Genomic DNA, 115,343 nt, shown 5'->3' with positions numbered 1-115,343 from the left:
CGCCCCGCTGGAGGCCGTGATCACGGTCAGCAGCAACGTGGATGAGGCGAAGCGCCCGTACGGGGAGGAGACGCAGCGGATCGACGACGTCAACCGCAACCCGGGCGGAGCCCTGGGCTGCTCGCGGGACGCGGACGACAAGGCCGGCAAGGTCGGTCCGTACCTCGACGGTCACAACAAGAGCATCAGCGCGTTCACGGACCCCACCGAGTTCGTGCTGTTCAACGACACCTACAAGGTGCCGACGCCCAAGCGGGACGTCAACAAGCACATCGCGGCCGACGACCAGCCCGGCTACGAGGTCCGCCTGGACGCCGCCGGCAAGATCATCGAGGGGTCGGCGGAGCGCGGCGGCAGGACCGTCAACCGGGGTGAGTACATCCTCCAGGCGATCGGCGACCACCAGGCCGACTGGCTGGCCCAGCAGCACAAGGCCGGCGCCACGCTGACGGTCACCCAGAAGGTCCTCGACCACAGCTTCGACGAGAAGGGGGTCACGCGCGAGATCCCCCTCGACGAGTCGGTGGACATCCTCTCCGGCGGCGCCCGGCTCGTGGAGGGCGGCGAGAACATCTACGCGGCCAAAAAGGGCACGGTGGAGTACGCGTGGGGCTCCTGCGCGCGCCTGTACGACGTGAACGGCAAGGACAAGGAGGTGGCCACCTTCGCGGAGCGCGCCGCCACCGACTTCTGCCGGGACTCCCGTACCGTCCTCGGCGTCGACGACCAGGGACGCACGCTCATCGCCACGCTCACCGGGCCGCGCGGCGCCTACGCGCCCGACGGCGGCTTCCTCCCGGAGATCGCGGTGCCGCTGAAGTCCCTCGGTGTCATGGACGCCGTCAACCTCGACGGCGGCGGCTCGACGACCCTGCTGACGGACAGCGACAGGACCCGCGAGGGCGCGCCCGCCGACTGGACCCGCCAGAACGGGCTCACCGACGGACCCGCACCCGGCACCGAACGCGACGTCAACGACGCGCTCTACATCGGCGACGGCGGCTACCCCCAGTGACGCACCCCGCGGGCGACCGGCCGCGACCGTAAGCGGAACCACTGCGGCACCGCCCGCACCGAGGGCCCCGGGAGTCTCTCCCGGGGCCCTCGGCGCTTGCTGTTCGCACAACAGGCGCAGAGGAACTCGCCGCTGTTCACCGGGGATTGACCGAAAGGGTGTTCGCCTGCGGCCTCCGGTCGGCTCATGATGAAACGACTCGTATGTCCAGGGAGGCGCAGTGATCGAACCTGGCAAGAGCACATCCGGAACCTCGGGGACCGACCCGCGGCACACCGGGACCGGCCCCCTCACGCTCGGCGTGGAAGAGGAGTTCCTGCTCGTCGACGCCCACACCTGGCGGCTGGTGCCGGTCGCACCCGAGGTCCTCTCCTCCGTCGGCGGGATCCGGCCGGAGCTGCACGCGGAGGGCACCCGCTACCAGGTGGAGATAGCCACCCCCGTCGTCGGCACCGCCGAGCAGCTGCGCGGCGAACTGGCCGGTCTGCGGCGGATCCTCACCAAGGCCGCCCGGGAACACGGCTGCCGGCTGCTGGCCAGCCCCTCGCCCGTACTGGCCCGGCAGCTGCCGCTGGCCCTCAACCACGACGAACCCCGCCAGCGGGAGCAGTTCCGGCGGTTCGGCGCGCTCACCGACAACCTGATCGGGTGCGGCCGGCACATCCACGTCGGCACCCTCGACACGGACACCGCCGTGGCCGTCGCCAACCGGGTGCGGCCCTGGCTGCCCACGCTGATCGCGCTGGGCGCCAACTCGCCGTTCTGGGACGGCCGGGACACCGGGCACGCCAGCTGGCGGGCGCTGGCCTGGGGTTCCTGGCCGTCCGCCGGGCTCCCGCCGCACTTCACGTCGACCGCGCACTACCGGCACTCGGTGGAGATGCTGCTCAGCTCCGGGGCCGCGCTCGACACCAAGATGGTCTACTGGGACCTCCGGCCCTCGGGGACCTGGCCCACGCTGGAGATCCGGGCCCCCGACATGTCGCCCGACCTGGACGCGGCCGTGCTGCAGGCCACGCTCGGCCGGGCCCTGGTCGCGACCTCGCTGCGCGAAATCGCCACGGACACGCCCGCGCCCGCCGTCCACGACGACATCCTGCGCCTGGCCCGCTGGCGGGCGGCCCACGACGGGCTGGAGGGCTGCGGCCTCGACCCGTACACCGGCGCGGAGGTACCGGCCGCGGACCTCGCGCACGCCCTCCTCGACCGGCTGGCCCCGGCCCTGGCCGCGTCCGGCGACCTCGACCACACCGCGGACGCCCTGTCGGCGCTGCTCCACGAGGGCTCGGGCGCGCAGCGGCAGCGGGTCGTCTACGCCCGCCGCGGCAGGCTCTCGGACGTCCTGCACCACCTGGCGGACGCCACGGAAGCCGTCTAGTACCGCCGGCGCCCGGTTCCCTGTGGCGGTCACCCGCCCGCCCCACCCGGGCGGGTGGCCGGCTGCCGGGGCACCCGCCCGGGAGCGGCCGACCGGCCCGGCACCGACGGCAGCGCCCCGGAAAACGCCAAAGCCGCAAGTGCGATCGTTTCTGCACCTGCGGCTTGCGGTGGGGCGGGTGGGACTCGAACCCACGGCCGACGGATTATGAGTCCGCTGCTCTAACCGGCTGAGCTACCGCCCCTCAACGGCGTGGCGCGTACATGTGTGCGCGCCGTCTGCCGCAGCATAGCCGCTCATACGATCTCCTGCTTCGGATGCCCCGCATGATCGGCTTCGCTTGCCTGGTGAGACCGTTCCGCGTGCTGCCCGGTTCCCGGGAGCGGGCCGGAAAACACGAAAGAGGACCCACCAGGGGCCCTCTTTCGTTCCGCTCCCCCGGCTGGACTCGAACCAGCAACCCTCCGGTTAACAGCCGAATGCTCTGCCAATTGAGCTACAGGGGATCGCGCTCCCCCGACTGGACTCGAACCAGTAACCTGCCGGTTAACAGCCGGCTGCTCTGCCAATTGAGCTACAGGGGATTGCTGCGTTGCACCGAACAGCCCTACCTCCGGCTTGCCGGGGGGCGGGTGCCCGTTGCGAGACATAGATTAGCGCAAGCAGGGGGGTGCTCCGCCAATCGGTATCGACAGACGTTCCGCAGGGCGGCCGGACACCGGCACAACGAAGGGTGGCAGGGCATGCGGTACAGGCTCACGTTCGTCGTCGGACTGGCCCTCGGATACGTGATCGGGACGCGTGCGGGGCGGGAGCGCTACGAACAGATGAAAAAGTCCGCACGACAGATCGCGCAGAACCCGGCCGTGCGGAACGCCGCCGAGACGGCGGGCCAGACCGGCCGGCAGTACGCGGGCAAGGCCTTCGCGGTGGTGAGCGACAAGGTCGGGGACGCGATCCCCGACTCCGTCACCGGCCGGGTGCGCTCCCTGCGGGACCGGGGCAGCGGCGCCGACGACGACTGGGGCACGAGCAACACCTGACCGGGCCGGGCACCGGGCGGCCGCCCTGCGGGCCGGAGCGGTCGCCCGACAGCCGGAGCGGTCACCCGAAGGCCGGTGCCGGCGTCCGACAGCCGGGGCGGTCGTCCGAGGGCCGGGGCGGCGCCGGGCGGCCGCGGCCGTGCGGCACAATCTCCGGCATGGGGATAGTCGCCGGGCTGGACAGCTCTTCCACCTTCACTCGCATCGTCGTCTGCGACACGGACACGGGCGCCGTACTGAGGCAGGGCTATGCGCCCCATCCCCAGCCCGAGGGTGAACCGACCGCGCACGAGACCGACCCGCAGTCCTGGCTGCTCTCGCTGGGCGAAGCGGCCGGCGGCGGCCTGCTGGAGGGCGTACAGGCCATCGGCGTGTCCGCCCAGCAGCACGGCCTGCTGCCGCTGGACGCCAACGGCGGGCTGGTACGGCCGGCCCTCGTCGGCAACGACAAGCGCCCCCAGGTCGCGGCCCTCGACCTGATCGACGCGCTCGGCGGCCGGCAGGCCTGGGCCGAGGCCGTCGGCTGCGTCCCGCAGTCCGCGCAGCCGGTGGCGAAGCTCGCCTGGATGGCCCGCAACGAGCCGGAGGCGGCCCGCCGCACCGCCCTGCTGATGCAGCCCCACGACTGGCTGGTGTGGCAGCTGCTCGGCCGGCCCGCCCGCCGCACCACCGACCGCGGCGCCGCCTCCGGCACCGGCTACTGGTCGCCGGCCACCGGCGCGTACCGGCCCGACCTGGTGGAGCTGGCGCTCGGGCACCGGGCGATGCTGCCGGAGGTGCTCGCCCCGGCGGACGCGGCCGGCACCACCCCCGAGGGCCTGCTGATATCCGCCGGCACCGGCGAGACCATGGCCGCCGCCCTGGGCCTGGGCCTGGGGCACGGCGACGCGGTCGTCTCGCTCGGTGCCTCCGGCTCGGTCATGGCCGTCCACCACGAGGCGGTGACCGAGCCCGGCGGGATGGTCACCTCTCTCGCCGACGCGGCCGGCATGCACCTGCCCGTCGTCTACACCTCCAACGCGGTACGGACCCTGCGCGGCACCGCCGAGCTGCTCGGCACCGACCTGGAGGGGTTGTCGGAGCTCGCCCTCCAGTCCACCCCGGGCGCCCACGGCCTGGTGCTGCTCCCCTACCTGGAGGGCGAGCGGACGCCCGAGCTGCCGCACACCGCCGGCACCCTGAGCGGGCTGCGCCGCGACTCGATGAAGCCGGAGCACCTGGCCCGGGCCGCGTTCGAGGGCATGCTCTGCGGGCTGGTGGACGCCCTCGACGTGCTGCGCACCCGCGGCGTCGAGATCCGCCGGGTGTTCCTGCTGGGCGCGGCGGCCGAGCTGCCCGCCGTGCAGGCGGCCGCCCCCGGCCTGTTCGGCACGCAGATCGTGGTCCCGCAGCCGGCGGACTACGCGGCGCTCGGCGCGGCGCGCCAGGCCGCCTGGGCGCTGGGTGTCCGGCAGGGCACGCTGGCCCCCCACACCCCGCCGGCCTGGCACGGGGCCGCTGTGCAGGTGTTCGAGGCGGGCGAGGAGCTCGCGGCCTGGCAGGCGGTGCGCCAGCAGTACGTGGCCACCCGGGAGCAGCTCCACCCCGGCGCGTTCTGAGCGACCCGGCCCGCGGCGGCCGGCGGGCTCCGGCCGGCGTACTCCGACCCGGGCCGGCCCGGCCCGCCCGGCACGTCAGCGGTGCGTCAACCGGGCTCCGCCGATGGCGGAACACGGTCAGCCTTTGGACCGGCTTTGCGAAAAAGAGTGCGGATCGGCGACCGCGTTGGTTGAAGATGGGGGGAACCCCCTGATCTTGCGACCGGAGCCTACGCGTGCTCATCAGACTTCTGCGGACCCATCTGGGCCCGTACCGGAAACCCATCAGCCTGCTGGTCCTGCTCCAGCTCCTGCAGACCAGCGCGACCCTCTACCTGCCGACCCTGAACGCCGACATCATCGACAACGGTGTCGTCAAGGGCGACACCGGCTACATCCTGGGCCTGGGCGCCGTGATGCTCGGTGTCAGCGTGGTCCAGCTGGTGTGCAACATCGGCGCCGTCTACTTCGGCGCGCGCACGGCCGCGGCGCTCGGCCGCGACGTGCGGGCCGCCGTGTTCGACCGGGTGCAGAGCTTCTCGGCGCGCGAGCTGGGCCAGTTCGGGGCGCCGTCGCTGATCACCCGTACCACCAACGACGTCCAGCAGATCCAGATGCTGGTGCTGATGGCGTTCACCCTGATGGTCTCGGCGCCGATCATGTGCATCGGCGGCATCGCGATGGCGCTGTCGCTCGATGTGAAGCTGTCGGGCGTGCTGCTCGCGGTGGTGCCGGTGCTCGGCATCGCCGTCGGCAGCATCGTGATCCGCACCCGCCCGCTGTTCCGGCTGATGCAGACGCGGCTGGACACCGTGAACCGGGTGCTGCGCGAGCAGATCACCGGCAACCGGGTGATCCGCGCGTTCGTCCGCGACGAGTACGAGAAGGACCGCTTCCGGGACGCGAACACCGAGCTGACGGCCGTCTCGCTGTCCGCCGGGCGGCTGATGGCCCTGATGTTCCCGACGGTCATCGTCGTGGTGAACATGTCCAGCGTGGCCGTGGTCTGGTTCGGCGCGATGCGCATCGACAGCGGCGACATGGAGATCGGCGCGCTGACCGCCTTCCTCGCCTACCTCATGCAGATCGTCATGTCCGTGATGATGGCCACGTTCATGTTCATGATGGTGCCGCGTGCCGAGGTGTGTGCCGAGCGGATCCAGGAGGTCCTGGACACCCACTCCAGCGTGGTCCCGCCCACCGACCCGGTACGGGAGCTGGGCGAGCGCGGGGCGCTGGAGCTGCGGGGCGCGGACTTCCGCTACCCGGGCGCGGAGGCGCCGGTGCTGAAGGGCATCGACCTGGTGGCCCGCCCGGGCGAGACCACCGCGGTGATCGGCTCCACGGGCAGCGGCAAGTCCACGCTGCTGGGGCTGGTGCCGCGGCTGTTCGACGCGACGGGCGGCGCGGTGCTGGTCGACGGCGAGGACGTGCGGCGGATCGAGCCCGGGCTGCTGGCCCGGACGGTCGGCATGGTCCCGCAGAAGCCGTACCTGTTCTCCGGGACGGTCGCGACGAACCTGCGGTACGGGCGGCCCGACGCGACCGACGAGGAGCTGTGGCGGGCCCTGGAGGTGGCCCAGGCCAAGGAGTTCGTGTCGGCGCTCGAAGGCGGTCTGGACGCGCCCGTCACCCAGGGCGGCACGAACGTCTCGGGCGGGCAGCGCCAGCGTCTGGCGATCGCGCGGACGCTGGTGCAGCGTCCGGAGATCTACCTGTTCGACGACTCGTTCTCGGCCCTCGACTACGCGACGGACGCGGCCCTGCGGGCGGCGCTCGCCCGCGAGACGCAGGACGCGACGGTCGTCATCGTGGCGCAGCGCGTGTCGACGATCCGCGACGCCGACCGGATCGTGGTCCTCGACGAGGGCCAGGTGGTGGGCGTCGGCCGGCATCACGAGCTGATGGCGGGCAATGAGACCTACCGGGAGATCGTGCTCTCCCAGCTGACGGAGGCGGAGGCCGCATGAGCGGGCCCGGTGGACGGATGATGATGGGGCCGGCCCAGAAGTCGATGGACTTCAAGGGGTCGGGCAAGCGGCTGCTGAAACAGCTGGCGCAGGACAAGGCGAAGTTGTGGGGCATGGTCGCGGCCGTGGTCGGCAGCGTCGCCATGTCGGTGTCCGGCCCGAAGATCCTCGGCGAGGCAACCGACCTGGTGTTCGCGGGGATCGTGGGCCGTCAGATGGAGCCGGGGCTCACCAAGGAGCAGGCCCTGGACGGGCTGCGCGCCAAGGGCGAGGGCGGCATGGCGGACATGCTGTCGGGGACCGACTTCACGCCGGGCGAGGGCATCGATTTCCATGCGGTCGGCGTGGTGGCGCTGTGGGCGCTGCTGGTGTTCACGCTGGCGGGCCTGCTGATGCTGGTGGCGACGCGGCTGTCGAACCACGTGATGAACGGCATGGTCTACCGGATGCGCGAGGAGCTGCAGGCGAAGCTGTCGCGGCTGCCGCTGTCGTACTTCGACCAGCAGAAGCGCGGCGAGGTGCTGAGCCGGGCGACCAACGACATCGACAACATCGGGCAGACCCTCCAGCAGACGCTGGGGCAGCTGATGAACTCGCTGCTGACCATCGTCGGCGTGCTGGCGATGATGTTCTGGATCTCGCCGCTGCTGGCGCTGGTCGCGCTGGTGACGGTGCCGGTGTCGGTGTTCATCGCGGCGCGGATCGGCAAGAAGTCGCAGCCGCAGTTCGTGGCGCAGTGGAAGACCACCGGTGTGCTGAACGCACACATCGAGGAGATGTACTCGGGCCACACGCTGGTGAAGGTGTTCGGCCGGCAGCAGGAGTCCGCGGACGCGTTCGCCGAGTCGAACGAGGCGCTGTACCGGGCTTCGTTCCGGGCGCAGTTCGTCAGCGGTCTGATGCAGCCGGTGATGTTCCTCGTGTCGAACATCAACTACGTGCTGGTGGCGGTCGTCGGCGGCCTGCGGGTGGCCTCGGGCACCCTGTCGATCGGTGACGTGCAGGCGTTCATCCAGTACTCGCGCCAGTTCTCGATGCCGTTGACGCAGGTCGCGTCGATGGCGAACCTGGTGCAGTCCGGGGTGGCCTCCGCCGAGCGGATCTACGAGCTGCTGGACGCACCCGAGCAGGAGCCGGACACCGAGCTGCCGGAGCGGCCGGCGGAGCTCAAGGGGCAGGTGACCCTGGACCGGGTGGCGTTCCGCTACGAGCCGGACAAGCCGCTGATCGAGGACCTGTCGCTGTCGGTGGAGCCCGGCCAGACGGTCGCGATCGTCGGCCCGACGGGCGCGGGCAAGACCACGCTGGTGAACCTGCTGATGCGGTTCTACGAGGTGACGGGCGGGCGGATCTGCCTGGACGGGGTGGACGTCGCGCGCATGACCCGCGAGGAGCTGCGGTCGGGCGTCGGGATGGTCCTCCAGGACACCTGGCTGTTCGGCGGGACCATCGCGGAGAACATCGCGTACGGGGCGGCGCGGGAGGTCACCCGGGGCGAGATCGAGGAGGCGGCGCGCGCGGCGCACGCCGACCGGTTCATCCGGACCCTGCCGGAGGGCTACGACACGGTCCTGGACGACGAGGGTGCGGGCGTCAGCGCGGGCGAGAAGCAGCTGATCACGATCGCGCGGGCGTTCCTGTCGGATCCGGTGATCCTGGTCCTCGACGAGGCGACGAGCTCGGTCGACACCCGTACCGAGGTGCTGATCCAGAAGGCGATGGCGCGCCTCGCGCACGGGCGGACCTCGTTCGTGATCGCGCACCGGCTGTCCACGATCCGCGACGCGGACGTGATCCTGGTGATGGAGAACGGCTCGATCGTCGAGCAGGGCACGCACGGCGAGCTGCTGGCGGCGCAGGGCGCGTACGCGCGGCTGTACGCGGCGCAGTTCGCGCAGGCGGTCGCCGAGGTGGACTGAGCTCGGCCGGCGCGGGCCGGGGGTCGCAGGACGGGAGGGGACGGGGGCTTCGCGGCCGCCGTCCCCTCCCGTCGTGCGTGCCGGGTCAGTCGAGGTAGCCGCGGAGCTGGTCGGCGAAGGCGTGGTCGCGGAGCTTGTTGAGGGTCTTGGACTCGATCTGGCGGATCCGTTCGCGGGTCACGCCGAAGATCCGGCCGATCTCCTCCAGGGTGCGGGGCCGCCCGTCGGCGAGTCCGTAGCGCAGCTGGACGACCTTGCGTTCGCGCTCGCCGAGGGTGGAGAGCACGGCCTCCAGGTGTTCGCGGAGCAGGAAGAACGCGGCGGACTCGGCCGGGGAGGCGGCGTCGCCGTCCTCGATGAGGTCGCCGAGCGCGACGTCGTCCTCCTCGCCGACGGGGGCGTGCAGGGAGACCGGCTCCTGGGCGAGCCGGAGCACCTCCAGGACCCGTTCGGGCGTCAGTTCCAGGTGTCCGGCGACTTCTTCGGCGGTGGGCTCGTAGCCGCGTTCCTGGAGCATCCGGCGCTGGACCCGCACGACCCGGTTGATCAGCTCGACGACGTGCACGGGGACCCGGATGGTGCGGGCCTGGTCGGCGAGGGCCCGGGACATGGCCTGGCGGATCCACCAGGTCGCGTAGGTGGAGAACTTGTAGCCGCGCGCGTAGTCGAACTTCTCGACGGCGCGTATGAGGCCGAGGTTGCCCTCCTGGACCAGGTCGAGCATGGTCAGGCCGCGGCCCACGTACCGTTTGGCGACGGAGACGACCAGGCGCAGGTTGGCCTCGATGAGGCGGCGCTTGGCCATCCGGCCCATCACCACGAGCCGGTCGAGGTCGACGGCGAGCTGGGAGTCCAGGTCGGCCGCGTTGCCCAGCTTCTCCTCGGCGAAGAGTCCGGCCTCGACCCGCCGGGCGAGTTCCACTTCCTCCGCGGCGGTGAGCAGGGGTATCCGCCCGATCTCCCGCAGGTACTGCCGGAACAGGTCGGAGGTGGGTCCGGCGCTCTCGGTCCGCTTCCGGGCCGCGGGCGCCTCCTCGTCGAGTGCAGCCTCGCCCGCCTCCACGGGCTCCGGCTCTTCGGCCTCGGACACGTCCGCCTCGGGCGCGTCGGCCTCGGGGTGTTCGGCCCGGCTCGACGGGGTCACGGCTTCGGTCAGGGTCTGGGTCTGCACGGGGGCGACCTCCAGGGCTCCGAGGACTCAGGCACCGCAACTCAGTGTGGGGTACGACACATCACCGCCACGAGGGGCGTGCGGGGACTTTCTGAGTCCGGTGCGTGACCGGATGGTTACCCGCCGGCAGAGCTCCGATGCGGGTTCGCACGTACGTCCGGGGCGGCTCGGAGGTGTGCGGGACACCCGGGAGGCGCCGGGGGCGGGTGGGGTGCGGGAGGCGTACGGGGGGCCGCGCGGGCGCGGGACTACAGGGCGGCGGCGCCCTTGTTGCGGAGGGACTGGCCGTACTGCTGGAGGACCCAGAGTTCGTTCTGGACGGCGGCCAGCTGGTCGGCGGGGGCGTTCGAGCCCATCCGGGCCATGGCGCCCTGGATGTCGTGGACGCGGCGGTCGACGGCGCGCAGCCGGACCTGGACCAGCTGGACGCCCGCGTAGGCCTCGTCCACGTTCTTGGCGTGGATGGCCTCCACGGCCAGCTCGGTGACCAGGGCGCGGACGGTGTCGTCGGGGGCGGCCGCGCGGACCCGGGCGAGGTAGTCGTCGCCGCCCTGGGCGGCGCCGCCCGCGTCCTGGACGGCCTGGCGGACCGTCGCGTACGGGGGCGCGGTGAACTCGTCCACGCCGTACGCGTCGAAGGCGGGCGAGACCAGTTCGGGGCGCTGCAGGGCGAGTTTGAGCAGCTCGCGCTCGGTGCGGTGGGCGGGGCTGCGCAGGTTGAGGGCGGGCCCGGACGCCGGCGTGCGGGCCGGTGCCGGCGCGGCCTTCTCGTACGCGGAGCCTCCGCGGGCGGGCTGCTGCGGGCCCCGGCCGCCGCGATCGCGGGCCCAGCGGGCGAGCTGGGCGACCCGCTTGACGACGAACTGCTCGTCGCGGACGCCGAGCATGCCCGCGAGCTGGACGGCGGATTCGTGCTGGATGGCGATGTTCTTGATGTGGGCGACGACCGGCGCGGCCTCGTCGAGGGCGGCGGCCCGGCCCGCCGGGTTCTCCAGGTTGTGCCGGGCCACGATGTGGCGCAGGGCGAACTCGAAGAGCGGGGTGCGGGATTCCACCAGGGAGGCGACCGCCGCGTCGCCCTCGGCGAGGCGCAGCTCGCAGGGGTCCATGCCGCCCGGGGTGATCGCGATGGAGGTCTCGGCGGCGAACTTCTGGTCGTCCTCGAAGGCCCGCAGGGCGGCCTTCTGGCCGGCCGCGTCGCCGTCGAAGGTGAAGATCACCTCGGCGGTGGCGTTGTCCATGAGGAGCCGCCGCAGGATCTTGATGTGGTCGCCGCCGAAGGAGGTGCCGCAGGTGGCGATGGCGGTGGTGACGCCGGCCAGGTGGCAGGCCATGACGTCGGTGTAGCCCTCGACGACGACCGCCCGGCTGGTGCGGGCGATCTCCTTCTTCGCGAGGTCGATGCCGTAGAGGACCTGCGACTTCTTGTAGATCGCGGTCTCGGGGGTGTTGAGGTACTTGGGGCCGTTGTCGTCGTCGCGGAGCTTGCGCGCGCCGAAGCCGACGACCTCGCCGGTGATGTCGCGGATCGGCCACATGAGGCGGCCGCGGAACCGGTCGATCGGCTTGCCGCTGCGGCTGTCCTGGGCGAGACCGGAGGTGATCAGTTCCTTGTCGCTGAATCCCTTGCCGCGCAGGTAGCGGGTGAGGTGGTCCCAGCCGGCCGGGCTGTAGCCCACGCCGAAGTGCGCGGCCGCGGCCTGGTCGAAGCCGCGGCCGGCGAGGAACTTGCGGCCGATCTCCGCCTCGGGGCTCTCCAGCTGGTCGATGTAGAACTGCGCGGCGGCCTTGTGCGCCTCGACCAGGCGGATGCGTTCGCCGCGGCCGCTGGTGCCGGCGGTGTAGCCGCCCTCCTCGTAGCGCAGGGTGATGCCGGCCGTGCCGGCCAGCCGCTCGACCGCCTCCGAGAAGGAGAGGTGGTCGATCTTCATGATGAAGTCGAGGGTGTCCCCGCCCGCCTGGCAGCCGAAGCAGTGGTAGAGCCCCTTGCTGGGGCTGACCTGGAAGGACGGGGACTTCTCGTCGTGGAAGGGGCAGAGGCCCTTGAGGTTGCCGCCGCCGGCGTTGCGGAGCTGGAGGTACTCCGAGACCACGGCGTCGATCGGGACCGCGTCCCGTACCGCCTTCACGTCGTCGTCGTTGATCCTGCCTGCCACGCGTGAAGTCTACGGCCGCGCCGGGGCAAACCCCTCAGCGGTCGGCGGCCGGGGCGGCCAGGGTCTCCAACGGCACCGTCGCGTCGGTGAGCGCGTCGGGGTCCGGGCGGCTTCCGGACCTGATCAGGGCCTGGATGTGCTCGGTGACGTCCCACACGTTCACGTTCATGCCGGCGAGCACCCGGCCCTCGGACAGCCAGAACGCGATGAACTCGCGCTTGGCCGCGTCGCCGCGGATGAGCACCTGGTCGTAGCTGCCGGGCGGGGCGTAGCCGGAGTACTCCAGGCCCACGTCGTACTGGTCGGAGAAGAAGTAGGGGACGCGGTCGTAGGAGACGTCGTGGCCGAGCATGGCGCGGGCGGCGGCCGGGCCGCCGTTGAGGGCGTTGGCCCAGTGCTCGACGCGCAGCCGGGTGCCGAGCAGCGGGTGGTGGGCGGCGGCCACGTCGCCGGCGGCGAAGACGTCGGGGTCGGAGGTGCGCAGCGAGGCGTCCACGGCGATGCCGCCGCCGTGCGCCCGGTCGACGAGGGCCAGCCCGGCGGTCTCGGCGAGCGCGGTGCGCGGGGCGGCGCCGATCGCGGCGAGCACGGCGTGCGCGGGGTGCTCCTCGCCGTCGTCGCTGCGGGCGGCGAGGACCATGCCGTCCTGGCCGGTGATCTCGGTGAGCCTGGCGCCGAAGTGGAAGCGGACGCCGTGCTCGGCGTGCAGGTCGGCGAAGATGCGGCCGAGTTCGGGGCCGAGCACGGAGTGCAGCGGGGTGGGCTCGGGTTCGACGACGGTGACCTCGGCGCCGTAGCCGCGGGCGGCCGCGGCCACCTCCAGGCCGATCCAGCCGGCCCCGGCGATCACCAGGTGGCCGTTGTCGCGGCCGAGGGCGGCGAGCACCCGGCGCAGCCGCTCGGCGTGGGCGAGGCGACGCAGGTGGTGCACGCCGGCCAGGTCGGTGCCGGGGATGTCCAGGCGGCGCGGTTCGGCGCCGGTGGCCAGGAGCAGCCGGTCGTAGTGGACGAGGGTGCCGTCGCCGAGCCGGACCGTCTTGGCCTCGCGGTCGAGGTGGACGGCGGGCTGGCCGAGGTGCAGCTCGACGTCGGCGCGCGCGTACCAGGCGGGTTCGTGCACGAAGACGGAGTCGCGCTCCTCCTTGCCGGTGAGGAACCCCTTGGACAGCGGGGGCCGTTCGTAGGGATGGTCGCGCTCGTCGCAGATCATGATCACGCGGCCGGTGAACCCCTCCGACCTGAGGGTTTCGGCTGCCTTGGCCCCGGCCAGCCCTCCGCCGACGATGACGAACGTCCGGTGTGCGTCGACCACGTGATGCCTCCTCATAACCTCTTCGCCACATGCGGCCACATGCGAGCGTCCCGCACAGAGCCTGCCCCGTGAAGAGGGCGGTGGCCCGATCGGCTCACCCTCGGCGCGTCGTGAGGCGGGCGTGCAGGGTGCGGGCGGAGGCGTCGGTGAGGGAGGCCAGCTGGTCGATGACCGCGCGTTTGCGGGCCTTGTCGTCGGGTGCCGCGTCGAAGAGGGCGCGGAACTGGGGGTCGAGCCCCTCGGGGGCGCGGGCGTGGAGGGCCTCGGCGAGTTCGGCCAGGACGATGCGCTGGTCGGCGCGGAGCCGACCCTGTTCCTCGCGCTGCATGACGTACAGGTCGGCGACGGCCTTGAGGACGGCGCACTCGTTGCGCGCGGCGCGCGGGACGACGAGCTCGGCGTCGTAGCGGGTGAGGCGGCCGGCGCCGAAGGCCTCGCGGGTGGCGCCCTCGGCGGCCAGGCAGAACCGGCCGATGAGCTGGCTGGTGGCGTCCTTGAGGCGGGCCTGCGCGACGGCCGAGCCGTCGTATCCGTGCGGCCACCACTCCTCGCCCATCAGCCGGTCGAGGGCCTCGCGCAGCTCTTCCGGGTCGGTGTCGGCCGGTACGTAGCGCCCGATGGCGACGCGCCAGATGTCGGTGCGCTCGGGCTCGGCGAACAGCATGTTGGGGTCGAGGTGCCCGGCGTGCAGGCCGTCCTCGAAGTCGTGCACGGAGTACGCGACGTCGTCGGCCCAGTCCATGACCTGCGCCTCGAAGCACTTGCGGTCGGCGGGCGCGCCGCGGCGCAGCCACTCGAAGACTGGCAGGTCGTCTTCGTACGCGCCGAACTTCACGGAGTCCGGGTCGGTGGGGTGGTCGCCGCGCGCCCAGGGGTACTTGGTGGCCGCGTCGAGGCAGGCGCGGGTGAGGTTGAGGCCGACGCTGGTCAGGGCGCCGGTGTCCGGGTCGGTGACGAACCGCTTGGGTTCGAGGCGGGTGAGCAGGCGCAGCGACTGGGCGTTGCCCTCGAAGCCGCCGCAGTCCTTGGCGAACTCGTTGAGCACCTCCTCGCCGTTGTGTCCGAAGGGCGGGTGGCCCATGTCGTGGGAGAGGCAGGCGGCTTCGACGAGGTCGGGGTCGCAGCCGAGGGCCGCGCCGAGTTCGCGGCCGACCTGGGCGCATTCGAGCGAGTGGGTCAGCCGGGTGCGGGGGCTGGCGTCCCAGTCGTAGGAGCGCGTGCCGGGGGTGACGACCTGGGTCTTTCCGGCGAGGCGGCGCAGCGCGGCGGAGTGCAGTACGCGGGCGCGGTCGCGCTGGAAGGCGGTGCGGCCTGGTCGTTTGTCGGGCTCGGCGGCCCATCGTTCGGTGGCGGAGGGGTCGTAGGGCGCTTCGGGTGCGGTGCTGCCTTCCATGCACTGACGTTAACCGGACGGGCCGACAATCCGGGTGCGGACGGTGCGGACCGGGCGGGCCGGGCGGGTGGTCGGGCGGGCGGGCGGTCGGCTTGGCGGGCGGGCCCGGTGGGCGGCTGGTCAGGTCGCCAGGTGGGCGGCGTCAGGCGGGGACCGGCTCGCGGCGGGCGGAGGCGTACGGGCGGGCCAGCGCCTCGTCGTAGCGGTGGAGCAAGAGCCGGGCGAGGGCCGGGTGGTCGCCCAGGGGCGCGGCGGCGGGGCCGGGTGCGGCGGCGGCGCACTGGGCGGCGAACCGGCCGGGCGCGGTGAAGTACGAGGCGACGGCGATCCGGTGGCGGCCGCGGGCGGCGAGGGCGCGGACGGCCTCGGGGACGGTGGGCGCGGCGGCGGAGGCGTAGCCGGGCAGGACGGGGATGCCGCCGAGCCGCTCGGAGAGCATGCGGGCGGTGCTGCGGGCGTCGGCGGCGGAGTGCGGGTCGCGGGAGCCGGCGGCCGCGAGCACCACCGCGGCGCCGTCGCCGGGGGCCCAGCCGGTTTCGAGGAGGCGGTCGCAGAGGGCCTCGACGAGGAGGGGGTGCGGGCCGAGCGGGGCGGCGACCGCGGCGCGCAGGCCGGTGGTCGCGGCGGCGTCGGCGGCGGCGCGGGGCAGGTCGTGGGCGACGTGGTGGCCGCGGCCGAGCAGGACCGGCACGAGCACGGCGTCCGGGGCGGTGGCGGCTGCGGCGGCGGGCGGGGTCAGGGTTGCCGGGGCCGTCGGCGTTCGCGGCGCGTCCGGGGCACCGCGTACGCCGAGGGTGGCGAGGGTGTCGTCGAGGAGCGGCTCGTTCAGCTCGATGTGGCCGAGCCTGACGGTCAGCGCGGGGCGCAGTTCCCGGATCCGTTCGAGCAGGGCGGTCACGGTCTGGAGGGCGCGGGGGTCCCGGCTGCCGTGGGCGACGGCGACGAGGGTGGGCATGCGGGGGCTCCGTTCCGCCGGGGCCTGGGCGGGCGCAGGCCGCTGAGCTGGGTCCCCAGCTGGAGGGTGATGCGGCCGAGCAACTCGGCCGCACTGCCGAAGGGGAGGGACAGGGACTCGGAAGGGCGCGCCGGCTCCGTCATGAGCCGATCCTGACGGGCCGAGGTTGCCGTCCCGTTGCGTGGGGGTGACAGGTGTTTACCGTCCGCTCACGGTGGCTGCGGCGGGGGTGTCAGCGGCGGAGGCGGGCGGGGGGGTGGGCGTGGGGGACGGCGGGGGCGGCGCGTGTCCGGCGGAGGCGGAGGCGCGCGTCCGGCGGAGGCGGAGGCGCGTGTCCGGCGGAGGCGGAGGCGCGCGTCCGGCGGAGGCGGAGGCGCGCGTCCGGCGGAGGCGGAGGCGGAGGCCGGCGCTGGTGGGGAACGTCACGTGGGGAAACCGGTCCCGCCGCTGCCGCGTCCCTGACAGGGAGATCGTTTGACGGAGGGGGAACCGCCATGCCCGCACCCGAGCAGCCCGGGACCGAGCAACAGCCCGCACCCGAGCGGCACGGGCCGGAGCAGCACGGGCCGGAGCAGCACGCGGCTGCGACCGTGGGTCGCCGGTTCCGTCGCCGGCGCCGGCTGGTCCAGGCCGTGATGGCCGTGTGCGTCCTCGCGCTGCTGCCCTCGGCCTGGACGCACGCCGTCGCCGGGGACCGGCTGCGGACCACGGCCGACGCGCCGGTCTCCGACGTGGCGGTGGTGTTCGGCGCGGGGCTGTGGCGCGGGCGCCCGACCCCGTACCTCGCGCACCGGCTGGACGCGGCGGCCGAGCTGTACCGGGCCGGGCGGGTGAAGGTGGTGCTGGTGACCGGCGACAACAGCCGTACCGAGTACGACGAGCCGGACGCGATGCGTACGTACCTCACCGCGCACGGGGTCCCGGCCGACCGGGTCGTCAGCGACCACGCGGGCTTCGACAGCTGGGACTCGTGCGTCCGGGCCAAGAAGATCTTCGGCGTGGACCGGGCGGTGCTGATCAGCCAGGGCTTCCACATCCGGCGGGCGGTGGCGCTGTGCCAGGCCGCGGGGGTCGAGTCGTACGGCGTCGGGGTGTCGGAGCCGCTCGACGCGACCTGGTACTACGGCGGCGCGCGCGAGGTGTTCGCCGCGGGCAAGGCGGCGCTGGACGCGGTCGTGAAGCCGGATCCGCACTTCCTCGGACCGCGGGAGGAAGGCGTCGCCCGCGCGCTGGACCGGGCGGCCGGCCCGCGGCCGTGACGGGGCCCGAACCGGCCGACGCGTAGCGCCCGCGGCGCAACCCCCGGCCCCACCGACGCGCTCGCGTGCGACCTCGAGCCCCACCGACGCGCTGCGTGCGGCAATTCCAGCCTCGCCGACGCTCTGCGTGCGGCAATTCCAGCCTCGCCGGCGTTTGAGGCGCGGGGTTTGGGGCGGAGCTCCAAGACTGCAACCCGGCTCCGCCGGGTACCGGGCTCCGCCCGGACCCGCTCCTCAAGCGCCGGAGGGGCTGAGGGTGCGCGGGGTTAGCCGGGCTCCGCCCGGACCTGCTCCTCAAGCGCCGGAGGGGCTGAAGGTGCGCGGGTTGCCGGGCTGCGCCCGGACCCGCTCCTCAAGCGCCGGAGGGGCTGAAGGTGCGCGGGTTGCCGGGCTCCGCCCGGACCCGCTCCTCAAGCGCCGGAGGGGCTGAGGGTGCGCGGGGTTGCCGGGCTCCGCCCGGACCCGCGCCTCAAACGCCGGCGAGGCTGGAGGTTGCCTCACGAGCGTCGGCGCAGACGGGGATTGCGCCCAGGGCAGCCGGCGAGGCCGGGTGGTGGCCGCAGGGCGTCCGCGAAGCTGAGGGTGCGCCGCGGTCGGCCGGCGAGGCCGGGAGTTGCCGCCGCGGCAGGGGGGTGGCACCTCGGGCACCGACGAGGCTGAGGGGGGTGCCGCGGTCGGCTGGGGGGCTCACCGGTGTGGGGGTGGGGGGCTGAGGTGGGTGTACCGGGGGTGTAACCGAAACGGGGCGGTCCACGTAACACCGGCGACGCACGCTGGCCGCATGGCCACCCCGCACACCCCCACCGCCCCGGCACAGGGTCCCGCGTCCGACACCGCGACCCACTGCCCGTACTGCGCACTCCAGTGCGCGATGTCCCTGCGCCCGGCACCCGGCGGCGCCGTCACGGTGGTGGAGCGACCCGACTTCCCCGTCAACCGGGGCGCACTGTGCGGCAAGGGCCGCACCGCGCCGGCCCTGCTCTCCTCCCGGGTGCGCCTGACCGAGCCCCTGATCCGCTCCCACGCCACGGGCGCGCTCGAACCGGCCACTTGGGAGGAGGCCCTCGACGCCGTCGCCGACGGCCTCGCCCGCACGGGCCGCGCGTACGGCCCGGACGCGGTCGGCGTCTTCGGCGGCGGCGGTCTGACCAACGAGAAGGCCTACGCCCTCGGGAAGTTCGCGCGGGTAGCGCTCGGCACCTCGCAGATCGACTACAACGGCCGGTTCTGCATGTCCTCGGCGGCCGCCGGCCACCAGCGCGCGTTCGGGCTCGACCGCGGCCTGCCCTTCCCGCTGGAGGACATCCCCCGCACCGGCTGCGTGATCCTGGTCGGCTCCAACCTCGCCGAGACCATGCCGCCCGCGCTGCGCTACCTCACCGAGCTGAAGGAGAACGGCGGCACCCTGATCGTCGTCGACCCGCGCCGCACCCGCACGGCCGAACAGGCCGACCTGCACCTCGCCCCGCGCCCCGGCACCGACCTCGCGCTGGCGCTCGGCCTGCTGCACCTGGTGGTGGCCGAGGGCCGCACCGACGAGGAGTTCATCGCCGGCCGCACCACCGGCTGGGACGAGGCCCGGGCCGCCGCGATGGCCCACTGGCCGGAGCTGGTCGAGCGGCTCACGGGCGTGCCGGTGCCGAAGCTGCGCGAGGCCGTACGGATGTTCTGCGCGCCCGAGTCCGCAATGGTGCTCACCGCCCGCGGGCCCGAGCAGCAGTCCAAGGGCACCGACACCGTGAGCGCCTGGATCAACCTGTGCCTGGCCACCGGCCGGGCCGGCCGCCCGCTGTCCGGGTACGGCTGCCTCACCGGGCAGGGCAACGGGCAGGGCGGCCGCGAACACGGCCAGAAGGCCGACCAACTGCCCGGCTACCGCAAGCTCACCGACCCGGCGGCGCGGGCCCACGTGGCCGCCGTGTGGGGGGTGGACCCCGATTCCCTCCCGGGCCCCGGCCGCAGCGCGTACGAGCTGCTGGACGCGCTGGGCGGGGACGTACGGGCGCTCCTGCTGATGGGCTCCAACCCGGTGGTGTCGGCCCCGCGGGCCTCGCACATCGAGGAGCGGCTGCGGTCGCTGGACTTCCTCGCGGTGGCGGACGTCGTCCTGTCGGAGACGGCGGCGCTGGCGGACGTGGTGCTGCCGGTCACCCAGTGGGCGGAGGAGACCGGGACGACGACCAACCTGGAGGGGCGGGTGCTGCTGCGCCGGCGGGCGCTGACCGCGCCGCCCGGGGTGCGCAGCGACCTGGAGGTGCTGCACGGGCTGGCGGCCCGGCTCGGCCACGGCAAGGGCTTCCCCACCGACCCCGAAGAGGTCTTCGAGGAGCTGCGCAGGGCGTCCCGGGGCGGCCCGGCGGACTACTCCGGGATCGACTACGCGCGGATCGCCGCGGAGGACGGGGTGTTCTGGCCGTGCCCGGAGGGGGCGGCGGGCACGCCCCGGCTGTTCCTGGACCGGTTCGCCACCGAGGACGGGCGGGCCCGCTTCGTGGCGGTGGCGCACCGGGACGCGGCGGAGGTGCCGGACGCGGAGTACCCGCTGCTGCTGACCACCGGCCGGGTGGTGGCCCAGTACCAGTCCGGGGCGCAGACCCGCCGGGTCGACGAGCTGAACGCGGCGGCGCCCGGCCCGTACGTGGAGCTGCACCCGCGGCTCGCGGAACGGGTCGGCGCGGTGGAGGGCGAGCCGCTGGTGGTGGTGTCGCGGCGGGGGCGGGCCGTGGCGCCGGCCCGGATCACCGATGCGATTCGGGCAGACACGGTGTTCATGCCGTTTCACTGGCCGGGTGAGGGGCGGGCCAACTCCCTCACGAATCCGGCCCTCGACCCCGTGTCACGCATGCCGGAATTCAAAGTCTGCGCCGTCCGGATCCACCCGGCCTGACCCCCACCCTGCGACCGGCCCTCGGGGCCACCCCCAGCCTTGCCGGTGCCCTGGGGCGCAACCCCCAGCCTCGCGCCGGTGCCCTGACGGGCAATTCCCAGCCTCCCCGGTGCCCTACGGCGCAACCCCCAGCCTCGCCGGTGCCCTACGGCGCAACCCCCAGCCTCCCCGGTGCCCTGACGGGCAATTCCCAGCCTCGCCGGCGTTTGAGGCGCGGGGTTTGGGGCGGAGCCCCAAGCAACCCGGCCGGCGCCGGGCACCGGGCTCCGCCCGGACCCGCGCCTCAAACGCCGGCGAGGCTGGATGGTGCCGCCGAGGCAGGGGGCTGCCCCTCGGGCGCCGGGGAGGCTGGGGGTTGTCGCCCGGGCGTGGCCGCGGACGCGGGGGTCAAGGGCGGGGGTGGAGCCAGTTGCCGGTGGGGATGGGGGTGGCGGTGGTGGTGAGGCGGCGGGCCAGCGACGGGGCGGCCAGATACACCCACGCCTCGACCGCGCCGCCGTCCGCGAGAAGGACCCGCCGCACGACCCGCTCGTAGAGGTTCCGCACCAGCCCCGGCCCGTAGTACTCCTCCAGCCGGTCCAGCTCGGCGAGCAGCTCCGGATGCCGCCCGGGGGCCGGCGTGACCAGCTCCCCGACGACCTCTCCCCCGGCCCGCTGCACCGCGTACGGGTAGCCGGGCCCGTCGTACAGCACCGCGTCCGGCAGCCGGGCCGGGACCTCGGCGGCGGTGCGCCCGCGCAGGAACAGGTCGTGGTTGACCTCGCCCGGGCGCAGCGTCCCGTAGACGAAGAACGGCAGCTCGGGCCCGGCGCTCGGGGTGGACGGCCGGTCGACCGGTGTCACGGGGTGCCTCCCTCGGATGGCGGACAGGGAGGAGGACCCGGCCGCGGCCGCACGCCCTCGCTCCCACGTGTGCCGCCGCATCGTATGCGCCGCGGCCCGGCCGCCTCCCGGCGGCCGTGGTCACCCGGACGGGGGGCTCGCCCCCGGATGCCGCGGGATTCCCCGACCCCGCCCCTGACCTGCCCGGACGCCCGCCTTCCGGCCCGGGCGGGGCCGTACACGGCCGGATCTGAGGCAGGGTCAGAAGGCGCGGCGGCGGCGCGGGGTCTTATCTCGGAGACACGGACCCGGCCGGGCCCGGGCGGACCGCCGTGGTCCGCCCCTCCCGGACCCGGGCGGACCGCCGTGGTCCGCCTCACCCGGGCCCGGCCCTGCCCGCGCGATCCACCCGAACCCCTGCCACCCGATCCCCGTGCAAGCCCAGCCCGGTGCAAGCCCAGCCCGGTGCAAGCCGGCCCCGAACCCCCTGCCGTCCGAACCCGAACCCGCGCCGTCCGGAGGAGCGATCATGCGCCGCCGCACCACATCCCTGCTGACCGGCACCCTGCTGAGCGCGGCCGTGCTCGGTCCGGCGGCCGCCTTCGCGGCGGCGGGGGACTTCGCGCCGCTGGAGGTGTACCCGCGGTCGGTCGCGCCCGGCGCCACGGTCACCGTGAACACCACGGCCTGCGGCCCGCACGGCACGGCCGACGGGGACGCGAGCACGGTGGGCGGCGGGCGGTTCCGGCTCTCGCCGGGGACGCACAAGGAGGTGGTGGTCGGGCAGTTCCGGGTCGGCCACGACACCGACCCGGGCACGTACGGCATCGGAGTCACCTGCGCCAACGGCAAGTTCGCCACCGGCGACCTGATCGTCACCGAACGCGGCCCGCACGGGCTCGTACAGACCGGCGTGGGCGGCGGAACGAAGGACTCCGCCGACCCCGTCACGATCGCGGCGGGAGTGGCCGTCCTGGCCGCGGCCGCCGTCGGCGGTACCTGGATCCTGCGGCGCCGGGCGAGCGGCGCACAGGCCTGACGGACTCCCCCGGTCCGCAGGTACCGTCCCCCGTCGCCCGCCCCGCGAGGTCCCCCCGCTCGCGGGCGCGGGCGACGCCCCCCACTTCCCGCCCCTCCCGCCTCACACGTCCGCACCCCGCACCCCGCACCCCGCACCGCAAGGGGGCCGTCCCATGACCGGCGAGAACCGCACCGCCCGCCACTGCGGGCTCGTCGCGCTCGCCGCCTGCACCGGCGTCTGGCTGATCGGCTACGGGCTCGGGAGCGGCCGCGAGGAGCCCCCGCAGCCCCCTGCCGCGCAGTCCTTCGCCGCCGCCCCCGAACCCGGGCCCGGATCGGCCCGGCCGGGGACCGGCGGCCGCGACCCCGCACCGCTGCCCGACTCACCGCCGACCCGGATCCGGATCCCGGCCATCCGGGTGGACGCCCCGCTCACGGGCCTGGGACTGCGGCCCGACGGGCGGCTGGAGGTGCCGCCGCCGGAGCGGCGGGAGCTCGCCGGCTGGTACCGCGGCGGCACCGCCCCGGGCGCCACCGGCACCGCGGTCGTGGCCGGGCACGTGGACCACGCCGGCGGCCGGGCGGTCTTCTACGAGCTGGGCGCGCTGCGCCGGGGCGCGGCGATCGAGGTGACGCGCGGGGACGGCCGTACCGCCGTGTTCACCGTGGACGCGGTCGAGGTGTACGGCGCGAAGGGCTTCCCGGACCGCAAGGTGTACGGTCCGGCGGCGCGCGCCGAGCTACGGGTGATCACCTGTGGCGGCGGCTTCTCGCCGCGAACCGGCTACCGCGGGAACGTCGTGGTCTTCGCCCACCTGACCGGCACCTACTGAGCGCGCCCCCGCCGAGAGCCAGAGCGCTGCCCGGCGGCCCGAACCCGCCGGGCGAAGCCTGCCCCGCCCCCGCCCGCCCGCCGGACACGGCCGAATCCCCATCGGACGCGGCCGAACCCCCGCCGGACACGGCCGCCATCCCCGCCGGACGCGGCCCCGCCCGCCCCTACGCCGCCGCCCACTGCTCCAGCCCCAGCTTGACCACGAGCGCGCAGACCACGGAGAGCAGCACCCAGCGGACGAAGCCGCTGCCCTTCTTCAGGGCGGTGCGGGCCCCGGCCATCGCGCCGGCCAGGTTGAACAGCGCCATCAGCGCGGCGAGCTGCCACAGCACGTATCCCTGGTACGCGAACATCGCGAGCGCGCCGACGTTGGTGCAGACGTTGACGATCTTGGCGGTGCCGGAGGCGGTCACCAGGTCGAGGTGGAGCACGGCGGTCAGGGTGAGCACCAGGAAGGTGCCGGTGCCGGGCCCGATCATGCCGTCGTAGAAGCCGATGCCGACCCCGGCGAGCAGGACCGCGGCGAGGATCCGGCGGGGCCCGGCGGGACCGGCCGCGGGAGCGGTCCCGAAGGCCGGTTTGAAGATCACGAACCCGGCGACGAGCAGCAGCACGCACATGATCAGCGGGCGCAGGGCGTCCTTGGAGAGCAGCCCGGCACAGGTCGCGCCGGCCACCGAGCCGGCGAGTGCGGCCAGCCCGATGCGGACCGCGTTCTTCACGTCGACGGGCGCCTTGCGGGCGTAGGTGACGGCCGCGCCCGTGGTGCCGACCACCGCCACGGCCTTGTTGGTGCCGAGCGCGTACAGCGGGCCGGTGCCGGACGGCAGTCCGAGCAGCAGCGCGGGCAGCAGGATCAGCCCGCCGCCCCCGACCACCGCGTCCACCCAGCCCGCGGCCGCGGCGGCGAGGCACAGGACGATCAGCACGGTCAGCGATATCTCAGGCACCCGGCGACCCTACGAAGCGGTTAGGTGCAGAGTCCATCGATCCCGGAAAACTTGCGCCGGGCTTGAGGTTCCGGGGCGGTGACGCACCACGGCGTCCGGTGGCACCCGGTGCCGGCAGCCGCCCGTGCCGCCGGCCCGGGCGCCGCTCACAGCCGCCGGCCCGCCGGGTGAGGGCAGCGTTCCGTACGGGAAACAGAAGGGGTGCCCGCGGGAAACAGCCGCGCCGCACGCTCACCGGTATGACCTCGCAACAGCGTGTGGTGGTGATCGGCGGCGGACTGGCCGGGCTCCGGCTCGCCCAGCGCCTCGGCCCCGCCGCCTCCGTGACCGTGCTCGGCGAGGAGCCGCACGCCCCGTACAACCGGGTGCTGCTCGCCGAGGTCCTCGCGGGCCGCTACGGCCCCGAGGTCGCGGCCCTCCCGGACCCCGGCGCAGTGCTGCGCCGCGGGGTCCGGGCGGTGCGCGTCGACCGGGCCGAGCGCACCGTGCAGTGCGACGACGGCACCGCGGAGCCCTACGACACGCTGGTGCTCGCGACCGGCTCCAACCCGGTGCTGCCGCCGCTGCGCGGCCTGTTCGAACCGGGGGGCCGCGACCTGCCCGACGGGGTGCACCCCTTCCGCACCATGGCCGACTGCCTCGCCCTGTCCGCCGCGCTCCGGCCGGGCCTGCGCGCCGTGGTCATCGGCGGCGGCCTGCTCGGGGTCTCCGCGGCCCGCGCCCTCGCCGAGCGCACCGGCCGGGACGGCGGCGGGGTGGTCCTCGCCCAGCAGGGCGACCGGCTGATGGAGCGCCAGCTCGACGAGGACGCGTCCGCGCTGCTCATGGACCACGTGGCCGCGCTCGGCGTGGAGGTGCACACCGAGTGCCGGGTCCGCGGGCTGCTGACCACGCCCGGCCCGGACCGCAGGGTCACCGGCGTGGAGCTCTCCAACGGCCTGCGCCTCGACGCCGAACTGGTCGTCCTGGCCTGCGGGGTCCGCCCGCGCACCGGCCTGGCGCAGGCCGCCGGGCTCACCGTCCGCAAGGGCGTGGTCGTCGACGACGAGCTGCGCACCAGCGACCCGCGCATCCACGCCATCGGCGACTGCGCCGAACACGACGGCCGGGTGTACGGGCTGGCCGGTCCGGCCCTCGAACAGGCCGACGCACTGGCCGCCGTACTCACGGCACCCGGTGCCGGATCCGGAACGGGCGCGGGCACGGGCAGTGGCACGACCGACGGGACCGGCGCCGGCGCGCACACCGCCACCGCCACCGCCACCGCCACCCCCCGCCGCTACACCGGCACCCGCGCCCTCACCCGCCTCACCCTCGTCGCCGGCGACCGCCCGCTGGACCTGGCCGCCTTCGGCGAGACCACCCCGCTCCCCGGCGACGACGTGCTCCGCCTCGCCGACGCCACCCGCAGCACCTACCGCAAGGTCGTCGTCCGCGGCGACCGCCTGGTCGGCGGCGTGCTGCTGGGCGAACTCTCCGCCGTGGGCGCCCTCGCCCGCGCCTGGGAGGGCGACGAACCGCTTCCGGATTCCCCCCGGAGTCCGCTGCTCCACCTGCTCACCGACGACGGAGGCTCCTGACATGACCAACCCCGAAACGATCGTGCTCATCGGGCACGGCATGGTCGGTCAGCGCTACCTGGAAGCGCTCACCGAACGCGGCGTGACCGGCCGGACCCACCGGATCGTCGTGCTGTGCGAGGAGCCCCGCCCGGCCTACGACCGCGTGCACCTCACCTCGTACTTCGGCGGCAGCAGCGCCGAGGACCTCTCCCTCACGCCCGCCGGCTTCATGGCCGAGCACGGCATCGAGCTGCACCTCGGCGACCCCGCCGAGGCGATCGACCGGGCGGCCCGTACCGTCACCGCCCGCTCCGGGCTGGTCGTCCGCTACGACACGCTGGTGCTGGCCACCGGCTCGTACCCGTTCGTACCGCCGGTCCCCGGCAAGGACGCCCCCGGCTGCTTCGTCTACCGCACCATCGAGGACCTGCTCGCCATCGAGGCGTACGCGCAGGGCCGTACGCAGGGCGCGGTGGTCGGCGGCGGACTGCTCGGCCTCGAGGCCGCCGGCGCCCTCCAGGGCCTGGGCCTGGGCACCCGCATCGTCGAGTTCGCGCCCCGCCTGATGCCCGTGCAGGTCGACGAGGGCGGCGGCGCGGCGCTGCTGCGGACCATCGAGTCCATGGGCCTGACCGTGCACACCGGGGTCGGCACCCAGGAGGTCGTCACCGGCCCCGACGGCTCGGTCAGCGGCATGAAGCTGTCCGACGGCAGCACCGTCGACACCGAGCTGGTCGTCTTCTCCGCCGGCGTCCGTCCCCGCGACGGCCTCGCCCGCGACGCCGGGCTCGCGGTCGGCGAGCGCGGCGGCATCGTCGTCGACGAGCGCTGCCGCACCTCCGACCCGCGCGTGTACGCCATCGGCGAGTGCGCGCTCGCCGCCGACGGCCGGGTGTACGGGCTGGTCGCACCCGGCTACGAGATGGCCCAGACCGCGGCCGACGACCTGGCCGGCGGCCGCGAGGAGCGCACCTTCAACGGCGCCGACCTGTCGACCAAGCTCAAGCTGCTCGGCGTGGACGTGGCCTCCTTCGGCGACGCGCACGGCGTCGCCGAGGGCTGCCTCGACGTCGTGTACTCCGACTCCCGCTCCGGGGTCTACAAGAAGCTCGTCATCGGCGCGGACGGCACCCTGCTCGGCGGGGTCCTGGTCGGCGACGCCGACGCGTACGGACTGCTGCGCCCGCTCACCGGCTCGGTGCCGCCCGCCGCCCCCGAGCAGCTGGTGCTGCCCGCCGGGATCGGCGGCCCCGCGGCCCTCGGCCCGGCCTCGCTGCCCGACGACGCGGTCATCTGCTCCTGCCACAACGTCACCAAGAAGGCCATCACCGACTGCGCCACCCTTCCCGAGGTCAAGAAGTGCACCAAGGCGGGCACCGGCTGCGGCTCCTGCGTGAAGGTGATCGGCCAGCTGCTGCCGCCCGCCGGCGACCGGGGGCTGTGCGGCTGCTTCCCGCACTCCCGCGCCGAGCTGTACGAGATCGTGCGCACGCTGCGCCAGACCTCCTTCGCCGCGCTGCTGGACAGCCACGGCCGCCCGGAGGCGCGCGGCGGCGACGGCTGCGAGGTCTGCAAGCCGGCAGTGGGCTCGATCATCGCCTCCCTCGCGCCGACCATCGGTGCGGCGGGCTACGTCCTGGCCGGCGAGCAGGCCGCCCTCCAGGACACCAACGACCACTTCCTCGCCAACATGCAGCGCAACGGCTCGTACTCGGTGGTGCCGCGGATCCCCGGCGGCGAGATCACCCCCGAGAAACTGATCGTGATCGGCGAGGTGGCCCGCGACTTCGGCCTCTACACGAAGATCACCGGCGGCCAGCGGATCGACCTCTTCGGCGCCCGGGTGGACCAGCTCCCCCGGATCTGGGCCCGGCTGGTCGACGCCGGCTTCGAGTCGGGGCACGCGTACGGCAAGGCGCTGCGGACGGTGAAGTCGTGCGTGGGGCAGACCTGGTGCCGGTACGGGGTCCAGGACAGCGTGCGGATGGCGATCGACCTGGAGCTGCGCTACCGCGGTCTGCGCGCCCCGCACAAGCTCAAGTCCGCGGTGTCCGGCTGCGCCCGCGAGTGCGCGGAGGCACAGAGCAAGGACTTCGGGGTGATCGCCACGGCGAATGGCTGGAATCTGTACGTCGGAGGCAACGGCGGGGCCACCCCGCGCCATGCCGACCTGCTCGCGCAGGACCTGTCCGACACGGAACTCGTCCGTCTCATCGACCGATTCCTGATGTTCTACATACGAAACGCGGACCGCCTGGAGCGCACCTCCACATGGCTGGAACGCCTCGAAGGCGGACTCGGTCATCTGCGGGACGTGATCGTGCACGATTCGCTCGGACTGTGCGACGAATTGGAGTCGATGATGTCCGATCACGTCGCGCATTACCGCGACGAATGGGCCGAGACTCTGGACGATCCGGACCGGCTGCGCAGATTCGTCTCTTTCGTCAACGCGCCCGGTGCCCCCGACCCGTCGGTGAAGTTCGTGCCCGAGCGCGACCAGGTCAAGCCCGACCTCGCCCTGCTGGACATCCGCCCGGCGGCGGCCCGCCCCCTGGAAGGAAGCTCCGTCCGATGACGATCGAACTCTGCCTGGACGACATGTGGCTGACGGTCTGCGAGCTGGCGGCGGTGACCCCCGGCCGGGGCGTGGCGGCGCTGCTGCCCGACGGCAGCCAGGCCGCGGTCTTCGTGGACCGCGGCGGCCGCCCGTACGCCATCGGCAACCAGGACCCCTTCACCGGCGCCCAGGTGCTCTCCCGCGGGCTGCTCGGCTCCGCCGCGGGCCGGCCGTTCGTGGCCTCCCCGCTGCTCAAGCAGCGCTTCGACCTGGAGTCGGGGCGCTGCCTGGACGACGACGGGGTGGCGGTCCGCACCTACCGGGTGCGGACCGCGCCGACCTCCGCCGTCTGAGCGGCCGTACGGCCCCGCGTACGGCCCCGCGACCCGCGGGGCCGGCGGGGATCAGCCCTCGACGTGGGCCGGGTCCATCCAGAAGACCTCCCAGTTGTGGCCGTCGAGGTCCTCGAAGGAGCGGGCGTACATGAAGCCGTAGTCGTCGGCGGGGCGGGCCTCGGTGGCGCCGGCCGCCAGCGCGGCACCGGCCAGCTCGTCCGCCTTCTCCCGGCTGTCGGCGGACAGCGCGATGATCGCCGCGGACGTGCGGGTGGTGTCCGCGATCTCCTTCTTGTTGAACTCGTTGAACTTGGCCTCGGTCAGCAGCATGGCGTAGATCGTGTCGCTGATGACCAGGCAGGCCGCGGTGTCGTCGCTGAACTGCGGGTTGAAGGAGTAGCCGACCTTCTCCCAGAAGGCCCGGCTGGCCGCCAGGTCCTTGACCGGCAGGTTCACGAAGATCATGGTGGCGGACATCGCGCTCTCGTCTCTCTCGGCGGCTCCGTGGTGCGGGGAGCCTGGTGCGTGGTGCGTGGTGCTCATGGTGCTTACGAAGGGGTAGACCGGCGGCTCGCTCCGGACTCATCGGCCGTTCGGCGTTTTTTTCGAACGCTGCGGAAAAGCGTCCCGGACGGCCGCCGGTTCCCGACCGGTCACGCACCGTTGCCTCGGCGGTCATGCCGCGCCCCTAGGTTCCTCGGCGCGCCACCCCCGCGGCCGGCCTGCCCGTGGGGGCCTCACTTCCCCCTGGAGTGACCGTGGAACGTCGGACCTTCCTGCGCGGTGCCGTCATCGGCACCTCGGCCGCAGCCTTCGGCGGCACCCTGATGCACGGAGCGGCCTACGCCGCTCCCGCCCAGCCCGGACCGGGCCCCTACGGGGCGCTCGGCGCGGCGGACGCGAACGGGATCATGCTGCCCGGCGGCTTCAGCAGCCGGGTCATCGCCCGGTCCGGGCAGACCGTCTCCGGCACCTCGTACACCTGGCACAACGCGCCCGACGGCGGCGCCTGTTTCGCCGACGGCACGGGCTGGATCTACGTCTCCAACTCGGAGATCAACCCCTCCGGCGGCGCGAGCGCGGTGAAGTTCAACTCGGCGGGCACGGTCACCGGCGCCTACCGGATCCTGTCCAACACCCGGCAGAACTGCGCCGGCGGCAAGACCCCGTGGAACACCTGGCTGTCCTGCGAGGAGGTCAGCCTCGGCTTCGTCTACGAGACCGACCCGTACGGGGTCAACGCGGCCGTGCAGCGCCCCGCGATGGGCAAGTTCAAGCACGAGGCCGCGGCCGCCGACCCGGTCCGCCGGGCGATCTACCTGACCGAGGACGAGACCAACGGCTGCTTCTACCGCTTCCTCCCCACCACCTGGGGCAACCTCTCCTCCGGCACCCTCCAGGTGATGGTCGCGGGCACCGCCACCTCCGGCTCCTTCACCTGGCAGAACGTGCCGGACCCGGACGGATCGCCGACCGCGACCCGCAGCCAGGTCTCCGCCTCCAAGAAGTTCAACGGCGGCGAGGGTTGCCACTACGCGAACGACACCGTCTGGTTCACCACCAAGGGCGACAACCGGGTCTGGCAGCTCAACCTGGCGAACAGCACGTACGAACTGGCCTACGACGACTCCCTGGTGGTCGGCGGCGGCGCCCCGCTGACCGGCGTGGACAACGTCACCGGCTCCACCTTCGGCGACCTGTACGTGGCCGAGGACGGCGGCAACCTGGAGATCTGCGTGATCACCCCGGACGACGTGGTCGCGCCGTTCCTGCGGGTCACCGGCCAGTCCTCCTCCGAGATCACCGGCCCGGCCTTCTCCCCCGCGGGCAACCGGCTGTACTTCTCCAGCCAGCGCGGCACCAGCGGCAGCTCCTCGGGCGGCATCACCTACGAGGTGACGGGCCCGTTCCGCACCTGAGCGACCCGGGGTTCAGGAGCCCGAGCAACTGAGCAACCGCGAAGGCCCCCCGCCGGGACGTTCCCGGCGGGGGGCCTTCCGCGCTGTCGTGCGCCCCGCTCCGGGGCGCCGGGTCCCGCCCGTGTCGCGTTACGAGGCGACCGCCCCACCGCGCAGCAGGGCCGCGCCCAGCGGGGTGACCGTGTGCAGGACGGCGTTGCCGTGCCGCAGCGTGGTCACCAGGCCCGCCTCGCGCATCACGCAGGCGTGCTGGCTGGCCGAGGCCAGGGACACCCCGGCCCGGCGGGCCAGCTCGCTGGTGGTGGCCCCGTCCCCGATGGCCCGCAGGACCACCGAGCGCGTGTGCCCGACCAGCTTCCCGAGGGTCCGCTGGCGGTAGTCCTCCGGGCGCGCCTGATCCGTGCCCGTACGCGTCGAGGCGAGCTGGGCCGCCGCCGGATAGACGAGCACCGGCGGCAGGTCCGGGTCCTGGAGGGTGACCGCGGTGCGCCGGCAGAAGAACGAGGGCTGCAACAGCAGTCCCCGCCCGCGCAGCCGCACGTCCCGGTCGACCGGGTAGTCGCACTCCAGCACCGGTGCCCGCCAGCGCATCATCGAGGGCAGCGAGGCCAGCAGCTCGTCCGCGCCGCCGTCGAGCAGGGCGCGGCCGCGTGCGGCCCGCTCCGCCTCGATCTGGGCCTGGATGTGCGTCCAGTACGGCTCCACGGCCGCCCGGTGGTACCGGCGCAGCTCCGAGACGAGACGCGGCAGCTGCCCCTCCCCGCCTTCGGCGAACTCCCGCACCCGGCCGGGCAGCGGCTGCCCGGCCGCGGCCAGCAGCCCGGTCTCCCGGCGGATCCGGTGGGCGCGCGTCCCCGAGAGCGCGTCCAGCCCGAGATCGATGCCGTACTGCCCCTCGCCGGGGGTCAGGAAGTCCGGGAAATACCCGCGGGCAGGTATCAACGCGCCAAGGAGGCGTGTTTCACCATTCAACCGGGTACGTGTTTCCGTACGCCATTCACCAAACAGTCGGACATCCCGCCGGTCTCTTAATCGATGGAAACTCAGAATCGTTTCCCACAACGCATCGGGTCTTCCTGCCATCCGCACCCGTGCCAGGTCCACTCCAGTGAAATGGATACGCAGCACCGAACCCCCACCTGTGCAACCGCAATCCCCCCGCCCCACGAGTATGCACACCGTCACGGGACGTCACCACGCCCTTTCGGCCACAGTTGAAACCCCTTTCGGCAGGGGCGTGACAAGCGAAATGCTGTACTCCGCCGGGCACACTCCGGGGCGACCGGAAACGCTCCGCGAAGGCCGTGGGGGGCTTTGCGGAGCCTGGCGGTCGGTCGCACTGGGATGCGCCGACGTGTCCGGCAGATTGACAGGAGGCGGCGGACGGGTGGGGATCCGTCCGCCGCCTGCTGGTGTTTCAATTCCCGTTTCCCATTGATCAGCCGGAGCCGGTCGTACCGGCCCCGGACGCACCGGAACCGCCGCAGCCTCGGTGAGGGAGCCTGCGGCGGTTCCGGATTGGGTGCGCCCCGCCCCGAGGTGTCAGGGATCCCCGGGGAGGGCGCGGTCGGGGGGTGGCGGGCCGGCCGTGATCGGCCGGCCCCGGCGGGGTCAGCGGCTGTCGCTGCCCTTGGCCTCGGCGGCGGCACGGCCGGCCTCCAGGCGCGCCACCGGGATCCGGAAGGGCGAGCAGGAGACGTAGTCGAGGCCGACCTCGTGGAAGAAGTGCACCGACTCCGGGTCGCCGCCGTGCTCGCCGCAGACGCCGAGCTTGAGGTCGGGGCGGGTGGCGCGGCCGGACTGGACGGCGCTGCGGACCAGCGAGCCCACGCCGTCCTTGTCGATGGTCTCGAACGGGGAGACCCCGAAGATGCCCTTCTCCAGGTACGCGGTGAAGAAGCTGGCCTCGACGTCGTCGCGGGAGAAGCCCCACACGGTCTGGGTCAGGTCGTTCGTACCGAAGGAGAAGAACTGCGCGGCCTCGGCGATCTGGCCGGCGGTCAGCGCGGCGCGCGGCAGCTCGATCATGGTGCCGATGGTCAGCTTGAGGCTGGTGCCGGTCGCGGCCTCCACCTCGGCGATGATCCGGTCGGCCTCCTCGCGGACGATCTCCAGCTCCTGGACGGTGCCGACGAGCGGGACCATGATCTCGGCGCGCGGGTCGCCCTTGGCGTTCTTGCGCTCGGCCGCGGCCTCGGCGATCGCCCGGACCTGCATGGCGAACAGGCCGGGGATGACCAGGCCCAGACGGACACCGCGCAGACCCAGCATCGGGTTCTGCTCGTGCAGCTTGTGCACGGCCTGGAGCAGGCGCAGGTCGTTCTCGTTGTGGTCCTTGCGGGCCTCGGCGAGGGCGACGCGCACCGACAGCTCGGTGATGTCGGGCAGGAACTCGTGCAGCGGCGGGTCGAGCAGGCGGACGGTGACGGGCAGCCCGTCCATCGCCTCGAACAGCTCGATGAAGTCCTTCTTCTGCAGCGGCAGCAGGGCGGCCAGCGCGCCCTCGCGCTCCTCGTCGGTGTCCGCGAGGATCAGGCGCTCGACCATCTCGCGGCGCTCGCCGAGGAACATGTGCTCGGTGCGGCACAGGCCGATGCCCTGGGCGCCGAAGCGGCGGGCGCGCAGCGCGTCCTCGGCGTTGTCGGCGTTGGCGCGGACCCGCAGGCGGCGGACGCGGTCGGCGTAGGCCATGATCCGGTGCACGGCGGCGACCAGCTCGTCGGCGTCGTCGGCGCCGGCGTGCATGCGGCCCTCGAAGTACTCGACGACCGGGGACGGTACGACGGGTACCTCACCGAGGTACACCTTGCCGGTGGAGCCGTCGATGGAGACGACGTCGCCCTCTTCGATGACCGTCTCGCCGACCGTCATGCGGCGGCGCTTGGTGTCGACGTCGAGCTCCTCGGCGCCGCAGACGCAGGTCTTGCCCATGCCGCGGGCGACGACGGCGGCGTGCGAGGTCTTGCCGCCGCGCGAGGTCAGGATGCCCTCGGAGGCGATCATGCCGTCCAGGTCGTCCGGGTTGGTCTCGCGGCGGATCAGGATGACCTTCTCGCCGGAGCGGGACCACTTGACGGCCGTGTACGAGTCGAAGACGGCCTTGCCGACCGCCGCGCCCGGGGAGGCGGCGATGCCGCGGCCCAGCAGGGTGGTCGTCGCGCCGTCGTCGAAGCGCGGGAACATCAGCTGCGCCAGCTGGTGGCCGGTGACGCGCTGGAGCGCCTCGGCCTCGTCGATCAGGCCCTGGTCGACGAGCTGGGTGGCGATGCGGAAGGCGGCGCCGGCGGTGCGCTTGCCGACGCGGGTCTGCAGCATCCACAGCTGGCCGCGCTCGATCGTGAACTCGATGTCGCAGAGATCCTTGTAGTGGGTCTCCAGCGTGGTCATGATCTCGATGAGCTGGTCGTACGAGGCCTTGTCGATGGCCTCCAGGTCCGCGAGCGGCACGGTGTTGCGGATGCCCGCCACCACGTCCTCGCCCTGGGCGTTCTGGAGGTAGTCGCCGTAGACGCCCGCGTGGCCGCTGGCGGGGTCGCGGGTGAAGGCGACGCCGGTGCCGGAGTCGGGGCCCAGGTTGCCGAAGACCATGGAGCAGATGTTGACGGCGGTGCCCAGGTCGCTCGGGATGCGCTCCTGGCGGCGGTAGAGCTTGGCGCGGTCGGTGTTCCACGAGTTGAAGACGGCCTCGACGGCGAGGTCGAGCTGCTCGCGGGCGTCCTGCGGGAACTCGCGGCCGGCTTCCTTCGCCACGATCTTCTTGAAGTGCTTGACCAGCTTCTTCAGGTCGGCGGCGTCGAGGTCGGTGTCGACGGTGACCTTCTTGGCGGCCTTGGCCTCGTCGAGGGCGTCCTCGAAGAGCTCGCCCTCGATGCCGAGGACGGTCTTGCCGAACATCTGGACCAGGCGGCGGTACGAGTCCCAGGCGAAGCGCTCGTCGCCGGCCTGCGCGGCCAGGCCCTGGACCGACTCGTCGGACAGGCCGATGTTGAGGACCGTGTCCATCATGCCGGGCATCGAGAACTTCGCGCCGGAGCGGACGGAGACCAGCAGCGGGTCGTCGGACTGGCCCAGCTTCTTGCCCATCTTGGCTTCGAGGGCGTCCAGGTGGGCGCTGACCTCGTCGCGCAGCGCGACCGGGGCCTCGCCGCTCTCCAGGTAGACCTTGCAGGCCTCGGTGGTGATGGTGAAGCCGGGGGGGACGGGGAGACCCAGGTTGGTCATCTCGGCGAGGTTGGCCCCCTTGCCGCCGAGAAGGTCCTTGAGGTCCCGGTTGCCCTCGGTGAAGTCGTAGACGAACTTCTGATCTTTGTTTTCCGACACGGGTCTCGACTCCTCGAGGACTCGGGTGGCTGCCCTGACGGCGAGGAACATACCCAGATCGAAGGCGTCTCGGTACGTCCACTCGGTCGTCATGAGGCTTCATCCACCCGTCCGCCAGCAGATCGAAAGTGACTGAAGAGTAGTGAGAGAGGCGTTCCAGCGTTCACATCCCGAATGGAGAGGTGCCCGCTGAGGCTTGTTTACGCTCACTTGAGCGATCATCGATACATTTGCGTTCAACCCTTGAACGAACAAAGGGTGGCACCCAGTGCCACCCTTTGAGAAGTAGATCCGCGATTTGTGTGCTCATCTGAGCGCAACCCCTCGCATGCGTGGCGCATATCACGCCCGCCGTTCAGCCTCCGGACGTGTCCAGTTCGGCTTCTTCACCCACCCAGGCACAGTCGTACGGATCCTTCAGCCAGCCATCCGGGAGGACAACTCGGTTGTTTCCGGACGTCCGGCCGCGCGGGCCGTCCGCACCCTCGGGCCACGGCTGATCCAGATCGAGCTCGCTCAGATGAGCATCGAGCTCGGCCAGGGAGGAGGTCACCGCCAGCTTCTTGCGCATCTCCGAACCGACCGAGAAGCCCTTGAGGTACCAGGCCACGTGCTTACGGAAGTCGATCACGCCGCGGGCCTCGTCGCCGATCCACTCCCCCAGCAGCGTGGCGTGCCGCAGCATGACCGCGGCGACCTCCCGGAGCCCCGGCGCGTAGTAGTCCTGCGGCCGGCCCTCGAAGGCCGCCACCAGGTCGTTGAAGAGCCACGGGCGGCCCAGGCAGCCGCGGCCCACGACCACGCCGTCGCAGCCCGTCTCGCGGACCATGCGCAGGGCGTCCTCGGCGCACCAGATGTCCCCGTTGCCGAGCACCGGGATCTCGGGCACGTGCTCCTTGAGCCGGGCGATGGCCTCCCAGTCGGCGGTGCCGCCGTAGTGCTGGGCGGTGGTGCGTCCGTGCAGGGCGATGGCGGTGACGCCCTCCTCCACGGCGATCCGGCCGGCGTCCAGGTAGGTCAGGTGGTCGTCGTCGATGCCCTTGCGCATCTTCATCGTCACCGGCAGGTCGCCGGCGCCGGCGACGGCCTCGCTCAGGATGGCGCGCAGCAGGTTCCGCTTGTAGGGCAGGGCGGAGCCGCCGCCCTTGCGGGTCACCTTGGGGACCGGGCAGCCGAAGTTCAGGTCGATGTGGTCGGCCCGGTCCTCTTCGACGATCATCCGCACGGCCTTGCCGACGGTGACCGGGTCCACCCCGTACAGCTGGATCGAGCGCGGGGTCTCGGCCGCGTCGAAGTGGATCAGCTGCATGGTCTTGTCGTTGCGCTCGACCAGCGCCCGTGTGGTGATCATTTCACTCACGAACAGCCCCTTGCCGCCGCTGAACTCGCGGCAGAGGGTGCGGAAGGGAGCGTTGGTGATACCGGCCATGGGCGCGAGCACCACCGGCGGCTGCACGGTGTGCGGGCCGATCTTCAGGGCGGCGGGGAGCGTGGTCATCCCCCCATTGTCGCCCATCCACCGACCGGTTCGTTAGTTAGGCGTACTATCAACGCATGCCCGAGCTGAGCGCCCGGCGGCGCCTCCTGGTCCTGGCGATCTGCTGCATGAGCCTGCTGATCGTGAGCCTGGACACGACGATCTTGAACGTGGCCCTGCCCGCGATGCGCAGCGACCTGCACGCCTCCGTCGCGGGCATGCAGTGGACCATCGACGCGTACACGCTGGTGCTGGCCTCGCTGCTGATGCTGGCGGGCTCCACCGCCGACCGGATCGGGCGCCGCAAGGTGTTCACGGTGGGCCTGGTCCTCTTCACGGCCGGCTCGGTGCTGTGCTCGCTCGCCCCGAGCCTCGGCTGGCTGATCGCCTTCCGGATGGTGCAGGCGGTGGGCGGCTCGATGCTCAACCCGGTCGCCATGTCGATCATCACCAACACCTTCACCGACCCGCGCGAGCGGGCCCGGGCCATCGGGGTCTGGGGCGGTGTGGTGGGCATATCGATGGCCGCCGGCCCGGTGATCGGCGGCCTGCTCGTGGACTCGGTCGGCTGGCGCTCCATTTTCTGGGTGAACCTGCCGGTGGGGCTGGTGGCCCTGGCGCTGACCCTGCGGTACGTGCCCGAGTCCCGGGCCGCCCGGCCGCGCCGCGCCGACCCCGTCGGCCAGCTGCTCGTCGTGGCCCTGCTGGGTTCGGTGACGTACGGGATCATCGAGGCGCCCGTCGCGGGCTGGGGTTCGCCGCTCATCCTCGGCTGCGCGGCCGTCGCGGTGGCCGCCCTCGTGGCGCTGCTGCGGTACGAGCCGAGGCGCCCGGAACCGCTGATCGACCCGCGGTTCTTCCGCAGCGCCCCCTTCAGCGGCGCGACCGTGATCGCGGTGAGCGCCTTCGCCGCGCTGGCCGGCTTCCTGTTCCTGAACACGCTCTACCTCCAGGAGGTCCGCGGCCTGGACGCCCTGCACGCCGGGCTCTTCATGCTGCCGATGGCCGCGCCGACCTTCCTGGTCGCCCCGCTGTCGGGCCGGCTGGTGGGCAGCCGGGGCCCCCGGCTGCCGCTGTTGATCGCCGGGGTGACGATGGCGGCGAGCGGGGTGCTCTTCGCCGCGTTCGACGCCGAGACGTCGACGCCGCTGCTGTTCACGGGCTACGTCCTGTTCGGCCTGGGCTTCGGCATGGTCAACGCGCCCATCACCAACACCGCGGTGTCCGGGATGCCGCGCGCCCAGGCCGGCGTGGCGGCCGCCGTGGCCTCCACCAGCCGCCAGACCGGGAGCACGCTCGGCGTGGCGGTCATCGGCGCGGTGCTGGCGGCGGGGCTCGCCGAGGGCCCGTTCGCCGAGGCGGCCCGGCCGGCCTGGTGGATCATCACGGGCTGCGGGCTCGCGGTCCTCGCCGTCGGCGCCGCGACCAGCGGCCCCTGGGCCCGCGCCACCGCGGAGCGCACCGCCCGCGCCTTCGCGGCCGCCGAACCGGCCGCCAAGGCCCGGGCCTCCCACGGCTGACCCCGCCACACCCTCCCCCTCGCGCGTCGGGCGGCCGTCGAGCACCCGACGGGCGTCGCCGAAACACGTCACGAAACACATGACGACTGACAGATATTGAAATCTGTCAGTCGTCATGCCATCCTCGTTGCATGACCACGCACTCCACTCGCCCCGCGCACCCCTCCCGCACCCTGGGCACCACCGGCCCCGCCGTCTTCCCCCTGGGCCTCGGCTGCATGGGCATGTCCGCCCTCTACGGGGAAGCCGACCGCACCGAGTCGATCGCGACCATCCACGCCGCCCTCGACGCAGGGATCACGCTCCTCGACACCGGCGACTTCTACGGCATGGGGCACAACGAGCTCCTGATCAACGAGGCCCTGCGCACCGCCCCCGCCGCCGCCCGCGACAAGGCGCTCACCAGCGTGAAGTTCGGCGCGCTGCGCACCGTCGAAGGCGGCTTCACGGGCTACGACGGCCGCCCCGAGGCCGTGCGGAACTTCCTCGCCTACTCGCTCCAGCGGCTCGGCCGGGACCACATCGACATCTACCGGATCGCCCGCGTCGACCCCGAGGTCCCCATCGAGGAGACCGTCGGCGCGATCGCCGACGCCGTCCGGGCCGGGCACGTGCGGCACATCGGACTCTCCGAGGTCGGCGCCGACAGCATGCGCCGGGCCGCGGCCGTCGCCCCCATCGCGGACCTGCAGATCGAGTACTCGCTGATCTCCCGCGGCATCGAGGCGGAGATCCTGCCCACCGCCCGCGAACTCGGCATCGGCGTGACGGCGTACGGCGTGCTCTCCCGCGGCCTGATCAGCGGCCACTTCACCCGCGACCGGCTGCTGGCCCCCGGGGACTTCCGCGGCATGAGCCCGCGCTTCCAGGGCGACAACCTGCACCGCAACCTCGACCTGGTCGACGCCCTGCGCAAGGTCGCCGACGGCAAGGGGGTCTCGGTCGCGCAGACCGCCATCGCCTGGGTGCTCGCCCGCGGCGAGGACATCGTGCCGCTCGTCGGCGCCCGCCGCCGGGACCGGCTGTCCGAGGCACTCGGTGCCATGGACGTGGTCCTCGACGCGTCCGACCTCGCCGCCATCGAGGCGGCGGTCCCGGCCGGGTCCGCCGCCGGCGACCGCTACCCCGCGGCGCAGATGGCCCACCTCGACAGCGAGCACTGAGCGGCGGGTACGGTCGTTCCATGCCAGCCGCCGAAGCCCTGACCCCCGAGCGCATCCTCGAAGCGACCGAGGAGGTGCTGCGCCGCTACGGCCCCACCAAGGCCACCGTGGTGGACGTGGCGCGCGCCCTGGGGGTCAGCCACGGCAGCGTCTACCGGCACTTCCCCTCCAAGGCGGCCCTGCGCGAAGCGGTCACCGACCGCTGGCTCGGCCGGACGGTCGGCGTCCTGGAGGCGATCACCGCCGCGCCCGGCGGGACGGCCGCGGCCAAGCTGGCGGCCTGGCTGACCGCGCTCTTCGACGCCAAGCGCCACAAGGCGGGCGACGACCCCGAGCTGTTCGCCACGTACACCGTGCTGCTCGCCGAGAACAGCGGGGTCGTCGACGCCCACCTCACCGAGCTGATCGCGCAGCTGGCCCGGATCATCGCCGAGGGCGTGGCCGCCGGGGAGTTCGCGGCCCCGGACGTCCCGGCGGCGGCCCGCGCGGTCTTCGACGCGACCGGCCGCTTCCACGACCCGCAGTACGCGCCCGAGTGGCTGCGCCCCGAGATCGCCGCGGAGTTCGCGGCGGTGTCGGACCTGGTCGTCCGGGGACTGCGGGCCTGAACCCCGCACGATCCGGCCGGAGTTCCCCACTCCGGTCGGCTTGGCGATCATTTGGGACCGGCGCCCCTTGTCCCCCGCGTCCCGCGGTCCCTACGTTCCCCCTACCGCGCTTTCCGCACCTCAGGGGGAAACATGCCCGCCCAGGACACCCGTCCTGCTCCACCCGCCCGCTCCGGCGCCGCCGCCGCGCTCGGGTGGATCCTGACGATCGGGCTCAACGTCGTCGCGCCGATCATCACGTACAACCAGCTGACCGACCACGGCTGGAGCGAGTTCTCGGCCCTGCTGCTCAGCAGCGCCTGGCCGGTGCTCGACAGCGCCGTCCACCTGGCCTGGCGCCGCAAGCTCGACGAGTTCGCCGTCGTCACCCTGGCCTTCATCGTGATCACCGCGGTGGTCTCGCTGACCGGCGCGCACTCGGCCCGCGCCCTGCTGGTCAAGGACTCCGCGATCACCGGGCTGTTCGGCCTGCTGTGCCTGGGCACCCTGCTCGCGCCGCGGCCGCTGATGTTCTACTTCGGCCGCAAGTTCGCCACCGACGGCACCCCCGAGAGCACCGCCTGGTGGAACGGCCTGTGGCAGTTCGAGGGCTTCCGCCACACCATGCGCCGGATGACCACCGTGTGGGGCGTGGCGTACGTGGTCGAGGCGGCCGTGCGCGTGGTCCTCGCGTACACCCTGGACACCAAGACGATGGTGACCCTGAGCCCGGTCATGATCTACGGGGTGCTCGGCGCCCTCGCCGTGTGGACCACGCTGTACGGCAAGCGCTCCAAGGCCGAGGGCGAAGCCCGCGCCGCCGCGGCCGCCGCTGCCGCCTGACCCGCGGCGGGCGGCACCCGCGGCCTCCGGGGCACCCGGGGCACCCGCGGCCCCCGCGGCACCCGGCGGCACGACGGCCGCCTCCGGCCCGTACGGACGGGCCCGTGAAAGACCGGTGGCCCGGCGCGCGCACTGCGCACCGGGCCACCGGCTCGTCCGCCCGAGGGGCACCGCGGCTGCTAGCAGCCGATCAGGCGCGCACCGAGGTAGGCCTGGATCTGGTCCAGGGAGACGCGCTCCTGCTTCATCGTGTCGCGCTCGCGCACGGTCACCGCGTTGTCGTCCAGGGTGTCGAAGTCGACGGTGACGCAGAACGGCGTGCCGATCTCGTCCTGGCGGCGGTAGCGGCGGCCGATCGCGCCCGCGTCGTCGAACTCGATGTTCCAGTTGCGGCGCAGGTCGTCGGCGAGACCCTTGGCCTTCGGGGACAGCTTCTCGTTGCGGGACAGCGGCAGCACCGCGACCTTGACCGGCGCCAGGCGCGGGTCGAGGCGCATCACGACGCGCTTCTCCATGACGCCCTTGGCGTTGGGGGCCTCGTCCTCGATGTACGCGTCGAGCATGAAGGCGAGCATGGCGCGGTTCACGCCGGCCGCCGGCTCGATGACGTACGGAGTCCAGCGCTCGCCGGCCTCCTGGTCGAAGTAGGTCAGGTCCTGGCCGGAGGCCGCGGAGTGCGCCTTGAGGTCGAAGTCGGTGCGGTTGGCCACGCCCTCGAGCTCGGAGAACTCACTGCCGCCGAAGTTGAAGCGGTACTCGATGTCGGCGGTGCGCTTCGAGTAGTGGGACAGCTTCTCCTTCGGGTGCTCGTACCAGCGGATGTTCTCCTCGCGGATGCCCAGGCCCCGGTACCAGTCCCAGCGCTGCTGCATCCAGTACTCCTGCCACTGCTCGTCCTCGCCCGGCTTGACGAAGAACTCCATCTCCATCTGCTCGAACTCGCGGGTGCGGAAGATGAAGTTGCCGGGCGTGATCTCGTTGCGGAAGGACTTGCCCATCTGCGCGATGCCGAACGGCGGCTTCTTGCGGGAAGTCTGCTGCACCTGGGCGAAGTTGGTGAAGATGCCCTGGGCGGTCTCGGGGCGCAGGTACGCCTTGGAGCCGGTGTCCTGGGTCGGGCCGAGGTGGGTCTCCAGCATGCCGGAGAACTGCTTCGGCTCGGTGAACTGGCCCTTGTTGCCGCAGTTGGGGCAGTTGACGTCGGCCAGGCCGTTCTCGGGGAGGCGGCCGTGCTTGGCCTCGTACGCCTCTTCCAGGTGGTCGGCGCGGTGACGCTTGTGACAGGCGGTGCACTCGGTCAGCGGGTCCGAGAAGGTCGCGACGTGACCGGAGGCGACCCAGACCTCGGGGGCCAGGATCACGGAGGAGTCGATGCCGACGACGTCCTCACGCCCGGTCACCATCGCCTTCCACCACTGGCGCTTGATGTTCTCCTTGAGCTCGACACCCAGCGGTCCGTAGTCCCAGGCGGCCTTGGAGCCGCCGTAGATCTCACTGCACGGGTAGACGAAGCCACGGCGCTTGCTGAGGCTGACGATGGTGTCGATCTTGTCGGCGGCCACGGTGCTCTCTTCATTACGAGGACGAAAATCGGACAGGCTCGGCGCGCAGCGCCTCGATGGGGGTGGAGGTCGGGCGACGGGCGGGCGAATGCTCAGGTTACCGGCGCCCGCACCCTCACTTTCAAATCGGTTCCCCCTTGGACCCCGCGCGCGCGAGAGGAGGCCCCCCGCCAGGGCTTTTGACAATCGTTTCCATCTTTGATGAAAATGAGTGTCATGAACGTACGACGCCTCATACCCGCAGCCGCCCTCGCCGGAGCCGTGGCCCTCGGCGCCTCGGCCCTCACCGCCTGCTCCGGCGCCAGCGCCGCGGGCAACACCGACGGCAAGCTGGACGTCGTGGCGTCGTTCTACCCCCTCCAGTTCCTCGCCGAGCAGATAGGCAAGGAGCACGCGGTGGTCTCCTCCCTCACCAAGCCGGGAGTCGAGCCCCACGACCTGGAGATCACCCCGCGCCAGACCGCCGCGCTCGACGAGGCGGACGTGGCCCTCTACCTCAAGTCCCTCCAGCCGGCCGTGGACAAGGCCGTCGACCAGTCGCAGGTCAAGACCAAGATCGACGCGGCGGGCCTGACCACCATGGAGGCCCACGGCGCGGGCGACGGCCACGACCACGGCGCCGAGGACGCGGAGCACGGCCACGACGACGGCCACGGCCACGGGGAGGCCGGCGAGGACCCGCACGTCTGGCTCGACCCGGTGAAGTACGCCGAGATCGCCCGGGGCGTCGGCAAGGCCTTCGAGAAGGCGGACCCGGAGCACGCCGCCGACTACCGCAAGAACACCGAAGCGCTGACCGCCGAACTCGCCGCCCTGGACACCGAGTTCAAGAACCGCCTCAAGACCTCCGCGGGCAAGACCTTCATCACCACCCACGCCGCCTTCGGCTACCTCGCCGAGCGCTACGGGCTGGACCAGGAGGGCATCACCGGCGTCGACCCCGAGTCCGAGCCGAGCCCCGCCCGCATCAAGGAGCTCCAGGCGCTCGCGAAGAAGGAGCAGGTCTCCACCGTATTCTTCGAGACGCTGGCCAGCCCGAAGACTGCCGACACCCTCGCGAACGACCTCGGCCTCGAGACCGACGTGCTGGACCCCCTGGAGGGGATCACCGACACGTCCCAGGGCAAGGACTACTTCGAGGTCATGCGGGCGAACCTGAAGAACCTCGAAAAGGCGCTCGGCGCCAAGTGACCACCCGAGCAGTGACGGAGGCGCAAGCCATGGAGTCGACGGCGTCCCCGGCGGCCGCGGAAGCGGACCGGCCGGTCATATCCCTGCGCGGGGCCACGGCCTCCCTCGGCTCGCGCACCGTCCTGCGCGGCGTCGACCTCACCGTGCACCGCGGCGAGGTCGTCGCGCTGCTCGGGGCGAACGGCTCCGGCAAGTCCACGGCCGTACGCTCCGTCGTCGGCCAGGTCCCGCTCAGCGGCGGCGAACTCGCGTTGTTCGGCACTCCGTTCAAAAAGTTCCGCGCCTGGTCCCGGATCGGCTACGTGCCGCAGCGCACCACCGCCGCCAGCGGCGTGCCCGCCACCGTCCGCGAGGTGGTCTCCGCCGGCCGGCTGGCCCGTACCCGCTTCGGCCTGCTGCGCAAGGCGGACCGGGCCGCGGTCGACCGGGCGCTGGACCTCGTCGACATGCTGCCGTACGCCGAGGCCTCGGTGAACGCACTCTCCGGCGGCCAGCACCAGCGGGTGCTGATCGCCCGGGCGCTCGCCGTCGAACCCGAACTGCTGATCATGGACGAGCCGATGGCCGGCGTGGACCTCGCCAACCAGGAGGTGCTGGCGAACGCCCTGCGCAACCGGGTCGACGCCGGCGCCACCGTGCTGCTGGTCCTGCACGAGCTGGGCCCGCTGGAGCCCCTGATCGACCGCGCGGTCGTGCTGCGCGACGGCTGCGTCGTGCACGACGGGCCGCCCCCCGAGGCCGTGGGACAGCACGCGCTGCCCGGCCACGACCACGTACACCCCCACGCGGCCCACGACGCCGAGCCGCTCCGGACGGGACTGCTGAGCTGATGGAATTCCTCGAACCCGCCTTCATGCAGCGGGCGCTGATAGCCGCCACCCTGGTCGGCATCACCGCGCCCGCCATCGGCACGTACCTCGTCCAGCGCCGGCAGGCCGTCATGGGCGACGGCATCGGGCACGTCGCGATGACCGGTGTCGCCCTCGGCTTCTTCCTCCAGACCAGCCCGGTGTGGATGGCCACCCTGGTCGCGATCGTCGGCGCGGTCGGCATGGAGCTGATCCGCTCCCGCGGCAAGACCAGCGGCGACATCGCCCTGGCCGTCCTCTTCTACGGGGGCATGGCCGGCGGCGTCATGATCATCAACCTGGCGCCCGGCGGCTCCACCGCCAACCTGATCAGCTACATGTTCGGCTCGATCACGACGGTCGCCGCCGAGGACGTCACCGCCATCGCGGTCCTCGCCGTCTTCGTCATCGCGATCACCCTGGGGCTGCGCCGCCAGCTCTTCGCGGTCTGCCAGGACGAGGAATTCGCCAAGGTCACCGGCCTGCCCGTGCGCGCCCTGAATCTGCTGATCGCGGTCACCGCCGCGGTGACGGTCACCGTCGCCATGCGGATCGTGGGCCTGCTGCTGGTCAGCGCCATGATGGTGATCCCCGTCGCGGCGGCCCAGCGGCTCACCCGCGGGTTCACCGCCACCCTGGCCCTGGCCATCGCCATCAGCGTGACGGTGTCGCTGACCGGAACGGTCAGCACGTACTACGTGAACGCGCCCTCCGGCGCCGCCATCGTGCTGCTCGCGATCGCCGTCTTCCTGGTCCTGTCGCTGCTGGCCGCGCCTTTGGCCAGAAGGCGTGCGAAAGCCTCCCGGGCGGCCGGGGAGCTCTGCACGCGAGACGATGTGAAGGTCTGAAACCGCGGGCGCGCGGAGCGCCCGGGGGCGGGCGGCCTGGCACAATGGCCCTTCGGCCGATGTGAGGAGGAACCGGTGGGGACTGCCCCTGGCGAGACGAGTACCGCGCCAGTACGAGGCCGATCGACCCGGCAGCGCGCCGCCGTCGCCGCAGCGCTGGACGAGGTGGACGAGTTCCGCAGCGCCCAGGAACTGCACGACATGCTCAAGCACCGCGGCGACTCCGTGGGCCTGACCACCGTCTACCGCACCCTCCAGTCGCTCGCCGACGCGGGCGAGGTGGACGTGCTGCGCACCAGCGACGGCGAGTCCGTCTACCGCCGCTGCTCCACGGGCGAGCACCACCACCACCTGGTATGCCGGATGTGCGGAAAGGCCGTCGAGGTCGAGGGTCCCGCCGTGGAGAAGTGGGCGGACGCCATCGCGGCCGAGCACGGCTTCGTGAACGTGGCCCACACGGTGGAGATCTTCGGCACCTGCGCGGAGTGCGCGGCCCGCTGACCCGGATACGACAGAGCCCGCGGACGTCCGACGTCCGCGGGCTCTGTCGTATCCGGGGGGCTCCGGCGCATCCGGGGGGCTCCGGCGCATCCGGGGGGCTCCGGCGCATCCGGGGACTCGGGCCCGTCCGGGGGACTCGGGTCAGGAGGGCTGGCCCTGGCCCGGGATGTCGTTCGGGAGGGCGCCGCCGAAGCGGCGGTCGCGCTGGGCGTACTCGAGGCAGGCGCGCCACAGGTCGCGGCGGTCGAAGTCCGGCCACAGCACGTCCTGGAAGACCATCTCGGCGTAGCTGCTCTGCCAGGGCAGGTAGTTCGAGGTGCGCATCTCGCCGCTGGGGCGCAGGAACAGGTCGACGTCCGGCATGTCCGGGTAGTACAGGTACTTCGCGAAGGTCTTCTCGTTGACCTTCGACGGGTCGAGCCGGCCGGCCGCGACCTCGCGGGCGATCGCCTGCGCGGCGTCCGCGATCTCGGCGCGGCCGCCGTAGTTCACGCAGAAGTACAGGGTCATCGCGTCGTTGCCGACGGTCTGCTCCTGGGCGATCTGGAGCTCCTGGACGACCGACTTCCACATCTTGGGCATGCGGCCGACCCAGCGGATCCGGATGCCCAGCTCGTTCATCTCGTCGCGGCGGCGCCGGATGACATCGCGGTTGAAGTTCATCAGGAAGCGGACCTCGTCGGGCGAGCGCTTCCAGTTCTCGGTGGAGAAGGCGTAGAGGGAGAGGTTCTTGACGCCCATCTCCAGGCAGCCCTTGAGCACGTCGAGGACGACGCCCTCGCCGACCTTGTGGCCCTCGGTCCGCGGCAGGCCCCGGTCCTTGGCCCAGCGGCCGTTGCCGTCCATGACGATCGCGACGTGGTTCGGGACCAGCTCGCCGGGGATCTTCGGCGGCCGGGCACCGGAGGGGTGCGGTTCCGGAGTGAGGTACTCGCGGCGGGTGCGTCCCAGGATCCCGCGTCGTGCCATGTCGCTTCGCTCCTTATTTCTCTACGTAACGCAAGGAGCGTAGCCCTCGCTCCAGGTGCCAGTGCAGGTAGGCGGAGACCAGTCCGCTGCCTTCCCTGACGTACCGCGGCTCGCAGGCGTCCGCGGTGGGCCAGTCGCCCGTCAGCAGCGCGCTGAGCAGTCCGATGGCCTCCGCTGAGGGTACGACGCTTCCGGCCACCCGGCAGTCGCCGCATATGACCCCGCCCGCGGACACGGAGAAGTGCCGGTTGGGTCCGTGGATGCCGCACTTCGCGCAGTCGTCGAAGGAGGGGGCGTAGCCGTTGACGGCGAGGGAGCGCAGCAGGAAGGCGTCGAGGATGAGGTTCGGCTCGTGCTCGCCGCGGGCCAGGGTGCGCAGCGCGCCGACGAGCAGCAGGTACTGCTGGACCGCCGGCTCGCCCTCCTGGTCGGTGAACCGCTCGGCGGTCTCCAGCATCGCGGTGCCGGCCGTGTAGCGGGCGTAGTCGGTGACGATGCCGCCGCCGTACGGGGCGATGATCTCGGTCTGGGTGCAGAGCGGCAGGCTGCGGCCCACGAGGTCGCTGCCGCGGGCGAAGAACTGCACGTCGACATGGGAGAAAGGTTCCAGCCGGGCACCGAACTTGGACTTGGTGCGCCGCACCCCCCGGGCCACGGCCCGCACCCGTCCGTGCCCCCGGGTGAGGATCGTGATGATGCGATCCGCCTCACCCAGCTTCTGGGTGCGCAGCACAACGCCGTCATCGCGGAACAGACTCATGCCCCCCATTGTCCCGTACCACCACCGACCACCGGCCGACCCGGAACACGAGGGCCGTTCCGGCCCCGCCGGGGGGGACAATCCACCTCGCCGGCGTTCGAGGCCCGGCGCCACCGGCGGGACTCCAGTCCCGCCGCTCACGTTCCGGCCCCGCCCGGGGGAAAATCCAGCCTCGCCGGCGTTCGAGGCGCAGCGCCACCGGCGGGACTCCAGTCCCGCCGGTCACATTCCGGCCCCGCCCGGGGGAAAATCCAGCCTCGCCGGCGTTTGAGGCGCGGGGTCTGGGGCGGAGCCCCAGGACCACCGGCGGCCGGCCGAGGACGGACCGCAGGGACCCCGGCCCGGCGGAGAGCGCCTGGCCGGGGCCCCCGGGAGGGGTCAGGCGGTCCCGCCCGAGCCACTACCCCCCTCAGCCGCAACCGCCGCCTGCGCCGGGACGACCGCCACGGCCGCTCCGGGGGCGGCGGACCCCTCCGCCACGGACCCGTCCGCCACGGACCCGTCCGCCACGGGGACGACCTCGGCCGCGTCCGCCACCCCGGGCGCGTCCGCCACCACCGGCGCCTCCGCCCCCGCAGCGGCCCCCGCCTCACCCAGCCCGTTGAAGATCAGGTTCAGCACGATGGCGGCCGTCGCACCCAGCGTGACCCCGCTGTTGAGGAGCGAGGACAGGTCCGCGTCCATGTGGTCCTTGAAGAGGACCGGCACGGTGGCCGGAAGCAGCGCGAAGGCCAGCGAGACGCCCACGACCAGCGCGTTCTTCTCCTCCTTCAGGTCGACCTTGGCCAGGGTCTGGATGCCGGCCAGGGCCACCATGCCGAACATCACGGTCGCGGCGCCGCCGAGCACTCCGTGCGGGACCGAGGCCACGATCGCGGCAGCCTTCGGCAGCAGGCCGAGGATGATCATGAACACGCCCGCGGCGACCACGACGAACCGGCTCTTGACCTTGGTCATCCGCACCAGGCCGACGTTCTCGGCGAAGGCCACGTACGGGAAGGAGTTGAGGACGCCGCCGAGCGCGGTGGCGGCGCCGTCGGCGCGCAGGGCGCGGGCCACGGTCTCGCTGTCCACGTCCTTGCCGACGATGTCGCCGACGGCGTACGTGTCGCCGGTCGTCTCGACCATCGTGATCAGCATGACGATGAGCATCAGCAGGATCGGGAACCACTCGAACTTCGGGGTGCCGAAGTGGAAGGGGGTGGTGATGCCGACCCAGTCCGCGTTGCCGACGTCTCCGAACTTCGCGTCGCCGAGCAGGAAGGCGACGACCGTGCCGCCGACCAGGCCGAGCAGGATGGCGATGCTGGAGAGGAACGGCCTGCCGAGCTTCATCAGGACGAGGATGAAGAGCATCGTGCCGCCGGCGTAGGCGAAGTTCTTCGGGTCGCCGAAGTCCGGGCTGCCCACGCCGCCCGCGGCGTCGTTGAGCCCGACCGGGATGAGCACGATGCCGAGCACCGTGATCACCGTGCCGGTGACGACCGGCGGGAAGACCCGCATGACGGCCTTGAACGCCTTGGCGGGCAGCCAGGCGAACGCGAACGTGGCCAGGCCGGCCGTGATGACGGCGCCGTAGATCGCGAGCAGGGCGGCCGTGCCGCCTCCCGCACCGAGTCCGATGGCGATCATCGGCGAGACGGCGGTGAAGGTGACGCCCTGGATCAGGGGCAGCCTGGCGCCGATCCGGCCGATGCCGAAGGCCTGGATGATCGAGGCGATACCGCAGGTGAAGAGGTCCGCGTTGATCAGGTAGACCAGCTGCTCGGTGGTGAGTCCGAGCGCGCCGCCGACGATGATCGGGACGATCACCGCGCCGGCGTAGAAGGCGAGTACGTGCTGGAAGCCGTACAGCGCGAGCTTGGGGAGGGGGAGCACCTCGTCGACCGGGTGCGTGCTCTGCTCTCCGTCGTCGGAAAGCCGGGCGGCGACACGTGCCATCTCTGCCTTGCCCTTCAAAGGTAGGTAAGTGAGAAGTGATCTGGTTATCCCTGCTCCGCGCGGACGGTTCGCGTGGGGACGCCAGGGTTGTCAGTTGCAGTCACGTGAATCGAAGCCCCGCTGTGTTACCAGCAGCGTCTCGCCGTGTGACCGGAATCAAACGCCCGTGACCGGCCTCACGGACATCGTCGACTTCTACAAACTGTTGATGCGGAAGGGCTCTCGCTTTGTGGGATCGGCCGATGGCGGGGACGGCGTCGGCACGCTATGGCGGCGCGGCCGCCGCGGTTCGCGTTCACGCTGCGCGGGAGCGAACGGTTTCGGCCAACTGGGGGTGCTGGCCAGCCTGTACGCGGGTTCCGCCCAGCGAAGCGGAACGGTCCGTGAACACCGCGTGAATCGACCGCTCCCGGCGGCCGGCGCAGCCACTGGAACCACCGACTCCGCCCCCCGCGACCCCCCACGAGGCGAAATCGTTACCACCCCACGGCCCGCCCGGGCCCCCCACCCCACACCCCGGTCAGCAGCTACTTACCCGTACGCCCTGACCACGCCCCCGCCCGGCGGATCCCAGCCTCGCCGGCGTTTGAGGCGCGGGGTTTGGGGCGGAGCCCCAAGACTGCAACCCGGCTCCGCCGGGCACCGGGCTCCGCCCGGACCCGATCCTCAAACGCCGGAGGGGCTGGAGGTTGCCCGCTCAGGCGAGCCTGGGGAATGCCGCCAAGGCAGGGGGTGCGCCACACCCGGCGAGCGGGGCCGAAGGCGCCACGGTCAGCTCGCCGCGCAAGCGCAGCGGAAAGGCGTGCCACACGCATCGAGCGGGGGCACGGGTCACCCCGAGGCGCGTACTCCGGCCAGGAGGCGGGCCACGTCGTCGGCGGTGAGCCGCAGCGCCGTGCCCACGGTCGCCAGGACCTCCCGCTCGGCGGGGCTGTACGGCCCGTCCGAGAGCGCGATCCGCGCCCCCGTCAACAGCACCGTCTCCCGCCCACCCGGCGCCAGATGCGCCGACAACGGCTCCAGCGCCTCGTGCAGCTCGATGGACAGGGCCGCGCCGAACATCTCCGCGGACAGCCGCCCGGAGTCCACCGACAGCGCGTCGACCACGGCCGCCAGTTCCTCCTCCGTGCAGTCCTCGAAGCCCGCCGCGCGCACGGCGGCCACCGCGGCCTCCAGCGTGGTGCGGGAGCCCGTGCCGCCCGCGGCGAGGACCGCGAGCGCGACCGTGTGGACCGCGTCGCGCAGCATCGCGGAGAACCGCGTACACGTGGGGTGGTCCAGGACGTCCGTGCCGAAGCGCTCGCGGCAGGTGCCGCACTCGACGACCGGGCCCGCCTGCCCGCGCGGCAGCAGCGGGACGCCCAGCAGGGTGAAGCGGCGGCGGCCGGTGCGCCGCCGGTAGTTGCGGTCCCCGCCACAGCCCGGGCAGAAGAACTCGCCGTCACCGACGGTGCTCCAGGTGGTGCGGATGCCGTACACCGTCCATTTCCGGCCGGTCTCACCCCGAGCAGGCAGCACGTCCCACCTCCGTAACCTTTCGGCAACATCGCCGCGTTGGCGTGATGTTAGCCACACCGGTGTGGCGACGGCAGCCCTGTGACAAGACAACTCCCTCACCCCGTGGGGAGTTGGCCGAAGTGCGCCCCTGCGCGCCCCGGTACGCGCCCCCACTCCCCCTACGGTGTGGGCCGTGAACGAGAAGTCCTGTCTGGTGACCGGGGCCGCGAGCGGGATCGGCCGGGCGACGGCCCTGCTGCTGGCCCGCGAGGGCGCCGGGGTCACCGCCTCCGATGTGAACGAAGCGGGCCTGGCGGCGCTGCGAGCCGAGCTGGGCCACGAGGACATCCCGATCGAGACCGTGACGGGCGACGTCTCGGATCCGGCCGACAACCACCGCATGGTCGCGGCCGCCGTACGGGCCTTCGGCCGGATCGACGTGGCGGTCGCGAACGCGGGCATCCTCCCGCTGTCGAACCTGCGGGAGACCACCCCGGAGGACTGGGACCGGGTCATGGCCGTGGACGGCCGCGGCATGTTCCTGACCTGCAAGTACGCCATCGAGGCCATGCTCGGTCAGGAGCATCCGGGCGGCGCCGTGGTGTGCGTGTCCTCGATCTCCGGGGTGGCCGGCCAGGCCCGGCAGGCGGCGTACGGCCCGGCGAAGTTCGTGGCGTCCGGGCTCACCGCGCACCTGGCCGTGGAGTGGGCCGCGCACGGCATCCGTGTCAACGCGGTGGCCCCGGGCACCATCCGTACGGAGCGGGTGCTGGCGCTGCAGGACGAGCCCGGCGGCCCGGAGTACCTGGACACGGTCTCCCGGGCCCACCCGATGGGCCGGCTGGGCGAGCCGCTCGAAGTGGCCCGGGCCATCGCCTTCCTGGCCTCGGACGCCGCCTCGTTCATCACCGGCGTGGTGCTGCCCGTGGACGGCGGCTACCTCGCCCGCTGACGGCCGGGCGGCAGCGGACCGGGGCGGCCGGAAGCGGAAGCCACAGCGGGAGAAAGGCCGGACCCCGCCCCTCCCGGAGGGAGGAACGGGGTCCGGCCGTACGGCGGGGTGATCAGCGGCCCGCGCGGTTGACCGCCGAGATGACGGCCTTCAGCGAGGCGCGCGTGGTGTTGGCGTCGATGCCGATGCCCCACAGGACGCGGCCGTCGATCGCGCACTCGATGTACGAGGCGGCCTGCGCGGAGGCGCCCTCGCTCATCGTGTGCTCGGTGTAGTCCAACAGACGGGCGTCGATGCCGATGACGGCCAGCGCGTTGAAGAAGGCCGAGATCGGGCCGTTGCCGGCGCCGGTCAGCACCGTCTCGACGCCGTCCACGACCGCCTCGACGGTCAGCGTGTCCGTGCCGTCCTTGTCGGTCGTCGTCTGGCCCGAGCGCAGCTGGACCCGGCCCCACGGGTTCTCGGGGTTGGGCAGGTACTCGTCCTGGAAGACGGACCAGATCGCCTTCGGCGTGACCTCGCCGCCCTCGGCGTCGGTCTTGGCCTGGATGAGGCGCGAGAACTCGATCTGCATGCGGCGCGGCAGGTCCAGCTTGTGGTCGTTCTTCAGGACGTACGCGATGCCGCCCTTGCCGGACTGCGAGTTGACGCGGATGACGGCCTCGTACGAGCGGCCGACGTCCTTCGGGTCGATCGGCAGGTACGGGACCGCCCACTCGATGTCGTCGACGGTCTTGCCCTGGGCGGCCGCGTCGGCCTCCATGGCGTCGAAGCCCTTCTTGATGGCGTCCTGGTGGGAGCCGGAGAAGGCGGTGTAGACCAGGTCGCCCGCGTACGGGTGGCGCGGGTGGACCGGCATCTGGTTGCAGTACTCGGAGGTGCGGCGCACCTCGTCGATCTGCGAGAAGTCGATCTGCGGGTCCACGCCCTGCGAGAACAGGTTCATGCCCAGCGTGATCAGGTCGACGTTGCCGGTGCGCTCGCCCTGGCCGAACAGGCAGCCCTCGATGCGGTCGGCGCCGGCCATCAGGGCCAGTTCGGCGGCGGCCACGGCCGTGCCGCGGTCGTTGTGCGGGTGGACCGAGATGCAGATGTGCTCGCGGCGGGTCAGGTTGCGGGCCATCCACTCGAAGCGGTCCGCGTGCGTGGACGGCGTCGAACGCTCCACGGTGGCGGGCAGGTTCAGGATGATCTCGCGGCCCTCTTCCGGCTGCCAGACGTCGCAGACGGCCTCACAGACCTCCAGTGCGAAGTCCAGCTCGGTGTCGGTGAAGATCTCCGGGCTGTACTGGTAGCCGAAGATCGTCTCGTCGCCCAGGATCTTCTCGGCGTACTCCATGACCAGGCGGGTGCCGTCGACGGCGATCTGCTTGATCTGCTCCTTGGAGCCGCGGAAGACGACCCGGCGGAAGGTCGGGGCGGTCGCGTTGTACAGGTGCACGGTGGCGCGCTTGGCGCCGCGCAGCGACTCCACGGTCCGCTCGATCAGGTCCTCGCGGGCCTGGGTCAGTACGGAGATGGTGACGTCGTCCGGGATCGCGCCCTCTTCGATGATGGAGCGCACGAAGTTGAAGTCGGTCTCGCCGGAGGACGGGAAGCCGACCTCGATCTCCTTGTAGCCCATGCGCACCAGCAGGTCGAACATCTCGCGCTTGCGGGCGGGGCTCATGGGGTCGATCAGGGCCTGGTTGCCGTCGCGCAGGTCGGTGGAGAGCCAGCGGGGCGCCTTGGTGATCCGCTTCTCGGGCCAGGTGCGGTCGGGCAGGTCCACCTGCTCGTAGACGCCGTACTTGTGGATCGGCATCCCGGACGGCTTCTGCATCTGGGTGGCGTTGGTGATCGGCGTGGGGCGACCGATGGGCTGGTTCGACGACATTGCGTTGGGCTCCTCGCGTGTCCGCGTGTTTTTCGCTGGAACGGCCGACAGGTCGTAAATCCGCAACACCAGACTCCGCGGGGAGGGGGTCGGCCTACGACTACAGGCCCTCGCCGCGGCAGCTAAGGAGAAGCAGCCCGAAACGCATGATGGACGGAACCCTAGCCGAGCCGCACCGGGAGCGCGTGGCTGTTCCAGTATGCGGGACCGCAATTCCGTCATGTCCGGAATGTGACGTATGCCGCTAGGGGTCCCTTCAAGATCCGGTCGATCCGTCAATCGCCCGCGCCGCATTTCAGACGGCCGAATGAATCATGGTCGCAGCTAGTGACACCGGCGTCACGCGGTGCCACATTGCTGTCGCATGGATGCCATGGACGCTGCCCTCCGGCCCGCCTTCCACCCCGTCTTCTGCACGATCGTGCCGCCGCACCTGCTGGACCGGCTGGCCCGGTCCGAGAACCACCTCGTCGCCGAACCGGCCCGGCGGACCCTCATCGCCGACGCCTCCCTGCGCACCACCCGACGGCTGAACACCGTCATCGGGGTGCCCGGGGCCGGCCTGTCCGCGCCCGCCGAGCACCCGGACCGGACCATCCACGACGCCCGTCACGGACTGGACCTGCCCGGCGAGATCGTCCGCCGCGAGGGGTCCGAGGCCGGCCAGGACGCCACGGTCAACCGCGCCTACGCCGGCCTCGGAGCCACCTTCGACCTGTTCCTGAAGGCCTTCGGGCGCAATTCGATCGACGGCGAGGGCCTGCCGCTGATCGCGACCGTGCACTACGACGAGAACTACGGCAACGCCTTCTGGAACGGCGAGCAGATGGTGTTCGGCGACGGGGACGGGGAGATCTTCCTCGACTTCACGCTGCCCGTGGACGTCATCGGCCACGAACTCGCCCACGGCGTCACCCAGTACACGGCGAACCTCACCTACTTCGGTCAGCCCGGCGCGCTCAACGAGTCCATGTCGGACGTGTTCGGCTCCCTGATCAAGCAGTACACCCTCGGGCAGACGGCCGCCGAGGCGGACTGGCTGATCGGCGCCGGCCTGTTCGCCCCCTCGGTCGAGGGCACCGCGCTGCGCTCGATGAAGGCCCCGGGCACCGCGTACGACGACGACGTGCTCGGCAAGGACCCTCAGCCCTCGACGATGGACGACTACGTGAGCACCGGCCGGGACAACGGCGGCGTGCACATCAACTCGGGCATCCCCAACCACGCCTTCTACCTGGTTGCCACCGCGCTCGGCGGCAACGCCTGGGAGCGGGCCGGGCAGATCTGGTACGACACCCTGACCGGCGGCGAGCTCGGCACCAAGGCGACCTTCGCCGACTTCGCCCGGCTGTCGGTGGCGGCGGCCGTGGCCCGGCACGGCGAGGGCGAGGAGCAGCAGGCCCTGCTGAAGGCCTGGTCCCAGGTGGGTGTGCCCACCTCCTGACCGCGGTAGTACTCCCCCATGCGGATCGAAGTGCACCGGACGGGCGGTTTCGCCGGCATCGAGCGCCGGGCCGAGGTGGACGTCTCGTCCCGGGAGGACGCGCAGGAGTGGCGGGCGCTGGCGGAGCGGGCCCTGCGGCCCGGTCCGCCGCGCCCGCCCGGCGCGGGCTCGGGCATCCGGGACGGCTTCTCGTACCGGATCACGGTCGACGGGAGGACGGTGCACTGCGCCGACCCGGACCTCACCGAGGCGCAGCGGCAGCTGATCACCCGGGTCCTCAAGGAAGGTGCCTAAAAGAAAATGCCCGAGCCGGGCATCTTTGCTTGGATGCGCCGGTGACCTCTCGTGAAGACGTACTCCCCGCCCTTGAGCAGTACTACGACACCGCCCCGCGCGCGGGCGGTGCCCGGGCGGAGGACTTCGGTCCGCTGACCCTCTTCGTCCAGGAGGGCGACGGCTGGCCGTACTACGCCCGCCCCACCCTGGGCTCGCAGGCCCCGGTGACGGCGGACGACGTGCTGCGGGTGCTGGAGCGGCAGCGGGAGCTGGGGGTTCCGCAGGCGTTCGAGTGGGTCGCCGAGACCACCCCGGGTCTGCGGGCCGCCGTGGAGGCCGCCGGGCTGCCCGTGCACGTCCACCCGCTGATGGTGCTGGACCCGGCGGTCGAGCCGGAGGTACCCGCGGTGGACGCCGAGGTGCGGCTGCTGGGCGCCGACGACCCGCTGGTGCACGCGGCGGTGACCGTGCCGATGCTCGCCTTCGCGGCGCCCGGTACGGCGAGCGGACCGGCCGGTCCGGCGGAGCTGGTCGCGAAGATGGCCGAGGACCCGGACAACGCGCGGTGCGCGCACGTCCTGCCGAAGCTCGCCGACGGGCGGACGGCGCTGGCCGCCGCGTTCGAGGACGGCGTGGCGCTCTGCTCGGGCCAGTACGTCCCGGTGGGGCCGGTCGCCGAGGTGGTGGCCGTGGGCACGCTGCCGGCGGCCCGGCGGCGCGGGCTGGGGCTGGCCGTGACCGCGGCGCTGGTCGCGGACGCCCGGGCCAAGGGCGCCGCCGTGGTGTTCCTGTCGGCGGGCGACGAGGACGTGGCCCGGATCTACGGCCGAGCCGGTTTCCGCCGGGTCGGCACCGCCCTGATCGCCGAACCGGCCGACGCGTAGCGCCTGCGGCGCAATACCCGGGCTGGTCGGCGCTGCGTGCGGCAACTTCCAGCCCCGCCGGCGCGCTCGGATGCGGCTTCCAGCCCCGCCGACGCCTGGGGCGCAATCCCCAGCCTCGCCGGCGTTTGAGGCGCGGGGTTTGGGGCGGAGCCCCAAGGACAACCCGGCTGACGCCGGCACCGGGCTCCGCCCGGACCCGCTCCTCAAACGCCGGAGGGGCTGAAAGGTGCGCAGGGTCGCCGGGCCCTGCCCGGACCCGCCCCTCAAACGCCGGAGGGGCTGAAGGGTGCAAGCGCCGGAGGGGCTGGAGCGTGCGCGGGGTTGCCCCTCAGGGCGTCGGCGGGGCCGAAATGGCCGGTCAGAAGCCGAGCTTGCGCAGCTGCTTCGGGTCGCGCTGCCAGTCCTTGGCGACCTTCACGTGCAGGTCGAGAAAGACCGGCGTGCCGAGCAGCGCCTCGATGTGCTTGCGCGACTTCATGCCGACCTCCTTCAGCCGGGACCCCTTCGGGCCGATGATGATGCCCTTCTGACTGGGGCGCTCGATGTAGACGTTCGCGTGGATGTCGAGCAGCGGGCGGTCGGCCGGGCGGTTCTCCCGGGGGATCATCTCCTCGACGACCACCGCGATCGAGTGCGGCAGCTCGTCCCGTACGCCTTCGAGCGCGGCCTCGCGGATCAGCTCCGCGACCATGACCATCTCGGGCTCGTCGGTGAGGTCGCCCTCCGGGTACAGCGGCGGGCTCTCCGGCAGCAGCGGGGCGATCAGGTCGGCCAGCAGCTGGACCTGGCTGTCGCCGACGGCCGAGACCGGGACGATCTCGGCCCACTCGAAGCCGAGCTCCTCGGAGAGCTGCGAGATGGCGATCAGCTGCTCGGCGAGCGTCTTGGAGTCGACCAGGTCGGTCTTGGTCACGATGGCGATCTTCGGGGTCTTCTTGATCCCCGCGAGTTCCTTCGCGATGAACTTGTCGCCCGGGCCGAGCTTCTGGTCGGCGGGCAGGCAGAAGCCGATGACGTCGACCTCGGCCCAGGTGGTGCGGACGACGTCGTTCAGCCGCTCGCCCAGCAGGGTGCGCGGCTTGTGGAGGCCGGGCGTGTCCACGAGGACCAGCTGCGCGTCCGGGCGGTGCACGATGCCGCGCACGGTGTGCCGGGTGGTCTGCGGCCGGTTCGAGGTGATCGCGACCTTCGTGCCCACGAGTGCGTTGGTCAGGGTCGACTTGCCCGCGTTGGGCCGGCCCACGAAGCAGGCGAAGCCCGCGCGGTGCGCGGTGGGGGACGAGGGGGAACGATCGCTCATGCGGGCCATTCTCCCCGATGCGGCCGCGCGTGCCGACCAGTACCGCCGCACGGACCCCGCGAGGGCCGCCGCGAAGAGCACCGCGGCGGCGGCGCCGACGGCTCCCCAAGGGCCGGTGGCCAGCGTCGCAGCCGCCCGGTCGCTGCTTTCGGGGACGCTCGCCGTGATGCTGACTTCGGTCCGGTCGAAGGCCGGCAGGCCGCTCCAGCGCTCGGTGAGCCGGACCCGCTGGCCGGGGAGCAGGTCGGCGGGGAGGCGGGTGAGCGGGCGGTCGAGGAGTTCCCGGCCGAAGAGTCCCTCGGCCCGCAGGGTGGCCTTGGGGTGCAGGGTGACGTTGCCGAGGTTGAGCAGGGTGTACGCGACGACGGCGGTGTCGGGGTCGGATCCGGCCACCGTGAGCCGCTCCACGGCCAGCATCGGGGCGGTGGGCCCGGCGACCCGCAGGTGCAGGCGGGCGGCGACGGCGCGCTGCACGCCGATCCCCGGGGCCCCTCCCGTACCCGCACCGGCGGCGGCCCGGTCCTCCAGGGCGACGACCGCACCGGCGTGGTCGCCGGGCTCGGCCCGGTCGGGGACGGCCAGGGTGAAGGGGACGGTGACCGCGGAGCGCGGCGGCACGGTGATCCGGTCCCGGGCGAGTCTGGTCCAGGCGCCGACGCCGCGGCGGGGCTCGTCGGGCCCGCGGACGGCGAAGCCGCCGTCGCGGGCGGTGTTGTAGGCGTCGGCGGCGTAGAGCCGGAAGGACAGCGGCCGGGTGGTCCGGTTGGTGACGGTGACCCGGTCGGCGGCGCTCCCGCCGGCGTCGGCGGCCAGGTAGAAGTAGGGGCGCTGGGCGATCCGGGTGGCGGCGGGCTGCACGGCCCACTGCCCGTTGTCGGCGGCCCGCGCGGGCGCCGCGCCCTCCGGCAGGGCGACCGGACCGACCGCGACCGCGACGGCCGCGAGCAGCACCCCCGCCGCGGAACGGGCCCCCGACCGGAGCGGGCGGGCGGGGGCTCGCGGTGCGGGTACGGGGGCGTCTGCGGCCGGGGCCGGGGCTGCGGTCACGACAGGGTCAGGGTCAGGACCGCGGTGTACGCGCCGGGGGCGGTGTACGGCGGCACGTGCAGGGACACCTCGGCGTCCACCGTGAACTCGCCGCCCACCAGTGCCGCGTCCGGAGTGCTCGCCAGGGTCGCGCCGTCCTCGCCGAGCGGGCCGGCGGTGCCGGGGGCGCAGGTGCTGGGGCTGCCCTCCCGGGTGACGCAGACCGGTGTCCACGTCAGCGCGGCGCCGTCCATGCGCGCCCCGCCCGGGCCGGTGAAGTCGGTCAGCCGGCCGGTCAGCGACCAGCCCGCGGGCCCGCCCCGCAGGTCCTTGACGGTGACGGTGCGGATCCGGCCGACGGCCGCGCCGCCTTCGCCGTACGGGACCGGGGAGAGGGCGATCTCCTCGCCCGCCTGCAGCATGGACAGCGCGCCCGGGACCACGTCCACGCCGACCTTCTGCGTGCCGGGCGGCAGCGGGGTCGCGTCGATGACGGTGTACGTGGCCGGGCCCGCGCCCTGCTCGGCCGTCCAGCCGGGTCCTTCGTACGCGACGACGGCGGTGGTCGTGCGGTCCGTGACGGGCAGCTCGGCCAGCAGCGTGCCGAGCTCGTCCGCGGTGGCGGTGGTCCGGTCGGCGGTCTCGGCGGCCCCGGCCCGGCCTGCCACGGTCACGGCCGCACCGGGGGCGAACCCGGCGCCGGTCACCCGTACCGTCGCGCCGGGCTTCCCGGCGGCGGAGCCGAGGGCGATGGACCGCAGGTTGGCGTCGGGCACGGCGGTGGCCGTGATCCGCGCGGCCGGCGGGGGCGGGGCGGCCGTGTCGGTCGTGCAGGGCGTGTCGAGTTCCGCGAGGTGGCTGGTGTGCAGGGTGTAGTCGCCGGGCGCGAGGGTGATCTCGCCGGGGTCGGTGACGGTGAAGGTGCCGGTCATGGTGAAGGCGGGGAAGGCCGCCCGGCCGGGGACGGGGTCGTTGCGCTTGGGGCCGGCCACGGTGACCTCGCCGCTCTGGGCGCCGCCCAGCCGGACCTTCCCGGTGGGGGTGAGCACGTCGGCGGGCAGTTCCGCGTCGAGCGGGTTCCCGGCGGCGGTCTTCGTGACCCGGTAGGTGACGGTGACGGTGTCGCCGACCCGGGGCGCCGGGTTGTCCACGCTGACGGTCGCGGTCGTGGCGCCGTCGGCCGGGGGCAGGCCGGCGTCCTGCGGGGGTGTGCAGTGCGTGGGGAACTCCACGGCCCCGGCGCCGACGCCGTCCCCGGCGTCCTGCGGGTCGGCCGACGCGCGGGCGGGCGCGGTGAGTGCCGCGCTCGTGGCGGCGAGTGCGGCCACGCCGAGCGCTGCCGACCAGCGTCGCCGACCCCGACTGCCTGCTGTCATGGATTCCCCCCGGGGCGCCTGTGGGGGCCTGCGCGGTCGTTGCGGTCCGCGTCGGCCGTGGGCCATTCACGAGCGGAACCCCCCAGAAGTCAACCCCACCACCCCCCACGAACTGATGACCCATCAGCTATTGGCAACATCCCCCGCCCGTCGCTCGAGGCGGACCTCCCCCTGAGCGGGCCCGTCCAGCCTCGCCGGTGACGTGGTACGCAACGCCCAGCCTTGTCGGCGCTGCGTACGGCAATTACAGCCTCGCCGGCGTTTGAGGCGCGGGCCCGAGCAGGACCCACCCCAGCCTCGCTCGTGCCCTGGGGCGCAACATCCAGCCTCGCCGGCGCTTGAGGCGCGGGCCCGAGCAGGACCCACCCCAGCCTCGCTCGTGCCCTGGGGCGCAACATCCAGCCTCGCCGGCGCTTGAGGCGCGGGGTTTGGGGCGGAGCCCCAAGACTGCAACCCGGCTCCGCCGGGCACCGGGCTCCGCCCGGACCCGCTCCTCAAACGCCGGAGGGGCTGAAGGGGGCGCAGGGTTGCCGGGCTCCGCCTGGACCCGCGCTTCAATGCCGGCCAGGCCGAAGTGGGGCCCCCGGCGTCAGCCGGAAGGGGCTGTGCCCGAGCGGAAGGTGCGCCGGTACGCGGTGGGGGTCACCCCCAGGGCGGACTGCAAGTGCTTGCGCATCGACTGCGCACTGCCGAAGCCCGCTTCCTCGGCCACCCGGTCCATGGAAAGCTCCGTGCCCTCCAGCAACTGCCGGGCCCGTTCGACCCGCTGCCGGGTGAGCCACTGGCCGGGGCTGAGCCCGGCCTCCTCGCGGAAGCGCCGGGTGAAGGTCCGTACCGACATGGCCTCCTGCCGCGCCATCTCGCTCAGCCGCAGCGGCTCGTGCAGCCGCCCCAGTAGCCGGCCGCGGGCCGCCGCCGTGCTCGCGAGCTGCGGCTCGGGCACCGGCCGCGCGATGAACTGCGCCTGGCCACCGTCCCGGTGCGGCGGCACGACCGTGGTCCGGGCGACGTCGTTGGCCACCGCCGTGCCGTGGTCGCGGCGCACCAGGTGCAGGCACAGGTCGATCCCGGCCGCCACCCCGGCCGAGGTGAGGACGTCGCCGTCGTCGATGAACAGCACGTCCGCGTCGACCTCCACGGCCGGGAAGAGCTGCTGGAAGTGCGCGGCCGAGGCCCAGTGGGTGGTGGCGCGGCGGCCGTCGAGCCATCCGGCGGCGGCGAGCACGTAGCTGCCGGTGCAGATGGAGACGAGCCGGGTGCCGGGCCTGACGTGCGCGAGGGCGGCGGCGAGCTCGGGGGTGAGCCGGCCCTCCTCGTGGGCGGGGCCGAGTTCGTACGAGGCGGGGACGACCACCGTGTCCGCGGTGCCGAGGAGTTCGGGGCCGTGGCCGACGTGGACGGCGAAGTCGGCGTCGGTGGGCACCGGCCCGGCCGTCAGTCCGCAGGTCATGGTCTCGTAGAGGCGCTGCCCGGCGGCGTCCCTGGCCTGCCCGAAGATCCGGTGCGGGATGCCGAGTTCGAAGGGCAGCAGGCCGGGGAGGGCGAGGACGACGACGCGGTGCCGCGGGGCCGCCGGCCCGGTACGGGTGACGGTGACGGGGGCAGTCATGGCCCGATCGTAGCGAAGGGTGTCCTCCCGGCCACTCGAACGCCGGATCCGGTCCGCCGAAGCTGGCAGCGTGACGCAGCAGACCGCTCCCCAGACCGCCTCCCCCACAGACCCCGCCGTCCCCGCGGCCCCCACAGCCCCCGGCACCCCCACCGCTCCCGCCGACCCCACCGCTCCCGACGCCCACGGCACTCCCGCCGGCCCCGCCACCCCCGTCCGCCCCGCCCGGCGCCGCCCCCACCGCGCCTGGTCGGTCGCCGTCGTGACCTTCGTGACGATCATCGGCGCGGCCGCGTTCAACTCCGTCCCCGGTCTCCTCATCGGCCCCCTGCACGAGGAGTTCCACTGGTCGCGCGGCACGATCGGCCTCGCCGTCTCGGTCAACCTCGCGCTGTACGGCCTCACCGCGCCGTTCGCCGCCGCGTTGATGGACCGTTTCGGCATCCGCCGCGTGGTGGCCGCGGGCCTGACCGCGATCTCCGCGGGCTCGCTGCTCACCGTCTGGATGACCGCCGCCTGGCAACTGGTCCTCTACTGGGGCCTGCTGGTCGGCCTCGGCAGCGGCTCCATGGCCCTGGCCTTCGCCGCCACCGTCACCAACCGCTGGTTCACCACCCGCAAGGGCCTGGTCACGGGCCTGCTCACCGCGGCCGGCGCCTCCGGCCAGCTGGTGTTCCTGCCGCTGCTGTCCTGGCTGGTCACCGCCCACGGCTGGCGCCCCGCCTCGGTGACCGTGGCCCTCGCCTCGCTCGCCGTGGTGCCCTTCGTCTGGCTGCTGCTGCGCGATCACCCCGCCGACGTCGGGCTCGCCCCGTACGGCTCCACCGAGGTCGTCCCGAAGCCCGCGCCCGTACCGGGGGCGGCCCGCCGCGCGGTCACCGTGCTCCTGCGGGCGGCCCGCACCGGCCCGTTCTGGCTGCTCGCCGGCACCTTCGCGATCTGCGGCGCCTCGACGAACGGCCTGGTCAAGACGCACTTCGTGCCTGCCGCCCACGACCACGGCATGCCCCTCACGGCGGCCGCCGGACTGCTCGCGGTGATCGGCGTCTTCGACGTGGTCGGCACCGTCTGCTCGGGTTGGCTCACCGACCGCTTCGAGTCCCGCCGGCTGCTGGCCGTCTACTACGCGCTGCGCGGGATCTCGCTGCTCTTCCTGCCCCTGCTGCTCGCGCCCGCCGTGCACCCGCCGATGCTGTTCTTCATCGTCTTCTACGGGCTGGACTGGGTGGCCACCGTGCCGCCGACCCTCGCGCTGTGCCGGGAGCAGTACGGCGAGGACAGCGCCATCGTCTTCGGCTGGATCCTGGCCTCGCACCAGGTCGGCGCGGCGGTGGTGGCCTTCCTGGGCGGGGCGGCCCGGGACGCCTTCGGCTCGTACGACGTGGTCTTCTACGCGTCGGGCGCCCTGTGCGCGGTGGCGGCGCTGATGTCGATGACGATCCGGCGCCGCCCCCGCACGGTCTGACGGGTCAGCCCGCGGTGACGGTGGCGCGCAGCTCGCCGTCGGGGCCCGCCAGCAGCACCGGGGTGGCCGGGCCGCCGAGGTCGCGGACGGCCGCGCGGTCGAGCGCCGCGGCCTCGTCCGCCTCGGTCACGACCGCCGCCGCCTCCAGGGACCGGGCGCCGCTCGCGACCGCCATGGCGACCGCGGTCTGGAGGGCGCTGAGCTGCAGGGAGTCCAGCGACACGGTGCCGGCCACGTACGTGCGGCCGGTCTCGTCGCGTACCGCCGCCCCTTCGGCCACGCCGTTGCGGGCGCGGGCGCTGCGCGCCAGGGTGATGATCTTGCGGTCCTCGGGGTCGATCTCGGTCCCGTTGCCGCCGGAGATGCTGTCGGTCATGCCGGAAAGCATAGGGACCGGAAAACCGGAGCGCCTCGGCGGACCCGTGCAGCACGGGTCCGCCGAGGCGCTCTCCCCTCCATCCCCCTGTCCCCCCGGCACGTGGGCGGTCGACCCGCGGCGGTGACGGTGAAAAAGTCGGGTGGCATGGCCGAACACGGGACTCCGCAGGCGGATCCCGGTTGGCACAAGCAAAGCTAAGCGTAGAGTAAGAGAATCCGATGATCCGAACGTCGTGCGAGATCGTGACCTTCGCCCCACGTCCGCCGGTCCGGCCCTCGGATCAGGCCACGGCCTACGGGCGGTCCAGCTTCAGCCGCTCCGCCCGCGGCAGCCCCGCCACCACGAGGTCGTACGAGTCCTCGACGAGCTCCCGCAGCAGCGCGTCGGGCACCCCGTCCACGGTCACCGTGTTCCAGTGGCGCTTGTTCATGTGGTAGCCGGGCGCCACGGCCGGGTACTCGGCCCGCAGCCGCACCGCCTGCTCGGGATCGCACTTCAGGTTGACCCTGAGCGGCCTGGAGTCCAGCGCGCTCAGCGCGAACACCTTGCCGAGCACCTTGAAGACCGAGGTCTCCGGGTTGAACGGGAACTCCTCCGCCACGGCGTTGAAACCGAGGCAGAACGCGCGCAGTTCGTCCGGTGTCACGGCTTCGCCCCCTGTCCCGGCCCGGGTTGCCCGGGACCGGCCTGCGCCGCCTCCGGATCCGGCTCCACGAGCACCGTCACGATCTTGTTCCGGCGGCCGGCCGGCGCCTCCGCGGTCAGCCGCAGCCGCCGCCCGTCGGGCAGTTCGACCCCCGAGGTTGCACCCGCGATCGGTACCCGGCCGAGCGCCTTGGCGAGCAGACCGCCCACCGTCTCGACGTCCTCGTCGTCGTACTCGTCGATCCCGAAGAGCTCGCCGAGGTCGGTGATGTCCAGCCGGGCCGTCACCCGGTAGCGGTCCGGGCCGAGTTCCTCGACCGGCGGCAGCTCCCGGTCGTACTCGTCGGTGATCTCACCGACGATCTCCTCCAGGATGTCCTCGATGGTGACGATGCCCGCCGTGCCGCCGTACTCGTCGATGACGACGGCGACGTGGTTGCGGACCTGCTGCATCTCGCGCAGCAGGTCGCCCGCGTTCTTCGTGTCGGGCACGAACACCGCCGGGCGCATGGCCGTCGAGACCAGGTCGGACTCGGCGCCGCGGTTGATGTGGGTCTTGCGGACGAGGTCCTTCAGGTACACGATGCCGACGATGTCGTCCTCGTTCTCGCCGGTCACCGGGATCCGCGAGAAGCCCGACCGCAGCGCCAGCGTGGTCGCCTGACGGACCGTCTTGTACCGCTCGATGCAGATCAGGTCGGTCCGCGGGACCATCACCTCGCGCACGAGGGTGTCGCCCAGCTCGAAGACCGAGTGCACCATCCGGCGCTCGTCGTCCTCGATCAGGGATTCCTTCTCGGCGAGGTCCACCATCGCGCGCAGCTCCGCCTCGGAGGCGAACGGCCCCTTGCGGAAGCCCTTTCCGGGCGTGAGCGCGTTGCCGAGGAGGATCAGCAGCTGCGGCACCGGCCCCATGATCCGGGCCAGCGGCAGCAGTACGTACGCGGACGCCGTCGCGGTGTTCAGCGGGTGCTGGCGGCCGATGGTGCGGGGCGAGACGCCGACGGCCACGTACGACACGAGGACCATGACGGCGATCGCCACGACCAGCGCCGTCCAGTTCTCGCCGAACTCGTCCAGGCACGCGTACGTGACCAGGACCGCGGCCGCCATCTCGCACGCGACCCGCACCAGCAGGGCCACGTTCAGGTAGCGGGTCGGGTCGGAGGCGACCTGGAGCAGCTTGGCGCTGCCCCGCCGCCCGGACCGTGCGGCCTCCTCGGCGCGGAAGACGGAGACCCGGGCGATGCCGGCCTCCGCACAGGCGGCGAGCCAGGCCACGACGACCAGCAGCACCGCCCCGGTGATCAGCTGGGCGGCGCTCACGACACGGTGGGGGCCGGGGACGGACCGGTCAGCCCGCGCTCACCGCGCCAGCCGTCCACGATGGCGGCCTGCAGGCCGAACATCTCGGCCTTCTCGTCGGGCTCCTCGTGGTCGTAGCCGAGCAGGTGCAGCACCCCGTGGACGGTCAGGAGCTGGAGCTCCTCGTCCATGGAGTGCTGCGTGGGCGCGTCCTGGCCCTGCTGCTTGGCGACCTCGGGGCAGAGCACGATGTCGCCGAGGAGCCCCTGCGGGGGCTCCTCGGAGTCCTTGGCCGGCGGACGCAGCTCGTCCATCGGGAAGGACATGACGTCGGTCGGTCCGGGCAGGTCCATCCACTGGATGTGGAGCTGCTCCATGGCGGCCTCGTCCACGACGATCACCGAGAGCTCGGACAGCGGGTGGATCCGCATCCGGGTCAGTGCGTAGCGGGCGATGTCGAGGATCGCCTGCTCGTCGACCTCGGTTCCGGACTCGTTGTTGACGTCGATCGACATGTGACTCTCGTACTACTTCCCGTTGCGGCTGTCGTACTGCTCGTACGCGTCGACAATACGGCCGACGAGCTTGTGCCGGACGACATCCTGGGACGTGAGCCGCGAGAAGTGGACGTCCTCGACGTCCTCGAGGATCTCCTGGACCTGCTTGAGACCGGACTTGGTCCCGCCGGGCAGGTCGATCTGCGTGACGTCACCCGTGATGACGATCTTCGAGTCGAAGCCGAGCCTCGTCAGGAACATCTTCATCTGCTCCGGGCTCGTGTTCTGCGCCTCGTCCAGGATGATGAAGGCGTCGTTGAGCGTCCGGCCTCGCATGTACGCCAGCGGCGCGACCTCGATGGTGCCCGCGGCCATCAGCCGCGGGATGGAGTCGGGGTCGAGCATGTCGTGCAGTGCGTCGTACAGCGGGCGCAGGTACGGGTCGATCTTCTCGAAGAGCGTGCCCGGCAGGAAGCCGAGCCGCTCGCCCGCCTCGACGGCGGGCCGGGTCAGGATGATCCGGCTGACCTGCTTGGACTGCAGGGCCTGGACCGCCTTGGCCATGGCGAGATAGGTCTTGCCGGTACCGGCGGGGCCGATGCCGAAGACGATCGTGTGCTTGTCGATCGCGTCGACGTACCGCTTCTGGTTGAGGGTCTTGGGGCGGATGGTGCGGCCCCGGCTGGAGAGGATGTTCTGCGTGAGCACCTCGGCCGGGGTCTCGGTGACGGCTTCCGCGCCGTCGCTGCCATTGGCCCGGAGCATGGCGATCGAGCGTTCCACTGCGTCCTCCGTCATCGGCTGCCCGGTGCGGAGCACCAGCATCATCTCGTCGAACAAACGCTGGATCAGTGCGACTTCAGCGAAGTCGCCGACCGCGCTCACCTGGTTGCCCCGCACATGGATGTCGGCGCCGGGGAACGCCCTTTCGATCACGCGCAACAGGGCGTCGCCCGAGCCGAGCACCATCACCATCGGGTGCTTCGCGGGGACCGTGAAGTGGGCTCGTGCCTGCCCCGGCGCGGGGGTCCGGTCTGTGGGTGTCTGAGTCATGGGCCGGCTCTCTGGCCTGCACATTCCTCCCGTTGGGAGACCTCGCCGATCGACGGCCTCTGTGACTTCCAAGCCTACGACGCCGCCGGACCGATCCCGAGGGGTTTTCCGGGCGCCCTCGGGGCCGGGCGGCGGGGGTGGTACGCGGATTCCGTAGGCGTGCGCGTACGGGCCGTGGTCAGGCGGAGTGCCGGAAGCCGATGGTCGGGACGGCGCGGCGGCGCGGCTCGCAGGGCTCGGGGCGCAGCGCGGAGTCCGGCAGCAGGTCGTCGAGGAATCCGTAGTGCCGCAGCTCCTGCGGCACGCCGCCGGGCAGCGCCCGTACCCGCCGCCACCAGGCGGCGACCTCCTCCCAGCCGGGCGCCGAGAGCGAGCCGCCGAACTCCTGCACGGACAGGGCGGCCGTCAGGCCGGCGAAGGCGAGCCGGTCGGCGAGCGGCCAGCCGGCCAGGGTGCCGGTCAGGAATCCGGCCACGTAGACGTCGCCGGCTCCGGTGGGGTCCAGTTCCTCCACCGCGATCCCGGGCACGAGGGCGGTCTCCCCGGTCCGTCCGTCCACGGCGTACGAGCCTTCCGCGCCCATGGTGACCACGGCGATCGGGACGTGCTCGGCGAGCGCGCGAGCGGCGGCCTGCGGGCTGTCGGTGCGGGTGTAGCGCACGGCCTCGCCGGCGTTCGGGAGGAAGGCCTCGCAGTGCTCCAGGCCGCCCAGCGCGGCCAGGTCCCAGCGCCCGCTGTCGTCCCAGCCCACGTCCGCGAAGATGCGGGCGCCGCGGCCGGCGGCGGAGGCGATCCACTCCTCGCGGCGGCCCGGCTCCAGGGAGGCGACGGCGGCCCGGGCCCGCGGCGGGCATTCGGGGAAGGGACCGGGGCCGGCGGGCGGGGGCGCCTCGTGGCCGTGCGAGATCATCGTGCGCTCGCCCTCGTAGGCCATCGAGACGGTCACCGGGGAGTGCCAGCCGGGGATGGTCCGGGACATCGACAGGTCGATGCCCTCGCCCTGCGCGAGGGCGTCCCAGCAGTACTCGCCGTAGTGGTCGTCGCCGAAGGCGGCGGCGAGCGAGGTGCGCAGGCCCAGGCGGGCCAGGGCGGTGGCCATGTTGGCGACGCCGCCGGGGCTGGAGCCCATGCCGCGGGCCCAGGACTCCGTACCGCGCACGGGCGCCGAGTCGAGGCCCGTGAAGATGATGTCCAGGAAGACCGTGCCGGTCAGGAAGACGTCGCAGCCCGGGTCCTGCGGGGTCCGTACGCCGCGCAGCGGGTCCAGCTCCGCACGCCCCGGGTGGTGGTGTGGTCCGTTCCGACTGGTCACGTGTGTGCTCCCCGTCCTGAGGGGTCGTTGCCGCAAGGTGGAAAAAGCTTCGGAGGACCGCCAGCCCTGCCCTCACCGGGCCGGTTCAAACCCAGTGTGACCCAGGTCATCGCCGGATCGCCCCTTCTTCCCGTCCCGACGCAGGTCACTGCCGCGGGCACCGGATGCGGCCGGTACCCGCGGCGCGCGGCCTCAGGGGCGCTTGGGCAGGGGGACCCGCAGGAGGTCCTGGGCGACCGTGAGCTCGCCGTCGAACCCGGCGGCCCGCGCCTGCCGCTCGAAGGCGTCCGGGTCCGTGTACCGCTGCGAGAAGTGGGTCAGGACCAGGTGCCTCACGCCCGCCCGGCTCGCGACCCGGGCTGCCTGCCCGGCGGTCAGGTGGCCGTGCTCGGTGGCCAGCCGCTCGTCCTCGTCGAGGAAGGTCGACTCGATCACGAGCATGTCGCAGCCCTGGGCGAGCGCGTCCACGCCCTCGCACAACCGGGTGTCCATGACGAAGGCGAAGCGCTGGCCGGTCCGGACCTCGCTGACCTGGTCGAGGGTGACCCCGTCCAGCTCGCCGTCGCGCTGGATGCGGCCCACGTCGGGGCCGGCGATCCCGTGCCGGGCCAGCAGTTCGGGGAGCATCCGCCGCCCGTCCGGCTCGGTGAGCCGGTAGCCGAAGGACTCGACGGGGTGGCTCAGCCGGACCGCCTCCAGCCGGTACGTGGCGCCCTGCGCGAGCAGCCCGTCGGCCGCGACCGGCGCCTCGTCGATCCGCACCGTCTCGCGGTAGGCGGTGGCGTACCGCAGCCGGTCGAAGAACTGCTGCCCGCTGGCCGGGAAGTGCGCCGTGACCGGGTGCGGGACCCGGTCGAGGTTGATCCGCTGGATCACCCCGGCGAGCCCGAGCGAGTGGTCCCCATGGAAGTGGGTGACGCAGATCCGGTTGATGTCGTGCGCGGCCACGCCCGCGCGCAGCATCTGGCGCTGGGTGCCCTCGCCGGGATCGAAGAGGATGCCCTCTCCGTCCCAGCGCAGCAGGTACCCGTTGTGGTTGCGGTGCCGGGTCGGGACCTGGCTCGCGGTGCCGAGCACCACGAATTCACGTACGGACACGGTTGGTTATCCGGGCGGCCAGGCGAAGCCGCGCCCGCCGAGCACGTGGGCGTGGGCGTGGAAGACGGTCTGGCCCGCGCCGGTGCCGGTGTTGAAGGCGATCCGGTAGCCGGTGCCGTCGACCTTCTCCTCGGCGGCGACCTCGCCGGCCTCGCGCACGACGTCGGCGAGCACGGTCGGCTCGGCCGCCGCGAGGCTCGCCGCGTCCGGGTAGTGCACCTTGGGGATCACCAGGACGTGCGTGGGCGCCTGCGGGTTGATGTCGCGGAACGCGACGGTGGTCTCGGTCTCGCGCACGATCGTCGCCGGGATGTCCCCCTTGACGATCTTGCAGAACAGGCAGTCCGCCTGCGGTTCGCCTGCCATGGGCTTCGCCTCCATACCGTTGATCAGTCAGGCGCATCGTAGCGAGACGGCCGCCGTGGACCGGTAGGCGAGCCCTGGAGGACCGGTCCAGTCGGGCCGCGGCCCGCGCCGCGGCGGCCGGGCCGGGGTGCCGGGCCGGGGTGCCGGGCCGGGGTGCCGGGCCGGGTGGATGCGGGTGTTACGACCAGCGGCCGGTGCGGGAGAGCAGGACCGCCACCGCGGCCGTGCCGGCCGTGGACGTCCGCAGCACCGAGCGGCCCAGCCGGTACGGGCGGGCGCCCGCCTCCGCGAACACCTTGAGCTCCTCCGGCGAGACCCCGCCCTCCGGGCCGACGACGACCACGATCGAGCCCTGTGCGGGCAGTTCCGCCAGCGCGAGCGCCCCGCTGGCCGCGTCGCGGTCCTCGTGCAGGACCATCGCGAGGTCGGCGCCGGCCAGCAGCGCCGCGACCTGCTTGGTGGACATGGCCTCGGCGACCTCTGGGAAGCGCACCCGGCGGGACTGCTTGCCGGCCTCGCGGGCCGTACTGCGCCACTTCGCGAGGGACTTGGCCCCCCGGTCGCCGCGCCACTGCGTGATGCAGCGCGAGGCCTGCCAGGGCACGATCGCATCGACTCCGGTCTCGGTCATGGTCTCGACGGCGAGTTCGCCCCGGTCGCCCTTGGGGAGGGCCTGTACGACGGTGATGCGCGGCGCCGGCTCGGGCTCCTCGGCCACCGCCCGTACGTCGACGACGAGGCGGTCCTTGCCCTCGGCGGCGGCGACCACGCCCTCGGCCCAGCCGCCCCGCCCGTCGGTGAGGACGAGTTCCTCGCCGGGCTCCAGGCGCTTCACGGAGACCGCGTGCCGGCCTTCGGGTCCGTCGAGGACGAACTGCGGCCCGGCGGGCACCTTGTCGACCACGAACACGGGGGCGGTCATGACGCACTCCTCATCTGCAACGCACTCTGCGCTTCGGCCAGTTCGGCCGCGAGAACCTCCACCAGCTGCCCGGCGGGCAGGGTGCGGGCCAGCCGGTGGCCCTGTCCGGCCCACAGCGCCATCCCCTGCGGGTCGCCCGCCTCGGCGGCGGCCTTGCGCAGTCCGGTCGTCAGATGATGCACCTGCGGGTACGCGGCCGGCGCGTAGGGGCCGTGTTCCCGCATGAACCGGTTGACCAGGCCGCGGGCCGGACGCCCGGAGAACGCCCGGGTGAGTTCGGTACGGACGAACAGCGGGTCGGTCAGGGCCCGCTTGTGCAGCGGGTCGGCGCCCGACTCCGGGCAGGCCAGGAAGGCGGTGCCGAGCTGTGCGGCCTCGGCGCCGGCGGCGAGCACGGCGGCGATCTGCGACCCGCGCATCAGCCCGCCCGCGGCGACGATCGGGAGCCCGACGGCCTCGCGCACCTGGGCGACGAGCGGCAGCAGACCGAAGCCGGTGCCGTCGGCCTGCGGGTCGTCGCGGTGGGTGCCCTGGTGCCCGCCGGCCTCGATGCCCTGCACGCAGACGGCGTGCGCGCCGGCGCTCTGCGCGGCACGGGCCTCCTCGGCGGAGGTCACGGTGACCGCGGTACGGGTGCCGGCCTTCGCGAACGCGTCCAGCGTCGCGGGCTCGGGGCAGCCGAAGGTGAAGGAGACGAGCGGCACCGGATCGTCGAGGAGGATCGCGATCTTGGCGTCGTAGCCGTCGTCGGAGCAGGCGAAGACGTCCTCGCTCAGCGCGGTCTCGTACCAGCTGGCCTCACCGGCGAGCTGTCCGCGGTACGCCTCGATCTCGGCCGGGTCCACCGCGGCGTGCTGCGGCATGAAGAGGTTGACGCCGAAGGGGCGCGCGGTGAGCGCGCGCAGCCGCTTGACCTCCTGGTACATCCCGTCGGCGGTCTTGTACCCGCCGGCCAGGAAGCCGAGTCCGCCCGCCGAGGCGACCGCTGCGGCGAGCTCGGGGCAGGAACCGCCGCCGGCCATCGGCGCCTGCACGACCGGGAACCGGCAGAGATCGCTCAGTGCGGAGGACATGACCGCATCGTGCCATGTCCCCCGCAGCAGGCCGAATCGGTGCATTCGCCTGGCATAGTCCGCCGGACGGAACCCGCCACCACCGGCGGCGGGCCCGTCCTGCACGTCGACCGGGTGCCCGGCGACGCGTCGTTCAGGTGCCCGGCGAGCCGCCGTCAGCGGCCGTTGAACGCGTCCTTCAGGCGGCTGAACAGGCCCTGCTGGCCCGGCTGGAACTGCCCGAGGGGGCGCTCTTCGCCGCGCAGCTTGGCCAGCTGGCGCAGCAGGTCCTCCTGCTGCGGGTCCAGCTTGTTCGGGGTCATGACCTCGACGTGCACGATGAGGTCGCCGCGGCCGCCGCCGCGCAGGTGCGTGACGCCGCGCCCGTGCAGCGGGATCGACTGGCCGGACTGGGTACCGGGCCGGATGTCGACCTCCTCCATCCCGTCCAGCGTCTCCAGCGGGCACTTCGTGCCCAGCGCGGCCGCCGTCATGGGGAGGGTGACCGTGCAGTGCAGGTCGTCGCCGCGCCGCTGGAAGACCGGGTGCGGGAGCTCGTGGATCTCCACGTACAGGTCGCCGGCGGGGCCGCCGCCGGGGCCGACCTCGCCCTCGCCCGCGAGCTGGATGCGGGTGCCGTTCTCCACACCGGCCGGGATCTTGACCGTGAGGGTGCGGCGGGAGCGGACCCGGCCGTCGCCCGCGCACTCGGGGCACGGGGTCGGGACCACGGTGCCGAAGCCCTGGCACTGCGGGCACGGGCGCGAGGTCATGACCTGGCCCAGGAAGGAGCGGGTGACCTGGGAGACCTCGCCGCGGCCGCGGCACATGTCACAGGTCTGGGCGGAGGTGCCGGGTGCGGCGCCCTCGCCCGAGCAGGTCGTACACACGATCGCGGTGTCGACCTGGATGTCCTTGGTGGTCCCGAACGCGGCCTCGTCGAGTTCCAGCTCCAGCCGGATCATCGCGTCCTGGCCGCGGCGGGTGCGCGAGCGCGGGCCGCGCTGGGACGCCTGTCCGAAGAAGGCGTCCATGATGTCCGAGAAGTTGCCGAAGCCGCCGGCCCCGAAGCCGCCCGCGCCACCGCCGCCGCCGGAGGCGGACAGCGGGTCGCCGCCGAGGTCGTAGACCTGCTTCTTCTGCGGGTCCGACAGCACCTCGTACGCGGCGTTGATCTCCTTGAAACGCTCTTGCGTCTTGGGATCGGGGTTCACGTCCGGGTGCAGCTCGCGCGCGAGCTTGCGGAAGGCCTTCTTGATCTCGTCCTGCGATGCGTCGCGGCGCACGCCGAGAACGGCGTAGTAGTCCGTGGCCACTTACGACTCCGCCAGGATCTGTCCGACGTAACGTGCCACTGCGCGTACCGCTCCCATCGTTCCGGGGTAGTCCATGCGGGTCGGTCCGACCACGCCGAGTTTGGCGACTGCCTCGCCGCCCGAACCGTAGCCGACCGAGACGACGGACGTGGAGTTCAGTCCCTCGTAGGCGTTCTCATGCCCAATGCGTACGGTCATGCCCGATTCATTGGCCTCGCCGAGCAGCCTGAGGAGCACGACCTGCTCCTCCAGGGCCTCCAGCACCGGCCTGATCGTGAGGGGGAAATCGTGCCCGAAGCGGGTGAGATTGGCGGTGCCGCCGATCATCAGCCGCTCCTCGGTCTCTTCGACCAGGGTCTCCAGCAGGGTCGCGAGCACGATCTGTACCGTGCCGCGGTCGTCCGTCTCGAACGACTCCGGCAGGTCCTGCACCAGCTGCGGCACGTCCGCGAACCGGCGTCCGACGACCCGGGCGTTGAGCCGGGCCCGCAGGTCGGCCAGCGCGGTCTCGCCGAAGGGCGCGGGCGCGTCGACCATCCGCTGCTCGACCCGGCCGGTGTCCGTGATCAGCACCAGCATCAGGCGTGCGGGCGCGAGCGCCAGCAGCTCGACGTGGCGGACCGTGGACCGGGTCAGCGACGGGTACTGCACGACCGCCACCTGCCGGGTCAGCTGCGCGAGCAGCCGGACCGTACGGCCGACCACGTCGTCGAGGTCGACGGCGCCGTCCAGGAAGTTCTGGATGGCCCGCCGCTCCGGCGACGACAGCGGCTTGACGCCGGCGAGCTTGTCGACGAAGAGCCGGTAGCCCTTGTCCGTCGGGATGCGGCCGGCGCTGGTGTGCGGCTGGGCGATGAAGCCCTCGTCCTCCAGCACCGCCATGTCGTTGCGCACCGTGGCCGGCGACACGCCGAGCCGGTGGCGCTCGGTGAGCGCCTTGGAGCCGACCGGCTCCTCCGTCCCGACGTAGTCCTGGACGATGGCGCGCAGCACCTCGAGTCTGCGTTCGCTGAGCATCGCGCACACCTCCAGCTGTGATGCGTCGTTTCCGTTTGCGTCCTGCGGTCCTGCTTGCGGGCCTGCTGCTGGCACTCGTGGTGTTCGAGTGCCAGAGATCCCCCGGTCAGTGTACGGCGGGGAGGTGCACCCCTAGCAAGGGCGGCCCGTCAAGGTAGCGTCGCGGCATGGACGTCCAATGGGAAGAGGCCGGGTGGGAAGGGCTCACCGGGCGCGCCGGCCGGCGACGGCTGCCGGTGTGGGACTGCACGGTGGGACTGGTGGTGGGAGACGATGCGGTGCTCCTCGTGGACCCCGGCTCCTGCCTCCGGGAGGGCTCCGAGGTGCGGGCCCAGGCGGAGCGGCTGGCCGGCCGCCGAGTGACTCATATCGCATTCACGCACGGACATTTCGACCACGTTCTGGGGGCCTCGGCCTTCTCCGGCGTGGAGGTCTTCGGCGCGGTGGGCCTGGACGGGCTGCTGCTGACGAGCCACGACGTGCTCCGCGAGGACGCGGTACGGCACGGGCTGGCGGAGTCCGAGGCCGCGGAGTCGGCCGACCTGCTGGTCGCGCCCCGGCACCTGGTCTCGGGCGAGTGGACGCTGGAACTGGGCGGGGTGCAGGTGCTGCTGGCCAACGTGGGCCCCGGCCACACCCGGCACGATCTCGCGGTGTTCGTCCCCGGCTCGCGCGAGGTGGTGTTCTGCGGGGACCTCGTGGAGGAGTCCGGTGATCCTCAAGCCGGCCCCGACGCGGTCCGCAGGCAGTGGCCGGCCGCTCTCGACCGGCTGCTCGCGCTGGGCGGCGAGGACGCGGTGTACGTGCCGGGGCACGGTGCGGTGGTGGATGCGGCTTTCGTCCGTGCGCAACGCGCCACACTGGCGGACCGCTTCGGCGTGTCGCCGGTCTGATCCGCCGCCCCTCCCTACTGTCGTCCGGATGCGCGAGTACTCACCCGATCTGACGCCGCCCTGGAAGCGGAGCGCGGCCCGCCCCGTCCCGGAGGTCCCGGCCGATCCCGACCTGGTGGTCGAGGAGGCCGGTACGGGCTTCTGCGGTGCGGTGACGGCCTGCGAGGCCGGCACGGTGACGCTGGAGGACCGGTTCGGCAAGCGCCGGGTCTTCCCGATGGCGCCGCGCGGCTTCCTGCTGGACGGCGCCGTCGTCACCCTCGTACGCCCCGCCCGGCGGCCGGCCGCGCCGGCCCGTACCGCGTCGGGCTCGGTGGCCGTGCCGGGGGCCCGGGCCCGGGTGGCCCGCGCGGGCCGGATCTACGTGGAGGGTCGCCACGACGCCGAACTCGTCGAGCGGGTGTGGGGCGACGACCTGCGGATCGAGGGGGTGGTCGTGGAGTACCTGGAGGGCATCGACGACCTCCCGGCGATCGTCGCGGAGTTCGCCCCCGGTCCGGACGCGCGCCTGGGCGTCCTGGTCGACCACCTGGTCCCGGGCTCGAAGGAGTCCCGCATCGCGGCTTCGGTCACCCACGCCGACGTCCTGGTCGTGGGCCACCCCTACATCGACGTCTGGCAGGCCGTGAAGCCGTCGTCCCTGGGCATCCCCGCCTGGCCGACCGTCCCCCACGGCACGGACTGGAAAACGGGCATCTGCCGAGCCCTGGCCTGGCCGGAGAACACTGGCGCCGCCTGGCAGCACATCCTGTCGCGCGTCCGCTCCTACCAGGACTTGGAGCCGTCCCTGCTGGGCTCGGTGGAACACCTCATCGACTTCGTCACGGCCCCGGCCTGAAACACGGGGTCCAGCCCGGCCGGCGCTCGACGCCGGGGGCAACCCGCCCGCGCGGACGTCCGAGGCACCGGGGGCAACATCCAGCCCCGCCGGCGTTTGAGGCGCCGCCGGAGGCGACTCCGACCCCGCCGGCGTCCGGGGCGCCACCCAAGGGCAACTCCAGCCCCGCCGGCGTTTGAGGCGCGGGGTCCGGGGCGGAGCTCCGTGGGTCCGGACCGCCCGTCAGTCCACCAGGTCCCGGACCACCGCGTCGGCCAGCAACCGCCCCCGCAGGGTCAGCACGGCCCGCCCCCGCGCGTACGGCCCCGCCTCCAGCAGCCCGTCCGCCAAGGCCTTGCGGGAGGCGGCGAGCCCGGCCTCGGCCAGCAGCTCCAGCGGACACCCCTCCACCAGCCGCAGCTCCAGCAGAATCCGCTCCACCCGCCGGTCCTCGGCGGACAGCAGCTCACGCCCCGCCCCCGGCGACCGCCCCTCCGCCAGCGCCGCCGCATACGCGCCCGGGTGCTTCACGTTCCACCACCGCACCCCGCCCACGTGCGAGTGCGCCCCCGGCCCGGCCCCCCACCAGTCCGCGCCCCGCCAGTACAGCTCGTTGTGCAGGCAGCGGCCGGCCTCGGAGGTGGCCCAGTTCGAGACCTCGTACCAGGAGTAGCCGGCCCCGGCGAGGACGGAGTCCGCGATCAGGTAGCGGTCGGCGTGGACGTCGTCGTCGGTCATGGGGACCTCGCCGCGGCGGATCCGCCGCGCCAGCTGGGTGCCCTCCTCGACGATCAGCGCGTACGCGGAGATGTGGTCGGGCCCGGCGCCGAGCGCCGCGTCCAGCGAGGCCCGCCAGTCGTCGTCCGTCTCGCCGGGCGTGCCGTAGATCAGGTCGAGGTTGACGTGGTCGAAGCCCGCGGCGCGCGCCTCGCCGACGCAGGCCTCGGGCCGACCGGGGGTGTGGGTGCGGTCGAGCACCTTCAGGACGTGCTGCTTGGCGCTCTGCATGCCGAAGGAGATCCGGTTGAAGCCGCCGGCCCGCAGCTCTTCCAGGTAGGCGGGACCGACCGACTCGGGATTGGCCTCGGTGGTGATCTCCGCGTCGGCCGCCAGCCCGAACTCATCGCGGATCGCCGCGAGCATGCGGACCAGGTCGGCGGCGGGCAGCAGGGTCGGGGTGCCTCCGCCGACGAAGACGGTACGGACCTCGCGCGGGTCGTCTCCGAGCACCTTGCGGGCGAGCCGGATCTCGTCGGCGAGGGTCTCCGCGTAGTTGTCGCGGGAGGCCAGGACGCCCCCGGTGCCGCGCAGCTCGGTGGCGGTGTACGTGTTGAAGTCGCAGTACCCGCAGCGGGTCGCGCAGTAGGGCACGTGCAGGTAGAACCCGAGGGGCCGGTCGGCCGCACCCGTCAGGGCGTGCGCGGGCAGTGCCCCGTCGTCGGGCACGGGCTCACCATCGGGCAGTACGGAAGGCATGGGTCCCATTCTCCCGCACCGTCCGGCGGCGGCCGACCGTCCGCCGTGCGACCCGGCCCGCGCCCGGTCCGGGGCTCGGACCCGGCTCGGACAGGGCCGGGGCCGGGCCGGGTTCGTCCCGTCCCGGCCCCGGTCCGCAGAGCCCGGTTACGCCTCGCGGGTGCCCTGGTACATCGCGTCGATGAGGGCCTTGTACTCGCGCTCGACCGCCGGCCGCTTCAGCTTGAGGCTGGGGGTGAGCTCGCCGTGCTCGACGTCCAGGTCGCGGGGCAGAAGCGCGAACTTCTTGATCGTCTGCCAGCGCTGGAGGTCCTGGTTGAGGGTGTCGACGTAGCCCTGGACCATCGCGCGGGTCTGCGGCGCGGCCACCACCTCGGCGTACGCCTTGCCCTCCAGCCCGTTGTCCTTGGCCCAGCCCAGCAGCGCGGGCTCGTCGAGGGCGATCAGGGCGGTGCAGAAGTTCCGGTCGGCGCCGTGCACCAGGATGTTCGAGACGAACGGGCAGACCGCCTTGAACTGGCCCTCGATCTCAGCGGGGGCGACGTACTTGCCGCCGGAGGTCTTGATCAGGTCCTTCTTGCGGTCGGTGATCTTCAGGTAGCCGTCGGCGGAGAGCTCGCCGATGTCGCCGGTGTGGAACCAGCCGTCGGACTCCAGGACCTCGGCGGTCTTCTCGGGCAGCCGGTGGTAGCCCTCCATGATGCCGGGGCCGCGCAGCAGGATCTCGCCGTCGTCGGCGATCCGGACCTCGCAGCCGGGGAGCGGCTTGCCGACGGTGCCGGTGCGGTAGGCCTCGCCCGGGTTCACGAAGCTCGCGGCGCTGGACTCCGTCAGGCCGTAGCCCTCCAGGATGTGGATGCCGGCGCCGGAGAAGAAGTAGCCGATCTCCGGGGAGAGGCCGGAGGCGCCGGAGACGGCGGCGCGCAGCCGGCCGCCGAACGCGGCGCGCAGCTTCGAGTAGACGAGCGCGTCGGCGACCTTGTGCTTCATGCCCAGGCCGAAGGGCACGGAGGCGGTGCCGGTGCGGCGGAAGTTGTCCTGGGAGGCCTTCGCGTACTCGCGGGCGACCTCGGCGGCCCACTGGAAGATCTTGTACTTGGCGCCGCCGGCCTCGCGGGCCTTGGCGGCGACCCCGTTGTAGACCTTCTCGAAGATGCGCGGGACGGAGGCCATGTAGGTCGGCTGGACCACCGGCAGGTTCTCGATGATCTTGTCGACGCGGCCGTCGACGGCCGTGACGTGGCCGACTTCGATCTGGCCGGAGGTGAGGACCTTGCCGAAGACGTGGGCGAGCGGCAGCCAGAGGTACTGGACGTCGTCCGGGCCGATCAGGCCGGTCGCCGCCATGGCCTTGGCCATGTAGGACCAGTTGTCGTGCGGGAGGCGGACGCCCTTGGGGCGGCCCGTCGTACCGGAGGTGTAGATCAGGGTGGCGAGCTGGTCGGAGGTGATGGCCCCGACGCGCTCCTTGACCGATTCCGGGTGCTTGGCGAGGTACTCGGCGCCGCGCGCCTCCAGCTCGGCCAGGGTGAGCAGCCAGCCCTCGGGGTCGTCCTCGGCGGGCTCGACGCCGGCCGGGTCCATGACGACGACGTGGCGCAGGTCGGGCAGGTCGGCGCGGCGCTCGCGCGCCTTGGCCAGCTGCGCGGCGTCCTCGGCGATGAGCACGCGGCTCTCGGAGTCCGAGAGGATGAACGCCGACTCCTCCGCGTTGGTGCTCGGGTACACGGTGGTGACCGCGCCGCCCGCGCACATCACGCCGAGGTCGGCGAGGATCCACTCGACCCGGGTGCCGGCGGCCAGGGCGACCCGCTCCTCGGCCTGGAGGCCGAGCGCGGCCAGGCCGGCGGCGATCGCGTAGACGCGTTCGGCGGCCTGCCCCCAGCTCAGCGACTTCCAGTCGTCGGGCCCGTGGCCGGAAGCCGCGGGCACGGGATACCGGTAGGCCTCCGCATCCGGGGTGGCGGCGACGCGCTCCAGGAAGAGGGCCGCCACGGAGGGCGGGCGGTTCTCGATCAAGGTCTGTGTGTCGCTCACGACATCCTCCGGACCACGCGGCAGCGCATGGGGTTAACTGGCGAGTAACCATCGAGCAGTGATCAGGGTAGAGGGCGGTCGCCCGCCGCGTAAGAGGCGCCGAGCGGCCGCTTTATAACGAACGGGCCCCCGCGCGATCGCGCGGGGGCCCGTTCGTCACGGTGGCGGCCGGTGGCTACTTCTTTGCCTTGCCACCCGACTCGTCGCTGGACAGCACGGCGATGAAGGCCTCCTGGGGGACCTCCACGGAGCCGACCATCTTCATCCGCTTCTTGCCTTCCTTCTGCTTCTCCAGCAGCTTCCGCTTACGGGAGATGTCACCGCCGTAGCACTTGGCGAGGACGTCCTTGCGGATGGCGCGAATGGTCTCCCGGGCGATGACCCGGGAGCCGATCGCGGCCTGGATGGGCACCTCGAAGGCCTGCCGCGGGATGAGCTCGCGCAGCTTGGCGACCAGGCGCACACCGTAGGCGTAGGCCGCGTCCTTGTGCGTGACGGCGGAGAAGGCGTCGACCTTGTCGCCGTGCAGCAGGATGTCGACCTTGACCAGGCTGCCGGACTGCTCGCCGGTGGGCTCGTAGTCGAGGGAGGCGTAGCCGCGCGTCTTGGACTTCAGCTGGTCGAAGAAGTCGAAGACGATCTCCGCGAGCGGCAGCGTGTAGCGGATCTCGACGCGGTCCTCGGAGAGGTAGTCCATGCCGAGCAGCGTGCCGCGGCGGGTCTGGCACAGCTCCATGATCGCGCCGATGAACTCGCTGGGGGCGAGGACGGTGGCGCGCACGACCGGCTCGAACACGTCCGAGATCTTGCCCTCGGGGAATTCGCTCGGGTTGGTGACGGTGACTTCCTTGCCGTCCTCCATGACCACCCGGTAGACCACGTTGGGCGCGGTGGCGATCAGGTCGAGGCCGAACTCGCGCTCCAGGCGCTCGCGGACCACGTCGAGGTGCAGCAGGCCGAGGAAGCCGACGCGGAAGCCGAAGCCGAGCGCCGCCGAGGTCTCCGGCTCGTAGACCAGCGCGGCGTCGTTGAGCTGGAGCTTGTCCAGGGCCTCGCGGAGGTCCGGGTAGTCCGAGCCGTCGAGCGGGTACAGGCCCGAGAAGACCATCGGCCGCGGGTCCTTGTAGCCGCCGAGGGCCTCGGTCGCGCCGTTGTGCAGGCTGGTGATCGTGTCACCGACCTTGGACTGACGGACGTCCTTCACGCCGGTGATGATGTAGCCCACCTCGCCGACGCCGATGCCGTCGGCCGGGGTCATCTCCGGCGACGAGACGCCGATCTCCAGCAGCTCGTGCGTGGCGCCGGTGGACATCATCCGGATCCGCTCGCGCTTGTTCAGCTGGCCGTCGACCACACGTACGTACGTCACGACACCGCGGTACGAGTCGTAGACCGAGTCGAAGATCATCGCGCGGGCCGGGGCGTCCTTGACGCCGACCGGCGCCGGAACGGTGGCCACGACCTTGTCGAGCAGCGCTTCCACGCCGAGACCGGTCTTCGCGGAGACCCGCAGCACGTCCTCGGGCTGGCAGCCGACCAGGTTCGCCAGCTCCTCGGCGAACTTCTCCGGCTGGGCGGCCGGCAGGTCGATCTTGTTGAGGACGGGGACGATCGCGAGGTCGTTCTCCATCGCCAGGTACAGGTTGGCGAGGGTCTGCGCCTCGATGCCCTGAGCGGCGTCGACCAGCAGGATGGTGCCCTCACAGGCCGCCAGCGACCGGGACACCTCGTACGTGAAGTCGACGTGTCCGGGCGTGTCGATCATGTTGAGGATGTGGGTGCTGCCCTTCCCGTCACCCTCCGTCGGCGCCCAGGGCAGACGGACCGCCTGGGACTTGATCGTGATGCCGCGCTCTCGCTCGATGTCCATACGGTCGAGGTACTGGGCGCGCATCTGCCGCTGGTCGACGACACCGGTGAGCTGGAGCATCCGGTCGGCGAGAGTCGACTTGCCGTGGTCGATGTGCGCGATGATGCAGAAGTTGCGGATCAGCGCCGGGTCGGTACGGCTCGGCTCGGGCACGTGGCTGGGGATCGCGGGCACGCAAGGTCCTGATTCTCGGGCGATGTCGTATGGAGGCGATGTCGTTTGGGTACGCAGGCTCCCATGGTCCCATGGCCGGGCCGATGCGCTCGGTTTGGGCTGGTCCAAGCGTGCCTGGTAGCCTGGGCAGCTGTGTCTCGTGTGCCCTCTAGCTGTCGGGACACAATCCGAAGATCAACCTCTGAACCTGAAAAGGCTCTTTCGTGGCGAACATCAAGTCCCAGATCAAGCGGAACAAGACGAACGAGAAGGCGCGCCTGCGCAACAAGGCCGTCAAGTCTTCGCTCAAGACCGCGATCCGCAAGGCCCGCGAGGCCGTCGCCGCCGGTGACGTCGAGAAGGCCACCGTGGCTTCTCGCGCCGCTTCCCGCGCGCTCGACAAGGCTGTCTCGAAGGGTGTCATCCACAAGAACGCCGCCGCCAACAAGAAGTCGGCGCTGGCCACCAAGGTTGCCTCCCTCCAGGGCTGAGCACTGCGATGTGAACGCCGGTGAGGACCCAGCGGGCCCTCTCTTCCGCTCCTGACCGGCACCCCGTCCCACACGCGGCCTGCGTTCGCCACGCGGGTGTGGGGCAACACGCTTGATCCGAAGGCCCCGGCCTCGTCCTTCCCCAGGACGAGCCGGGGCCTTCGGCATGCGGCCCCCCGGACGGGGCCGCGGCGGATAGAGTCCGGGCCAGAAACCGAGAGGGGTGGGGGGCCATGGCCAAGGTGAGCATCAGCCTGGACGCGGAACTGGTGGTGGAGGTGATGGTCCTCGCGGGGATCGGCTCCCCGCAGGACGCGGTGGAGGCGGTCGTACGCGACTACATCGCCCGCGGCCACCGCACGGAGACCCGCACCGACCTCACATCCCGCCGCCTCCACGACACCGACCCCCGCCCCCAAGACCCCCAGGGCTGACCCCACCGCCTACGCGGAGCCCCCCGGCCCCGCCGACACCTGGCGGCCTCCACCCTCGCCGAAACCTCGGGGCGCAATCCCCGGCCTCGCCGACGCCCTGAGGCGCAACACCCAGCCTCGTCGGCCCTCGAGGCGGACCTGCGCAGAGCCCACCCCGGCCTCGCCGACGCCCTGGCGGGCAACATCCACCCTCGCCGACACCTCGGGGCGCAATTCCCAGCCTCGCCGGCGTTTGAGGCGGACCTGCGCAGAGCCGACCCCAGCCTCGCCGACATCTCGGGGCGCAATTCCCAGCCTCGCCGGCGTTTGAGGCGCGGGGTTTGGGGCGGAGCCCCAAGAGCAACCCGGCTGACGCCGGGCACCGGGCTCCGCCCGGACCCGCGCCTCAAACGCCGGCGAGGCTGAAGGTTGCCCCTCGGGCACCACCGAGGCAGGGGGTTACCCCTCGCGCAGCCTGCAAGGCTGGAGGTTGCTCCTCGGGCACCGCCGAGGCAGGGGGCCTTGCGCAGCCTGCAAGGCTGGAGGTTGCTCCTCGGGCACCGCCGAGGCAGCGGGCCTTGCGCAGCCGGCGAGGCTGAAGGGGCGCCGCAGAGGCAGGACGTCGCAGAGGCAGGACGTCGCAGCGCGGCCGGCGCCGGCCGGTGGTGGCGGGCGCCGGGGCCGGGCTCGGCGCCGCGGCGGGGCTAGTCGCGCCGCGCCGGACGGGCCGCCCGCGCGACAGCCACGACCGCCTTCTCCAGCGCGTACTCGGGATCGTCCCCGCCACCCTTGACGCCCGCATCCGCCTCCGCCACGGCCCGCAACGCCGTGGCGACCCCGTCCGCCGACCAGCCACGCATCTGCTGCCGGACCCGGTCGATCTTCCACGGCGGCATGCCGAGATCCCGCGCCAGGTCGCCGGGGCGAGCCCCCCGCGGCGCCGAGGCGAGCTTGCCGATGGCGCGGACGCCCTGCGCCAGCGCGCTGGTGATCAGGACCGGCGCGACCCCGGTCGACAGCGACCAGCGCAGCGCCTCCAAGGCCTCCGCGGCCCGCCCCTCGACGGCCCGGTCGGCCACGGTGAAGCTGGAGGCCTCGGCGCGGCCGGTGTAGTAGCGCGCGACCACCGCCTCGTCGATGGTGCCTTCGACGTCCGCGCACAGCTGGGTGACCGCGCTCGCGAGCTCGCGCAGATCGCTGCCGATCGCGTCCACGAGCGCCTCGGTGGCGGCGGGCGTCGCCGAGCGGCCCAGCGTCCGGAACTCGGTCCGCACGAAGGCCAGCCGGTCGGCCGCCTTGGTCATCTTCGGGCAGGCCACCTCCCGGGCCCCCGCCTTGCGGGCCGCGTCCAGCAGGCCCTTGCCCTTGACGCCGCCGGCGTGGAGCAGCACCAGCGTGATCTCGTCGACCGGATCGGCGAGGTACGCCTTCACGTCCTTGATGCTGTCCGCGGACAGGTCCTGCGCGTTGCGCACGACGACGACCTTGCGCTCGGCGAACAGCGAGGGGCTGGTCAGCTCGAACATGGTGCCGGGCTGGACCTGCTCGGGTGCCAGGTCGCGGACGTCGGTGTCGGGGTCCGACGCGCGGGCCGCCGCCACCACCTCCCGCACGGCACGGTCGAGCAGCAGCTCCTCCTGTCCCACCGCGAGGGTGAGCGGGGCGAGCGGATCGTCGGTGGAGTTCTTCCTGGTGGCCATCGCCGTCCAGCATCCCACGCCCCACCGACACCGCGTGCGGGTGCGGTGCACCAGAATGTGAGCCGTGAACGCTCGACATGTACTGGTACTGCCCGACCGCGACGCCGCCGAGGAGGTGGCGCAGGACCTCTCCGACCGCTTCGGCCTCGCCGAGGAGCCCCAGTTGGTCAGGGACGCCCTGGCCGGGGAGGACGACGCCGAGGACGCCCAGTGGCTGGTCGTCGTGGAGGACCCGGCGGACCGCCTGGACCCCGCGGCGCTGGACGCTCTCGCCGCGGAGCACGAGGGCTGGCTGGAGGCCCCGTAACGGCCGGAGCCCGCCGCCCGCTCAGTTCTTGTGCACGATCTGCACGTCGAGCGCCACGTCGACGCTCGAACCGATCGCCGCGATCCCGTGGGCGAGCATGGACTGCCAGGTCAGCGTGAAGTCCTCGCGCTGCAGCTCGGTGGTGGCCCGGCAGGCGGCCCGCGTCTCTCCCTCCATGCCGGTGCCGAGCCCCAGGTACTCGGTGTCCAGGGTCACGGACCGGCTCACCCCGTGCAGCGTCAGCGCACCCGCCACCGCCCAGCGGCTGCCGGTGCGGTGGATGAACCGCTCGCTGTAGAACTCGATGGTGGGATGACGCGCCGCGTCCAGGAAGTCGCCCGACCGCAGGTGGTCGTCCCGCATCCGCACCCCCGTGTCGATGCTGCCGGCGTCGATGATCACGTGCATGGAGGAGTCCTCCATGCGGTCCGCGATGCGCACGGCCCCGGCGAACGTGTTGAACCGGCCGCGGATCCGGGCGAGCCCGATGTGCCGCGCCGAGAACCCGATGGCGGAGTGCGTCGGTTCGATCTCCCAGTGCCCGGGCCGTGGCAGCACCGGCGGCTCGACGGCCTCCACCATGATGTCGCCGGGCCCGGGCCGGCCGCCCGCCGCGACGAGCGTCGCCGCGTGGTACGGCGCGTACCCCTCGGCCGTGACCGCCAGCCGGTACTCGCCCTCCGGCACGGCCGCCAGGAACCCGCCGTACGGATCGGTCTCGCCGCTGACGATGCGGCGCCCGATCGGGTCGGTGACCTCGAACCGCGCCTGACGGACGGGCTGGTGGTACTGGTCTATCACCCGGCAGCTCAGCACTCCCGCTTCGGGCGGCACTCCTGTCAGATGGGCGGCATCTGAACTTCCGGCCGTCTCATTCCCCCGCCGGCGACCGAACATCGCGCATGCACCCCCGTGCTGTCTGGAATCGGACCCCTCTCGCGAAGACGCATTCGATCATGATGCCGGGGCCGGGGCAAACAGAATGGCGAACCCGGCGCGGCCCGCCGGCCACCCGCTGTCCATATGTAAGGAGTGGACCGCCGGTACGCCCTTTCAGGCCGTCGGCGGCGGCCGGCCGGCACGGCCCTCAGACCCGGCCCCGACCCGGTGACCGCCACCGACCCGTCGGTGTCGGTCCGCAGCACGGCCGCTCCCGCCGCTTCCAGCGCGGCCACCGTGCGGGGCGCCGGGTGTCCGTAGCGGTTCCCGGCACCGACCGGGATCAGGGCCAGCCTGGGGCGGACCCGGGAGAGCAGCCCGGGGTCCTGGTGGGCGGAGCCGTGGTGGGCCACCTTGAGTACGTCCACCGGCCCCAGTTCCGGATGCTCCCTCAGCAGCTCTTGCTGGGCGGGTGGTTCGAGGTCGCCGAGGAGCAGCAGCCGCAGCCCGGGTGCCCGCACCAGGAGGGCGACGCTCGCGTCGTTGGCTCCGCCCGAGGGCGGCCCGTCCGCCGGGGGCCACAGCACTTCCCACTCCAGCGGTCCGGTCCGTCGCCGCTCGCCCGGCACCGAGCGCAGCATCGGCACCCCTGCGGCGGCGGCCGTGGCACGCACGAACCGGGCCTGTTCCGGGGGATCTTCGAGGACGGTGGTCTGGATCGCCCCGACCGACCGGCCGCGCAGCACCCCGGCGAGCCCGCCCACGTGGTCCTGGTGAAAGTGCGTCAGCAGGAGCAGCGGGACCCGGGAGACCCCGAGTACCCGCAGGCACCGGTCGACGGGCCCCGGCTCGGGCCCGGCGTCGACCACGACCGCGGTGCCCGGCCCCGCGGCCAGCACCCCGGCGTCGCCCTGCCCCACCGCGCACTGCGCGTACCGCCAGCCCGGCGGCGGCCAGCCCGCCAGCACCCGGGTCAGCGGCACCGGCCGCACCACCACGAGGACCAGAAGCAGCGCCAGCGCCGCGCACACCCACCGGTAGCGCACCACCCGGGCCGCGACCAGGACGGCCGCGAGGGTCACCCCGGCCAGCAGCAGCCCGCCCGCCACGCCGCCCGGCCAGCTCACCTCCGCGCCGGGCAGGTCCGCGCCGGTGCGGGCCACGCCGGCGATCCAGCCCGCGGGCAGGCCCGCGCACCAGGCCAGCGCCTGCGCGGCCGGCATCCAGATCGCGGCCGCGGCGAGCGCCGCGAATCCGAGGACGGTGGCCGGTCCGGCGGCGGGCTCGGCCAGCAGGTTGCAGGGCACCGCCACCAGGCTCACCCTGGCGGCCATGACGGCGACCACCGGAGCGCACACCGCCTGCGCCGCGGCGGCCGCGGCCAGCGGTTCGGCGAGCCGCGGCCGTACCCCGCGCCGCTGCAGCGCGGCGCTCCACCGTGGGCCGAGAGTGAGCAGCGCGCCGGTGGCCAGCACGGAGAGCAGGAAGCCGGGGCTGCGCGCGAGCCAGGGGTCGTAGAGCACGAGCAGCAGCACGGCGGCGGCCAGTGCCGGGATCAGGGACCTGCGGCGGCCGGTGCCGATCGCCAGCAGTGTGACCGCCCCGCAGGCGGCGGCCCGCAGCACGCTCGGTTCCGGTCGGCACACCACCACGAAGCCGAGGATCAGGGCCGCCCCGCACACGGCCGTGCCCCGCAGGGTCAGCCCGATCCGGGGCGCCAGCCCGCCGCGTTCCGCCCGCAGCGCGCTGCCCGGCGGCCCGACGAGCAGGAACAGCACCACGGTGAGGTTGGACCCGGAGACGGCCAGCAGGTGCACCAGGTCGGTGGCGAGGAAGGCCTCGTGCAGGTCCGCCGGCACCCGGGAGGTGTCCCCCACCACCAGCCCGGGCAGCAGCGCCCGGGCGTCCGGGGAGAGCCCCGCGGTGGCCTCCCGCAGCCCGGCGCGCAGCGCCCCGGCGGTGCGCTGGAGCCCGTCCGGCCCGCCCAGGACCTCCGGCGGGCGGTCTCCCGTCACCCGCACCACGGCCGCCGCCCGGTCCGCGTCCTGCCGCGGCGGGGCGAGCCGGGCGCTCACCCGGACCCGGACCGAGGGCAGCAGCCGCGCCCAGTCCTCGTGACGCGCGAACACCAGCACCGGTGTGCGGGTGGCGGTGACCTGCCCGCCGGGTCCGGTGATCCGGGTCAGCTCGGCGTCGAGGAGCAGCGCGGGCGGTCCGCGCCGGGTCCGCCGCGGGTCCGAGGAGACCGTCAGCTCGGCGGTCACCCGGGCGTGCTGTTCGGCGAGCGCGGCCACCGGGCCGCTGCGCGCCTGCGCGGTGTGGAGGCCCGCGACGCCTGCGCCGGCCGCCGCGCACAGCAGGACGGCGGCCCCGGCGGCGGCCAGCCGCCGGGCGCGGCGCGCCGCGACGAGGACCAGCAACCCCACCGCGGCCAGCGTGCAGCCGGCCACCCCGGCGCCGGTCCAGCCGCCGGGCAGCCCGAGGGCGAGTGCGGCAGCCGCCCACGCAGCCAGCGCCGGCGGCACCAAGCGCAGGTCCACCGGCCCCGCACCATCGGGCCCCACGCCGTCCGGGCCCGCTCCGTCCGGCCCACGACCATCCGGGCCCGCGCCACCTGGCCCCGCTCCGAACAGCTCCGCCCCGCCCGGCCCGGCAGCGGCCGTGCCCGGGCCGGTGCCGCGGCTCACGGTCGTACCAGTGGACGCAGATCGGCGAACCTGCGCTCGCCGATGCCGGTGACCTGCCGCAGGTCGGCCACCGACCGGAAGCCCCCGCGCGCGGTCCGGAACTCCACGATGTGCCGGGCCAGCACGGGGCCGACCCCGGGCAGCGCGTCGAGCTGTTCGACCGTGGCGGAGCTCAGGCTGACCTGGGCGACCGGTGCGACGGAATCGCCCGGCGGGCCCGGGCCGCCCGGTACCGGGCCTCCGGGCGGCGCGGGGGCTCCGACGACCACGTGCTCGCCGTCGACCAGGACGCGCGCCCGGTTCAGCCCGCTGGTGTCGGCGCCCGGCCGTACTCCCCCGGCGGCCGACAGCGCGTCCGCCACCCGCGCCCCGACGGGAAGCCGCAGGACTCCCGGAGACCGGACCTTCCCGGCGACGTCCACGACGATCCGGCCCTGCGCCGTCGGTGAGGGCGCCGTCGCCGCGGGCGCGGCCGCGCCCGCATTCACCGCCTGGGGCGCGGCCACCGGGGCCGGCCGCCCGGACCAGAAGTGCTGGGCCGCGAACCCCAGTGCGAGGACGAGGACCACCGCCACGGCGGCCACCGTCCGCGTCTCGAACCCACACCGCAGTTGGAGCCACACCGGCAACCGCTCCCGCAGCGCCACCCCCGCGCCCGGCCCGGCCACCACACGCCCGTCCCCCGTCCCGAGCTCCGGCTCCGGCTCCGGCTCCGGCTCCACAACCAGCGGAGGAGGCGGCAGCGGAGGAGGCGGCAAAGGCGGCAGCGGCGGCAAAGGGGGCGGCGGATGCGGTGGGACCGGCAGGGGCACAGCCGGGTAACCCGCAGGGAAAGCCCCCGGCGGGCTACCCGCCAGCAGCGCCTGCGCCCGCATCCGCACCGCAGCGGGATCCGCTCCCCCGCGCTGCCGGAACCGCCCGTCGGACCCCGGCGTCCGCCCCGGCCCGCTCACCCCCGCCCCCAGCCGCCGGGAACCGCGCGGGCCACGCACACCGCGCACGCCACGAGAGGCGCGCGAGCCAGGAGAGAAGCCGGACCCGGAGACGCCGGCGGAAGGAGAAGGGACCCCGCCGAGCGGAGTCGTACGGACGTTGCGCAGGTGATGCCGTCGAAGTGCCATGCCCAAGACGGTAAAGAGAAAGGGGATTTACCGCCGGGGCCACCCGATTTCCGTGGATGACGGGCCCGTTGTGGACAACTCCGTCACCCGTACCGGCTACCTCGGCGAGATCACGGCGGCCAGCAGACCCGGCCCGGTGTGTGCTCCGATCACCGCACCCACCTCGCTGACGTGCAGTTCCACCAGCCCCGGCACCCGCTCCCGCAGCCGTTCCGCCAGCTTGTCCGCCCGCTCCGGTGCCGCGAGGTGGTGAACCGCGATGTCCACACTGGCGGCTCCCGCCCGTTCCACCGCCAGCTCCTCCAGGCGGGCGATCGCCTTGGACGCCGTCCGCACCTTCTCCAGCATCTCGATCCTGCCGCCGTCCAGTTGCAACAGGGGCTTCACCGCGAGCGCGGAACCGAAGAGCGCCTGCGCGGCGCCGATCCGGCCGCCCCGCCGGAGGTAGTCGAGGGTGTCGACGTAGAAGAACGCGGACATGCCGGAGGCCCGCTTCTCCGCCGCCGCGACCGCTTCGTCCACGGACCCGCCCGCCTCGGCGACCTCGGCCGCGGCCAGCGCGCAGAAGCCGAGTGCCATGGCGACCATGCCGGTGTCCACGACCTTGACCGGGACCGGGGCCGTCTTGGCGGCCAGCACGGCGGCGTCGTACGTGCCGGAGAACTCGGAGGACAGGTGCAGGGAGACGATGCCGGTGGCGCCGGCGTCCGCGACCGCCCGGTACGCGCGGACGAACTCCTCGGGGCTGGGCCGCGAGGTCGTCACGGAACGGCGCTTCTGGAGGGCCAGGGCGAGCGAGCGGGCCGAGATCTCGGTGCCCTCTTCGAGCGCCTCGTCGCCGAGGACTACGGTGAGCGGGACGGAGGTGATCGCGTGCCGCAGCATCGCCGGTGGGGGCAGGTAGGCCGTGGAATCGGTGACGATCGCGACATGGCGGGACATGACCGGGAGGTTACCGGGAGAGGGCCGTTCCCGGCAGCCCGGTCCACCGCGATCGGCCTCCCGGCCCCCCGGACGTCACGAAACACCACCCGAACCCCGGCGGCCTCCCCCTCGACCCCGCGGCTCCGCCACGTATCCCCACGGCTTCCCTAGGGGGTGCTCTCCGGGCGCGGGGCCTTCTCCCAGGGGTACGTGGCGTTCCAGTGCTGGGTGGGCGGCCCCAGCGGCTTCGGAGCCTCCGCACCACCCTGCCCGCCCCGCCCGGCCGAAGCACCGGCCCCGGCCCCCGCCCCGGCCCCCGCACCCGCGCTGCCGGCGCCGCCGCGCCCGCCCCCCACACCACCCAGGTCCAGGCCGTCCAGGTCGTCCAGCGCGTCCAGCCCGTCCCGCTCCTTCGACCAGTCCCGCAGCGCGCCCGACTCCATCTCGATCTGCGCCGTCAGCGAGTCCAGGTCGTCCGTCGCGAACGTCCGGGCCCGGTCGCGCGCCGCCCACCGCAGCGAGTCCGCCGACTTCGTGATGCGCTGCGTGCGCTCCCGCAGCTCGGGCAGCCGCTCCGCGATCCGGCTCTTGTCCGGCTCGCTCTCCAGCCGCTTCAGGTCCGCGTCCAGCTCGTGACCGTGTGCGCTCAGCCGCTCGAAGAGCGCGATGGTCTCCCGCAGGGACTCGTCCTGCTGCACCCCCGCGAACAGCGCCTCCTGCGTGGCCCGCATGGAGGTCCGCAGGTCCAGCCGCAGCTGGGCCAGGCTGCCGCCGACGCCCACCTGCCCGAAGCTCTTCGCCCGCAGTGTGGTGTCCTCGACGGTCCGCCGCGCCTGCGTGATCGTCCGGTCCACGCCCCGCTTCGCCGCGCCGACCACCTTGACGGTCGCGTACGCGCCCAAGCCGAGGAAGACCAACAGCATCAACGCAAAGATGATCAACGCGACCTCCATGAGTGCCCCTTCCCCGGCTGTCCCGTGCTTGCTCCGTACCCCTCAACCGTAAACGGAACGGGCAGGCCGAGGGTTCCATTCGAACCCCCAACCTGCCCGTACGGGACATCCCCTACAGCGGGACTCCACTCCCGGGGACACCGCTCACAGCCGGATCCCGCTCAGCCGGCGGCCGCCCGTCAGATGACGATGTTCACCAGCTTCGGCGCACGCACGATCACCTTGCGGATCTCCGCGCCGCCCAGCGCCGCGACCACACCCGGGTCGGACACCGCCAGCTGCTCCAGGTCACCCTCGGAAATCGCCGGCGGCACCTCCAGGCGCGCCTTGACCTTGCCCTTGACCTGCACGACACAGGTCACCGTCTCGTCCACGACGTACGCCGGGTCCGCGACCGGGAAGTCCTGGTGGACCACCGAGTCGGTGTGCCCCAGCCGGTGCCACAGCTCCTCGGCGATGTGCGGGGCCAGCGGCGCCACCAGCAGCACCAGCTGCTCGGCGACGACCCGCGACAGCGGCTCGGCGGCCTTCGTCAGGACGTTGTTCAGCTCGGTGATCTTCGCGATGGCGGTGTTGAACCGCAGCGCCGCCAGGTCCGCGCCTGCCCCGTCGATCGCCTTGTGCAGGGCGCGCAGCGTGTCCTCGCCCGGCGTGGAGTCGACCACCGTCACGGCGCCGGTCTCCTCGTCGACGATGTTGCGCCACAGGCGCTGCAGCAGGCGGTACTGGCCGACCACGGCGCGGGTGTCCCACGGCCGGGAGACGTCCAGCGGGCCCATCGCCATCTCGTACAGGCGCAGCGTGTCGGCGCCGTACTCGGTGCAGATCTCGTCCGGCGTGACGGCGTTCTTCAGGGACTTGCCCATCTTGCCGTGCTCACGCTTGACCGGCTCGCCCTGGTAGAAGTAGCCGCCGTCGCGCTCCTCGACCTCGGCCGCCGGAACGTACACACCGCGCGCGTCGGTGTACGCGTACGCCTGGATCATGCCCTGGTTGAACAGCTTGTGGAACGGCTCCGCCGAGGAGACGTGCCCCAGGTCGAACAGCACCTTCGACCAGAAGCGGGCGTACAGCAGGTGCAGCACCGCGTGCTCGGCGCCGCCCACGTACAGGTCGACACCGCCGTGCGGCGCGCCTTCGCGCGGGCCCATCCAGTACTGCTCGATCTCCGGGTCGACCAGCGCGTCCGCGTTGTTCGGGTCCAGGTAGCGCAGCTCGTACCAGCAGGAACCGGCCCAGTTCGGCATGGTGTTGGTCTCGCGGCGGTACGGGCGCACCCCGCGGCCGTCGCCCAGGTCCAGCTCGACGTTGACCCAGTCCTCGCGGCGCGACAGCGGGGTCTCCGGCTGCGAGTTCGCGTCGTCCGGCGCGAAGGTGCGCGGCGAGTAGTCGTCGACCTCCGGCAGCTCCAGCGGCAGCATCGACTCGGGCAGGGCGTGCGCCACGCCGTCCTCGTCGTAGACGATCGGGAAGGGCTCGCCCCAGTACCGCTGGCGGCTGAACAGCCAGTCGCGCAGGCGGAAGTTGACGGTGCCCTCGCCGATGCCGCGCCCGGCCAGCCAGTCGGTGATCGCGGCCTTCGCCTCGACGACGCCCAGGCCGTCCAGCGAGATGCCCTCGCCGGTGGAGTTCACCAGCTTCGCGTCGTACGAGACGAACGCGTCGTCCCACTCCGCCGGGTCCGTGCCGCGGCCGTCGGAGGGCTGCACCACGCAGCGCATCGGCAGCTCGAAGGCGCGCGCGAACTCGAAGTCGCGGCTGTCGTGCGCCGGTACCGCCATGATCGCGCCGGTGCCGTAGCCCATCAGTACGTAGTCGGCGATGAAGACGGGCACCTTGTCGCCGCTGACCGGGTTGACCGCGTACTCGCCGGTGAAGACACCGGTCTTGTCCTTGGCCTCGGCCTGCCGCTCGACGTCGGACTTCGAGGCGGCCTGCTTGCGGTACGCCGCGACGGCCTCGGCCGGGGTGGCGTAGCCGCCGGTCCACACCTCGTGGGTGCCCTCCGGCCAGGCGGCCGGGATGAACTTCTCGACCAGCGGGTGCTCCGGCGCCAGGACCATGTAGGTCGCGCCGAACAGCGTGTCCGGGCGGGTGGTGAAGACGGTGATGGCCTCGTCGCCCAGCGCGAAGTCGACCCGGGCACCCTCGCTGCGCCCGATCCAGTTGCGCTGCTGCAGCTTGATGGCCTCGGGCCAGTCCAGCCCGTCCAGGTCGTCCAGCAGCCGGTCGGCGTACGCGGTGATCCGCATGTTCCACTGGCTCAGCCGGGACTTGAAGACGGGGAAGTTGCCGCGCTCGGACCGGCCGTCGGCGGTGACCTCTTCGTTGGCCAGTACGGTGCCCAGCCCCGGGCACCAGTTGACGGGCGCGTCGGAGGAGTAGGCCAGGCGGTACCCGCCCAGCACCTCGGCGCGCTCGGCGGCGCTCAGCTCGGCCCAGGAGGCGCCGCCGGGCAGCGCACGGGTGCCGGCCTCGAACTCGGCGGCCAGCTCGGCGATCGGGCGGGCCTTGCCGGCGGCCGCGTCGTACCAGGAGTTGTAGATCTGCAGGAAGATCCACTGGGTCCACTTGTAGTAGTCCGGGTCGATCGTCGCGAAGGACCGGCGCTTGTCGTGGCCCAGGCCCAGCCGACGCAGCTGGGCCTTCATGTTCTCGATGTTGGCCTCGGTGGACACCCGCGGGTGCGTGCCGGTCTGCACGGCGTACTGCTCGGCGGGCAGGCCGAACGCGTCGAAGCCCAGGGTGTGCAGGACGTTGTGGCCGGTCATCCGCTGGTGGCGGGCGAACACGTCGGTGGCGATGTACCCGAGCGGGTGACCGACGTGCAGTCCCGCACCCGAGGGGTACGGGAACATGTCCATGATGAACTTCTTGGGCCGCGCGACCACGGCGGGGTCGCCCGCCAGGTCACCGCTGGGGTTCGGCGCCTCGTACGTCCCCTCGGCGTCCCAAACGTCCTGCCAGCGTGCCTCGATGTCGGCGGCCATGGCAGCCGTGTAACGGTGCGCCTCGGCCGCCTCGGGGGCCGGGGTGTTCGTCTCGCTCATGATTCCTGAAGCTCCATCGATCGACTCTGCCGTCTCTGCCTGCCCAAACGAAAAAACCCCTCGCACAGGAGGGGGCGCCGCGCCGATGCCGACCGTCTCGAAGGGGTCGGCGCTGATCAGCGCGGCTCGGTAAGCAGAAGGCGTACGGCACGCATGGCGTCAGGGTACCGCAGCGGCCCCGGCGCCCGCTCTGACGACCGCACAGCAAGAAGGCGGGCCACCCGATCCGGGTGACCCGCCTTCTTCACTGTGGAGCTAAGGAGAATTGAACTCCTGACCTCCTGCATGCCATGCAGGCGCTCTACCAACTGAGCTATAGCCCCTTGTTTCTCTGCCGCCGGGCCCCTTCTCGGTTTCCCTTGCCGGTTCCCCCTGGCGACATCGAGAACATTACACGGTCATGGCCCAGGTCCAAAAATCGGTTTCCGGGCCGTCCGTTTTGTCCGATCTGTCACGCGCTGGCGAACTGGTAGAACCTCTTGAGCGTGCAGTGCTCGTCGAGCAGCCGCCCGTAGATCGGCTCCCCCTCCAGCTCCCGGTACGTCTCGATGGGGTCGCCTTTTATGATCAGCGCCCGCGCACATTCCTCGCACCAGTACTGGTAGTCGGGATTGACGGGGTCCATGTCCCGCACGATCGGCGTGCCGTTGTTGCACCAGTCGCACCGCCGCCGGTGTGCACCCATCCGTCAGCGACTCCCTCCCGCTTCGGGCCGTGGTCTCCCCCTCCGGCCGTCCGATTCTGCCACGTCAGGAGGGGATCGGGGCAGCAGGAACGAAATGCGAAGATCCCGCCCCCTGTTGGGGGCGGGATCTTGATTGTGGAGCTAAGGAGAATTGAACTCCTGACCTCCTGCATGCCATGCAGGCGCTCTACCAACTGAGCTATAGCCCCGCAGTTCGCTTGCTTCCCGCTGTTTCCTGCGCTCCGCGCTGCGAACAAGAAGAACTCTAGCCTGCGATCGGCCGGAAAGTGAAATCCGGGCTCCGGGGGCCTTCGGCCGCTGCCGGGACGCCGTCAGTCGTCGTCGCCGAGCACCGGTTCGGGGAGCGTGCCGGCGTTGTGCTCCAGCAGCCGCCAGCCGCGCGCGCCCTCGCCGAGGACCGACCAGCAGCAGTTCGAGAGGCCGCCGAGGCCCTCCCAGTGGTGCGCGTCGAGGCCGAGCAGCCGGCCGATCGTGGTGCGGATCGTGCCGCCGTGGCTGACCACGACCAGCGTGCCGCCCTCACCGAGCGCGTCGGCGTGGCGGAGCACCACGGGGGCCGCCCGGTCGGCGACCTCGGTCTCCAGTTCGCCGCCGCCCCTGCGGACCGGCTCGCCGCGCTTCCACGCCGCGTACTGCTCGCCGTACTTCCCGAGGATCTCGTCGTGCGTGAGGCCCTGCCACTCGCCCGCGTACGTCTCGCGCAGCGCCGGGTCGTGCTCCACCGTCAGGCCCGTGACCGCGGCCAGCTCGGCGGCCGTGGCCGCGGCCCGCCGGAGGTCGGACGCGACGATCGCGTCCGGCCGGAGCGAGGCCAGCAGGCGCGCCGCGCGGCGCGCCTGGGCCAGACCGGCCACGGTCAGCTCGATGTCCGTGGAGCCCTGGAACCGGCGCTCCAGGTTCCACGAGGTCTGTCCGTGCCGCCACAGGACGATCTTGCGGCCGGCCTTGGGGGCGCTCAGAACAGATCACCGTCCAGGTCGTCGTCGGCCTGGGACGCGCGGAGCTGGGCGTGCTCCTCGGCCTTGCCCTTGGTCTGCTTGGCGTCCTCGCCCAGCTCGATCTCGGGGCAGTCCTTCCACAGCCGCTCCAGGGCGTAGAAGACACGCTCCTCGCTGTGCTGGACGTGCACGACGATGTCGACGTAGTCGAGCAGGATCCAGCGGGCGTCGCGGTCGCCCTCGCGGCGGACCGGCTTGGCGCCGAGCTCCTTCTGGAGGCGCTCCTCGATCTCGTCGACGATGGACTTGACCTGGCGGTCGTTGGGCGCCGAGGCCAGCAGGAAGGCGTCGGTGATCGACAGCACGTCGCTGACGTCGTACGCGATGATGTCGTGCGCGAGCCGGTCGGCCGCCGCCTGAGCGGCGGTGGTGATGAGCTCGATGGAGCGGTCCGTGGCGGTCACAAGCCATGCTTTCGGTCGGAGGACGGGTCAACCTCAAGGGTCTCACGTACCGCCCGTGCTGCCCGCGCACATGCCGCCCGGACGGCCCGCGCCCAGGTCAGGGGGCCTTGTAGTCCGTCCCGAGCACCACCGTGACGTCCGTGTTGGCCTTGCCGGCGGCCTTCTTCACCGCGGATGCCGGCAGCCCGAGGGTCTTGGCGACCTCGGCCGCCTTGGCCTTCTGGGCGTCGTCCGCGTAGGTGACCTGCGAGGTGCTCTGGCTGCTGCCGGCCTTTCCGGCGTCCACGAAGGTGTAGCCGCCGTTGACCAGCGCGACCCGGGCGCTCGTCGCCGCCTTCTCGCTGCCGGAGGCGTCCTTGAGGCCGACGCGCGGGATCGCGCCCGCCTCGGGGGCCTTGACCGCCCCGCCGAGCAGGTCCTTGACCACCGTGTCCGTGGCCTTGTCGGCGAGGGTGCCGTCGTCCCCGACCGGCATGACCTCGGTGCGGTAGTCGCCGATCTTGGCGTGCTCGGCCAGCCGGGCGAGGGCCCCGCCGAGGTCCTTCTCGGTGAGCGAGGGGTCGAGGATCTGACCGAGGGTCTCCACCGCGACGGCGGCGGCGCCCGGGTCGTCGGGGATCTTGCGCAGGACGCCGTAGAGGACCGTGCCGAAGCGCTGGAGCTGGCGGGTCTCGGGCTCGCCGGGGGCGCGGTGGGTGGCGTAGGCCACGGCCATGGCGCCGCTCAGGCTCTGCTTCTCGCCCTTGGCGACGGCCGGGATCTTGGCCTTGGTGTCGGCGGGGATCGCGGTGTCGGTGTCGACCTCGATGCCGCCGACCTGCTCGACGAGGCTCTCCAGGAACGGCGTGTCGAGCCGCCAGGTGCCTTCGATGCGGGTGCCGAGCATCGTGTCGAGGGATTCCCGGGTGCCGCCCAGGCCGTCCTCCTCGACCGACTTGCCGAGGGTGGTGGCGGTGCCGTCCTCGGCGCTGACCGCGAGGGTGTTGGGCAGCAGGACGGTGGCGCCCTTCTTGGTGGTGACGTTGTCCACGAGCAGCGCGGTCGAGGTGCCGCCCTTCTTCGTGTTGTGCAGGTGCACCACGATCATGTCGCGCTTCTGCGGTCCGGTGGCGGCGCCCGCGGTGGTTCCGGAGCCACCGCCGAGGCCCGGCAGCCTGCCCGCGTACCAGAGGTACCCCAGGCCGCCGACGACGAAGAGCGCCAGGACGACGATCAGGGCGACGCCCCGGTTGCGGCCGCGGCGGCGGGCCTCCTCGCGGCGCTCGGTGCGGCTCTCGGTGAACTTGAGCCAGTCGATGACGTCCTCGGAGTCCTCGTCCGGCTGGTCGATGAACGCGAACTGCTCGGTGCGGTAGTCGGGTGCCTCGCCGCCCGGCCCGTCGCCGGAGCCGTCCGCGGCGCGGCGCGGCTCGGGGACCTGGCCGGCCTGCGACCGGCCGGCCTGGGGCTCCGCGAGGTCGGGGGCCGCGGCCTGCTGCGGGATCCACTGCGGGGCCTGCGCCTGCTGGACCTGCTGCATGTGCTGCGGCTGCTGCTGCGTGAAGTCGGCGGCCGGCTGCGTCCCGGTGGCGGCCGGGTCGTAGCCGTAGCCGTACGCGTCCTGCTGCCCGCCGTACGTGTCGTACCCCTGGGGCTGTCCGCCGTACTGCTGCTCGTGCGGGGGCTGCGGGTACTGCTGCGGGTCGTACCCGGGGGCCTGCGGCTGGACCGGCTGTCCGTACGCGTCGTAGCCGTACCCGTACGCGTCGTACTGCTGCGCGGGCTGGGCGGGCACCTGGCCGTACACCGGCTGCCCGTAGGCGTCGTAGCCGATGAGCTGCTGCTCTGCCGGGTATGCGCCCCCGGCGGCCGGGTCGTACGGATCCTGTCGGTCGTTCACCGGTGCCCCTCTCTCTCGGGAACCCTCAGGCGCCCCGGTACAGCTCACGCTTGTCGATGTAGCGCACCACGCCGTCCGGCACCAGGTACCAGACGGGATCGCCCTGGGCCACCCTGTCACGGCAGTCCGTGGACGAGATCGCGAGCGCCGGCACCTCCACCAGGGAGACCTTGCCCTCGGGGAGACCGTCGTCGGTCAGTATGTGCCCGGGGCGGGTGACTCCGATGAAGTGGGCGAGCGAGAAGAGCTCCTCGGCGTCCCGCCAGGTGAGGATCTGCGCCAGCGCGTCCGCGCCCGTGATGAAGAACAGGTCGGCGTCGTCGTTGAGGGAGCGCAGGTCCCGCAGGGTGTCGATGGTGTACGTGGGGCCGCCGCGGTCGATGTCGATGCGGCTGACCGAGAACTGCGGGTTGGACGCCGTCGCGATGACCGTCATCAGATAGCGGTCCTCGGCGGCCGACACGGCCCGCTGCGACTTCTGCCACGGCTCGCCCGTCGGTACGAACATCACCTCGTCGAGGTGGAACAGGGCGGCCACCTCGCTGGCGGCCACCAGGTGTCCGTGGTGGATCGGATCGAATGTCCCGCCCATGACTCCGAGTCGGCGCTTGACCGGACCGGTAGGCACTTCCTGCTCTCCCATGCGTGCAGAGCCTACTGGCCCGGTGGAGCGGTCCGGACTCAGCGGTCGCGGTTGAGGCGGGTGGTGATCCACAGCAGGAGCAGGAGGGCGAAGAGCGCGCCGCCACCGGTCAGGTAGGGGCTGAGGCTGTCGTGGTTGCCACCGTGCTCGGCACCCTCCGACGCGAGGGCGACCAGGCTGTTGGCGGTGCTGGAGAGGCTCATCAGGCAGGGGACCTATCAGTGTCGGAGATCGGGCGGAGAGACTTCGCCCACATCGTATGCGGGTGCTCCGGGCACGCTCACGCCGACTCAGGCGTTTGGGAGGGTGGAGACACGCACGAGCAAGGGGGAAGTCGATGTCCGACCAGACGCAGGGGCGGCTGCCGGGGCGCGAACGGCGGCGGTTCGCGGGCATTTCCTCACGGGCGTACGAGCATCCGGCGGACCGGTCGGCCCTGGTCGCGCTGCGGAAGCTGACCGGCTTCGACACCGTGCTGAAGGCGCTCAGCGGGATGCTTCCGGAGCGCAGCCTGCGGCTGCTGTTCCTGTCCGACTCGGTGCGGGTCGGGCCGACCCAGTTCCCGCGGCTGCACGCGATGCTGCTGGACGCCTGCCACGTCCTGGACCTGGAGCGGGTCCCGCAGATGTACGTGCAGCAGGACCCGAAGCCGAACGCCATGTGCATCGGGCTGGACGAGCCGATCATCGTGGTGACCACGGGGCTGGTGGAGCTGCTCGACGAGGAGGAGATGCGGGCGGTCGTGGGCCACGAGGTGGGCCACGCGCTGTCCGGGCACGCGGTCTACCGGACCGTCCTGCTGTTCCTGACCAACCTCGCGCTGAAGATCGCGTGGATCCCGCTGGGCACCGTCGCGATCACGACGATCGTGACCGGGCTGCGGGAGTGGTTCCGCAAGTCGGAACTGTCCGCCGACCGCGCGGGCCTGCTGGTGGGGCAGGACCTCCAGGCCTCCATGCGCGGCCTGATGAAGCTCGCCGGCGGCAACCACCTCCACGAGATGGACGTGGACGCCTTCCTGGCCCAGGCCGAGGAGTACGAGGCCAGCGGCGACCTGCGCGACTCGGTGCTGAAGATCCTCAACGTGCTGCCGCGCACGCATCCCTTCGCCACGGTGCGTGCGGCCGAACTGCGCAAGTGGGCCGCGACCCGGGACTACCAGCGGATCATGGACGGCCACTACCCGCGGCGGGAGGAGGACCGGGACACCTCGGTCACCGACTCCTTCCGCCAGTCGGCCTCCCATTACGCCGATTCGGTGCGGACCAGCAAGGACCCGCTGATGAAGCTGGTCGGCGACCTGGCCGGCGGCGCGGGCGACCTCGGCGGCCGCCTGCGCGACCGCTTCACGGGAAGCGGCACGGGCGGCAGCGGCACGGGCGCCGGCGGTACGGGCACAAGCGCCGGTACGGGCGGCAAGGGCGACGACGGCGGTGCTACCGGCGAGGGGGCGCCGGGCTCGGCTGGGCGGTAGCGGCGAGCACGCCGCACAGCCCCGCGCCGGTGTTCGGGTGGCCGGCCCGGAAGGGGTCGGTGGCGGCCGGCCCGGTGCCGGTGCCCCGCTCTCCGGCGAGCAGCGGGCGGAAGGCGGCGGACGGGTCGGCGGCGCAGTCCATCGGCCCGGCCAGCACGGCCGCGGAGAACAGTTCCGCCCGCCGGACCTCCAGGTCCTCCCGGTCGAAGCGCAGCCGCAGCTCGCGGCGGACGGTGAACAGCGAGGCGGTGGCCGGCCGGGCGGCGTCGGCCTGCGGCCCCGGGACGGCCGGGCGGACGGCGTAGACGAAGGTGTGGTCGGTGGCGACCTCCAGCATGTCCGGGCCCGCCTCGGCGAAGGACATGGTTCCCGAGACGCGGACCCGGGAGTCGGCGACGAGCGCGGTGCCCGGGTCGAAGCGCACCAGCCAGCCGGTCGCGGCGTGCCGCCCGTCGGCGGCCGGGCTGCTCAGGCTCTCGTCGAACTGCGTGACCTGGTCGGGGTCGATGAGCATCCGCACCGGCCGGGTGGCGGCCCCGGTGAGCACGTCGGGGTCGAAGGAGGACTGCACGAGGTAGTCCTTGGCGGTGGAGAGCGCGGCGAGCACCTGCTCGGCCGAGAAGTGCGCCGTGCGGCGGACGGCCGGCAGCGTGATGCCCGCCGCGCCCACCCGGAACCCCGCCGCCGGGGACGCCTCGTACAGCTCGCCGGGGCGGCCGCCGGGGACGGGGCCCTGCGGGGCGAGGGGGACCACGGTCATGCTCAGCGGATCGGTGTGGCTCACGGGCCGCGGCACGTACGGGTGGCGCAGGCCCATGAAGACGGCGGCGCCGAAGGCGAGGGCTATGACCAGCACCAGCAGCAGGCCCTGGCGGCCGCGCCGGACGCCCGCGGAGCCACCGGAGCCGGCTCCCCACATGGACCGGCTGCGCACGGCGCGGCTGTGCTCACCGAGGCGCTCCTGCGCGCTGTACTCCTGGAGCCGGGCGGCGCGCACGAAATCCTCGTCGAACACCACGGACCGGTATTCGTCGTCGGCACCGCCGATGCCGTCGGGCACTTCTGGTGGATCTCCGGGCGCTGCCATCGCTTCTCCCCGCATGAGAAGCCCGCATGAGAGGCCCTGCACCGGAGGGCCGTACCTTCAGGGTTCGTCTCAGGCGGTGCAGGTAAACGCCTCCGTGCCGGGGAACTTCCCCGATTTCCGAGGGGGTACGCGGAGGGCGGCTCAGGGGGCGAGGACGACGGGCGGGCCGCCCAGGCCGCCCGTGACGTGTCCGGGCTCGGGCCGGCTGCCCGATCCGGTGCCGATGCCCGTGGTGGCGGGCGGGGGTGCCTGGTCCCGGCGGTCGTCGGAGGCACCGCGGTAGACGGCGGTGAAGGCGAGGGCGACCATGCCGACGCCCATCACCACGGCCAGGATCCAGGCCACCGGGCGGTGCCAGCGGGCCCGGCCGCGGTAGGGGCGCAACGCCCCGCCGTACGCCCCGTACGGGCCGTAGCCGAAGCCGTACCCGTAGGCGTAGTCCGGGCCGAAGCCGTAGGGCTCGCCGTCCGGGCCGTAGCCGTACCCGTAGCGGTCCAGGTAGCCGTCGTAGCTCTCGAAGCCGTCGTCGGCGGCCGGTCGGCCGCGCGCGATCGCGCGGGCCTCCTCGGCCTCGGCGCGCGCCTGCGCGGCCGCCCGGGTCCGCTCGGCGGCGGTCGGCTCATGAATGTGTGCGCCCCGGACGAAGGCCTCGTCGAACACCACGGAGGCGAAGTCCTGATCCGCGCCTCCGCGGTCGTCGTCGGGCTCCCGTCCGTCCGGGAACGGCTTGCCCCCCACGTCGTCCGGCACGGCACCAGCGTAGACCTGAGGGGCTGCTTTGGGCAGGGTGTGCGCGCATTTCAGCCACACGGAGTCGAGCGGGCGACTACCGAACGTGACCGTCGCCGGTGACGATGTACTTGGTCGAGGTGAGCTCCGGCAGGCCCATGGGGCCGCGGGCGTGCAGCTTCTGGGTGGAGATGCCGATCTCCGCGCCGAAGCCGAACTGGCCACCGTCGGTGAACCGGGTGGAGGCGTTCACGGCGACCGTGGTCGAGTCGACCAGCTGGGTGAAGCGGCGGGCGGCGGCCTGCGAGGTGGTGACGATCGCCTCGGTGTGGCCGGAGGTCCAGCGGCGGATGTGGGCCACGGCGTCGTCGAGGGAGTCCACGACGGCGGCGGCGATGTCGTAGGACAGGTACTCGGTCTCCCAGTCCTCCTCGGTGGCCGGTACGGCGGTCACCTTGGAGTCGCCGGCGTATCCGAGGACGGCGGGGTCGCCGTGCACGGTGACGCCGGCCTCGGCGAGGGCGTCCAGGGCGCGGGGCAGGAAGTCCGCGGCGATGTCGCGGTGGACGAGGAGGGTCTCGGCGGAGTTGCAGACGGAGGGCCGCTGCGCCTTGGAGTTGACCAGGATGTCCACGGCCATGGCGAGGTCGGCCTGCGCGTCCACGTAGACGTGGCAGTTCCCGGTGCCGGTCTCGATGACCGGAACGGTCGACTCCTCGACCACGGTGCGGATCAGGGAGGCTCCGCCGCGCGGGATGAGCACGTCGACGAGGCCGCGGGCGCGCATCAGCTCGCGGACGGAGTCGCGGCTCTCGCCGGGGACGAGCTGGACCGCGTCGGCGGGCAGGCCGGTGCTCTCCACGGCGTCGCGCAGGACGTCGACGAGGGCGGTGTTGGACGCGTACGCGGAGGAGCTGCCGCGGAGCAGGACCGCGTTGCCGGACTTCAGGCAGAGTGCGGCGGCGTCCACGGTGACGTTGGGGCGGGCCTCGTAGATGATGCCGACGACGCCGAGCGGGACCCGGACCTGGCGCAGGTCGATGCCGTTGGGGAGGGTGGAGCCGCGGACGACCTCGCCGACCGGGTCGGGCAGGGCGGCGACGTCACGGACGTCGGAGGCGATGGCGCGGACCCGGTCGGGGGTGAGGGTGAGCCGGTCGACGACGGTCTCGCTGGTGCCGGCGGCGCGGGCCTTGGCGATGTCGACGGCGTTGGCCTCGACGATCTCGGCGGTACGGGCCTCCAGGGCGTCGGCGATGGCGAGCAGCGCGGTGTCCTTGGCGGACCGCGGCAGGGGGGCCAGGGCCGCGGCTGCGGTGCGGGCGCGGTGCGCGGTCGCGATGACGGGCGAGTCGGAGGCGGCGTTGAGCGAGGTCGTCATGGCTGCAGGGTAGTACCCGCGGCCCTGCGGGCCCGGCGCGATTCCAGCCCCCGAGACGGGTCCCGGCCTCGCCGGCTGGCTGGGCCGCACCGTCTTCGGCCTCGCTGACGCGCGGGGCGATGTCAGCCTCGCGGCCGTTCGAGGCGCGGGTCCGGGCAGGGCGCGGTGCCCGGCGGAGCCGGGTTCGGCTTGGGGCTCCGCCCCGAACCCCGCGCCTCGAACGCCGGCGAGGCTGGATTTTCGTGCTCGCACCGTCAGTACGGGTGGACGCCCACCGGGGAGGCGGGCGGTGGGCCGTAGCCCTCGGCCACCCGCTGGTGGTAGGTGGCGCGGTCGATGACCTCCAGGCCGACGATCTCCCACGGCGGGAGCTTCGCCGAGGACCGGTGCTCCCCCCACAGCCGCAGCGCGACGGCCGCCGCGTCGTGGAGGTCGCGCGCCTCCTCCCAGTACCGGATCTCCGCGTGGTCGGCGGCGTACCGGCTGGTGAGCAGGAAGGGGTGGTCGTGGGCGAGCTGTTCGAGGGCCCGGCGGACGTCCGCCAGCGGGGCCGGGGTTCCCGAGACGCTCAGCGTGACGTGCCACAGGCGGGACGCGACGACGTCGTCGCCCGTTTCGACGCTGGTCAGCGCTCGCTCCCCCGGGCGCGTTCGTCTCACCGGCGGCCTCCCTGGTTGCGTCCGTCCTTCATTGCTCCGCCATCAAAGTTGACCAGTCCGAGCGCCGCGGCGCTCCGGTTTTACCGAACCTCAGCCCTGCAGCAGGACCAGATCGTCGCGGTGTACGACCTCGCGCTCGTATTCGGGCCCGAGTTCCTTCGCGAGTTCCCGGGTCGAACGTCCGAGCAGCTGCGGGAGCTCCTTCGCGTCGAAGTTGACCAGGCCGCGGGCGACCGCCCGCCCGGTCCCGTCGCGCAGTTCCACCGGGTCGCCGGCGGTGAAGTCGCCCTCGACGGCCGCGATGCCGGCGGGCAGCAGCGAGCTGCCGCGCTCGGTGACCGCGCGGACCGCGCCCTCGTCGAGCACGAGGTGCCCCTGGGGGGTGGAGGCGTGCTGGAGCCACAGCAGCCGGTCGGCGGAGCGGCGGCCGGTGGCGTGGAAGTAGGTGCCGGTGACCCGGCCGGCCAGCGCGTCCGCGGCCTGGCTCGCCGAGGTGAGGACCACCGGGATGCCGGCGGCGGCGGCGATCCGGGCCGCCTCGACCTTGGTGACCATGCCGCCGGTGCCGACGCCCGCCTTGCCCGCGCTGCCGATGCTGACGTGCGCGATGTCCTGCGGGCCGCGGACCTCGTCGATCCGGGTGGTGCCGGGCAGCGCGGGGTCGCCGTCGTAGAGGCCGTCGACGTCGGACAGGAGGACGAGGAGGTCGGCGCGGACCAAGTGGGCGACGAGGGCGGCGAGCCGGTCGTTGTCGCCGAAGCGGATCTCGTCCGTGGCCACCGTGTCGTTCTCGTTGACGACGGGCAGGGCGCCCATGGCGAGGAGCTGGTCGAGGGTCCGGTAGGCATTGCGGTAGTGGGCGCGGCGGCTGGTGTCGTCGGTGGTCAGCAGCACCTGGCCGACGCGGACGCCGTAGCGCGCGAAGGAGGCGGTGTAGCGGGCGACGAGCAGGCCCTGGCCGACGCTGGCGGCGGCCTGCTGGCGGGCCAGGTCCTTGGGGCGGCGGCGCAGGCCGAGCGGGGACAGGCCGGCGGCGATGGCGCCGCTGGAGACCAGCACTATCTCCTTCTCGCCGCCGCTGCGGGCCTTGGAGAGCACGTCGACGAGCGCGTCGACGCGGTCGGCGTCGAGCCCGCCGGAGGCGGTGGTGAGGGAGGAGGAGCCGACCTTGACGACGATCCTGCGGGCGTCGGTGACTCCCTGCCTTGCCGCTGACACGTCCATCCCCTTTGCACCACGTGATGAGGGCCACCAATCTACGGGGTGACCGGCGGGGGCCGCCGTCCCGTTCCGGTCCGCGGACGGCGGGGTCGGGCGGCCGGGCCGCAGGGATCGGGCCGCGGCGCGCGGACGGCGGGCTCAGGAGGCGCGGGCGGCGGGGCGGGAGAGCAGGATCCGCTTGGAGAGCAGGTAGGTGACGGGGATCGCGGCGGCCGCGGCGGCGAGCGGGGCGGTGCGCGAGTCCATGCCGGCCCAGGCGACCAGCGCGTACAGCCCGGCGGACTGGATCACGTAGTTGGTGACGTTCGTCAGCGGGAAGAGCAGGAACTTCTTCCAGGTCGGCCGGGTGCGGTAGGTGAAGTAGGTGTTGAGGAAGAAGGAGCCGACCATGCTGAGCAGGAAGGCGACGGTGTACGCGGCGAAGTACGGCAGCCACGGGTGCAGGAGCAGGTAGAAGGCGAAGAAGGTCGCCGTGTTGACGCCGCCGACCAGCGCGAAGCGGAGGATCTGCGGGAACTGGCTGCGCGCGGGCGGCGGGGTCGTCATCGGCGGTCGAGCCTGACGACGGGATCGCCGAGCCCGGCGCGGGCGGCCCAGGCGGCCTTGGCGAGGCGGGCGGCGAGCTCGGCGGAGCTGGTGGTGGGGGCGTGCGACTCCTTGACGAGGAACGGCGGCCGGCGCTTGGTCTCGTAGTAGATGCGGCCGATGTACTCGCCGATCAGCCCGAGCATCACCAGCTGGACCCCGCCGAGGCCGACGGTGATGGCGACGAGGGTGACGTAGCCGGGGGCGCTGACGCCGAAGGCGAGGGCCATGCCGATGACCCACAGCGCGTAGAGGCCGGCGAGGAGGGTGAGGGCGGCGCCGGTCCAGATGCCGATGCGCAGCGGGCGGTTGTTGAACGAGATCAGGCCGTCCATGCCGTAGTTCAGCAGCGCGCCGAACTTCCACTTGGTCTCGCCGGCCTCGCGCTGCGCGTTGCGGTAGTCGAAGTGGACGGTGTCGAAGCCGATCCAGGAGAAGAGGCCCTTGGAGAAGCGGTTGTACTCGGGCATCGACAGCAGCGCGTCGACGGCGGGGCGGGAGAGCAGCCGGAAGTCGCCGACCCCGTCGGCGAGCTCGACGTCGACCCACCGGTTGACGCCGCGGTAGTAGAGGCGGCTTAGGGCGGAACGAATCTTCTTGTCGCCCTCGCGGGAGCGGCGGGCGATGACCTGGTCGTGGCCCTGCCGGTAGAGCTCCAGCATGCGGCCGATCAGCTCGGGCGGGTGCTGGAGGTCGGCATCCATGATCACGACGGCGTCTCCGGTGGCTTCGCGCAGGCCCGCCAGTATGGCGGCCTCCTTGCCGAAGTTGCGGCTGAAGGAGACGTAGCGGGCGCGGTCGCCGTGTTCGGCGGCGAGCCGGCGGAGCCTGCCGAGGGTGCCGTCCCGGCTGCCGTCGTCGACGTAGCAGACCTCGTAGTCGACTGGGAGTCCGTCGAGGACCTTGCGGATCTCGGTGTCGAAGCTGTCGACGACCGCTTCCTCGTTGAAACACGGAACGACCACGGACAGCTTCGTCATGCCTGCTTCCCCGTCAACGTGCGAACGGACCCCTGCCGCTGCGGCGGGGCCCCGGCTTACACCACGATCCGCCCAGTATGCACGGATCATGGTTGTATGCCCGGTTCATTCCATCAGGTGTGCATCAACCTGGACACAGCCGGACGCCATAGGTTGGAAGAAATCGCACAGATCCTGCCATAGGGGAGCCGTCCCGCTGCCGACCCAGTGAGGAACACACGGTAGCTTTGACGGGCGTGCAGGAGAACAAATGGATTGAGGTGCCAGTGCCCGACGTCTCCGTGGTCGTCATCGTCTACAACGACGCAGCGCGGCTGCCCACGGCCGTCCAATCGGTGTTGGACCAGACCCTCGAGGGTGTTGAGGTCGTCATCGTCGACGACTGCAGCAAGGACAGGTCCTTCGAGGTCGCCAAGGAACTTGAAGCAGCGCACCCCGGCCGGGTGCGCGCCTTCCAGCTGCCCGAGAACAGCGGCGCGGGCGGTGAACCCCGCAACGTCGGCATCGGTCATGCCGAGGGCCGCTACGTCATGTTCCTCGACAGCGACGACATCCTTGAGGTCAACGCCTGCCGCAACATGCTGGAGGCCGCCGAGCGCACCGGCGCCGACATGGTCTCCGGCCTCTGCGTGCGGGTCCACAAGGACACCCGCAACCAGAAGCGCGACGAGTGGTACTCCTGGCTGTACCGCACCACCCGCACCCTGACCTCGGTCAGCGAGCTGCCGGACCTGTTCGTGTGGGACACCCTCTCCACGAACAAGTGCTACCGCCGGGACTTCCTCAACGAGAACAACCTCCGCTTCCCGAAGGGGATGCTCTACGAGGACCTGATGTTCATCGCCGAGGCCTACCTCGCCGCGAAGAAGATCACCCTCATCCCGAACCAGGTCTACTTCTGGCACGTGCACGCACAGGCCAAGGTCAAGTCGGTCACCAACCGCCGGCACGAGATGAGCAACTACATCCACCGGCTGGAGATCCACCGGCGGATCGACGCGCTCCTCGACCAGCACGGCATGACCGAGATGCGCAAGGCCAAGGACGTCAAGTTCCTCAAGCACGACCTTGTACTGCATCTGCGTGACCTGCCGTTCCGCGACGAGTCCTACCGGCGCGAGTTCGCCGAGCTCTCCCGCGACTACCTGGCCGGCCTCGACCACGAGGCGTACACCCGGGTGCAGCCCATCCAGGCCATCTGCGCCTACCTGCTCCAGCAGGGCGACTGGGACAACCTGCTGCCCGCCGTGGACACCCTGATCCACCGCGACAAGATCTCCTCCTCGCTCACCGAGCGCGACGGCCGGATCTACTGGTGTGCCGAACACCTCGACGACGAGTTCGCCCGCAGCGTCCTCGACGTCACGGACCTCGGCTACCACCAGAAGCCGGTCCAGAAGATGTTCCTGCGCAACGAGCTGACCGAGTACGCGGAGTCCGACGGCACCGTGCGCCTCGCCGGCCGGATCACCAACCCGCTCGGCATCATGGGCCCCGACGCGAAGATCAAGGGCCAGATCGAGTTCCGGGCCCGCCGCCGCAGCCTCCAGACCTTCGTCTTCCCCGTGAAGTCGCTGCGCAACGAGGGCAGGACCATCGCCTGGGACGCCGAGGTCGACCTCAGCTCCAAGCTGCGCCCGCTCGGCATCATCGACTCCGTCTGGGACGTACGCGTCATCCTCGACGTGGACGGCAAGAAGACCAACACCCGGCTGTCGATCCGCGAGAGCGAACTGGGCAGCGGCCTGCTCCCGGTCAAGCCCCGCCTGACCCGGCTGGTCGCCGACCACATCGAGCCGCACCCCACGTCCAAGGGCCACCTCGCCTTCCGCCTCGTCTCCGCCAAGCACGACAACGAGCGGATCGAGGAGCTCATCCAGAGCGCCGTGCGCGGCAAGCCCGGCAAGCTCGCCAAGGCCGGCTACCGCAAGGCCAAGGACCTCCGCAAGACGCTGACCTCCGACAAGACCAAGCTGCGCCTCTTCCACGAGGTGTACGGCCGGCTGCCGGTGAAGAAGCGCACCGTCGTCTTCGAGAGCATGCTGGGCAAGCAGTACAGCGACAGCCCGCGCGCCATCTACGAGGAGATGCGCGCCCGCGGTCTCGACTTCGAGGCGTTCTGGTCGTACGCGGGCGCCGCCCCGAAGGACTTCCCCAAGGACGCCCACCTGGTGCGCCGCTGGTCGCTGCCGTACCTCAAGGCGCTCGCCCGGGCCGAGTTCTGGGTGGACAACCAGAGCTACCCGCTCAAGCTCGCCAAGCGCCCCGAGACCACGTACATCCAGACGTGGCACGGTTCGGCGCTCAAGAAGATGGGCTTCGACCAGCCCGGTCTGAAGGCGGCCACGCAGGCGCAGCAGGCGGCCGAGCAGAAGCACCTGAACCGCTTCGACCACTTCCTGTGCCGCTCGGAGCACGACGTGCGGACCCTCGCGAAGGCGTTCCGGATCGCCGAGGAGAAGCTGCTGCGCGTGGGCTACCCGCGCAACGACGTGCTCGTGCAGGCCCGGCAGGCCGAGGACGCGGCGGGCGGCCGCCGCGAGCGCGGCGCGCTGGCGGCCGAACTCGGCATCCCCGCGGACAAGCAGGTGCTGCTGTACGCGCCGACGTTCCGCACGCCCGGCGCCTTCCCGATGCCGTTCGACGTGGAGAAGTTCGCCGAGGAGTTCGGCGACCGGTACGTGCTGCTCGTCCGCGCGCACTACCTGAACCACGTGGTGCTGCCGCCGACCGTCAAGGGCAAGGTCGTCAACGTGTCGGCGCACCACGACGTGATGCCGCTGATGCAGCTCGCCGACGTCCTGATCACGGACTATTCCTCCGTGATGTTCGACTACGCGCTGCTCGACCGGCCGATGCTGTTCTTCACGTACGACTACGACAAGTACGTGCACGAGGGCCGCGGCACCTACTTCGACCTGCTGGAGCACGCTCCGGGTCCGGTGTTCCGGACCGAGGAGGAGTTCCACGACGTCATCAAGGGCCTCGACACAGCGGACGACACGCACGCCGCCGCCCGCAAGCGCTTCGTGGCCGAGTTCGGCGAGTACGACCAGGGCACCGCCGCCAAGCGCATCGTCGACACGTTCTTCTCCGGGTGGAGCCGTTGATGTCCGAGACGACCGAACCGACTGCGACCGGAACGACCGGAACGACGATGACCGAAACGCACGAGAGCCGGCCCCGCGACATCTTCCTCGTCTCCAACAGCGTGGACGAGCTGGGCGGCATCACCAGCTGGTCGCACCAGATGGCGCGGCTGTTCGCGGAGCGCGGCCACGGCGTGCACGTGATCGGCGTGGTCCCGGCGCCCGAGGGCCGGCGCGCCGACCTGGGCCCGGACCTGCCGTACCGGACCACCACCCTGTACGACGAGCACCCGCCGTCCCTCAAGCCCCTCAAGGGCATCAAGGGCAAGCTCGACCTGGTCGAGCGGCGCCGGCGGGCGGCCCGCGAGGCGGCCATGCACGAGCAGGCAGCCAAGATGACCGCGCTGTTCCGGACCGCCCGCCCGGGCTCCGTGGTCATCGTGACGCAGGTCTGGGCGATGGAGTGGGTGGCCCTCGCGGACACCTCCGGGCTGAAGGTCGTCGGCATGAGCCACGAGTCCTTCGAGACCTGCCGCAAATCCTCCCGCTTCGGGCGGGTCAAGCGGTTCTACGCGGACGTCGACCGGATGCTGGCCCTCACCCGCGAGGACGCGGACCTGTGGATCCGCCAGCGGATGGACAACGTGGGCTCCATGCCGAACCCGCTGCCGTTCTTCCCCGACGAGCCGTCCCGGCGCACCGCCAAGCGCGTGGTCAGCATCGGCCGGCTGCACGAGGAGAAGGGCGTCGACCTGCTCCTCGACTCCTGGGCCGAGCTGGCGTCCAAGCACCCCGACTGGGTGCTGACGCTGTACGGCTCGGGCCCCGAGGAGGACGCGCTCAAGAAGCAGGCCGCGCAGCTGGGGATCGCTTCGTCGGTCGAGTGGATGGGACGCACCAGCGACGTCCCGGGCGCGCTGCGCGACAGTGCGCTGTTCGCCCTGTCCTCCCGCGGTGAGGGCTTCCCCCTCGCCCTGATGGAGGCCATGGCCACCGCGGTGCCGTGCGTGGCCTTCGACGTCGCCCCCGGCGTCCGCGAGATCATCACGGACGGCGTCAACGGGCTGATCGCTCCCCCCGGGAACACCGGCGAGTTCGCCCGCCGCCTGGACGAGCTGATGTCGGACCGCGAGCTGCGCGACCGGATGGGCGAGCAGGCCCGTACGGACATCCAGCGCTACTCCGTCGAGGAGATCACGGGCCGCTGGGAGAGCCTCTTCACGCTGCTCCACCGCTGACCGCGGGCCCGTACCACACGGGACCACCGGGCGCCGGAACACGGGCCATCACCCCTCGCGGTGGTGGCCCGTCGGCGTACGCTCGATGAGAAAGGCAGGCAGGGACCGGCAGATCCGAGGACCGCCCATGGGCTCCCGCGTGAGCGTCGTCATACCGGTGCACGACACCCGGCGCTACCTGCCGCGCTGCCTGGAATCGGTGGCGGCCCAGACCCTCGGCCAGGACCGGATCGAGGTCATCGCCGTCGACGACGGGTCCACCGACGGCTCCGGGGAGTGGCTGGACGCATGGGCGGCCGGCCGCCCGAACACCACCGTGATCCACCAGCCGCCCTCGGGGGGCGCCGGCCGTCCCCGCAACACCGGGATCGACCGGGCACGCGGGGACTACCTCTTCTTCCTCGACTCCGACGACTACCTCGGCGACGAGGCCCTGGAGCGGCTCGTCGCCATGGCCGACGCACACGGCTCGGACATCGTCTACGGGCGGATCATCGGCATCGGCGGCCGGCCCGCCCCCGTGGACCTGCGCACGACCAGCCCCGACGTGAGCGTCTTCGACTCGCCGGTCTACTGGACGCTCGCCGCCTACAAACTGTGGCGCCGCGGCCTGGTCGACCGGCTGGGACTGCGCTTCACCGAGGGCCTGTTGGTGGGCGAGGACCTGCCGTTCGCGGTGCGCGGCCTCCTGAACGCCGCCAAGGTCTCGGTGGTCGCCGACTACGACTGCTACTACCTGGAGGGCCGCGGGGACGGCAGCAACGCCACCCGGCAGGACCTCGACTGGCCCGCCCAACTGCGCTTCGTCGGCTCGGTGCTGGAACTCGTCGCCGCGCACGTCCCGCCCGGCCCGGACCGCGACAAGCTGATGCGGCGGCACTTCCACGGCGAGGTGCTCGCGCCGTTCGGGCCGCACTTCCTGGCGCGCGACGAGGCCGGCCGGGCCGCCATGGCCGCGGCCGCCGCGCCGCTGGTCGAGCGATGGCTCACCGATCCGGTGCTGGCCGCCCTGCCGCCGGGGCTGCGGCTGCGCGCGCACCTGCTGCGCACCGGGGACCTCGGCGCGCTCGCCGCGGTCGTCGCGGCCGACCGGGCGGGCACGGCCGTGCCGACCGTGGTCGAGGACGGGCGGGCGTACGCCGCCTACCCGGGGTTCCGCGATCCGGCGGCCGGGCTGGTGGACGCGCTGTTCGACCTCACCTCGAAGGTGGTGCTGCGCCAGGAGCTCACCGACTGCCACTGGGACGGCCCGGTGCTGCGGCTGCGCGGGCGGGCCGAGCTGGCCGGGCTGGGGCCGCTGGGGCCCGGACCGGGGCAGACCGCCTCGATCCTGCTGCGCCGCCAGGGCTTCACGTACGCGGTGCCCGCCGAGACGGACGGGGAGGGCCACTACCGCTGCACCGTCGACGTGGGGCACGCGGCGGACGGCGGGCCGCTGCCGGAGGGCGTGTGGACCATGCGGATCGCGGTCGCGGCGGGCTCGCTGCGCAAGGAGGCGTGGCTGCCGGGGCCCGAGGACGGCGGCTGCGACACGGCCCCGGAGCCGCGTCTGGTCGACCGGGGCCGGGCCGCGGGGCCTACGGCGGTCGCGGCGTTCCTGTCGGAGGCGCACGGGCACGTCAACCTGGACATCGGCGCGACCCGGCGGCCGCTGGGCCGGGACGCGCACGGGCGGGTTCGGCGCGGGGCGCTGGGCGCGGTGGGCGTGGAGGCCGCGGTGACCCTGCCGGGCTGTCCGCCGAGCACCCGGGTCCGGCCGCTGCTGACCGCGCCGGGGCGCGCCCCCCTGCTGGCCGCGGCCGCCGACTGCGCGGTCGGGGAGGCGGGCCGGGTGTCCCTGCGGTGCGCGTTGCGGGGGCTGCCGGCGGGTGACTGGGGGGTGGCGCTGCGCGTGGAGGCGGGGACGTTCGTACGCGACCTGCCGGTCACGGGCCCGGACGGCTCACCCCTACGGGTGACCACCCGCCCGTCCCCGCTCCGACGCCTGGCCGACCGGCTGCCACGGCTCCGAACGCAGCCGGCCACCCCCGGCGACGCGTGAGGCGAACCTCGCCCTGGGCGGCAACATCAAGCCCCGCCGGCCACCCGGCCTGACCCCCTCGGCGGCAACATCCAGCCCCGCCGACCGCCCGGCGTGACCCTTGGGCGGCAACATCCAGCCCCGCCGGCCACCCGGCCTGACCCCCTCGGCGGCAACATCCAGCCCCGCCGGCCACCCGGCCTGACCCCCTCGGCGGCAACATCCAGCCCCGCCGACCGCCCGGCGTGACCCTTGGGCGGCAACATCCAGCCTCGCCGGCGTTTGAGGCGCGGGGTTTGGGGCGGAGCCCCAAGACTGCAACCCGGCTCCGCCGGGCACCGGGCTCCGCCCGGACCCGCGCCTCAAACGCCGGCGAGGCTGGAGGTTGCCCCTCAGGGCGTCAGCGAGGCCGAGGGGGCGCCACCGGCAGCCGGCAAGGCTGAGGTTGCGCCACGGCAGCCGGCGAGGCTGGGGTTGCGCCACGGCAGCCGGCGAGGCTGGAGGTTGCCCCTCAGGGCATCGGCGAAGCTGAAGGGTGCGCCACGGGCAGCCGCCGAGGCTGAGGTTGCGCCGGGTGGGCCGGCGAGGCCGGGAGTGGCCCGCTCCGGCGAGGCCGGGTTGACGCGGCGCGGTCAGCGCTGCTCGGTGTGGTGGCCCGCCGTGACGCGGTGCGCGCCCCAGCCCTCCCAGGCCGAAATGATCATCGCGTCGACGTCGTGCCGCGCCTTCCAGCCCAGCTCGGCGGCGATCCGGTCGGCGGAGGCCACGACCTTCGCCGGGTCCCCGGGGCGGCGCGGGGTGACCACGGGCTCCTCGGTGTGACCGGTGTGCTCGTTGATCAGCTCGACCATCTCGCGGACGGAGACGCCCTCACCGCGGCCGATGTTGACCGTCAGGTCCTTGTAATCGCCGGCGCCGGCCCACTGCGCGAGCTTGCGGGCGGCCACGAGGTGCGCGTCGGCCAGGTCCTCGACGTGGATGTAGTCGCGGATGCAGGTGCCGTCCGGCGTCGGGTAGTCGTCACCGAAGATCCGGGCGCCCTCGCCCGCGTCGAGGCGCTCGAAGACCATCGGGACCAGGTTGAAGACGCCCGTGTCGGCGAGCTCGGGGGTCGCCGTGCCGGCCACGTTGAAGTAGCGCAGGCAGGCGGTGGCGATGCCGTGCGCCCGGCCGGCCGCGCGGACCAGCCACTCACCGGCCAGCTTCGTCTCGCCGTACGGGCTCATCGGCGCGCAGGGGGTGTCCTCGGTGACGAGGTCCACGTCCGGCATGCCGTACACGGAGGCGGACGACGAGAACAGGAAGTTGCGGATGCCGGCGTGCGCGACCGCCTCCAGCAGGACGGTGAGGCCCTGCACGTTCTCCTGGTAGTACCAGAGCGGCTTGTCGACGGACTCGCCGACCTGCTTCTTGCCCGCCAGGTGCACGACGCCGGTGACCCGGTGCTCCGCGATGGTGCGGTCGAGGACCAGCCGGTCCAGCACCGAGCCGACCACCAGCGGGACGCCCTCCGGCACCCGGTCCTCGTCGCCGGTGGAGAGGTCGTCGAGGACGACGACCTGCTCGCCCGCGAGCGTCATCGCCCGGACCACGTGCGAACCGATGTAGCCGGCGCCGCCGGTGATCAGAAACGTCATTCGTATCTCCCGAGTCCTGTCCGTTGATCGAGCGGTCCGAGCGCTCCGGGCGTTGCGAGCGCTCAGCGGTTCTGCCGCCGCATGCGCGCCCGGTCGATGCGGTTCCTGACCAGGCTGACCGCTCCGTGCAGTCCCGGTGCGAGGCGCAGGGCCAGCGATCCGCCGGCCGTCATGTAGGGCTGCACCAGCAGAACACCGTACCGGCTGCTGACCAGGGCGGTGCGCCGGAGGCGTTCGGAGTGCGGGCGCAGCGAGGCCAGCAGGGAGCCGCCGTCGGCGCAGTGCACGCGCAGCCGGACGTCCCACACCTGCAGGCCGCGGCGGCCGCGGCGGCGGCCGGCGGCGGCCAGCGCGGTCATGCCGACGGGCAGCCGTGCGGTCCAGCCTCCGTCGCCGTCGGGGTGCAGGTCCACGGGGCGGCTGAGCGCGGGCTCGTCACCGCGGCGGGTGTCGAACTCCAGGTGCACGCTGCGCGGTCCGGCCTCGGCGAGGCGGCCGTACAGGTCGTGCACGTGCACCTTCAGCTCGCCGGCCAGGCTCGTGACCAGGCGGGCGTCCACGGTGACGGGGAGTTCGGCGAGCGGCAGGTCCGCGAGTCCGTCGAGGCGCGCGCCGGGGAGTTCCGCGCTCCACACCGGTTCGCCGTCGGCCACGGCGTACGGCGGCAGCAGCCGGGGCGGTTCGGCCGCGAACTGGACCAGCCGCTCCAGGTCGGCGGGCGGCCGCGGGGTCGCCAGTACGACGTGTGCGGCCCAGCGGGCGCAGGTGCCGGCGCCGGCGATCTCGTCGGCCGTGAACTCCGCGAGGTAGGCGCGGGTCATGGTCCACCAGGCGGCCTGGTAGTCCGCGTTCCCGCCGATCTCGCGCAGGTACATGCGCAGGTCGTATTCGAGGAACTTGATCCGGCAGGCGGTGACGAGGGCGTCGGCACCGGCCTCGCGCAGGATCCCGACGGCCTTGCGGTGTGCGGTGATCCGGGCTTCCCAGTTGCCGATGTCGGCGCGGTCCAGGGAGATCGACACCTGGGCGGCGCTGCGGCGCACGTGCCAGACGTAGACGAGCTCGGGGATCACGGCGATGCGCGGGGCGGCCGCGAGGACCCGCGCGGTGAAGACGAAGTCCTCGTAGACGAAACGGCCATCGGGGAACCGGATGGAATGTTCGTCCAGGAAGGAGCGGTCGTACAGCTTGTTGACGCACAGGGTGTCGCGGACCAGCCCCGGCATGTCGGCCGGCCGGTCTATCACCGACGGGGCCTCGTACAGCCCGGGCACCCACGGCATGTCGTGTTCCTGCGGCAGCTCGCGGCGGACGCAGGAGCCGACGGTCACCGGTGCCCGGTGCCGCTCGGCGGCCGCCACGAGAGCCGCGGCGGCCCCCGGCGGCAGCACGTCGTCGCTGTCCAGGAACAGCACGTACGGCGCCGTGGCGGCCTTGATGCCGTCGTTGCGCGGGGTGCCGCAGCCGCCGCTGTTCTGCGTCCGGTGGATGACCCGCAGCCGCGGATGCACCGCGGCCAGCTCGTCCAGCACCCCCGGGGTGCCGTCGGACGAGGCGTCGTCCACCGCGATGACTTCCGAGACCACCTCGCCCTGGGCGAGAGCCGA

92 protein-coding genes, 5 tRNA genes and 1 pseudogene (2 of these 98 running past the window's edge) are annotated in these 115,343 nt (G+C 72.7%); 36 read left to right on the top strand and 62 right to left on the bottom strand.

Translation table 11 applies throughout. The features are described from left to right. On the top strand, positions 1-1,015 hold the 3' portion of the coding sequence (locus tag OG764_RS24425; protein ID WP_328973146.1) for a phosphodiester glycosidase family protein. Its footprint begins 542 nt before the window's first position; 1,015 of the gene's 1,557 nt are visible here — the last part of the coding sequence; the start codon falls outside the window, past its left edge; it ends in the stop codon at positions 1,013-1,015. Positions 1,016-1,235: 220 nt separating this feature from the next. Next, positions 1,236-2,393, top strand: a complete 1,158-nt coding sequence (locus OG764_RS24420) for a carboxylate-amine ligase (RefSeq protein ID WP_328970560.1) — start codon at positions 1,236-1,238, stop codon at positions 2,391-2,393. Positions 2,394-2,563: 170 nt separating this feature from the next. Here the strand turns inward: OG764_RS24420 and OG764_RS24415 are convergent. The 3 genes from OG764_RS24415 to OG764_RS24405 form a co-directional block, all read right to left on the bottom strand. Beyond that, a tRNA-Ile gene (locus tag OG764_RS24415) sits at positions 2,564-2,637 on the bottom strand. Between the two features lie 189 nt (positions 2,638-2,826). Further along, positions 2,827-2,899: transfer RNA gene (locus OG764_RS24410), tRNA-Asn, on the bottom strand. Positions 2,900-2,904: 5 nt separating this feature from the next. Next, positions 2,905-2,977, bottom strand: a tRNA-Asn gene (locus tag OG764_RS24405). A 159-nt stretch (positions 2,978-3,136) separates the two neighbouring features. Between OG764_RS24405 and OG764_RS24400 the strand changes: the two genes are divergently transcribed. The 4 genes from OG764_RS24400 to OG764_RS24385 all read left to right on the top strand — a co-directional run bounded on the left by OG764_RS24400 (position 3,137) and on the right by OG764_RS24385 (position 8,902). Then, on the top strand, positions 3,137-3,436 hold the full coding sequence (locus OG764_RS24400; protein ID WP_328970559.1) for a YtxH domain-containing protein: 300 nt from the start codon (positions 3,137-3,139) through the stop codon (positions 3,434-3,436). A 158-nt stretch (positions 3,437-3,594) separates the two neighbouring features. Continuing rightward, on the top strand, positions 3,595-5,034 hold the full coding sequence (locus tag OG764_RS24395; RefSeq protein ID WP_328970558.1) for an FGGY family carbohydrate kinase: 1,440 nt from the start codon (positions 3,595-3,597) through the stop codon (positions 5,032-5,034). A 215-nt stretch (positions 5,035-5,249) separates the two neighbouring features. Further along, positions 5,250-6,983: an ABC transporter ATP-binding protein gene (locus tag OG764_RS24390; protein WP_328970557.1), complete on the top strand. Its 1,734-nt coding sequence runs from the start codon at positions 5,250-5,252 to the stop codon at positions 6,981-6,983. After that, positions 6,980-8,902 carry an ABC transporter ATP-binding protein gene (locus tag OG764_RS24385; protein ID WP_328970556.1) on the top strand — a complete coding sequence of 641 codons (1,923 nt, stop codon included), beginning with the start codon at positions 6,980-6,982 and terminating at the stop codon, positions 8,900-8,902. The genes OG764_RS24390 and OG764_RS24385 overlap by 4 nt, the downstream gene beginning before the upstream one ends. 85 nt (positions 8,903-8,987) lie before the next feature. Here the strand turns inward: OG764_RS24385 and OG764_RS24380 are convergent. From OG764_RS24380 to OG764_RS24360, 5 genes and pseudogenes are all read right to left on the bottom strand, one after another. Beyond that, a pseudogene (locus OG764_RS24380) lies at positions 8,988-10,088 on the bottom strand (RNA polymerase sigma factor); the annotation flags it as partial. 233 nt (positions 10,089-10,321) lie between these two features. Then, a complete protein-coding gene (gene dnaG, locus OG764_RS24375) occupies positions 10,322-12,229 on the bottom strand; it encodes a DNA primase (protein WP_328970554.1) in 1,908 nt (635 codons plus the stop codon). A 34-nt stretch (positions 12,230-12,263) separates the two neighbouring features. After that, positions 12,264-13,541, bottom strand: a complete 1,278-nt coding sequence (locus OG764_RS24370) for an NAD(P)/FAD-dependent oxidoreductase (protein ID WP_328970553.1) — start codon at positions 13,539-13,541, stop codon at positions 12,264-12,266. Positions 13,542-13,635: 94 nt separating this feature from the next. After that, on the bottom strand, positions 13,636-14,934 hold the full coding sequence (locus OG764_RS24365; protein WP_328970552.1) for a deoxyguanosinetriphosphate triphosphohydrolase: 1,299 nt from the start codon (positions 14,932-14,934) through the stop codon (positions 13,636-13,638). A 142-nt stretch (positions 14,935-15,076) separates the two neighbouring features. Then, positions 15,077-15,889: a sirohydrochlorin chelatase gene (locus OG764_RS24360; protein ID WP_328970551.1), complete on the bottom strand. Its 813-nt coding sequence runs from the start codon at positions 15,887-15,889 to the stop codon at positions 15,077-15,079. 635 nt (positions 15,890-16,524) lie between these two features. On the opposite strand from OG764_RS24360, the gene OG764_RS24355 reads away from it, so the two are divergent. Together OG764_RS24355 and OG764_RS24350 are read left to right on the top strand one after the other, a co-directional pair. Further along, complete coding sequence (locus OG764_RS24355; RefSeq protein WP_328973145.1) at positions 16,525-17,148, top strand: SanA/YdcF family protein; 624 nt, start codon at positions 16,525-16,527, stop codon at positions 17,146-17,148. 781 nt (positions 17,149-17,929) lie between these two features. Further along, positions 17,930-20,035 (top strand): molybdopterin oxidoreductase family protein, encoded by a 2,106-nt coding sequence (locus tag OG764_RS24350; protein ID WP_328970550.1) that lies wholly within the window; start codon positions 17,930-17,932, stop codon positions 20,033-20,035. A gap of 387 nt (positions 20,036-20,422) precedes the next feature. Here OG764_RS24350 and OG764_RS24345 read toward each other — a convergent pair whose 3' ends face one another. Continuing rightward, a complete protein-coding gene (locus tag OG764_RS24345) occupies positions 20,423-20,878 on the bottom strand; it encodes a gamma-glutamylcyclotransferase family protein (protein ID WP_328970549.1) in 456 nt (151 codons plus the stop codon). Positions 20,879-21,386: 508 nt separating this feature from the next. Between OG764_RS24345 and OG764_RS24340 the strand changes: the two genes are divergently transcribed. Beyond that, the gene (locus OG764_RS24340) at positions 21,387-21,896 is read left to right on the top strand and encodes a hypothetical protein (RefSeq protein WP_328970548.1); all 510 of its coding nucleotides are present in this window, start codon (positions 21,387-21,389) and stop codon (positions 21,894-21,896) included. A 154-nt stretch (positions 21,897-22,050) separates the two neighbouring features. Beyond that, the gene (locus tag OG764_RS24335) at positions 22,051-22,710 is read left to right on the top strand and encodes a class F sortase (protein ID WP_328970547.1); all 660 of its coding nucleotides are present in this window, start codon (positions 22,051-22,053) and stop codon (positions 22,708-22,710) included. 166 nt (positions 22,711-22,876) lie between these two features. Here OG764_RS24335 and OG764_RS24330 read toward each other — a convergent pair whose 3' ends face one another. Next, entirely contained in the window at positions 22,877-23,662 is a 786-nt protein-coding gene (locus OG764_RS24330; RefSeq protein WP_328970546.1) for a sulfite exporter TauE/SafE family protein, read from the bottom strand. A 239-nt stretch (positions 23,663-23,901) separates the two neighbouring features. Between OG764_RS24330 and OG764_RS24325 the strand changes: the two genes are divergently transcribed. The 3 genes from OG764_RS24325 to nirD are packed head-to-tail and all read left to right on the top strand — an operon-like array spanning position 23,902 to position 28,137. Further along, on the top strand, positions 23,902-25,242 hold the full coding sequence (locus OG764_RS24325; protein WP_328970545.1) for an NAD(P)/FAD-dependent oxidoreductase: 1,341 nt from the start codon (positions 23,902-23,904) through the stop codon (positions 25,240-25,242). Position 25,243: 1 nt separating this feature from the next. Further along, the gene (gene nirB / locus OG764_RS24320; RefSeq protein ID WP_328970544.1) at positions 25,244-27,802 is read left to right on the top strand and encodes a nitrite reductase large subunit NirB; all 2,559 of its coding nucleotides are present in this window, start codon (positions 25,244-25,246) and stop codon (positions 27,800-27,802) included. Beyond that, on the top strand, positions 27,799-28,137 hold the full coding sequence (nirD, locus tag OG764_RS24315) for a nitrite reductase small subunit NirD (RefSeq protein ID WP_328970543.1): 339 nt from the start codon (positions 27,799-27,801) through the stop codon (positions 28,135-28,137). Before nirB ends, nirD begins: the two co-directional genes overlap by 4 nt. A 51-nt stretch (positions 28,138-28,188) precedes the next feature. On the opposite strand, the gene OG764_RS24310 is transcribed toward nirD, so the two are convergent. Further along, a complete protein-coding gene (locus OG764_RS24310) occupies positions 28,189-28,596 on the bottom strand; it encodes a VOC family protein (RefSeq protein ID WP_328973144.1) in 408 nt (135 codons plus the stop codon). 281 nt (positions 28,597-28,877) lie between these two features. Here OG764_RS24310 and OG764_RS24305 point away from each other — a divergent pair, with 281 nt between their 5' ends. After that, on the top strand, positions 28,878-30,038 hold the full coding sequence (locus tag OG764_RS24305) for an alkaline phosphatase PhoX (RefSeq protein WP_328970542.1): 1,161 nt from the start codon (positions 28,878-28,880) through the stop codon (positions 30,036-30,038). A 129-nt stretch (positions 30,039-30,167) separates the two neighbouring features. On the opposite strand, the gene OG764_RS24300 is transcribed toward OG764_RS24305, so the two are convergent. The 3 genes from OG764_RS24300 to dusB all read right to left on the bottom strand — a co-directional run bounded on the left by OG764_RS24300 (position 30,168) and on the right by dusB (position 35,856). Next, on the bottom strand, positions 30,168-31,166 hold the full coding sequence (locus tag OG764_RS24300; protein WP_328970541.1) for an ArsR/SmtB family transcription factor: 999 nt from the start codon (positions 31,164-31,166) through the stop codon (positions 30,168-30,170). Positions 31,167-31,649: 483 nt separating this feature from the next. Then, a complete protein-coding gene (gene ppdK, locus OG764_RS24295) occupies positions 31,650-34,358 on the bottom strand; it encodes a pyruvate, phosphate dikinase (RefSeq protein WP_328970540.1) in 2,709 nt (902 codons plus the stop codon). Positions 34,359-34,713: 355 nt separating this feature from the next. Beyond that, positions 34,714-35,856 carry a tRNA dihydrouridine synthase DusB gene (gene dusB, locus OG764_RS24290; protein WP_328970539.1) on the bottom strand — a complete coding sequence of 381 codons (1,143 nt, stop codon included), beginning with the start codon at positions 35,854-35,856 and terminating at the stop codon, positions 34,714-34,716. A 56-nt stretch (positions 35,857-35,912) separates the two neighbouring features. On the opposite strand from dusB, the gene OG764_RS24285 reads away from it, so the two are divergent. From OG764_RS24285 to OG764_RS24270, 4 genes are all read left to right on the top strand, one after another. Beyond that, a complete protein-coding gene (locus tag OG764_RS24285; RefSeq protein WP_328970538.1) occupies positions 35,913-37,355 on the top strand; it encodes an MFS transporter in 1,443 nt (480 codons plus the stop codon). A gap of 131 nt (positions 37,356-37,486) precedes the next feature. Further along, a complete protein-coding gene (locus tag OG764_RS24280) occupies positions 37,487-38,518 on the top strand; it encodes an aldo/keto reductase (protein WP_328970537.1) in 1,032 nt (343 codons plus the stop codon). A 20-nt stretch (positions 38,519-38,538) separates the two neighbouring features. After that, positions 38,539-39,126, top strand: a complete 588-nt coding sequence (locus tag OG764_RS24275) for a TetR/AcrR family transcriptional regulator (RefSeq protein ID WP_328970536.1) — start codon at positions 38,539-38,541, stop codon at positions 39,124-39,126. A 132-nt stretch (positions 39,127-39,258) separates the two neighbouring features. After that, on the top strand, positions 39,259-39,948 hold the full coding sequence (locus OG764_RS24270) for a VC0807 family protein (protein ID WP_328970535.1): 690 nt from the start codon (positions 39,259-39,261) through the stop codon (positions 39,946-39,948). 179 nt (positions 39,949-40,127) lie between these two features. Here the strand turns inward: OG764_RS24270 and OG764_RS24265 are convergent, their stop codons facing one another. Beyond that, complete coding sequence (locus OG764_RS24265) at positions 40,128-41,510, bottom strand: glycine--tRNA ligase (RefSeq protein ID WP_328970534.1); 1,383 nt, start codon at positions 41,508-41,510, stop codon at positions 40,128-40,130. Between the two features lie 216 nt (positions 41,511-41,726). Between OG764_RS24265 and OG764_RS24260 the strand changes: the two genes are divergently transcribed. The 4 genes from OG764_RS24260 to OG764_RS24245 all read left to right on the top strand — a co-directional run bounded on the left by OG764_RS24260 (position 41,727) and on the right by OG764_RS24245 (position 44,898). Then, positions 41,727-42,701 carry a metal ABC transporter substrate-binding protein gene (locus OG764_RS24260; RefSeq protein WP_328970533.1) on the top strand — a complete coding sequence of 325 codons (975 nt, stop codon included), beginning with the start codon at positions 41,727-41,729 and terminating at the stop codon, positions 42,699-42,701. A 29-nt stretch (positions 42,702-42,730) separates the two neighbouring features. Next, on the top strand, positions 42,731-43,531 hold the full coding sequence (locus OG764_RS24255) for a metal ABC transporter ATP-binding protein (RefSeq protein ID WP_328973143.1): 801 nt from the start codon (positions 42,731-42,733) through the stop codon (positions 43,529-43,531). Next, positions 43,531-44,397, top strand: coding sequence for a metal ABC transporter permease (locus OG764_RS24250; protein ID WP_328970532.1), 867 nt, complete (start codon positions 43,531-43,533; stop codon positions 44,395-44,397). The genes OG764_RS24255 and OG764_RS24250 overlap by 1 nt, the downstream gene beginning before the upstream one ends. Positions 44,398-44,472: 75 nt before the next feature. Next, on the top strand, positions 44,473-44,898 hold the full coding sequence (locus tag OG764_RS24245; protein WP_328970531.1) for a Fur family transcriptional regulator: 426 nt from the start codon (positions 44,473-44,475) through the stop codon (positions 44,896-44,898). A gap of 141 nt (positions 44,899-45,039) precedes the next feature. Here the strand turns inward: OG764_RS24245 and OG764_RS24240 are convergent, their stop codons facing one another. The 4 genes from OG764_RS24240 to OG764_RS24225 all read right to left on the bottom strand — a co-directional run bounded on the left by OG764_RS24240 (position 45,040) and on the right by OG764_RS24225 (position 50,086). Then, on the bottom strand, positions 45,040-45,867 hold the full coding sequence (locus OG764_RS24240) for an isoprenyl transferase (protein ID WP_328970530.1): 828 nt from the start codon (positions 45,865-45,867) through the stop codon (positions 45,040-45,042). A 13-nt stretch (positions 45,868-45,880) separates the two neighbouring features. Beyond that, positions 45,881-46,627 carry a DNA repair protein RecO gene (recO, locus tag OG764_RS24235; protein WP_328970529.1) on the bottom strand — a complete coding sequence of 249 codons (747 nt, stop codon included), beginning with the start codon at positions 46,625-46,627 and terminating at the stop codon, positions 45,881-45,883. 378 nt (positions 46,628-47,005) lie between these two features. After that, entirely contained in the window at positions 47,006-48,568 is a 1,563-nt protein-coding gene (locus OG764_RS24230) for a nucleobase:cation symporter-2 family protein (protein WP_328970528.1), read from the bottom strand. 831 nt (positions 48,569-49,399) lie between these two features. Further along, positions 49,400-50,086, bottom strand: a complete 687-nt coding sequence (locus tag OG764_RS24225; protein WP_328970527.1) for a TerB family tellurite resistance protein — start codon at positions 50,084-50,086, stop codon at positions 49,400-49,402. Between the two features lie 172 nt (positions 50,087-50,258). Here OG764_RS24225 and OG764_RS24220 point away from each other — a divergent pair, with 172 nt between their 5' ends. After that, positions 50,259-51,017, top strand: coding sequence for an SDR family NAD(P)-dependent oxidoreductase (locus OG764_RS24220; RefSeq protein ID WP_328970526.1), 759 nt, complete (start codon positions 50,259-50,261; stop codon positions 51,015-51,017). Positions 51,018-51,129: 112 nt separating this feature from the next. Here the strand turns inward: OG764_RS24220 and leuA are convergent, their stop codons facing one another. Next, complete coding sequence (gene leuA, locus OG764_RS24215) at positions 51,130-52,893, bottom strand: 2-isopropylmalate synthase (protein ID WP_328970525.1); 1,764 nt, start codon at positions 52,891-52,893, stop codon at positions 51,130-51,132. 373 nt (positions 52,894-53,266) lie between these two features. Between leuA and OG764_RS24210 the strand changes: the two genes are divergently transcribed. The 3 genes from OG764_RS24210 to OG764_RS24200 are packed head-to-tail and all read left to right on the top strand — an operon-like array spanning position 53,267 to position 55,497. Beyond that, positions 53,267-54,337: a M4 family metallopeptidase gene (locus OG764_RS24210; RefSeq protein WP_328970524.1), complete on the top strand. Its 1,071-nt coding sequence runs from the start codon at positions 53,267-53,269 to the stop codon at positions 54,335-54,337. An 18-nt stretch (positions 54,338-54,355) separates the two neighbouring features. Next, positions 54,356-54,631 (top strand): protealysin inhibitor emfourin, encoded by a 276-nt coding sequence (locus OG764_RS24205; protein WP_328970523.1) that lies wholly within the window; start codon positions 54,356-54,358, stop codon positions 54,629-54,631. 41 nt (positions 54,632-54,672) lie between these two features. Beyond that, a complete protein-coding gene (locus OG764_RS24200; protein ID WP_328970522.1) occupies positions 54,673-55,497 on the top strand; it encodes a GNAT family N-acetyltransferase in 825 nt (274 codons plus the stop codon). Between the two features lie 358 nt (positions 55,498-55,855). Here the strand turns inward: OG764_RS24200 and era are convergent, their stop codons facing one another. From era to OG764_RS24185, 3 genes are all read right to left on the bottom strand, one after another. Next, the gene (gene era, locus OG764_RS24195) at positions 55,856-56,806 is read right to left on the bottom strand and encodes a GTPase Era (RefSeq protein ID WP_443056238.1); all 951 of its coding nucleotides are present in this window, start codon (positions 56,804-56,806) and stop codon (positions 55,856-55,858) included. 1,034 nt (positions 56,807-57,840) lie between these two features. After that, the gene (locus tag OG764_RS24190; RefSeq protein ID WP_328970521.1) at positions 57,841-59,199 is read right to left on the bottom strand and encodes a beta-xylosidase; all 1,359 of its coding nucleotides are present in this window, start codon (positions 59,197-59,199) and stop codon (positions 57,841-57,843) included. A gap of 589 nt (positions 59,200-59,788) precedes the next feature. Further along, positions 59,789-60,808 (bottom strand): GlxA family transcriptional regulator, encoded by a 1,020-nt coding sequence (locus OG764_RS24185; RefSeq protein ID WP_328970520.1) that lies wholly within the window; start codon positions 60,806-60,808, stop codon positions 59,789-59,791. 70 nt (positions 60,809-60,878) lie between these two features. Between OG764_RS24185 and OG764_RS24180 the strand changes: the two genes are divergently transcribed. Then, positions 60,879-62,273, top strand: a complete 1,395-nt coding sequence (locus tag OG764_RS24180) for an MFS transporter (RefSeq protein WP_328970519.1) — start codon at positions 60,879-60,881, stop codon at positions 62,271-62,273. A gap of 4 nt (positions 62,274-62,277) precedes the next feature. On the opposite strand, the gene OG764_RS24175 is transcribed toward OG764_RS24180, so the two are convergent. The 12 genes from OG764_RS24175 to hrcA form a co-directional block, all read right to left on the bottom strand. Next, the gene (locus tag OG764_RS24175; protein ID WP_328970518.1) at positions 62,278-62,649 is read right to left on the bottom strand and encodes a cytidine deaminase; all 372 of its coding nucleotides are present in this window, start codon (positions 62,647-62,649) and stop codon (positions 62,278-62,280) included. A gap of 295 nt (positions 62,650-62,944) precedes the next feature. Then, positions 62,945-63,298 carry an MmcQ/YjbR family DNA-binding protein gene (locus OG764_RS24170; protein WP_328970517.1) on the bottom strand — a complete coding sequence of 118 codons (354 nt, stop codon included), beginning with the start codon at positions 63,296-63,298 and terminating at the stop codon, positions 62,945-62,947. Further along, on the bottom strand, positions 63,295-64,623 hold the full coding sequence (locus OG764_RS24165) for a hemolysin family protein (protein ID WP_328970516.1): 1,329 nt from the start codon (positions 64,621-64,623) through the stop codon (positions 63,295-63,297). Before OG764_RS24165 ends, OG764_RS24170 begins: the two co-directional genes overlap by 4 nt. Beyond that, positions 64,620-65,117 (bottom strand): rRNA maturation RNase YbeY, encoded by a 498-nt coding sequence (gene ybeY, locus OG764_RS24160; RefSeq protein WP_328970515.1) that lies wholly within the window; start codon positions 65,115-65,117, stop codon positions 64,620-64,622. The genes OG764_RS24165 and ybeY overlap by 4 nt, the downstream gene beginning before the upstream one ends. Before the next feature lie 12 nt (positions 65,118-65,129). Beyond that, the gene (locus OG764_RS24155; protein WP_328970514.1) at positions 65,130-66,152 is read right to left on the bottom strand and encodes a PhoH family protein; all 1,023 of its coding nucleotides are present in this window, start codon (positions 66,150-66,152) and stop codon (positions 65,130-65,132) included. A gap of 178 nt (positions 66,153-66,330) precedes the next feature. After that, positions 66,331-67,464, bottom strand: coding sequence for a carbohydrate kinase family protein (locus tag OG764_RS24150; RefSeq protein ID WP_328970513.1), 1,134 nt, complete (start codon positions 67,462-67,464; stop codon positions 66,331-66,333). 192 nt (positions 67,465-67,656) lie between these two features. Continuing rightward, the gene (locus OG764_RS24145) at positions 67,657-68,562 is read right to left on the bottom strand and encodes a ribonuclease Z (RefSeq protein WP_328970512.1); all 906 of its coding nucleotides are present in this window, start codon (positions 68,560-68,562) and stop codon (positions 67,657-67,659) included. Between the two features lie 6 nt (positions 68,563-68,568). Next, entirely contained in the window at positions 68,569-68,928 is a 360-nt protein-coding gene (locus OG764_RS24140) for a histidine triad nucleotide-binding protein (RefSeq protein WP_328970511.1), read from the bottom strand. Between the two features lie 178 nt (positions 68,929-69,106). Continuing rightward, entirely contained in the window at positions 69,107-69,850 is a 744-nt protein-coding gene (locus tag OG764_RS24135) for a 16S rRNA (uracil(1498)-N(3))-methyltransferase (RefSeq protein ID WP_328970510.1), read from the bottom strand. Then, the gene (locus tag OG764_RS24130) at positions 69,847-70,923 is read right to left on the bottom strand and encodes a nitronate monooxygenase (protein ID WP_328970509.1); all 1,077 of its coding nucleotides are present in this window, start codon (positions 70,921-70,923) and stop codon (positions 69,847-69,849) included. The genes OG764_RS24135 and OG764_RS24130 overlap by 4 nt, the downstream gene beginning before the upstream one ends. Before the next feature lie 155 nt (positions 70,924-71,078). Next, a complete protein-coding gene (gene dnaJ / locus OG764_RS24125) occupies positions 71,079-72,218 on the bottom strand; it encodes a molecular chaperone DnaJ (protein ID WP_328970508.1) in 1,140 nt (379 codons plus the stop codon). Next, entirely contained in the window at positions 72,219-73,235 is a 1,017-nt protein-coding gene (hrcA, locus tag OG764_RS24120; protein ID WP_328970507.1) for a heat-inducible transcriptional repressor HrcA, read from the bottom strand. A 167-nt stretch (positions 73,236-73,402) separates the two neighbouring features. On the opposite strand from hrcA, the gene OG764_RS24115 reads away from it, so the two are divergent. Then, positions 73,403-74,128 (top strand): MBL fold metallo-hydrolase, encoded by a 726-nt coding sequence (locus OG764_RS24115; protein WP_328970506.1) that lies wholly within the window; start codon positions 73,403-73,405, stop codon positions 74,126-74,128. A gap of 28 nt (positions 74,129-74,156) precedes the next feature. After that, a complete protein-coding gene (locus OG764_RS24110; protein WP_328970505.1) occupies positions 74,157-74,966 on the top strand; it encodes a DUF3097 domain-containing protein in 810 nt (269 codons plus the stop codon). Between the two features lie 222 nt (positions 74,967-75,188). Here the strand turns inward: OG764_RS24110 and hemW are convergent, their stop codons facing one another. The 3 genes from hemW to lepA form a co-directional block, all read right to left on the bottom strand. Further along, complete coding sequence (gene hemW, locus OG764_RS24105) at positions 75,189-76,421, bottom strand: radical SAM family heme chaperone HemW (RefSeq protein WP_328970504.1); 1,233 nt, start codon at positions 76,419-76,421, stop codon at positions 75,189-75,191. A 147-nt stretch (positions 76,422-76,568) separates the two neighbouring features. Beyond that, positions 76,569-78,458 carry an AMP-dependent synthetase/ligase gene (locus tag OG764_RS24100; protein ID WP_328970503.1) on the bottom strand — a complete coding sequence of 630 codons (1,890 nt, stop codon included), beginning with the start codon at positions 78,456-78,458 and terminating at the stop codon, positions 76,569-76,571. A gap of 175 nt (positions 78,459-78,633) precedes the next feature. Continuing rightward, complete coding sequence (gene lepA, locus OG764_RS24095) at positions 78,634-80,502, bottom strand: translation elongation factor 4 (RefSeq protein WP_328970502.1); 1,869 nt, start codon at positions 80,500-80,502, stop codon at positions 78,634-78,636. Positions 80,503-80,705: 203 nt separating this feature from the next. On the opposite strand from lepA, the gene rpsT reads away from it, so the two are divergent. After that, complete coding sequence (gene rpsT / locus OG764_RS24090; protein ID WP_099892447.1) at positions 80,706-80,972, top strand: 30S ribosomal protein S20; 267 nt, start codon at positions 80,706-80,708, stop codon at positions 80,970-80,972. A gap of 233 nt (positions 80,973-81,205) precedes the next feature. After that, on the top strand, positions 81,206-81,406 hold the full coding sequence (locus tag OG764_RS24085; RefSeq protein WP_328970501.1) for a DUF2191 domain-containing protein: 201 nt from the start codon (positions 81,206-81,208) through the stop codon (positions 81,404-81,406). Between the two features lie 683 nt (positions 81,407-82,089). On the opposite strand, the gene holA is transcribed toward OG764_RS24085, so the two are convergent. Then, a complete protein-coding gene (holA, locus tag OG764_RS24080) occupies positions 82,090-83,085 on the bottom strand; it encodes a DNA polymerase III subunit delta (RefSeq protein ID WP_328970500.1) in 996 nt (331 codons plus the stop codon). A gap of 64 nt (positions 83,086-83,149) precedes the next feature. Between holA and OG764_RS24075 the strand changes: the two genes are divergently transcribed. Continuing rightward, entirely contained in the window at positions 83,150-83,392 is a 243-nt protein-coding gene (locus OG764_RS24075; RefSeq protein WP_328970499.1) for a hypothetical protein, read from the top strand. A gap of 21 nt (positions 83,393-83,413) precedes the next feature. Here the strand turns inward: OG764_RS24075 and OG764_RS24070 are convergent, their stop codons facing one another. From OG764_RS24070 to OG764_RS24005, 14 genes are all read right to left on the bottom strand, one after another. Beyond that, positions 83,414-84,289 carry a YceI family protein gene (locus tag OG764_RS24070; RefSeq protein WP_328970498.1) on the bottom strand — a complete coding sequence of 292 codons (876 nt, stop codon included), beginning with the start codon at positions 84,287-84,289 and terminating at the stop codon, positions 83,414-83,416. Next, positions 84,232-86,805, bottom strand: coding sequence for a ComEC/Rec2 family competence protein (locus OG764_RS24065; protein ID WP_443056237.1), 2,574 nt, complete (start codon positions 86,803-86,805; stop codon positions 84,232-84,234). Before OG764_RS24065 ends, OG764_RS24070 begins: the two co-directional genes overlap by 58 nt. A 149-nt stretch (positions 86,806-86,954) precedes the next feature. Next, positions 86,955-87,629, bottom strand: coding sequence for a ComEA family DNA-binding protein (locus tag OG764_RS24060; RefSeq protein ID WP_328970497.1), 675 nt, complete (start codon positions 87,627-87,629; stop codon positions 86,955-86,957). A 546-nt stretch (positions 87,630-88,175) separates the two neighbouring features. Next, the gene (locus tag OG764_RS24055; RefSeq protein WP_328970496.1) at positions 88,176-89,021 is read right to left on the bottom strand and encodes a DegV family protein; all 846 of its coding nucleotides are present in this window, start codon (positions 89,019-89,021) and stop codon (positions 88,176-88,178) included. Between the two features lie 149 nt (positions 89,022-89,170). Next, on the bottom strand, positions 89,171-89,956 hold the full coding sequence (locus OG764_RS24050) for a hypothetical protein (RefSeq protein WP_328970495.1): 786 nt from the start codon (positions 89,954-89,956) through the stop codon (positions 89,171-89,173). Positions 89,957-90,135: 179 nt separating this feature from the next. Further along, positions 90,136-93,006 carry a leucine--tRNA ligase gene (leuS, locus tag OG764_RS24045; RefSeq protein WP_328970494.1) on the bottom strand — a complete coding sequence of 957 codons (2,871 nt, stop codon included), beginning with the start codon at positions 93,004-93,006 and terminating at the stop codon, positions 90,136-90,138. A gap of 250 nt (positions 93,007-93,256) precedes the next feature. Beyond that, positions 93,257-93,329, bottom strand: a tRNA-Ala gene (locus OG764_RS24040). Positions 93,330-93,457: 128 nt separating this feature from the next. Beyond that, the gene (locus tag OG764_RS24035; protein ID WP_328970493.1) at positions 93,458-93,691 is read right to left on the bottom strand and encodes a hypothetical protein; all 234 of its coding nucleotides are present in this window, start codon (positions 93,689-93,691) and stop codon (positions 93,458-93,460) included. 136 nt (positions 93,692-93,827) lie between these two features. After that, positions 93,828-93,900: transfer RNA gene (locus OG764_RS24030), tRNA-Ala, on the bottom strand. A 123-nt stretch (positions 93,901-94,023) separates the two neighbouring features. Beyond that, on the bottom strand, positions 94,024-94,671 hold the full coding sequence (locus tag OG764_RS24025) for a histidine phosphatase family protein (protein ID WP_328973141.1): 648 nt from the start codon (positions 94,669-94,671) through the stop codon (positions 94,024-94,026). Further along, positions 94,668-95,114, bottom strand: a complete 447-nt coding sequence (gene rsfS, locus OG764_RS24020; protein ID WP_328970492.1) for a ribosome silencing factor — start codon at positions 95,112-95,114, stop codon at positions 94,668-94,670. The genes OG764_RS24025 and rsfS overlap by 4 nt, the downstream gene beginning before the upstream one ends. Before the next feature lie 97 nt (positions 95,115-95,211). Next, on the bottom strand, positions 95,212-96,993 hold the full coding sequence (locus OG764_RS24015; RefSeq protein ID WP_328970491.1) for an LCP family protein: 1,782 nt from the start codon (positions 96,991-96,993) through the stop codon (positions 95,212-95,214). A gap of 25 nt (positions 96,994-97,018) precedes the next feature. Further along, complete coding sequence (gene nadD, locus OG764_RS24010; protein ID WP_328970490.1) at positions 97,019-97,636, bottom strand: nicotinate-nucleotide adenylyltransferase; 618 nt, start codon at positions 97,634-97,636, stop codon at positions 97,019-97,021. Positions 97,637-97,674: 38 nt separating this feature from the next. Next, positions 97,675-97,839: a hypothetical protein gene (locus OG764_RS24005; protein WP_328970489.1), complete on the bottom strand. Its 165-nt coding sequence runs from the start codon at positions 97,837-97,839 to the stop codon at positions 97,675-97,677. A gap of 134 nt (positions 97,840-97,973) precedes the next feature. Between OG764_RS24005 and OG764_RS24000 the strand changes: the two genes are divergently transcribed. Further along, positions 97,974-99,110, top strand: a complete 1,137-nt coding sequence (locus tag OG764_RS24000) for a M48 family metallopeptidase (RefSeq protein ID WP_328970488.1) — start codon at positions 97,974-97,976, stop codon at positions 99,108-99,110. On the opposite strand, the gene OG764_RS23995 is transcribed toward OG764_RS24000, so the two are convergent. The 7 genes from OG764_RS23995 to OG764_RS23965 all read right to left on the bottom strand — a co-directional run bounded on the left by OG764_RS23995 (position 99,073) and on the right by OG764_RS23965 (position 105,752). Then, positions 99,073-100,197, bottom strand: coding sequence for an SCO2583 family membrane protein (locus OG764_RS23995; protein ID WP_328970487.1), 1,125 nt, complete (start codon positions 100,195-100,197; stop codon positions 99,073-99,075). The genes OG764_RS24000 and OG764_RS23995 overlap by 38 nt on opposite strands. 141 nt (positions 100,198-100,338) lie before the next feature. Continuing rightward, positions 100,339-100,947: an SCO2584 family spore wall biosynthesis protein gene (locus OG764_RS23990; RefSeq protein ID WP_328970486.1), complete on the bottom strand. Its 609-nt coding sequence runs from the start codon at positions 100,945-100,947 to the stop codon at positions 100,339-100,341. Positions 100,948-101,023: 76 nt separating this feature from the next. Continuing rightward, entirely contained in the window at positions 101,024-102,307 is a 1,284-nt protein-coding gene (locus OG764_RS23985; RefSeq protein ID WP_328970485.1) for a glutamate-5-semialdehyde dehydrogenase, read from the bottom strand. A 254-nt stretch (positions 102,308-102,561) separates the two neighbouring features. After that, the gene (locus OG764_RS23980; protein WP_443056027.1) at positions 102,562-102,966 is read right to left on the bottom strand and encodes a hypothetical protein; all 405 of its coding nucleotides are present in this window, start codon (positions 102,964-102,966) and stop codon (positions 102,562-102,564) included. Positions 102,967-103,056: 90 nt separating this feature from the next. After that, positions 103,057-104,190, bottom strand: coding sequence for a glutamate 5-kinase (gene proB / locus OG764_RS23975; RefSeq protein WP_328970484.1), 1,134 nt, complete (start codon positions 104,188-104,190; stop codon positions 103,057-103,059). Between the two features lie 135 nt (positions 104,191-104,325). Beyond that, positions 104,326-104,733, bottom strand: a complete 408-nt coding sequence (locus tag OG764_RS23970; RefSeq protein WP_328970483.1) for a GtrA family protein — start codon at positions 104,731-104,733, stop codon at positions 104,326-104,328. Next, positions 104,730-105,752 (bottom strand): glycosyltransferase family 2 protein, encoded by a 1,023-nt coding sequence (locus OG764_RS23965; protein ID WP_328970482.1) that lies wholly within the window; start codon positions 105,750-105,752, stop codon positions 104,730-104,732. The genes OG764_RS23970 and OG764_RS23965 overlap by 4 nt, the downstream gene beginning before the upstream one ends. A gap of 266 nt (positions 105,753-106,018) precedes the next feature. On the opposite strand from OG764_RS23965, the gene OG764_RS23960 reads away from it, so the two are divergent. The 3 genes from OG764_RS23960 to OG764_RS23950 all read left to right on the top strand — a co-directional run bounded on the left by OG764_RS23960 (position 106,019) and on the right by OG764_RS23950 (position 112,120). Next, a complete protein-coding gene (locus OG764_RS23960) occupies positions 106,019-108,862 on the top strand; it encodes a bifunctional glycosyltransferase/CDP-glycerol:glycerophosphate glycerophosphotransferase (RefSeq protein WP_328970481.1) in 2,844 nt (947 codons plus the stop codon). Positions 108,863-108,909: 47 nt separating this feature from the next. After that, positions 108,910-110,079, top strand: a complete 1,170-nt coding sequence (locus OG764_RS23955) for a glycosyltransferase (RefSeq protein ID WP_328973139.1) — start codon at positions 108,910-108,912, stop codon at positions 110,077-110,079. Between the two features lie 127 nt (positions 110,080-110,206). After that, the gene (locus OG764_RS23950) at positions 110,207-112,120 is read left to right on the top strand and encodes a glycosyltransferase family 2 protein (RefSeq protein ID WP_328970480.1); all 1,914 of its coding nucleotides are present in this window, start codon (positions 110,207-110,209) and stop codon (positions 112,118-112,120) included. A gap of 611 nt (positions 112,121-112,731) precedes the next feature. Here OG764_RS23950 and galE read toward each other — a convergent pair. After that, positions 112,732-113,736, bottom strand: a complete 1,005-nt coding sequence (gene galE, locus OG764_RS23945; protein ID WP_328970479.1) for a UDP-glucose 4-epimerase GalE — start codon at positions 113,734-113,736, stop codon at positions 112,732-112,734. Between the two features lie 62 nt (positions 113,737-113,798). Beyond that, on the bottom strand, positions 113,799-115,343 hold the 3' portion of the coding sequence (locus OG764_RS23940; protein ID WP_328970478.1) for a glycosyltransferase family 2 protein. 123 nt of this gene lie beyond the right edge of the window; the window shows 1,545 of its 1,668 coding nt (coding positions 124-1,668); its start codon lies beyond the right edge, outside the window; the stop codon is at positions 113,799-113,801.

The organism is Streptomyces sp. NBC_00239 (genome assembly GCF_036194065.1).
Classification (GTDB): domain Bacteria; phylum Actinomycetota; class Actinomycetes; order Streptomycetales; family Streptomycetaceae; genus Streptomyces.
This window is presented reverse-complemented; position numbering and strand designations above follow the sequence as displayed.

Bases quoted from the DNA above. Each gene is read 5' to 3' on its own strand.
- OG764_RS24355 (WP_328973145.1), top strand. From the start codon at position 16,525: ATGGCCGTGTGCGTCCTCGCGCTGCTGCCCTCGGCCTGGACGCACGCC.
- OG764_RS24250 (WP_328970532.1), top strand. From the start codon at position 43,531: ATGGAATTCCTCGAACCCGCCTTCATGCAGCGGGCGCTGATAGCCGCC.
- leuS (WP_328970494.1), bottom strand. From the start codon at position 93,006: ATGAGCGAGACGAACACCCCGGCCCCCGAGGCGGCCGAGGCGCACCGT.
- OG764_RS24385 (WP_328970556.1), top strand. From the start codon at position 6,980: ATGAGCGGGCCCGGTGGACGGATGATGATGGGGCCGGCCCAGAAGTCG.
- OG764_RS24360 (WP_328970551.1), bottom strand. From the start codon at position 15,889: ATGCCCACCCTCGTCGCCGTCGCCCACGGCAGCCGGGACCCCCGCGCC.
- OG764_RS24115 (WP_328970506.1), top strand. From the start codon at position 73,403: ATGGACGTCCAATGGGAAGAGGCCGGGTGGGAAGGGCTCACCGGGCGC.
- galE (WP_328970479.1), bottom strand. From the start codon at position 113,736: ATGACGTTTCTGATCACCGGCGGCGCCGGCTACATCGGTTCGCACGTG.
- OG764_RS24400 (WP_328970559.1), top strand. From the start codon at position 3,137: ATGCGGTACAGGCTCACGTTCGTCGTCGGACTGGCCCTCGGATACGTG.
- OG764_RS24175 (WP_328970518.1), bottom strand. From the start codon at position 62,649: ATGACCGACAGCATCTCCGGCGGCAACGGGACCGAGATCGACCCCGAG.
- OG764_RS24260 (WP_328970533.1), top strand. From the start codon at position 41,727: ATGAACGTACGACGCCTCATACCCGCAGCCGCCCTCGCCGGAGCCGTG.
- OG764_RS24310 (WP_328973144.1), bottom strand. From the start codon at position 28,596: ATGTCCGCCACCATGATCTTCGTGAACCTGCCGGTCAAGGACCTGGCG.
- OG764_RS24335 (WP_328970547.1), top strand. From the start codon at position 22,051: ATGACCGGCGAGAACCGCACCGCCCGCCACTGCGGGCTCGTCGCGCTC.
- proB (WP_328970484.1), bottom strand. From the start codon at position 104,190: ATGGACGTGTCAGCGGCAAGGCAGGGAGTCACCGACGCCCGCAGGATC.
- OG764_RS24275 (WP_328970536.1), top strand. From the start codon at position 38,539: ATGCCAGCCGCCGAAGCCCTGACCCCCGAGCGCATCCTCGAAGCGACC.
- OG764_RS24230 (WP_328970528.1), bottom strand. From the start codon at position 48,568: ATGGCACGTGTCGCCGCCCGGCTTTCCGACGACGGAGAGCAGAGCACG.
- OG764_RS24130 (WP_328970509.1), bottom strand. From the start codon at position 70,923: ATGTCCTCCGCACTGAGCGATCTCTGCCGGTTCCCGGTCGTGCAGGCG.
- OG764_RS24270 (WP_328970535.1), top strand. From the start codon at position 39,259: ATGCCCGCCCAGGACACCCGTCCTGCTCCACCCGCCCGCTCCGGCGCC.
- OG764_RS24110 (WP_328970505.1), top strand. From the start codon at position 74,157: ATGCGCGAGTACTCACCCGATCTGACGCCGCCCTGGAAGCGGAGCGCG.
- era (WP_443056238.1), bottom strand. From the start codon at position 56,806: ATGGCCCGCATGAGCGATCGTTCCCCCTCGTCCCCCACCGCGCACCGC.
- hemW (WP_328970504.1), bottom strand. From the start codon at position 76,421: ATGCCTTCCGTACTGCCCGATGGTGAGCCCGTGCCCGACGACGGGGCA.
- recO (WP_328970529.1), bottom strand. From the start codon at position 46,627: ATGAGTCTGTTCCGCGATGACGGCGTTGTGCTGCGCACCCAGAAGCTG.
- OG764_RS24255 (WP_328973143.1), top strand. From the start codon at position 42,731: ATGGAGTCGACGGCGTCCCCGGCGGCCGCGGAAGCGGACCGGCCGGTC.
- nirB (WP_328970544.1), top strand. From the start codon at position 25,244: ATGACCAACCCCGAAACGATCGTGCTCATCGGGCACGGCATGGTCGGT.
- holA (WP_328970500.1), bottom strand. From the start codon at position 83,085: ATGGCCACCAGGAAGAACTCCACCGACGATCCGCTCGCCCCGCTCACC.
- OG764_RS24085 (WP_328970501.1), top strand. From the start codon at position 81,206: ATGGCCAAGGTGAGCATCAGCCTGGACGCGGAACTGGTGGTGGAGGTG.
- OG764_RS24325 (WP_328970545.1), top strand. From the start codon at position 23,902: ATGACCTCGCAACAGCGTGTGGTGGTGATCGGCGGCGGACTGGCCGGG.
- OG764_RS24155 (WP_328970514.1), bottom strand. From the start codon at position 66,152: ATGACTCAGACACCCACAGACCGGACCCCCGCGCCGGGGCAGGCACGA.
- OG764_RS23965 (WP_328970482.1), bottom strand. From the start codon at position 105,752: ATGACGAAGCTGTCCGTGGTCGTTCCGTGTTTCAACGAGGAAGCGGTC.
- OG764_RS24135 (WP_328970510.1), bottom strand. From the start codon at position 69,850: ATGACCGCCCCCGTGTTCGTGGTCGACAAGGTGCCCGCCGGGCCGCAG.
- OG764_RS23995 (WP_328970487.1), bottom strand. From the start codon at position 100,197: ATGGCAGCGCCCGGAGATCCACCAGAAGTGCCCGACGGCATCGGCGGT.
- OG764_RS24070 (WP_328970498.1), bottom strand. From the start codon at position 84,289: ATGTTCGGTCGCCGGCGGGGGAATGAGACGGCCGGAAGTTCAGATGCC.
- hrcA (WP_328970507.1), bottom strand. From the start codon at position 73,235: ATGCTCAGCGAACGCAGACTCGAGGTGCTGCGCGCCATCGTCCAGGAC.
- OG764_RS24185 (WP_328970520.1), bottom strand. From the start codon at position 60,808: ATGACTGCCCCCGTCACCGTCACCCGTACCGGGCCGGCGGCCCCGCGG.
- OG764_RS24340 (WP_328970548.1), top strand. From the start codon at position 21,387: ATGCGCCGCCGCACCACATCCCTGCTGACCGGCACCCTGCTGAGCGCG.
- OG764_RS23985 (WP_328970485.1), bottom strand. From the start codon at position 102,307: ATGACGACCTCGCTCAACGCCGCCTCCGACTCGCCCGTCATCGCGACC.
- OG764_RS23970 (WP_328970483.1), bottom strand. From the start codon at position 104,733: ATGACGACCCCGCCGCCCGCGCGCAGCCAGTTCCCGCAGATCCTCCGC.
- OG764_RS24035 (WP_328970493.1), bottom strand. From the start codon at position 93,691: ATGGGTGCACACCGGCGGCGGTGCGACTGGTGCAACAACGGCACGCCG.
- OG764_RS24280 (WP_328970537.1), top strand. From the start codon at position 37,487: ATGACCACGCACTCCACTCGCCCCGCGCACCCCTCCCGCACCCTGGGC.
- OG764_RS24240 (WP_328970530.1), bottom strand. From the start codon at position 45,867: ATGGCACGACGCGGGATCCTGGGACGCACCCGCCGCGAGTACCTCACT.
- OG764_RS24210 (WP_328970524.1), top strand. From the start codon at position 53,267: ATGGACGCTGCCCTCCGGCCCGCCTTCCACCCCGTCTTCTGCACGATC.
- OG764_RS24395 (WP_328970558.1), top strand. From the start codon at position 3,595: ATGGGGATAGTCGCCGGGCTGGACAGCTCTTCCACCTTCACTCGCATC.
- OG764_RS24285 (WP_328970538.1), top strand. From the start codon at position 35,913: ATGCCCGAGCTGAGCGCCCGGCGGCGCCTCCTGGTCCTGGCGATCTGC.
- OG764_RS24365 (WP_328970552.1), bottom strand. From the start codon at position 14,934: ATGGAAGGCAGCACCGCACCCGAAGCGCCCTACGACCCCTCCGCCACC.
- OG764_RS24000 (WP_328970488.1), top strand. From the start codon at position 97,974: ATGTCCGACCAGACGCAGGGGCGGCTGCCGGGGCGCGAACGGCGGCGG.
- leuA (WP_328970525.1), bottom strand. From the start codon at position 52,893: ATGTCGTCGAACCAGCCCATCGGTCGCCCCACGCCGATCACCAACGCC.
- OG764_RS24190 (WP_328970521.1), bottom strand. From the start codon at position 59,199: ATGACAGCAGGCAGTCGGGGTCGGCGACGCTGGTCGGCAGCGCTCGGC.
- OG764_RS24005 (WP_328970489.1), bottom strand. From the start codon at position 97,839: ATGAGCCTCTCCAGCACCGCCAACAGCCTGGTCGCCCTCGCGTCGGAG.
- ybeY (WP_328970515.1), bottom strand. From the start codon at position 65,117: ATGTCGATCGACGTCAACAACGAGTCCGGAACCGAGGTCGACGAGCAG.
- OG764_RS23955 (WP_328973139.1), top strand. From the start codon at position 108,910: ATGACCGAAACGCACGAGAGCCGGCCCCGCGACATCTTCCTCGTCTCC.
- OG764_RS24350 (WP_328970550.1), top strand. From the start codon at position 17,930: ATGGCCACCCCGCACACCCCCACCGCCCCGGCACAGGGTCCCGCGTCC.
- OG764_RS24140 (WP_328970511.1), bottom strand. From the start codon at position 68,928: ATGGCAGGCGAACCGCAGGCGGACTGCCTGTTCTGCAAGATCGTCAAG.
- OG764_RS24205 (WP_328970523.1), top strand. From the start codon at position 54,356: ATGCGGATCGAAGTGCACCGGACGGGCGGTTTCGCCGGCATCGAGCGC.
- OG764_RS24050 (WP_328970495.1), bottom strand. From the start codon at position 89,956: ATGGAGGTCGCGTTGATCATCTTTGCGTTGATGCTGTTGGTCTTCCTC.
- OG764_RS23950 (WP_328970480.1), top strand. From the start codon at position 110,207: ATGGGCTCCCGCGTGAGCGTCGTCATACCGGTGCACGACACCCGGCGC.
- OG764_RS24055 (WP_328970496.1), bottom strand. From the start codon at position 89,021: ATGTCCCGCCATGTCGCGATCGTCACCGATTCCACGGCCTACCTGCCC.
- nadD (WP_328970490.1), bottom strand. From the start codon at position 97,636: ATGGGAGAGCAGGAAGTGCCTACCGGTCCGGTCAAGCGCCGACTCGGA.
- dusB (WP_328970539.1), bottom strand. From the start codon at position 35,856: ATGACCACGCTCCCCGCCGCCCTGAAGATCGGCCCGCACACCGTGCAG.
- nirD (WP_328970543.1), top strand. From the start codon at position 27,799: ATGACGATCGAACTCTGCCTGGACGACATGTGGCTGACGGTCTGCGAG.